Below are 115,343 nucleotides of genomic sequence, written 5' to 3' on the forward strand. Positions count from 1 at the left end.
AGCGTTCCTTGCTAAGTTGGGCTCCGACCTGCGCCGCAGCGCCGGTGGCAAACCGAACGAAACGAGTCCAAACCCGCCAATCGCCGCCTGACCAACAAACTTGCGCTTCTACCAAGCGTCGCAGAGATCCGCTATCTGATCACCCGGCTCCTACTGCGACCGCCGATCAGGACGGCCTTCGTTCTCGCATGGTCACTCTGGCGACGAGAGCATCAAGCCTACGCAATGAGCGCTCACTACAAAACAAGACACAAAACGCAACTGTAGTACTAGACTAGTGTCGCTGGATTTGTCCAATCGATTGGTGCCCGGACTTGCTACTACCAGTCAGATGCATAGCGCAGATCATTTGAACGTGGATCGTACCCGGTGAGACTTGCGGAGCCTTCGAGCACGCGGCTGGAAACGCAAATCCGGACACAAATTGCAACCGGGATCTTATATAAGTCATAAAATGCCCTCACAAGTACTGCCGAATCGCTCAGCAATCGCGCTGTCGCGGTTCGAAAGAAGACAGTCATTCGACGACGTGACTGGAACACGACTTCGCGCTTAACGCCTGATTTGGCGACTTAGCGCGGAATGAAGAGACGCCGCTGTTTGCGGTCGTCATTCGGTCTCTTTTGCCTCAGTCTAGGCAAGCGATCTCGATTTCTCGACCACCGAAGGCCTCGGCTATGGTGTGTCTGCGCTACGACCACAAGGAGTCCATTTGTCTGAAACCGGATCCCTCTCGCAGCCGCGACCCTTCTTTGGGCTCTTCTCGTCGTTGCGTGTTGGCGCTCTGGGGCTTGGTGTAACCAGTTGCCTCGTCAATATCCTGGCGCTCAGTGGCTCGTTCTTCATGCTCCAGGTCTATGACCGCGTCATTCCCAGCCGCAGCCTGCCGACCCTCGTCGGTCTGGTCATCATCGTTGTGTCCCTCTTTGCGTTCCAATGGCTTCTGGATCTCACGCGATCCCTGCTTCTCGGGCAGATCGGACGGGCGGTGGATGAGCGGTTCTCAGGGCCGGCCTTCCTCTCAGTCGCGCTGTCGGCATCGCGCAAGCCGGCGCCGGGAGACGGTCTGCAGACGATCCGCGATATCGATACAGTGCGTGGATTTCTGTCCGGCCCTGGCCCGGGAGCGTTGTTCGACCTGCCCTGGATGCCCTTCTACCTCGCCCTCTGCTTCCTGTTTCATCACTGGATTGGCCTCACGGCCGTGGCTGGCGCGCTTCTCTTGACGGGGCTGGCGCTGCTTGCGGAGCTGAAGTCACGCGGTCCGACGAGGGAGACGGCCACCATCCTTTCTGAGCGAATGGCTTTCGCCGAAACCGCGAGGCGCAATTCAGAAGCGGTCGTCGCAATGGGCTTTGGTGGGACGCTCTCGGCGCGCTGGGCCGAAGTCAACCGGCGCCACCTCGACAGTCACTTGCGCACGGCCACTTTCGTCAACTCGCTTTCAACCCTGTCGCGCTCCGCGCGCATGTTGCTGCAGTCCGCCGTGCTGGCCGTGGGCGCCATACTCGTCATTCGACAGGAAGCAACTGGCGGCATCATGATTGCGAGCTCCATTCTCGTGAGCCGCGCGCTCGCCCCGATCGAGCTTGCCATCGCGCACTGGCGAGGATTTGCGGCTGCCCGCCAGGCGTGGTCGCGCCTCGACCGCGAGGTCGAGCTCTCCGACGGGCGGCAGCGAGACGTCGCGCTACCGGCGGCGCGGCAATCACTGGCCGTGGAGAACCTTCATCTGGGAGCTCCGGGCTCGAAGATGCCGATCATTCGCGGGCTGTCCTTCGAGGTTAGCGCGGGTGAGGCAGTTGGCATCGTCGGTCCGAGCGCCTCGGGCAAGTCTTCGCTGGCGCGGGGCATCGTCGGCCTATGGCCGGCTCTTGCAGGGGATATCAGGCTGGACGGAGCGTCGCTTTCACAATGGACGGCGGAAGCACTCGGCCGCAACATCGGTTACCTGCCGCAGGACGTGTCGCTGTTCGACGGAACCATCGCCGACAACATTGCCCGGTTCGATCCGGAGGCCTCTTCGGAGTTGATCATCGCCGCCGCCAGGGCCGCGGGTGTCTACGATATGATCGTGAGCTTTGCCGATGGCTTCGATACGCGGATCGGCGAGCAGGGCAGAACCCTGTCCGCGGGCCAGCGGCAACGCATCGGGTTGGCAAGGGCCCTCTACGCGGATCCGTTCCTCGTTGTGCTCGACGAGCCGAATTCCAATCTCGATGTTCAGGGCGAGCTGGCACTCTCGCAGGCGATCGAGTCCGTTCGGTCGCGGCAAGGGGTGGTGTTGATCATCGCTCACCGGGCGAGCGCGCTTTCCGCGGTCGACAAGGTGCTTGTTCTCGAGGGCGGTCGGGGCAAAGCGTTCGGCCCTAAGAGCGAAGTTCTCAAGACGGGACCAAAGTCAGTCGCTGCCACCGGTTCCTTCGTCCGACCGCTTCGCGCCGGCGGGGAGTTGTCGTCATGACCGGGGCTGTGACATCGACGGAACGAGCAATCCGCCGACTTACGTTGCTTGCCCTTGCAACAGCTGCCCTGCTCGTCGGGGTTCTTGGCGGGCTTGCCTCGGCGATCCGTATAAACGGCGCGGTGATTGCCCAGGGGACACTGGTCGTCGACAGCTATGTGAAGCCGGTGCAGCACCAGAAGGGCGGCACTGTGGGACAGGTCTTCGTCCGCAACGGCGATCGCGTCGCGGCTGGCCAAATCCTCGTTCATCTCGACGACACCCAGACGAAAGCGAATCTTGCGATCGTATCGCGGCGGCTGCGAGAGCTTGCAGCGCGATCAGCCAGGCTTTCTGCAGAACGCGACGGCGCGAACGCCATTCTTTTTCCAGCGGTCGTCAGAGATGCCGATGCCACTCAGGCTACCGCCCTCATGAGCTCCGAGCTGCGGCTGTTTGATGACCGTCGCGCATCGCTCAGTGGAAGGACAGCGCAACTGCGCGAGCGCGTCCGTCAGCTCGACCAGCAGGCCGAAGGACTGTCGGCCCAGCAGGAGGGCAAGCGTCGCGCCATCGGCATCATTGGCAAGGAGCTTGCAAGCCTGGAGCCGCTGCTTCGGCAGGGAGTTATTCCCGCAACCCGCGTCTACACCCTGCAACGTGATGCGGCCGATTTGACGGGAGAACTTGGCAGCCTCGTTGCCTCGACCGCGGAAATCAAAGGAAAAATCGCCGAAACGGAGTTGCAGATTATCCAGGTGGGTGACGATCACAGAAGCGAGGTGTCCGAACAGCTGAGGCAGGCGGAGGGCGACAGTGGCGAATACGCCGAGCGGCGCGTTGCGATAGAGGACGAGCTACGACACGTCGACATAAGGGCGCCGCAAGACGGCATCGTCCATCAACTTGCTGTCCATGCGCGCGGTGCCGTGATCACGCCAGGCGAGGCCGTCATGCAGATCGTGCCCGATCACGACATGCTCACGCCCGAGCTGAAATTGTCGCCACAGGACGTCGACCAGGTCGCAGTCGGCAAGGAGGTCAGCCTGCGGTTCTCGGCGTTCAGCTACAGGACAACACCGGAATTGAAGGGACGCGTTGCATCTGTCTCCGCTGACCTGACAACGGATACGCATTCCGGCCAATCCTACTACACGCTGCGGGTCGCGGTGCCCGAGAGCGAATGGCAAAGGCTTGGCAAGCTGGCACCGGTTGCCGGGATGCCCGTCGAAGCCTTCATCGAGACGGGCGAGCGCACGGCGCTCGGTTATCTCGCAAAGCCGTTTACGGACCAGCTGGTCCGTGCATTTCGGGAGGAATGACGACAGCCGTCGGAGGAGGAGACCATGAGAAGCACGAAAACCCGAAGGAGTTGATAATGGCAAAATCAATACAAAATGCTGTCGGCCAACCGCTGTTCTACAGTGGCGCCTCGACCGCATGGTTCTCCGCAACCGGTTCCGGCCCTGTGCTGAATGGCACGTCCGGCAACGACTCCATATGGGGCGACAGTTCCGTCAACGTGACCATGCACGGCGGAACCGGCGATGACATCTACTATCTCTATTCCGCCATCAACCGTGCTGCGGAAGAGCCCGGCGGTGGAACCGACACCATCAACACCTGGATGAGCTATACGCTTCCCGAGAATTTCGAGAACCTGACTGTGACGGGCGCCGGGCGCTATGCTTTCGGCAACGCCCAGGACAACATCATCTCCGGAGCCTCGGGAAGCCAGACGATCGACGGCGGTGCCGGCAACGACGTGTTGATCGGCGGAGGCGGAGCCGACACATTCCTGGTCACCAAGGGCCACGGGAGTGATCTGATTGTCGATTTCAGTAGCGACGATACGGTGCGCCTGAACAGCTACGGGCTTTCGTCCTTCGAGCAGGTGCTGGCTCATACGACTCAGGAGGGCGCCAATCTGCGGCTGGATCTCGGTGGCGGTGAGAGCCTCGTCTTTGCCAATACCGAGGTGTCGGATCTGCAGGCGAGCCAGTTTCAACTGACGCTCGACCGCTCGAAGCTGGCGCTGAGCTTCGATGACGAATTCAACAGCCTGTCCTTGCGCAGTGGCGACCAGGGCACGTGGGATGCCAAGTTCTGGTGGGCGCCGGACCGCGGCAGCCCGTTGACCGGGAACGGTGAGCTGCAGTGGTACATCAACCCGTCCTACGCACCGACTGCAGCGGCAAATCCATTCTCTGTGAGCAACGGCGTATTGACGATTTCTGCAGAACCCGCCTCGCAGGCGATCCAGGCGCAGATCAACGGCTACGACTACACATCTGGTCTCCTGAACACCCATTCGTCCTTCGCCCAGACCTATGGCTATTTCGAAATTCGTGCCGATATGCCGACGGAACAGGGCGTCTGGCCGGCCTTCTGGCTCCTCCCGGAGGACGGCTCCTGGCCACCAGAACTCGACGTCGTCGAGATGCGCGGTCAGGAGCCGAACGTTGTCAATGCCACAGTCCACAGCGACCATGGCGGCGCACATACGATGACGTCCTTTCCGGTCAAGGTGGCAAGTACCCAAGGCTTCCACAACTACGGCGTCCTCTGGGACGAGGATCACATCACCTGGTACTTCGATGACGTCGCAGTCGCGCAGACGGATACACCCGAGGACATGCACAATCCCATGTACATGCTGGTCAACCTCGCTGTCGGCGGTACGGCTGGAGCGCCGTCCAACGGTCTTACGAACGGATCGGAAATGCACATCGACTATATCAGGGCCTACACCCTGGCGGACAGCCCATTGCACGCTGCCACCGAAGCCACTGCGAGCAACGATTGGCACATCTGACGAGGTGAAAGCCAAGCGGGGATGAGGTCGGAGGGTCATGATGGCGCCAGTCACCCCAGGCCCTTTGAGCATCGTTATCCGTTAGCTTGCTTCGACGATGCTTTGATATCGCGTGCGCCGATCCCTCAGGCGTTCGCGATATCGCTCCTGGCTTGCAGACAGATGAGCGCGCATGGCGTCGCGCGCACCGGTAGCGTCGCCTGCAGAAATTGCATTGAGGATGGCAAGATGTTCCCGCTGCAATCCGGCTTGGTAGCTGACCGAGAGAACCTCTTCGGTGGCGTAAGGAGAGGTGACGTCACAAGGGATGGTTCGCGCCCCTAGCGCGTCGAGGACTTCAACATAGAAAGGGTTGTTGGTTGCCTCGGCGATGGATCGGTGGAACGCAAAGTCGGCCTGGCCGGTGGGCTTGCCAAGCTGCAGGAGCCGATCGAACTCGAAAAAGCTCTCCTGAATCTGCGCCTCCTGCGAGGCGTTTCTGCGGGTGGCGGCCAGCGCTGCACCTTCAGCCTCAAGCGCGATGCGAACTTCAAGCACGTTCAGGGCGTGCGATATGTTGCTTGATCGGTCCTGTCTTATGATCGGAGCGGACGACTGGTGACCAATCACGAAGATGCCTGCCCCTTGTCGCGTTTCCAGCAACCCATCGGCCGAGAGAGCCGCGATCGCCTCGCGAATGACGGTCCTGCTGACGTCGAAGGATTCTGCGAGTTGGGCCTCCGTCGGCAACTTCTGTCCGACGGAGATCTGGCCTGAAAGGAAGTCCTGGCGGAGGGAGTCGGCGATCCGTTCAGAGAGCTTCTGTCGTCGTGGTGGACCACCATCGACCGGAGGAGGAATTGCGTTCAAGGGTGTTGTCGCCTCTGCAAATGATGTCCGAGCATACCGCCAGTGCTCCATTAAGACAACAATTGTGGATGTTATCATACAAAATTGCGGAGTCCGAGCCGATCGACGGCAATTCCTTATAATTCAGACCTTTTGACATCCCTCAGGCTGTCGACAGTTGATCGGAATGAAGCGATTGCGGTTGCTCAAGTATGATCAATATGTATGATGACTTTGAAAAGACATTGGGAGGCAACGTGACTCACACTGACTACACCAATCGCTTCGCGATTGATCCGCGGGCCGCAGCGGGATTTGGGACCGCCGAGCTTCGCGAAAACTTCTTGCTGCCGCCGCTCTTCGTGGCTGGCCGCATCCAGCTTCACTACACCAATTACGACCGGATGATCGTCGGTGGTGCCATGCCGACTTCCGCGCCGCTTTCACTGGAAACGATCAAGCCTGCCGGGACCGATACGCTTCTGGCCCGGCGCGAGCTGATCGCTGTCAATATTGGTGGTGCCGGCATCGTCGTCGTCGATGGCGAAGAGTTTCAGGCCGGTACCCGCGACATGGTCTATGCCGGCATGGGGGCTTCGGTGACATTCCGGTCCGTATCGGCCGAACAACCGGCAAAATTCTACCTGCTCAGCGCCCCCGCGCATGTCCGTCACCCTGCAAAGCATATCGGCATTTCAGATGCCAAGCGCGTCGATCTCGGGGCACAGGCAACGAGCAACGAGCGCTCGATCTTCCAGTTCATTCACTCGGACGGCGCCAGGACCTGCCAACTCGTTGTGGGCATGACGACGCTTGCTGAAGGCTCGGTGTGGAACACCATGCCCTGCCACGTGCATGACCGGCGGATGGAGGCCTATCTCTATTTCGATCTGCCGGAAAAGGCCCGCGTCGTGCATCTGATGGGCGAGCCGAACGAAACGCGCCACCTCATCGTCAAGAACGAGGAGGCGATCCTGTCGCCGGGTTGGTCGATCCATTCCGGTGTCGGCACATCAAGCTACACATTCATCTGGGCCATGGCCGGTGACAATGTCGACTATACCGACGTCGACCTTGTCGCCATCGAAGATCTTAGGTGAGGAGGGGGAATATGGCAGCGAGTGATCTTTTCGTGCCGGCCAAGGATGCCGAGTGGACCAGTCCGGAACCGGGCGTGAGGCGTCGCATCATGGCCTACCTGCCTGAGATGATGATGGTCGAGGTGGTTTTTGAGAAGGACGCCGTCGGTGCGCTTCATTCCCATCCCCACATCCAGGCAAGCTATGTAGCTGAGGGCAGTTTCGAGGTGACGATCGACGGCAGGACGGAAACCCTGCACCAGGGAGGCAGCTTCATCGTTCCCCCCGATCTGGTGCATGGGGTCAAGGCTCTCGAGAAGGGCCGCCTGATCGATACGTTTACGCCACATCGCGCCGAGTTTCTGAAGTGAGCGTGAGATGACCATGTTCGATCTTTCCGGGCAGGTGGCGGTCGTCACCGGTGCCAATACCGGCCTTGGTCAGGCAATTGCCGTGGCGCTGGCGGCGGCCGGCGCCTCGATCGTTGCCGTTGGCCGCTCATCGATGGACGAAACCGAGGCTGCGGTTCGCGAGATCGGTGCCGGTTTTCACGCCATCAAGGCCGATCTCGGGTCGATCGAGCCGGTCAAAGCGATCGTCGATGAAACGGTAGCGACCTTTGGCAAGCTCGATGTCCTGGTCAACAATGCCGGCATCATCCGCCGCGCCGACGCCATCGACTTCACGGAGGCCGATTGGGATGCGGTCATGGACATCAACCTGAAGAGCGTCTTCTTTCTGTCGCAGGCTGCCGCCCGGCATATGCTCGCGAGTGGCAGGGGCAAGATCATCAATATCGCCTCGCTATTGTCCTTCCAGGGCGGCATCCGCATTCCCTCCTACACGGCCTCGAAGAGCGGGCTTGCCGGACTGACGCGCCTCTTGGCCTGCGAATGGGCGGGCAAGGGCATCAACGTCAATGCCATTGCTCCGGGCTATTTCGTGACCAACAACACGACCGCGCTTCGCGAGGACCGTGAGCGCAGCGCCGGTATCCTTTCGCGTATCCCCGCCGGACGGTGGGGAGATCCGGCAGATCTTGGGGGAGCGGCCGTATTTCTGGCATCGAAGGCCTCGGACTATGTCCATGGAACAGTTCTGTCTGTCGATGGCGGATGGCTTGCGCGCTGAACCAGCCAAGCGGTACGCACCTTGGCCCGATGAGATTGCAGATGAGCGGCGCAAAAGCCCAGCGCCTGGCCAGGACTGATGTCCGGGTCAGAAATGAAGAACCCTTCCTCACCCCAATTACGGGGAGTTGATCGATGGCAGGAAGAATTCGACTTCCCTTCGGCGACGCATTTCCAAAGCTTCGACACGATCATGCCAAAACTGCTCAGCGGCGGGCGGGTCTGCCTCCCATGCGCGCACAGTTTGCTGATTGTCGTCGATCTTGACGCGCCTCTTTCCGCCTAGCCGGAGATATTCCTCCGCAAGCTGACGGCCCTCCGTCATTTCCATCTTGAATCACGTCCTTTCGATGAGCCTCGCGACGCACCCGTCGCTTGTTCGAAGAACGTTTGTCGCGAGCCATTGTTCCGCAGTCTCGGCATCGATTGCGACGGTGCAATGTCACCAATGCGTGGCCTTCCCGCCGTCAACCGCGTCGATGACGGCACCCCACAAGGCATCGACTTCTGCCTTCGCGTCAATCGATGCCAGATGGCTTTGGCTTGCTTCCAGCACCGCGTCGGCCATGGTGTTTACGTCGGCCTGTGTGTCGACCATGCGGATCGCACCGCCCTCTATCAGCTTGCAGAACAGGCCATGGTGGGCGAGGGCATCTCGCTGTCGCGGCGCGTTGACGACGACGGGCTTTCCCGAAAAGCTTGCCGCAAGCACGCTTGCCCGGCGCGCCGTCAGCCCTTCAGCGAAAAGATAGCAGAACACGTCGACATGTCTGAAGATCCCGAAGAGCTCCTCGGCGTCGGCAACATAACCTGTTACGACGACCCGGTCTGAAATGCCGAGCTTGTCTGCGAGCGCATAAAATTCCTGCTCCACATTGTCGCTGCCGCGGATGAACGATCCGGCGAAGACCACGCCGACGTCGTGGCCAAGCGCCACGAGCCGGGCAGCAGTCTCCAGAACTGCCGTTGACTGCTTCTTGGGATAGATCGAACCGAATTGCCCAAGGATCAGCCGCCGGGCCTTGCGCTGTGCGTCAAGTCTCCGGGCGATCGGGCCGTCGTGGAGTGTGGTAGGCAAGGCAAGATTTGGCGGGATCGGGATGACTGCTCGCCGACTGGTCGACAGGGCGGACAGAGGGCTCTTGGCAAATTCGGCGGCGACTTCCGGCGCTGAAAACAAGATCCGAGTTGCGACCACCACCACCGGAACCAGCACCAGGCGACGCTTCCAGTCGAGAGCGTGCCATTCGTGCAATACCACGACAAGGTGTTTGCGCTGCAGCCGGGAAACGAATGCCGCGACGACCGGCTCTGCTAGCTTTTTCTTCCAGGCCACCACAGGAAAATTGAGGATGGCGGCGTCCGCATCGTCGAGCGCGGATTTAAGCCTCCCGATATTGCCGTCAAGCACGTGCCGAGTGGCGCGCCCGTCGAGTCGCAAAGCCGCCTGTCGGGCAAACTCTTCGACACCACAGGTTTGGGCGGCGTCGGAGACGAGTGCGAGGTAGCGACGTTTCGGCATATCAGACCTTTTGAACAGGCGGACGGCGGGTGACCGCGCTGCGTTGATACCGTCTTTTGGTAAAAGCCGGCTTACAATTTCAGGTTCAATGTTTGACATGCCGTCGGCAAAAAAAAGGCCTGCCACCATCACGTGTATAGCGAGGGTTAACTATAGCTCGAGGTTTTACAGCGATGGGTCTTCGAAACAGCTAATTGTCGGATCCGTTCTTGACCGATGCTCGTTTCGAAGGTGCGTGAATGACTAGGCATAGCAGTGCACCAGCGCGTCTGAGTTATTCGATGAACGAATGGCCGACGAACCGGCTCGGAAGCCTGCCGATCGTGCGGGCCGGCATGGAAGAATCCGCAGACGCCTTCATTCAGTTGGCGCTCGAGCGCAGGGGGGCCGGCGGGCGTCCCTTCTACTCCACCTCCGCAAACGGTCAGGTCATTGCGCTTTGCGAGCATGATGCCAATTTCCGCTCGTTGACGCGTCAGGCCGACCAGATCCATGCCGATGGAATGTCGGTCGTGCTCTTTTCCAAGCTATCCTCGGCCGAGCCTTTGCCAGAGCGAGTCGCCACGACCGATCTCGTTCATGCCGTGGCGGAACGCGCGGCGGAAGTCGGGGTCAGTTTTTACTTTCTTGGTGCCAGCGAAGTGGTGAATGCCCGGGCGGTCGAGAACATGTCGAAGGCCTATCCGGGACTTCGCTTTGCCGGCCGACGCAACGGTTATTTTGATCGCGCCGAGGAAGAAGCGGTTGTCGAGGCGATCAATGCGGCGGCTCCGGATATCCTCTGGATCGGCTTCGGCGTGCCGCTGGAGCAGCAGTTCGTCGTTCGCAACATCAACAGATTGCACAATGTCGGCTTGATCAAAACTTCCGGCGGCCTGTTTGATTTCCTCGCCGGAAGCAAGAGCCGCGCCCCCCGCTGGATGCAGAAGGTTGGCCTTGAGTGGTTATACCGCATGCTCCTCGAGCCGCGCCGGCTGGCAACACGCTATTTGACCACCAATCCGGTTGCCATCTACGCGATGCTCCGGCATTCGCTGCGAGCTCTTTCTGCAGGCCGGTGATCGGACCAACGATCTTGAGTTCCTCGATTTCGCTCATCACACCGAGTTATCGTGGCGACCTCGACAGTTGCCGCCTTCTCTGTGACTCGATCGACCGGTATGTAACGGGCTACGACGTGCATTACATCGTGATCGGGGACGAGGATGCGGACGCCTTCGTGGGCTTCGAAGGGGACAAACGCCGCGTGATCGTCTCGTCCAGCCTGCTTCCGTCCCTTTGGGCCCTGCCGAAATGGCGGGGGCGACGCTACTGGTGGGCACCCCATTTGCGCCTGCCGATCTACGGCTGGCACCTGCAGCAGATGCGCAAGATCGCAATGACGCTGGCGCAACCGAGCGAGCGGGTCATGTGCATCGACTCCGACAATTGCTTCTGCCGCCCACTGGATCTGAGCGCAATGGCATCGACGCCGAAGCTCGCTCACCACGTCGCGGCCGGAGATATCAATCCCACGCGACCTAGCCACGTCCGCTGGTGGCAAAATGCGCATCGGCTGCTTGGCCTGAGCGTACCGCCGCTGCCAGGCGACGATTCCATCAGCCAGATGGTTCTGTGGGAGCGGCGAACGGTGGCGACCATGGTGAAGCGTATCGAGGGCGCTAGTCGTTTTCCGTGGTGGCAGGCGCTGGCCCGCATCCGGCATTTTTCCGAGTATCTCATTTACGGTGTCGCGGTCGCCAATGATCCCGAGCTCGCGCAACGACATGAACGCGTTTCGCAAAGCCCGTGCCTGACCTATTGGGAGGGGCCGGCTCTCGACAGGGAGGGATTGGCGGCATTCATCGAGGGCTTGAAACCGGGTCAGACGACGATCGCGATCCAGTCGCATACGCACACACCGATCGAAGTGATCCGCGAGGCGGCTCTTGGCTGAGAGAGCCTAGTTGCTGGCCCGATATGGGGTTGGCAGGAAGCCGAGGCTTGCCAATGTACGACCGAGTGACACGAGCAGCGGATGGCTTGCCGGCAGCAGCCGCCGGGTCCTGAGGAACAGTGCCATCGATCGAAGGCAGCCGGCGCCGAGACTGAGAGCGTTTTTTGCAATCACCCTGATGGCCGACGTGCTGTGGATCCGATCGATAACATAATTGATGCTTCCGGTGCGCAGCGAGCGCGTCATCAGGAAACGGGCCGAGACGCGTTCCTCGGGTACGAATTCGCGGATAACCGCCTCGGCGCACCACCAGGTCTTGAAGCCGGCCTTGCGGCATCTCGTAAAAAACTCCATGTCGCCACCGCCCAGGAAGTTGAAGCGGACATCGAAAAGCGGCGAAGCAAGACCTGCAAATACGCGGCGGTGGATCAGGCAGTTGCCGGAACCGTGGATCTGATCAATTGCCCGGGTCGAGCCTTCTATCGAGCCGAAGAGCAGATGCTGGGTGACTGCGTCGGACACTGGTACTTCGAACTGCCGGACAACAGGCCCGCCGACGATGTCGGCACCCTCCCGCCGAGCCGTGTCAACGATCGCGGCAAGCCAACCGGGCATGGCCATTTCATCGTCATCGATCATCAGCAGAAACTCGGCCTCCGGAAAGCCAGCCATTGCCTCGCCGAACGCACGGTTGATGGCATGGCAATTGCCCTGCCGCTCTTCCGTGGTGACCAGGAAGGGCAGGCCGACCGTGGTGAGAAACTTGTGGGCAAAGTGGGCGCCGGCCGGGTTGGCTGCGTCGTTGTCGACAACGACGACGGCGAAGGCGAAATCGGTCACTTGCTCGGCGAGCGATGTCAGGGTGCGCGCCAGCCATTCCGGTCGACGAAACGTCGGGATGCAAACGACTGCCTCAACGGACCCCTTGCTTTCCTGCATCATCCAAACCTCGATCGCGCAGAGATTGTTCGCCTTGCGGCGTTAGCCGACTTGGCCTGGCCATTGGCGCTGAAGCTGTAATTGGCTGGCGCCCACTCTACAATCGACGGCTGAGTATGAGGTTAACGGGCCTTCTAAGAACCGTTGCGTCGATCCGAGGCGCGGGGACGGGAGTAACGCGCGATCCAAATTCGTCAGCCTCCTTGACGACAAGCCCGGCATTGGCCTGCAATCTCAAACCGAAGACCGCAATCAGCATCGTGAACCAGATCGGTCCGCTATTGCCGAAGAACGGGCTTTCGAGGCAGGCGAGAAACAGGGAAAAGAGCCAGATCCGCAAGAACAGGCGCGTCAATGCCATGTCGTTGCTGCCGGCAAGCGCGCGGCGGGCATAGCCGACAGGAAGGACCACCAGCCAGATGAACGTCATCACGAGCGCCGGGATGCCGCCATTGATCAACTGTTCCACGTAGCCGTTGTGTGAATTGGCGGCAGTGACGGCCCAGGTGGTCATGGCTTGGCCGCTGTTGAACAAGGCGTCGGTCTGCCAGAAGGACTGAAAGCCGTAGCCAATGATGGGCCGCTCGGCGATCGCGGAGAGTGCAAGCCGCCAGATCGAGCCACGATCGGTAAAGGTCGGATCGATGCCAGCGGAAGCAAGCAGGCTGCTGAAGGAAGGCGAGACCGCCGCGGTCAGCAAGATCAGGTTCAATCCGACAAGGCTGCCAAGAAGCAGCACCACGCCCAGTTTCGTCCAGCGTTCAAAAATCCAGGCAAGCAACAGGATTGCCGGAAGCATCGCGGCGGAGGTTTTCCCTCCCGCGTGAAGCACGAAGAACCCTGCTGACAATGCAATCAAGAGGCCAAGCCGGGCGTGTCCTGACCGTCTTGCATAGAGGCCGAAGAATACGGCATAGACCATCGCGGCTGCAGCAACGTTCTTATGGCCAAAATGACCGCGCCAGTCGCCGGCAAGCGACTGCTCTAGCGCGTCTGTCGCTTGATGGATGGCGAGGTGCGGCAGGAGAAGTACGCCAAAATAGGAAAGGCCGATCGTAAAGGTCAGGCCAAGGCACATGAGCCTTGCAAATTGCTCGCCGTTTCTTGGAATGAAGAGCATTGCGTTCGCGCAAAGGCAAACAAGGATTGCGAAAACGAGGCGCCTGAAGGCTGCGCTGGGGTCGCCTGCAAAAAGACCAGTGAAGAGCAGCCAGACGAGCAGGCCCATCAGCAGGCCATATGGGCGCAGCAGCAAGTGGCGCGCGGGATTCTGCAGGACCGTGCCAAAAACCACGGCCGACATGGCGATGACGATCAACTGATTGAAAACGTTGGACGTGCTGCCATAAGGTGTGGAGAGGCTCGTGGCGTTTGGATCGGGAAACGGGCTCAATCCGATCCAGAAGTAGCCGAAGACAGCCAGGAACAGAAAGCCTGCAAAGGTACTGCCTTTGCCCGCAGCAACACTCTTGCCGCTGTCAGCCATAGGCCTTGGCCTGGATCGCGCTCAAGCGGCGATAGTCTCGCCAAAGCCCCGACAAGACCGCGATGGCAAGGCCAAGTCCGAGGCCGACAACGCCGCCGGCGCCAGCCAGCACATAGCCCCGCGGCGGAAAGCTCCGCGCTGTCGGTACGATCGCCGGTGACACGATCCGCACGTTGGTCGTGTCGATCTGCTGGCGTTCGGCGGCTTCTCCTGCTCGTGCCATGAAGGCTTCGTAGACAGTCGCCTTGGCGCGCGCCTCACGCTCCAGTTCGCGCAGGTGAATCTGCGCGGCGGTGTCCTGGAAGACCGAGGATTTCATCTGGTTTGCCTCGGAATTCAGCGCGTCGAGTGCCGATCTTGCCTGGTCGAGTTCGGCTTTCGCGGCTTGCACGATGCGTGCCGTCTCCGCGTCGATCTGGCCCTCCAGCGCCCTGAGCTGTGGTTCGAGCGCCAGGATCATGGGATGACGCGGCCCGAGGACGGCCGATTGAGAGGTCACGCGTTGTCGCAGCGTCGAATATTGCGTGCGCAGCATTGTCATCGTTTCCGATTGCAGCGCAGACGCGTTCAGGCGGTTCTTCGGGTTGGTGGACACGAGTTCGTTGTAACGCGACTGCGCCTGAATGACGCGCGCCTTGGCGTCGATCAGCTGCGTGTTCGTCTGATTTGACATGAGGGTGCTGACGAGTTCTCCCGAACTCGATTGCAATCCCTGTTCGCGCTTGAACGTCTCAACCGCAGCTTCTGCCTTGGCAACCTCCACCTTCAGGTCACCGAGGCGAGCAAACAGCGAGCTCGCAGCCCGGCCGGCCCCTTCCGATTCCGCCTTGGCCAGTTCTTCCTGGAAGGCGGTCGCGATGGCATTGGTGATGGTGACTGACTTGGCCGCGTCCTGCGTCCACACCGCGATATTGACGATGAAAGAGCGTTCGTCACGACGGGCCGTAACCCGCTTTGCCAGCGTGCGCAGCGCGTCACCGGCCGGGTCCTTGGCTTCAGGCGCAACAAACTCCGGGTCATCGGTGAGCTTCAGCTCGCCAATCACGCGGCTCAGCACGTTACCCGATGTCAGGACCCGCAGCTTGCTTTCGACATCAAGCAGCTGCGTATCCCGCTGCATGCTCTCGGAGAAGATGTCGTCAGCAACAACCCGGAGATTCGACGGGTCGACGAGAAGGTCGATTCCGGCCGTAAAGCGCGGCTTCACCATAAGAACGACCGCATAGCCGGCGACCGCGCCGAGGATGGCAAAGGCAAAGATCCAGACGAGACCCACGCGCAGCCAGTTGAGGATACGGGTCAGGTCGAACTGAAAGAGTTCTTGAAAGACCGAAGGCCAGTTTTCTGAGGAAGGGGTGGAAGCAGGGGGAGGCGCAACTTTCAGCACCGGCCGCGGCGATGCGGCACCGTCATCCTTTTCCCGGCTCGTCGTCCAGCCACGCGTACTGATGACCGGAGTCTGATGTCGGGATGCGGCTTCATACATGGCAGCGGGTTCTGATTTACATGGGCGCGGGAGCGCAAACCTATGGTTAAGAGACCTGATTTTCCTTAAGCATCCATTAATGGCGATTTCAATTTTCGCGTGCGCGTGAAGCAGCTCTCCAATAAAAAAGCAGAAGTTCAAGGCCTTGCCGCTTGCGCGGTCGAATTCTGGTTCATTTATACGCAATCCAAGGATATCCATTTATGCGCAGGCGGGACTTCGTTCTCGGCGCAATGGGTGCCGGACTGGCATCCACAGGCGCGCTCGACCCTTTTGTCCGGGGTGATCTGACTGCCAGGGCGGTGCCTGCCAGAGGCCCCATTCCCTACGGTGCGGCCGTGCGCACCGATCTTCTCGACACCGAATTCGACTACAAGCGGGCCATCGTCGATCACTGCCAGCTTGTCGTCGGAGAGGGCGGCTTGAAGTGGTTCGACCTGCGTCCGAGCCAGGATCAGTTCGTCTTCGACCAGCCTGACCGCCTGATCGATTTTGCCGATCAAAACGGCATGCAGATGCGCGGCCACACACTTGCCTGGTATGGCGCGATGCCCGATTGGACGAACAGCATCGGGAGCGTGTCGGAAGCCGAACGCGAACTCGTCCATCACATCACCACCGTCGTCGGACGCTATCGGGGGCGGATTCCGAGCTGGGATGTCGTCAACGAGGCAATCGCCGAACAGCCGGAGAGTGGTGCGACGATCCGCGGCTCGATATGGCAGGAGCGGCTCGGCAAGCGCTACATCGAGCTTGCGCTGCGCACGGCCGCCGCCGCCGATCCTTCGGCTCAGCTCGTCATCAACGATTACAACATTGAAAATCCGACACAGCAGTGCCGCGACCGGCGCCAGGCCTTGCTCGACCTGCTACGTGATCTGAAGGACCGCGATGTGCCGCTCCACGCCGTCGGTATCCAGGGACACCTCCCTGGCGACATGGACATCGACAAGGAGGGCCTATCGAGATTTGTCGAAACGGTGAAGGGAATGCAGCTTGACGTTCTCGTGACCGAACTCGATGTGATCGACAACAAGCTGCCCGCCCTTGAATATGACCGGGACCAGGTCGTCGCAGCACGCGCACGCGACTTCCTCGGTGCGATTTCCGAGGCGGCGCGCCCAAGCGCCATTCTGACCTGGGGCATCACTGATCGCTATACATGGGTGCCGATGTGGTTCAAGCGCGACGACGGCAAGCCCAACCGTCCGTTGCCCCTCGATGCCGGGTGCCGGCCGAAGGCGCTGATGAAGGTCATCGACGAATTCACGCGTGCAGCCGAATGATGTTTCGTCAGATCTCGGCATACATGATTGCGAACGCCGTTTCGGCCCTTTTCGGGTTCGTTTCGGTCGTGCTTTTCACGCGCATGCTTAGCCCGCACGAATACGGCATCTATGTCGTGGGTACGGGTGTTGCTGGTGTCATATCGACCCTGCTTTTCGGCTGGATCAAATTCTCCGTGCTGCGCTTCGATTCCGAAGGTGGATCGAAGGATGTACGCACCACTGCCCTTTTCGCTTATGCGGGACTGATGCTTCTCAGTCCTCTTGTCATCCTCGCGACGTGGCTCTTTGCGGAGGATTCGTCGACCTATGTCGTGCCGGCCGTGTTCGTCGCCTTCATGGTCGGGTTGTTCGAGTTCGTGCAGGAAGTGTTCCGGTCTCGCCAGCAGACGGGGGCCTACATGTGGTCGGTCATCCTGCGGGCGGTGCTGACGGTCGTCTTCTCTGCCGTCCTCGTAATGGTATTCGGCATGGGCGGGCAGGGTCTCCTTGTGAGCGTCGCCTGCTCCTATCTCGTGACTTTGTTGGTCTACGCGCCGAGCATCTGGCGCCGACCGTGCCACCCGTTCGATACCGGGCTGATGAAGGCAATGATGCGCTTCGGCCTGCCGATGACCGCCTCGTCCTTCATCTTCGTGTTGCACACGGTTCTCGATCGAATGATCATCATAACCTATATCGGCGAGACGGCCGCGGGCGTCTATGGTGCCGCTGCCGATCTCGTCCGACAGATCATCCTGTTTCCGGGCGTTGCAATCGGATCAGCAACAATTCCGGTGGCGATCCGTTTGCTGGCGCAGGACGGCCATACGGCTGCCAACCGGCATCTGATGGAAACCGCCGAGGTGCTCCTCACAGTGCTGATGCCGATGGTCGTCGGACTGGCGCTGGTGGCGCCCGGTTTTGCAAGCCTGATCCTCGGCCCCGAGTTTCGCGACGCGGCTGCCAACCTCATCCCGATCCTCGTCTTTGCCTGGCTGTTTCGCTCCATCTCCTATCAGTTCGTGCATGTCAGTTTCCAGCTGGCGAAGAAGCCGAGCCTGATGGGCGCGCAGGGCATGATCATTCTGGCGATCAACATCATTGGCATGGTTGTCCTCGTACCGCGCTTCCAGCTTGTCGGTGCGGCTTGGGCGCTGCTGATCTCCGAGATCGGTGGTGTGATTGCCGGTTACTTCCTGTCCTATCGCGCCCATCGCTTACCGCTCGAACTCCGTCCGATCGTCAAGGTCAGTCTCGCAACCGCAACGATGGCAGTGCCGACCTTCATCGTGGGCAGGCTTCAGACCGGCAACGCTGTCTTCGACCTGACTGTGCCGATCGTCACCGGTGTCGTCGTCTATGCGGCAGCTGCATTTGCGCTCAACCTGGCCGGCGTCCGAATGGCATTGACGAGGCGACCGCGGCCAGCCTGATCGGGATCACTTTCTTTTGATCTGGCGCCGAATAGAAGGCAAGGCAATGCCATTCCGACTTCCGCTAATTCTTAACGTGTCAAGTATATCGGTGAGGAATACGCACGGCGGTCTCTCGATTGGAACGCCTTGCGCGGGAGGGCAATAGTGACGCAGACGGATGTGAACTCGCAAGAAGAGAAGGGGCGTTCCGCCTCTCAGCCGACGGTCTTCGGGTCGCATACCGGATTGTTCACGGCAGCTGATGACGATGCGCCAAAGAGCGATCTCGCAGTGCTTTTCCTCAGCCCTTGGGGGCTCGAGGAGATGTGCACACGCAGGTTCTATCGCATCCTGGCGGAGCGCTTCGCAGAGATTGGTGTCGCGAGCCTCCGCTTCGACTATCCCGGAACGGTGAATTCGCTGGACGACACGTCAGCCGAACGCGGCCTGTCGGGGTGGGCCGAGGTGATCGGCAAGGCGGCTGAAGAACTCAAGATGCTGTCCGGCACCCGCAAGCTGGTCTTCATTGGTCAAGGTATCGGCGCGAGTCTCGCGCTCATGCAGGCGCGTTCCGCGTCATCACTTGCAGCGATTGCCCTTCTGGCGCCGGTACTGAAAGGAAGGGCCCATCTACGCGAGCTCTCGTTGTTTTCGCGGCTCATCGATGACGGTCTTGGCATAAAGCCTGAACTGCGTGACAGCGCGCCTGGATCGATCGCCGGATTGCGCATGCCCCGTGCTGTCGCAGATGACATCAAGGCAGTCGACCTCAACAGCATCGAAATCACGGCCGTACCACATGTCTTCCTCGCCGAGCGCCCGGGCTTTGAAGCCGATACGACGTTTCGTGATCGGCTGGCGTCGGCTGGCTGCCAGCTGCGGGCGATACCATTTTCCGGATATGATACGCTTGTTTCCAATCCGCTCGACCAGGAACTCCCCGAAGCGCTTGTCGATGAGTTGATCGACTGGCTGAAATCGCTGCCGCAATATCAGGATCACCGCCCGCTTCCGGCGAAAAAGCCTTCGCCGACCGCATCGGTCCGTTCGGAGAATATTCGCGAAACGTCCGTCCGCTTCGGTCAGGATGAACGGCTCTACGGGGTTTTGTGCGAACCCGCTGAAGGTTCGATTGGCGTGACCGCCGTTATTCTGACGACCGCCTACGATCATGCGGCCGGGTGGGCGCGCTCCTCGGTCGCGCTTGCGCGTGAGCTGGCAAAAGTCGGCGTGTCGTCCTTGCGCTTTGACAGCGCCGGTGTCGGGGACAGCCCGCCGGTCGCAGCCCGTCGCAAGCAGGTCCTCTATGACGAGGCCCAGATTGCCGATGTCGGAATGGCCCGGGATTATCTCGACAGTCTTGGTCTGGGCGACCGGACCTTACTGATTGGACGCTGCAGTGGCGCCTACGTCGCCTTTCGAAGTTTGCTGGCCGATCGACGCTGGAACTCCTGCGTGATTGTCAATCCGGTTGCTTTCCGCTGGCGCTTCAAGGGCCTGCCAAAGACATTGAAGGCCTATGTGAGGAATGCCCTCGATCTCGAAACGGTTCGCCGCCTCTGGAGCGGCGATGTGGACCTCGGCGCGGTGACAAAGAATGTCTCCATGCGTCTGGTGGACCGGATGGCGAACAGGCTGTCTTTCGTCTTCGCGCCCGCCAAGCCGATCACGCAGCTTACAAAGCAGGTGCATAGCGATTTTCAGGCCCTGGCCAGCCGCGGCACCCCGCTTTCGATCATCTATACGGAAGGTGACGAGGGGCAGGAGATGTTTCGGATCAATTTTGGCGATGCGGGCGAAAAGCTCTCTGCCTATCCGAACGTTCAACTGCATCTGTTCCCCGACGCCGACCACAATCTGACGCCGCTGCCGGCACGTGAGAAGATGATTGCGCTGGCAAAGCAACAAGCTCTTTCACTTGGCAACCGCAGCGAACGGCACATTGCAAGCGCGGTTGCGTAGTGCAGTCATTCGCCTCCCTCGTCCGGCACCGGATTGGCGGAGTTGGTGCCGTCTGACCGACTGGTTTAGGCTCGTGGATGACACGCTGAATAGTGCCAGAACGCCGTGCATTATGATTTTAAGCACGGGGCTTCAACTATTGTTTGGCTGTATCTTGATTTGGGTCCTGCTGCTCATAAATTCATATACTTAAGCGTGAAGTTCACGCGACACCTGATAAGCGTCATATTGGGAGGTCATCATGGCAATCTCACTGATGGATGGAAGGAAAAGGCAGGATTGGGCTAACCTGGTTCTGGCGGTTTGCTTGTTTGTTTCGCCGTGGGTCATGGGATTCGCAGCGGACGCAATGCCGAGCTGGAATGCCTGGATCGTTGCCGTCATGCTCGCCGCTATGGCAACGGCAGCGCTGTCGGTATTTTCCGAATGGGAGGAATGGGCAAATCTCGTATTCGGCCTCTGGCTGATTGCGTCGCCCTGGCTGCTCGGTTTCACGGCCAATGCGAACGCGATGTGGACGGTTGTCGTGCTTGGCTTGCTCGTTGCGGCCGTATCGCTGTGGGCCGTCTGGGATGTTCATCATCCGCACGCCCACGCATAGACCGCGGCCCGGTCCGGTCGCTGCGGTGGGCTAGGTGAGCCGTGTCCACCGCTCAAATGATGGTGTGGTCTTAATTCGCGACCAGCATTGATCGCGAACATATGGCGATGGCGATCGTGTCGCCGGGAGCCCTCAAACTTCGAATATCAGCAGGAAATAGGCAACGAAGAGAACGAGGTGCACGGCGCCCTGCATGAGGTGCGTGTAGCCGCTCGCAAACGTAATGGTGCTGAGAGCCAGAGTGAGAACGAGCATCACGGTCTCGGTGCGCTCCAGACCAAGCACGACAGGATGGCCAATGAGGTGGCTGACGATCAGCATCGCAGGGACGGTCAAGCCGATTGTGGACAGAACGGATCCCAGGAAAATGTTGACCGACCGTTGCAGATGATTGGCGACGGAGGCCCGCACGGCGCCAATGGCCTCAGGTGTCGCAACGAGGACGGCCATGACGACGCCGCCGAGTGCCGCCGGAGCACGAATTGTCTCGATAACGAAATCGATTGGCGCTGCCAATTGTTCGACGAGAAAAACAACGAGGGCCATGTAGGCAACCAGCAGGATGACGGGAAGCCATAAAGGTCCTTCCCTGGTCCTGACATGCTCGACTGAAGCCTCACCGGTGTCTTCGATGAAGAAGCCTCGGTGCCGTCCGGTTTGCAGGATCAAAAATACGCTGTAGAGCCCGACGGAGATGAAGACGAGAACCGCTTGTTGCACAGTCGAATACGGCAGACCGTTTGTCGGGTGCGTGAAGTTCGGCATGATCATGCTAAGCGTTGCCAGGGGCACGATAACGCCGAGATAGGCATTGGCTCCCTGGAGGTTGTGGTGCTGTTCATGCCGCCGCCAGCCTCCGATCAGAAGGCACAGTCCGACCATTCCGTTGAGGATGATCATCACCACGGCAAAGAGTGTGTCGCGCACCAGCGTCGGATTGTTTTCGCCGTGACGCATGACAGCAGTAATGGCCATTACCTCGATCGACGTGATGGCTAGCGTCAGAATAAGCGTCCCATACGGCTCGCCCAGTCGCTCCGCGAGATGATCGGCATGACGCACGACCGCAAGTGCAGAACCGAGCACGACTGAAAACAACCACACAAAGATGACTGCCAGCCATATCGGATTGACGAGCAACCCGAAGAGAGACTCACCAAAGAACAGGAATATGACGCTCGTCGCAATGCTGACGGCGAGAATCCACTCCCGGCGCATCGGCGCCGACCAGTGACGTTGCTGCACGGCCACTTCCGGGTTCATTCCTGCAGGCCCCTCGAAGTCGTTTCGATGAATACGCCACAACCCGGCCCGTCCGTCCACTCTCATCGCACAAGTGGCGCCTGGCTGATCGTGCGGCCACTGTGCCGCCAGAATAAGTCCTTGCCGACACCGCTGGCCAATCTCAGCCCAGAATGTCGTGTCTCCAACGTTCCTCGGTTCTGGCAGGCCATGCCATTGGCATGCAGATAACGCTATGCAACTCCAGACTTAGTTTGATGCCGCGCGGCCCGACATGGCGCGCTGGTCTACTTGCTGGGGAAACGCTCCTGCCTATTTCCCCCACGAGGGATCATGAGAGGCGCCTTGTAGACGGTCGGCGGCCTGGATTGTGCCAATCAAAGGAGGAGTTGATGCCGGAGCCCTTTGTCGTTCATCGCGAGACCCACGTCGCGGCGCCACCTTCGGCGGTTTTTGCCTTGCTCACCGATCCCGAAAAGATCCTTCGCTGGATGGGGACTGAAGCACAGGTCGAACCTCAGCCCGGCGGGCTCTATCTGGTCAACGTTACCGGCGCTCGCTTCGCGCGTGGCTCGTTCCGAGAGGTCGTGCCCGTCCATCGGCTCGCCTACAGCTTTGGCTGGGATGGCAGCGAGATAGTCCCGCCAGGGTCGAGCCTGGTGGAGATAGACCTGATCGAGAAGCCCGACGGAACCCTGTTGAAGCTGACACATACCGGATTGCCGAATGCCGAGCAGTGTGCCGGGCATGCCGAGGGCTGGGAGCATTATCTCGGCCGAATGGCGCAGTGCGCGGCCGGACGCGATCCGGGTCCGGATCCGTGGGCCGGTCGGGCTGGATGATGGTCCGCCGCCTCGGTTGGAACTGCCTGAGTGGCTTGGACCGCGGGTGACAGCTCTCAACCGACATGGCATGATTTAAGCATGGATCTGCCCAACTCGCTTGCATGGTTGATCGATGAAGGCGGCACATCGCCGGATCCCGACTGGTTCCTGGCCGAATTGGGCCGGCGGCTGCTGACAGATGGTCTGCCGCTGGCAGGCGGTGCCCTGACGCTTGCGGCACCGCACCCAATCATCGCCCGCCGCACCTGGTTATGGCGAGCCGAGACCGGAGCCGTAATCGAGGCTTTGAGCTTCACTGATATTTCACGCAATCAAGCTGGGCGTGAATGGTTGTCTGGACTTGGGCCGGTGGCGGAGGACGTCGTAGGCCTTGCGCCCGACAGCCCGGTTCTGGGATGGGCCGGGACGCGTCCGTTCACGCCTTCGGAGGCCGGCGACCTGCATGAGGTGGCACGTTTTGCAGCACCATCCTTGGCCGCGTTAGCTGCAAGGGTTGGATTGACCGCGCTTCTCGAAGCCTATCTTGGCAAACGAAGTGCTGCCCGCGTGCTGGCCGGCGCTTTGTCTCGCGGCACCGGTGAGACGATACCGGCCGCTCTGCTCTGCGCGGATCTGCGAGATTTCACTGCGCTCTCGGAAGCAACCGAGCCAGCGGTGATGATCGCCACGCTCGATGCCTGGTTTGATCGTATTGCCGGCGCGGTTCATGCCTTCGGGGGCGAGGTGCTGAAGTTCATGGGGGATGGGGTATTGGCAATCTTCCCCGTCACCACTACGCCTGCCAATGCCTGCGAGGCGGCACTTCGCGCCGTTGCTTCGGCCCGCGCTGGCATGGCCCATCTCGATACCGTGCGCCAGGACCAGGGTTTGCCGACACTTCCCTTCGGTGTGGCACTGCATTTCGGGGAAATCCTCTGGGGTAATATAGGTGCTGCCGACCGGCTGGATTTCACCGCGATCGGCCCCGCAGTGAATTTGGTCAGCCGGCTTGAAGGCCTATGCAAGCCGTTGGGGCGTACCGTCCTGCTTTCCGGCGAGGTCGCGGCAGAGACGACCACCACCCTGGTTTCCATGGGTTACCATTCGCTGCGTGGCATTGCCGAGCCCTGTGCCGTCTTCACGCTTCCCGGCGACTGAGGTCACGGAGAGCGATCACTAAATTAGAACCAGACATCGGCGACTGTGCGCCCGTCCGACGGTAGATCCTCGAAACTGTAGAGGCCATCAAACCGTAGCAGGGGTATGTCGGCGACGTCAGCGGGCTCGGCGAGACGAAGGTTGACGGCGATTCTTGTCTGCCCGTTGTCGCCTGGCCTCAATCCACGCCAACTGACGAGATTGCCGCAGCGGCGGCAGAAGTTGAAGGAAAGGCTTTGTGAGCCGCGGATATATGCGGTGAGTGCGTCGGTCGTGTCTTCGACACGAATTCCTTGGCCATCATATTCATAGGCCCAGAGGACGCCGTAGCGCCGGCAAACCGTGCAGTTGCAGATCGTCGCATCGGGAATCGTGCCGCGAAACTCCCAGTGAACCGCTCCGCAATGACAGGAGCCGCGGGTTATTTTGACGGCGGTCTGCTGCGCTTCCCCCGTGATCATGAAAACTCTCCCCCGACGATTGCCTCATATCTTCTAACGCAGATGGGGCGGGTACGACAGGTGCGACGTCGCCAGTTGGGCGGCAGCGATCGTTGCCGGGCGCGTCGAGGTTGTCAAATGGAGCCGTGGATTCAGGATCGTCCCGGCCTATTTTGCGGCCGCGTCCCCCGACCCTCGTCCTGCCAGCGTACTGAGCACGAGCACGATGTCCTGCCAGAAACCAGCCTTTTGAATGTAGCGGGCATCGGCTTGCGCGAGAGCCTCAGGCGTCGACATGTCAATTCCCTGAAGCTGGGCCAGTCCGGTTATGCCGGGCCTCACGGAAAACACGTTGAGTTTACGTCGTGCGGCGATGACGTCATGCTGCGATGGGAGGCATGGGCGAGGACCGACGAAGCTCATTTCACCGCGCAGGACGTTGATCAATTGAGGCAGTTCGTCGAGCTTGTAAGCGCGCAGCTTTCTGCCGAGCGGTGTGATCCAGGAGGAAGCCGCATCATGAGAGCCGACGTTCGGAGAGCCCGCTGCCATCGTCCGGAACTTGATGCACACAAACGGTACCTCACTTCGGCCAACGCGCTCCTGAAGAAACAACGCGCCGCCAGGCGACGATCTGCGCACGAGGACCACAAGGAGGAGCAGAACCGGAGAGAGAACAATAAGTCCGAGGCACGCAGCGCAGATATCAAACAGTCGCTTCAAAGACCTGTTAAAGCTGTTGACCATCGGGATATTCGTGTTCCTGTCTCAAAAATTCACACCAAACGTTTCAGCACGAGCGCTTCAGTGCGGTTCGCATATCAAAAGGCGGCGTCCAGTCCAATAGCGCGCGCGTATGCGAAATGTCCACTTCCAACCAGTCGGTGAGACGGTTCACCAGCTCTGCCTTGCCGGTTGCCCGGCCGAGGAAGTTGAGAACGCCGGGAGGGCACGGAAGCAATCGCGCCGAACACCCCATCGCGGTCGCCAGCTGCCTCATCAATTCTGGCGTCGAGACTGCTTCGCCGTCGCCCGCCAGGAATATTTGGCCAGCGGCAGCGGGATGAGATGCGGCGGTCACGATCAGATCGGTGAGATTTTCGACGTATATCATGGATCTTCGATTGTCGATCGAAGCCAGGGGCAAAGGAATGCCGCTCCGAACGAGCCGTTTGAGCGCTCGGAAGCTTCCTTCAGCGCCACGTCCATAGACCAGCGGCGGGCGGATAATGACGATCTCCATCCCGGTTGTCTTCGAAAGCGCCATCAGGGCTCGTTCCGCTTCGAGCTTTGAGACGGCATATTCTGTCGTCGGAGCAGCTGGATCATTCGACGTGAATGCACGCCCGGCGGCCGATCGTTCCCCGTTCACCTTGATCGTGCTGATGAACACGAACCGTTTGACCCCTGCGGCGACAGCCTGTTCAGCAAGGTTGATGGTTCCTTCGGCGTTCACTCTACGGAAGGCACCTGGCCCCGCCTCCGACCCATCGATGACATTCTGGTTTGCCGCCGCCAGATGGATGACGACATCGACGCCGCTCAGGGCGCCTTTCCAGTCCGTCTCAGCATCGATCTTCCCAACGGCAACAGACCCTGCTCGGGGGGTGCGGCTGGCCGTCCTGTAGGCGAGGTTGCGGACACGGAGTGCCTGCTGAAGATTCTGACCGACAAAACCTGTCGCGCCGGTAACGAGTAGCATTCTCAGCTCCGAACCGATTGCAGAATGGCAAGCGATATCCCGATCAACTGGAGGCACCCTGCCGAACAGACACCAGATCGACCACTCCGTCGAACGGGTGATAGTCCTGCACAAGCTCGCTCAGAGTGCGCCGCAGTGCCTCGACATCTCCGTCGTCTGCGGCGGAACTCAATTGCTGGAGTTTAGGCATCAGCATCTCCAATGCCATGAACCGCTCCCGTGCGCGCATGATCTTGGCATGTTCCGTCGGCTCGGGATTGTCACCAATCAACAGCTCTTCGTAAAGCTTCTCTCCCGGCCGCAGGCCGGTCGTAACGATGCTGATGTCGCCGGACGGATTTCGTTCGTCTTTGACGACCAGGCCGGAAAGTTCGACCATGCGCCGAGCGAGATCGATGATCTTGACCGGCTCGCCCATGTCGAGGACGAAGACATCGCCTCCCTTGGCCATGGAGCCGGCCTGGATCACGAGTTCGGTCGCCTCAGGCACCGTCATGAAGAAGCGCGTGATCTCGGGATGCGTCAAGGTGATAGGGCCGCCCTGGCGAATTTGCTGGCGAAACAGCGGAACGACCGAACCGGAGGATCCAAGGACATTGCCGAACCGCACCATGGTGAGAACCGTCGAGGCGCCTTCGGCCGCCAACCCCTGAAGCGCCATTTCCGCGAGCCGCTTGGTGGCGCCCATGATATTGGTCGGCCTGACAGCCTTGTCCGTGCTGATCAGTATGAACCTTTCGGCGCCGGCATCGATGGCTGCTCGTGCAACCGTCACCGTACCAAAAACATTCGTCTTGACGCCTTCGACCGGATTTTTCTCGACCAGCGGCACATGCTTGTAGGCGGCAGCGTGATAGACCATGTTCGGCCGCCAGGTCTCCATGATCTTCTGGATGCGATGTTCGTCGCAAACGCTGGCAAGCAGGGGAACGATCTGAAGCCCGCTATCCGGGTTGTTGGCGAGAAGTTCGTTCTCCAGGGCGTAGAGCCCGTATTCATTCTGGTCGAGAATCAATAAGAGAGCGGGCTTCAATCGAGCCAGTCCGCGACAAAGCTCGCTGCCGATCGAGCCGGCCGCGCCAGTGACGAGCACCACTCGCCCTCTTATGTTCCGCTCCAGCAGTGTCTGGTCGGGCGCTACCGGGGTGCGGCCCAAAAGGTCCTCGATATCCAGTTCCTGCAGATCGGTGAATTCTGCCTGACCGCCGGCCAGGGCGTTCAGATCGGGGATCGTGCGAACCGCAACGCGCGCGCCCCTGAGCTTCTCCAGAATTTCGTTGCGACGCGACCGGTCGATCTTGGGAAGTGCCAGAAGGATCGTGCGCACGTTCAGCCGTGTGCTCAATTCAACGATCTTTTCAGGATCGTAGACCGCCACGCCGCCAATGAGACTGCCATGGAGGTTCCTGTCGTCGTCGAGATAGCCGACAACCTTCAAGTCGGCACTGCTGCTCAAGGCGCCCGCAACCTGCCGGCCACGGAAGCCGGCACCGTAGACGAGCATGTTTGTCTGCGTGCTCTGACGGAGGATCCGCTTGTAGGCTTCATGCAGGAAGTACCGCGCCGTAAAGCGAGAAAGGCCGATCGCGAGCAGCAGCAGCAAGGGTTGCATGATCCCCACCGTGCGAGGCACTCCTGGGAAGCTGATCGCCGTAAACACGGCCATGAAGGCAAGGCCATAAATGGTCACCGCCTTCAGAACGGTAACGAAGGCCGACCAGCCAAGGAAGCGGAAGATAGCCCGATATAGGCCCATCGTGATGAAGATCGGCAGTGCAATTATCAGCGAAACGGGAATGGTCAGGAGCTGAATTCCGGTCAGCGCCACCCATTCGTTCAATCGAAAGCAGAAGGCGAGCCAGATGGTCAGGATGCAGAGGCATGAATCGACCAGCAGCGCCAATACCCGCTTGGCGGGCCTCGGCAGATCGAGAATGTTTTGAACGTACCTGTCGGAAAGCGCCCGCATCTTATCCTATCCCTGCAGGCGCGCGGGGATTGCGTCGGACGGGCCGGTGATATCGGAAGCAACGCCACTTCGCTGACCCAAGCGCGAACGCAGCCTCATCGAACAGGCAAAACATGTGGCAGCAAACAGCAAGGAGTAGGACTCGCCGATCGCAAGCCGGTTGTTCGAATTGCTCAGGATCGTGAAGCCAAAGTAAACCGCGAACGTCAGGTAGCAGGCAAAGGCACTCCTGCTGATCACGCCTGCCGATGAAGCACGATAGACACGATAGATGCCTGAGACAACGATCAGCGCCAATATTGCGAGGCCAACGATCCCATATCGAACCAGAATCTCCAGATAGCCATCATGCAACAACGTGTATGGAACGCTGGCATAGGGTGTCGTCCGCCAGATCGTAAGCCAGCCGTTTCCGCTGCCGAAAATCGGCGAAACGGATATGACATGCAGCGCGTTGGTCCAAAGCTGCAACCGCTCATCCATCGACATCGGGGTCTGCGGTGATTCGATTGCCTCCTTCATCACGCGCTCAAGCGGCGCGCCGCCATCCAATCGCTCCGCGATCATCACAGTGGCATTGAGCGTCGCGGCCCCGTAATGCGCGACGTTGTCACGAACCTCGTAGATGCCCCACGACAGAAGCAGGAGCCCACCGATCGCGGCGACCAGCACGGTCTTTTTCCTGAGGTAAAGGAGTGTGGTGACAGCCATCAGACCAACGGCAGGCAGCAGCGCCAGCCAGACACCCTTGGACTTGGCGCCATAAATATTGAAAATCGCCAAGCCGATAACAGCCACGGCGATCGCCAGCACAATTGCCTTTGCCCGTGCGGAACTGCCAATCTCCCACTGATGCACCGCCCAGTAGAAGGCTCCGATGAAGATGAAGCCGCACCCGACGGCGCCGTGAATGGAATTATGATGGAAAGCGGGAGATATGTACTCGCCCGCCATGATCGCTGAAAACGGCGTCGAGACAGCAAGAAGGACAAGCGCACCGCAGAAGAAGGCCAGCAAGATTGGCTTTATGAGATGCCAGCTCGTCTGCAGTGCCACGCCCATCGCGGGAAAGAAGATCGCGAAAGCGTAGAGCCATTCCGACGCGCCTTTCTCACCGGCTGAAATCAGGCCGAAGAGGAATCTCGACAAGGCGAAGACGCCCCAGGCAATGCAGACGATCGCAAGCCAGTCACTCAATACCGGGCGGAAAGGGGCCCTGCGAAGCGTGAAGGTCAAACCCATGATGAGGATGGCAGCATATCGATAGGCATCGCTTTCTATCAACGTCACGGACATCATGGCCAGCCATAAGATGCCGGTGGTGACATCGAGGGCTGACGACTTCACCAATTTGCGAAATATGGGTGCCGTCATGATAGTGCGTACCGGATTCGGCGTGCATACTCGATCACGCGAAGAAAATGCGTCGCGAGCTTGCGGGCGCCTCGCAGTTTTACGGCGCGGTATTGAGCCCGATCGGCAATCTGGCTCATAGCCGAGCGCTCGGACAACTCGACGATATTTTGTCGAACCGTGTAAATGCTGACGCCGGTCTTCCACCCCCGCTCGAGTGTCATATCATAGGGGAATTCGATATTATCGGCGCTTTTAAGCAGCTTGCGGGCCCCTTCACGCGTGACCAGGTAGCAAGCCGCAGACCCCTGCGGACCGTGCAGACAGCGCCCGACCGCGTCTCCATACTCAGAAACAGCCACTGTTCGGCACCACCTTGATCTGTGATTAAGCAACTTTACTACCTCGGCGGAAGGCACTGCTCGCAAGATTGCCTCTGCTCTATTGGTAAAATCATGACGTAATTCGACGTCATCTTCCATGATGATGGCGTTTTCGTAGTCGCTGGAAAGAAAGGCTTCCAGGGCTCTGATATGAGCGCGATAGCAGCCATATTCGCCAGGCAGCATCGCTCGGCCATTCCGGCGCAGGAACGCCTTCTCATTGAACCCGGATCTTTGCGTCGACGGGATCACCCTTCCATCGACGCCGGGGACTCTGTTGATCTCCATGCCAGCAAGAGTTGCTTGCGACGAAACGTCCGCCCATCGCCTTGACGAACTGTCCAGATTGATCACATACGCGCCGGTCAAACCTTGCAAACGCCCCATTCCCGTCAATGTGTTCAGTTTCAGCATCTGATCCGCGTCATTTGTGGCACTTCCCTGGCTCTGCGTCGCTCCCGCCTCGAAGAGGCTGCGGATGCCACAAGCAATCGGCCGCCTTGGCCGGCTTTAATGGATAGTATTTCCGTCGATCCTTATCTACAACACCTTCTACGTGTGCATCCACAATTGCGACGGTGATCATGCTGCGTGACCGAGGCCAACGCGACAAATCACGTCCTGCTGTGGTGAACCACACAAAATCCAGCGCTGGGGCCTCCTATCTTCAACATGGCCGGTCTTTGCAAGCCAAATGTTCGACCAGTGCATCAGTTTTCGACGATAGCTGTCCCGTTCCCGAGCTTTGCCTTAACCCCAATGCGTTGGTTGGCTGGCTGTCGAAAGAGGCGGCAGATGCGAAAAGTCCCGATCGAAATCGAAACTCCCTGCATAGACTTCCTGTTGCTGCCGGATCGCCCCTTGCGTGCGCTTGTGCCTCTGCTAAGCCTTCTCAGGCTGCAAAACGAAACGCAAGTGAAAGAGACAGGGCTCATGTTCCTGAGCGATCGCCAAACGGAAATAGTCGGAATGGCCAAATCGAACGGCCGCGTTTTCGTCGAGGATCTGGCTGCCCATTTCTCCGTCACGCCGCAGACGATCCGCAAGGATCTGAACGACCTCTGCGATGCACAGATCTTGACGCGTGTTCATGGTGGAGCGACCTTCCCGAGTGGTACCGAGAACGTGAAATACGAGGCGAGGCGCCAGATTGCGGCCACGGAGAAACAGGCGATCGGCGTTGCAGCAGCCGGTCTCATTCCCAACAACGCCTCGCTTTTCATCAATATCGGCACGACAACCGAGGCGGTCGGGGATGCGTTGACGAACCATCACGAACTGATGGTCATCACCAACAACATCAATGTTGCCAACAGACTGCGACTGTTCCCGACGATCGAGGTCGTCATCGCTGGCGGCGTGGTGCGTGGCTCCGATGGCGGTATTGTGGGGGAGGCAGCCGTCGATTTCATCAGGCAGTTCAAGGTAGACTATGCGGTTATCGGCGCGTCTGCGATCGACGAGGATGGCGCACTGCTTGACTATGACTTTCGCGAAGTGAAAGTCGCGCAGGCAATCATTGCAAATGCGCGGCATGTCATCCTCGTGGCCGATTCAACAAAATTCGAGCGGACTGCGCCCGTCCGCATTGCGCAACTTCCCCAGGTGCATACGTTCATCACCGATCGGTGCATTGCGCCGTCGATCCGCCGCCTCTGTCAGGAAAACAGCGTGAAGTTGATCGAGACCGGATCAGCGGATGCATAGTCACTGACAATTTGGGGTTCATTTGATCCAGGTCCTACGTTAGCTTTTGCCCATGAGTCTAGAAACCGTTCGCGCATTCTTCCGCGCCTATGCTCCCGACATCGAGATCATCGAAACCGCCGAAAGTTCCTCGACGGTGGCGCTGGCTGCGGAGGCGCATGGGGTCGATCCAGCCCAGATAGCCAAGACGATCTGCCTGCGTGTCGGTGAGGAAACGATGCTTGTCGTTGCCGGCGGGCTTGCGCGGCTCGACAACAGGAAGTTCAAGGATACCTTCGGGGGCAAGGGCCGGATGCTTGGGCCAGACGAGGTCGTGGAGGTTACCGGCCATCCCGTGGGGGGTGTCTGCCCCTTCGGTTTACAAACGACTATGCCGATTTATTGCGACGTCTCGCTGAGGCAATTTGACGAGGTGGTACCGGCAGCCGGCTCCACCAATTCAGCTGTACGCATATCGACCGAACGCTTGGCGGAACTCACCAAGGCAACCTGGGTCGATGTCTGCCAATGAAGATCGCCCCCTAAGGCTTCAAACCCGCGAGGCAATCCCTATATAAGCTCCCGACATGCATCATTTGTCATGACAGGAGAGATTGGATGCCGAGTGCCGTTTCGCGTTTTGCCAAGATTGCGGCGATTGCCGCTCTGACAGGCGCTACCGTGTTTGCCTCGATCGGCGAGGCTGATGCGCGCCGGGCTGGCGGCTTCGGATTCGGCAGCCGTGGTACACGGACCTTCCAGGCGCCGCCCGTTACCCGCACCGCCCCGTCGCCTGCCGCACCGATTGAGCGGTCGATGACGCCTCGCCCGCAGACCAACGCGCCGTATGCCGGCCAGCAACCGCTCGGCGCGCAGAGGCCCGGCTTCTTCAACGGCTTCGGACGGTCGATGATCGGCGGCCTCATCGCTGGCGGTCTTCTTGGCATGTTGCTCGGCCACGGTTTTGGTGGCGGCTTCGGCTTCCTCGGCATGTTGCTGCAAATCGCTCTGATTGCGATTGCGATTTCCTTTGCCATGCGCTTCTTCGCCAATCGCCGCCAACCGGCCTACGGGGGTTCTGGTCGCGCAACGGCTAGCAATATGACTCCAGCCGGCAACGGGTCGTTTCAGATCCCGTCGATTGGATCGGGGCTGGGCTATCAACAGCCACAGGCAAGCGCGAAACCAAATGACGAGCTCGGTTTGAGTCCACGCGATCTTGACCGCTTCGAGCAACTGCTGACGGAGGTGCAGACCGCTTATGGTGCCGAAGACTACGGCACATTGCGTCGTCTGACGACACCGGAGGCCATGTCCTACCTGGCCGAGGAACTGGGGGAGAATGCGACGAACGGCGTGCGCAACGAAGTCTCCAACGTCAAGCTGCTGCAGGGCGATATTGCGGAAGCCTGGCGGGAGGATGGCGCGGACTACGCGACGCTCGCGATGCGCTATTCGTCTGTCGATGCGCTTGTTGAGCGGGCAAATGGCAAGCTCGTCAGCGGGGACAACAGTCGACCTACGGAAACAACGGAAGTCTGGACCTTCGTCCGCAAGGGGGCGGACGAGTGGAAGCTTGCCGCGATCCAAGGCACGGAGCAGCGCGCCGCGTAACCTCGCGTCGCATCAACCTTCCTGGGCAGTCGGCACGACCCAAAGCGGGCGATCGTCACGTTTGCCTCGCAGGGCCGGCGCCGACTGGTCCTCCACGGCAAGGCCCTCTTCGCCTTCCTGAACGTCTACTTCATAGGTATAGTCGTAAAGCATTTCACAGGCGCGATCATTGGCCTTGATCTTCGCCTCGGTTTCGCCGATTGCAGTCGAAATCGCCTTGATCCGTGCGCGCAACATGGAACCGAGGATGTCGGTGGCCGGTCGCTTCTCCAGCCGCTCCAGGTGATGTTCGATCCGTGAGGCGTGGCGCTCAAGTTCTCTTTTGCTGAAACGCGCCTTTCGCATTTCCTCGGAAAGGTCGGACCGCATGCGGGCGAGGGGATCGAACGTGCCTGGCTCGCGTTCGTCCAGGGTCAGTTGATTGACGAGCTTTTCGATGACGATAAGTGCCTGCAGATCGACGGGATCGGCCAGTTCGACATCGTAGCCGGTGTCATCGAAGACCTTTCTGCGAACTGGATCCAACAGAAGCTCGTAGGCCTTCTGGACGCGGCTGAACGCCTCCGGGTCGCCACCAGAGTCCGGATGCGTCGCCTTTGCGCGACGCCGATAAGCAGCCTTCACCTGTTCGTCGGTCGCGTCTCGCCGGACCCCAAGAATCTCATAAGGATTGGTCACCATCCCTCCGTCGCTGTTCGGACATTGCCGTGACACCCATGAAGGGCATTCGTCCATCGAGGCCTTCTTCTACCATCACTGGGGCGGAGTTTGGACAAAAAGAATAAACAAAATCCCCTGATTCAATGCAGGCATGACACGGTTATCGGACGCGCGATTGCGGTCGATGGAGATCCACCGCCCCATTCACCCGTTCAACACCCTCGCCCTTTGAGCATGCCAGGCGCGTCATCGCGCTCGCGCTGAAAATAACCCATGCCCAGTCTGCTGCTTAATCGATATAATCCCGCGGCCCGCGTTGACGCATTTCGTCAAATCGAGTTCTATCCGCCACCATTTGTCCGGCCCCTCCTGGAGGTCCCGGAGAATTCGGAGGAGGTTTCATGCGCACTATCCGCAAGATCGCAGAATTGCGCGATCAGCTTGGTGCCTATCGGCGCGACGGCAAGACGATCGGCTTTGTGCCGACGATGGGTTTCCTGCACGTCGGACACATGGAGTTGGTCAGGCGCGCGCGCGCCGAAAACGAGGCGAGCGTTGTATCCATCTTCGTCAATCCGCTGCAGTTCGGGGCCAATGAGGATCTCGCCAAATATCCGCGTGACCTGACGCGCGACAGCGCGATGCTTGAGGCCGCCGGCGTCGATATCCTGTTTGCACCCGATGTCAGCGAAATGTATCCGGAGCCGATGCTGACGGTCGTCGATGTGCCGGCACTCGGAAACCAACTGGAAGGGGAGGTCCGCCCCGGACATTTCGCGGGTGTCGCGACCGTTGTGACGAAGCTCTTCAACCTCGTGCAGCCGGATCGTGCCTATTTCGGCGAGAAGGATTACCAGCAGGTGGCGCTCATCAAGCGGATGGTCAGGGATCTCGCCCAGCCGGTTCGTGTCGTTGCCGTGCCGACCGTACGGGAGACCGATGGCCTGGCTTGCTCGTCGCGCAACGTCTATCTCAGCGAGCGTGAGCGGGCGGCGGCCATTGTCGTGCCGAATGCGCTGGCGCAAGCCGAGCAGCTCTATGCGAAGGGCTGCGATAGTCCCGAGGAGCTGGAGGCTGCGTTGAGGCAATTCATCGCGACGGAGCCGCTCGCCACGCCTGAAGTGGTCGCGGTGCGGCACCCGGAAACCCTGGAACGATTATCCTCGCTGCAATCGGCGCCTGCCCTTGTCGCGCTTTTCGTGCGTGTCGGCACGACGCGGCTTCTCGACAACAAGATCATCGGGCTCAAATCGGTCAAGAATTCGAGGGCAGCGTAGTGAGCACCCACAGCAAGCAGAAGCGGCTGACGACAGCCTCGATTCGGGCGATGAAGGGCAAGGACCGTGTCGTCTGCCTGACGGCCTATACGACGCCGATCGCCCGCCTGCTCGATCCACACTGCGACCTTCTCCTGGTTGGCGATTCGCTGGGGATGGTCCTTTACGGCATGGAAACAACAGTTGGCGTGACGCTCGACATGATGGCTGCCCATGGCCGCGCCGTTATGCGCGGCGTATCGCGTGCCTGCGTCATCGTCGATCTGCCCTTCGGTAGTTACCAGGAGTCAAAGGAACAGGCCTTTCGAAGCGCCGTCCGGCTGATGCAGGAGACCGGATGCGACGGCATCAAGCTGGAAGGCGGAGAGGAAATGGCGCAGACGATTGCGTTCCTGACAGCAAGAGGCGTTCCGGTCTTCGGTCACGTGGGGCTGATGCCCCAGCTCGTCAACACCGCCGGTGGCTTCCGGTCGCTCGGCCATTCCGATGAGGAGGCGGCAAAGATCAGGCGCGATGCACTGGCAGTCGCAGAAGCCGGTGCCTTTGCGGTCGTGGTCGAGGGAACCGTCGAGCCCGTTGCTCGTGACATCACGGCTTCCATTCCCGTGCCGACGATCGGCATCGGCGCATCCCCTGCCTGTGACGGGCAGGTACTCGTGTCGGACGATATGTTGGGGCTTTTCAACGACTTCAAACCGCGCTTCGTGAAACGCTATGCTGATTTGAGCCCTCTGGTGTCTCAAGCCGTCGAAGCTTACGCCGAGGAGGTCCGCACCGGGCAGTTCCCCACCAAGGAACATACGTTCCAACGCAAGTCATAGTGTCCAGTCGCCACCTGTGATCCCGTACGTCATGGGGCGGCGAGGGCTACCGCCATAGGCGCTGGAACACGGATTGGGGCGTTTAGCGTTCGCGGAGCCAGGCGTCGATCCCTCGCGCGGCGGCCCGGCCGGTGGCGAAGCATGCTGTTAGAAGATAGCCGCCTGTAGGGGCTTCCCAATCGATCATCTCACCTGCGACGAAAAGGCCGGGGAGTGCCTTCAGCATATAGTTCCGGTCAATCTCCCCCCACTCGACGCCACCTGCCGAGGAAATCGCCTCGGCGATCGGGCGCGTTCTTTGAACGGGGATCGACAGGGCCTTGATCAGACGCGCCAGTCGATCGGGATCATTGAGGTCCGTGGCACTTGCGAGCTCTCGCAGAAGCGCCACCTTCACGCCATCGAGGCCAACTGCCTTGCGGAGCCGGTTTGACAGGCTTGCTTTTGGATCTTGCTTTCCAAGCGCGTTGGCGATGCGCTCCTGTGTGCGTGCCGGCACCAAATCGACGTCAAGCGTTGTGGTTTCGCCAGCCGCCAAGCTCTCTCTCAGCGCGGCCGCGTGGGCGTAGACGAGGCTGCCCTCGATGCCATGCCGGGTTATCACGAATTCTCCCGGAATGGTGCCGACCCTTGAGGTTGCCGTGACCGATTTGACCGGCTCACCGGAAAAACGCTCCCTCAGGTGCTCGCTCCAATCGACATCGAAGCCGCAGTTGGCAGGCTGAAACTCATCGATGGCGATGGTCTTCTCTCTCAGCCATGGCAGCCAGCTTCCATCGGAACCAAGCCGTGGCCAGCTCTTCCCGCCAAGTGCGAGCAGGGCTGCATCTGGTTTGACCACATGTGCAGCCCCGCTTGCCTCGATCGCATAGCCTCCATCCGAAAAACCGGTCCAGCGGTGCCGGGTGAGGATCTGAACACCTTGCGCCTCAAGCCTTCGCAGCCAGGCGCGCAGGAGCGGCGAGGCTTTCATGGCCGTTGGAAACACCCGACCCGAAGATCCGACGAATGTTTCGGTGCCAAGCCCTGCGGCCCAGGCTCTCACTTCCGACGGCTTGAAGCCGTCCAGCGCTTGGCGCAGGCGGGCATTCGACGTGCCGAAGCGTGACGCAAAGCGATCGTAGTCCTCGGAGTGGGTGATGTTTAGCCCGGACTTGCCGGCAAGGAGAAACTTCCGCGCAACGGTCGGCATCGCTTCATAGACTGTGACGGTGTGCCCGGCCGACGACAGGCTTTCAGCGGCCATCAGGCCTGCCGGCCCGCCGCCGAGGATCGCGATTTGCTTCTTGACCATGAAGTGTTGCCCAGGCTCGATCTGCAAACTCTCTCATGGCCCGCGCGAGCGTCATGTGCAAGAGCGCTGCGATGGGAATGGATGCTCCAGTACATCCTGTGCATTTAAATGGGGCTTTGTTCTGCAGAACGCGCGCCTGCGGACAGTTGGGCACGCCGCCTTAAGCGCCGCTGTAACATGGCTGGCATCGTTTGGGCGAAGATCAATCCACGATGCGGGGCGTGAATTTCGGCTTTGCAGGTGTCTCGGCTTTTTTCATTGCCTCTTCGTGATACCAGCAACTTTCGTAAACGGATGGAGTCATCCCCTGTTCAATATCAGTTTGACGTGTTTCGCCTGCGCCAAAGCGCTTCTGTGGAAATGCGTGGATCGTTGCAGTCTCGTGATGCACACCAACGGCCATTTTGTGCCTCCTTGTTCACCTGCCTCCGAAGACGTCGACGCGACGATAGCACATGTGCACATGATTTGCGCGATATGATTGAAAAAGGTGCAATATTTGTCAGAATAATGAGCATTCAAATTTGCTGCGATTTATATCAGAATCCTTGAAGGTTCAAAATATAGGCAAATGCATAAGTAGTAATCATTGTAAGGTGGGTGCGAAAAAAATGTTGCACTTGAAGGCGCCCCGCCATCGGAGCTTCTCGACCGATGCGCCAACCATTTCCCTGGCGACTAAATGATTGAGTCCGCTATCAGTTCCACGCCCACGATCACGGCCAACTAGCCTGCAGCCCGCCGATCGACCGGCGAGCTTTGAACAGTTCGCGATGCCGTTCAAACCAAACTGGCACGCGACGTGCATATCGTTTGGCAGCCCTTCGCGGCCTGGTCGCTTCAACGGTCGGTTCGCGTGAGGTTTTGCTCACGATTTATGTTTGAGAGACTCGCAAATGACCAAGTATAAGCTCGAGTACATCTGGCTCGATGGGTACACCCCGGTACCAAATCTCCGCGGCAAGACGCAGATCAAGGAATTCGACGCTTTCCCGACGCTCGAGCAACTCCCGCTCTGGGGCTTCGATGGTTCGTCCACGATGCAGGCCGAAGGCCGCAGCTCTGACTGCGTGCTGAAGCCGGTCGCGATCTATCCGGACCCGGCGCGCACCAACGGCGTTCTCGTCATGTGCGAAGTCATGATGCCCGATGGCGTCACCCCGCATCCGTCCAACAGCCGCGCCACCATCCTCGACGACGAAGACGCATGGTTCGGTTTCGAACAGGAATATTTCTTCTACGAGAACGGTCGTCCGCTCGGTTTCCCGGAAACCGGCTATCCGGCTCCGCAGGGTCCGTACTACACCGGCGTTGGCTACTCGAACGTGGGTTCGATCGCTCGCGAAATCGTCGAGGAGCACCTTGATCTGTGCCTCGCAGCTGGCATCAACCACGAAGGCATCAACGCCGAAGTGGCGAAGGGTCAGTGGGAGTTCCAGGTCTTCGGCAAGGGCTCAAAGAAGGCTGCCGACCAGATCTGGATGGCACGCTATCTGCTGCAGCGCCTGACGGAAAAGTACGGCATCGACATCGAGTATCACTGCAAGCCGCTCGGCGACACAGACTGGAACGGCTCGGGCATGCACTGCAACTTCTCGACCAAGTTCATGCGCGAAGTCGGCGGCAAGGCTTATTTCGAAGCGCTGATGGCGCAATTCGAAGCGAACCTGATGGACCACATCAACGTCTATGGCCCTGATAACGACAAGCGCCTGACCGGCAAGCATGAGACGGCTCCGTGGAACAAGTTCTCCTATGGTGTTGCTGACCGTGGTGCCTCGATCCGCGTTCCGCATTCCTTCGTCAAGAATGGCTATCGCGGTTATCTGGAAGATCGTCGTCCGAACTCCCAGGGTTGCCCTTACCAGATCGCTTCGCAGGTTCTGAAGACGATCTCGGAAGTTCCGACTGCCGGTTTTGCTTCGGCCGCGGCCTAAGCCAGCAATCTTGCGTTAGATTTGGTGGCGCCGGTCGGCTGATCGGCGCCATTTCCTTGACTGGCGGCCCGCTGACACCGAATTTGCAGCGGAAACGCCCTCGCACGCGCCGCTGCGATCCATCCACCAAAATCACCCGGTGGTTGAAAAGTCCAGCCGGACAAGCATAATCCTTTTGCGTTGTCGGTGTTTGGTCCTATACTCCTGGCGGATCCTCCAATCGCGAGTTGCCGTGACAGGGAAACACAGCCACTTCCTCCGCTTGCTCGGAACGCCTGCACTTTTTGCAGAGGGGCACGAGATTGCGTTGCCGGAGAAGGCCTATGCGTTGCTCGCCCTTCTGGTGTGCGCGCCGCAATATTCCATGGACCGCGAGATCCTGCGCGGCATACTCTGGCAATCGGATCAATCCAAACAGCGTGCCGGCAGCTTGCGCCAGCTACTTGCGCGTATCGATCGCAGCATTCCCGATGATATGCCCCGCCTTGTCAAGGCGACCAACAGCCATGTCTCGTTCAACGACGAGGGATGGAATGCCGACGTTCTGGTCTTGACCAATACGGCCGCGCCGTTGCCACGTCCTGCGTGGGATTTGCTTGGCGGCGAACTCCTCGAGGGGTTCAAGGCGCCGACGATTGAAGCGGAAGAGCGCATCGGTGTGGAGCGACAGCGCATCGCCGACCGTCGCGAAGCCCATATCATTTCACTGCTTGAAACGCCGGAAAAGCGAACCTCCGACGATGTCCTCTTCCTCGCGGGTCTGCTCGTCGAGGCCGACCCTGCCAACGAGGTCGCTTGCCGGGCGCTGATGAAAAGGCACGTTGACGCGGAAGATCTTGCAGCCGCGCGCCAGGCATATTTTCGCTGCCGCGGTGAGCTGAAAACCGAATATGGTGCGGAACCGGATGGCGTGACGCAGGCCCTCGCGCAGGAACTCGGCATCATCGCTCCAGCAATGCTGGCCAGTTCGCCCATGACTGTGCCAACGATCGCGCCCACCGACCCGGTCGGGCAGCCCCGTGTCCTCATTTTGCCGCCGGATTCGATTTTGTCTGACCCGATGCTGCAGCGTGTGGGGCGAGCCTTGCTGGAAGAGGTAACGATCGGCCTGAGCCAGCAACGTGGGTTCAAGGTTATTGCCGCTCATACCAGTCTGGAAATCGTCAATCGCAATCTTGCGGGCATTGCTGCTCCAACGCCGCCCGAACTGCGCTTTGACTATACGGTCTATGTCACCATCCATGGCCGTGATGACGACATTTATGCGACCTGCCGATTGACGAAGACCTCAACGGCCGAGGTGCTGTGGGCAATCGACCTGCCGCTCGCCATGCAGAAGGTCAATCACTCCTTCGGGCAGCTTGCGCGGCGTATCGTGATGACGCTTGCCGACACGATCGAGCGCCGCGAGCTTCTGGACATGACGCACGACGTCAACCCGTCGGCATACCGGTTATACCTTGAAGGAAAGCGTCTCGTTTCGAAGACGGATCTGCAGCATCTGCGGCAGGCGCGCAAATGGTTCAAATCGGCGCTGGCCCGTCACGACAGATTCTCATCCGCGCACGCCGGAATGGCCCGCGTGCTCGGCATGGAGTGGCTGGTGCGCGGGATGAAGGACACGCAATTACTGGAGGATGCCGACCGGTCCGCCTGGCTTGCGCGCGACACCGACCCCAATAGCGGGCGGGCGATGCGTGAGTTGGGCTTTGTCGCTCTTTACCGTCGCCGCTTCAGCGACAGCCTCGATTTCTTCGCGGAAGCGCAGATGCTCAACCCGAATGACGCCGATATCCTCGCCGACCATGCGGATGCGCTTTTGCATGACGGACAGAGTGACAGGGCACTGGAGTTGAGCCTGGCGGCGATCAAGCTCAATCCGCTGCCTCCGGATTACTACTACTGGAACCTCGGTGGCATTCACTTCGTCCAGGAAAATTACGCAAAGGCGATCGAGGTACTCGATCGCGTCAAGGATCGTCCGGCGACCTCGCGCCTCTTGGCCGCAGCTCATGCGAAGAACGGCGACCTCCGGACCGCGTCGCGTTATGCCGCCATTGTCCTCGAAAATTTCCCGGATTTCCGTACCGATGACGTCTGGCAATTCGTGCCGGATCGCAATCCGGAGGACACGCGTCAGCTGATCGACGGTCTTCGCATCGCCGGACTGTCCTGAAGCGCTACAACTTCGGCGTTTTCCCTCTTTTCTGATGAGAATCTCGGTCACGCCGAAATAACGCCCGTTGGTGCATCTTCTCTGTGTCCGCAGCGCAATGCTGTTTTCAAACAGGAGATGAAACAATGACGACGACACAGATCAAGCCCGTTGCAGTCCGTCTTTCGGCAGCCGCTCAGGCCGTCCTGAAGCAGGAAGCAGTGCAGCTCGACACGAACGCGACGGCGAATATCGTTCACGCCCTGAAGTTCCGTTGAGGATTGATGCGAATGTCTGTTCAGACCTCACTCGAGCGCCTGGCGCAAGATCTCAGCCTCTCATCGGCCGGCATCAACAGCTATCACGACCGCTCGTTGACACCTGGGCAGACATTCGCGGCGATCAAGCCGCATTTCAAGGAACTCGGCATTACAAGGGTGGGTCTGCTCACCGCGCTGGATCTCCTTGAGATCCCCGTTGCCTTTGCCACGCGACCGAACAGCTATACGCTCTCCGTCTTCCAGGGAAAGGGCATCGACGAGGAGGCGGCAATGACCTCGGCTGCGATGGAGGCGGTGGAGACGCGTGTTGCCGAGAGCCAGCCAAGCGACCTTGTCATTGCGACCGTCGCCGGCATGAGGGCTGAGCATGCGCCGATGATCGACCTTGATTCGGTGGCCCGTTGTGTCCCTTCGGAGATTGGTTCCGAGCCGATCGCCTGGGGCGAGGGCCTCGATATCATGTCCAACCGTCCGGTCTTCGTTCCCTGGCCGCTCGTCGGCCTCGACCATCGGGGCACCCGGCCGTCGGGTTTCGAGCAGTCGAGCGACGGTCTCGCTTCCGGAAACCGGCCGGCGGAAGCCGTGCTTCACGGTCTTTGTGAACTGGTTGAACGCGACGCTTGGGCGCTGACGCAGTTGCGTCCCTATGAACAGCTGCGCGGCGCGCGGATTGATCCGATCGCGTTCGGCGACCCTGTGCTCGATATCATTGTCGATCGCATCCGTCGCGCTGGAATGCGTCTGTTGCTGCTCGACATGACGACCGATATTGGCGTTCCGAGCTTTCTGGCAGTTATCATTCCCGGCAATCTCGGCGAGCGCGTGGATGCCCGCTGGACCCATGTTTGCGGGGGATGCGGATGCCATCCTGATCCTGTTCGCGCAGCACTGCGAGCAATCACCGAGGCCGCACAGAGCCGACTGACGGCGATTGCCGGCAGTCGTGACGACTTTTCCCCGCGTCTCTATCAGAGGCTCGATGATGGTGGCCCGATGCAAGAGCTCATCAATCTCTGCGACGAAGCCCCGGTTACTCCCAAATTCTCTCTCGAAGCCCCGCAGCGCACCATGCAGGAAAACATCGGCCGCATTCTCGATCGCCTCAGGTCGAGGGGCATCGATCAGGTGGTGGCCGTGCCGCTTTCCCATCCGGGTCTGCCGGTCTCGGTCGTTCGTATGATCGTTCCTGGCCTCGAGGTGGATGTCAGCGGCGAATTCATTCAACTCGGATTGCGGGCCGTGAGCGCCATGCAGGGAGCGATACAATGAAGGTCATTTTTGGCGGTCCGAGTTTTGGCGCCGACATCGATAGGCTTCGGGTCGAGAATCCGTCGATCCTCTTTCGTGGGCCGGCTGCACGCGGCGACATATTCCAGGCGGTGCGAGATGGAGCGCATGCGATCGGGATTGTTGACGGCTACTTCGGGGAAGTGCCTTCTGTGTGGCACAAGGAAATCCTTTATGGGCTGCAGCACAATGTCATCATTGTCGGAGGTGCCAGCATGGGCGCGCTTCGCGCAGCCGAATGCGACGCGTTCGGGATGGTTGGGGTCGGCACGATCTACGAGGACTATGCCGAGGGTCGCCTGATCGATGACGAGGCCGTCGCGCTCGTGCATGCGCCGGAAGAGCTCGGCTGGTTGCCGCTTTCGGTTCCGTGGGTGGATTTTCAGCCGACGATCGACGGTCTCTATCGGCAGGGCGCACTTTCGCCTGCCGAGCACAAGATGCTGTTGCTCGCGGGCCGTTCGATCCATTTCTCAGAGCGTACCTATCCCAAGGTCGTCGAAGGCTGCACCCTTTCCGGTGACGGCCGTGCCAAGGAGATCCTGCGGCTGATTCGCGCCGGAAAGGTAGAGCGCAAGCGTCAGGACGCCGAACTCGTCCTGCAATATCTGCTGGAGGTGAGGTTTGCTCCCCAGCCGCGTGACTGGGGCTTCGCCGCCACCTCGCATTGGGAGCTTTTGCGGGCGGAAGTCACAGGTGCTGTCACGCCTGTAACGCCCAAGTAACGCCGGACCTGAATGATGGATATCGCTGAAGCCCGGAAGGCTCATCATTGGAGAAGGCAGTGACAATGAACATTCTGACGCGGGACGAGGGTACGGGTAGCGAGTACGCGAGAATCTTCCGGTTGCTCTCGGCGGCAAAGGATGAGGCCCAGAAGCTCAAGCTGAACAATCTGATGCACTTGACCAACATGGCTCTTCTTCAGGTGGTCATCGACTGGGACGGGATTGACCCCGAACGGGAGCTCGACGTCAACCTCGAAAAGCTGATCGGCACCAAGACGCAGGTCGCAATGAAGGATGCCAGCGAGAATCTAGTGCTTCTCGACTGCCACTGACGGACCGGGGTGACGTTGGGACTGCGCCTTTACTCGCCGTCGTCCAGCTGTTCCATGCCGGCAATTGCCTGTACGAGCTTTACGATCTTCTTGCGAACTTGCTCGTTCTTGATCGACAGGAAAGCGGCATTGAGCAGCACGCCGTCGCGGGAAACAACGAATTCCTCGCTGGGCGTTGGATTATCGTTGGCCGAGTTTGGGTTGACGTCCTCGAAGAAAGATCGGACGTCGACATCGAGGGCACCGGCAATTTCGACCAGCATGCTCGCTGAAACGCGGTTTGATCCCTTTTCATATTTTTGGATCTGCTGGAAGGTGACGCCAACCCGATCACCAAGTTCGGTCTGCGATACTTTACGCATCAGACGCTTTATGCGGATTGTCTTCCCGACGTGAACATCAACTGCATGGGGACCTTCCTTCATCGCTCTCTCCTTCCAACGCCGGTTGTTACGCGACTATTATGCCAGCAATCAACCTAACGGAGATAATTGAACGGATCAATTGCGTTGATGTGTTTTTTATCCCGCATAGAGAGCCTATGGGCAACATATTGGATATTCGGCTTTCGGCCCGATTTGCGAGGGGTTTAAATCGCAAATTTCTGTCACGGGGAGCAGCAACCACAGGTCGTGCGCAGCCGGCCGTTTTAAGTTGACGGATTCCCCCGCGTCGGGGTAGCGGCAATCCTGTGTGCTGGCGAGCCTTTCCGCCTCCAAACTCCGGAGCGCTTTCGCGGCGCGATGTGGTATGCCACTGATAGATCAGTCGATACAGATGGATTCGTAGCTGCCGTGACGATCGGGTTTGCCCATGCCGAATTGATAGCCGTACTGGTTGCGGTAACGGGTGGCGAACCGCGTGTCATGACGATCCGATCCGGCGATGCACTGCCGTCCGGTCCGTTCGAAATGGGACATCGCACACTGCAAAGCGGTCTGCGCGAATGGGTTCAGGAGCAGACGGGCCATCCGGTCGGCTACCTGGAGCAGCTCTATACCTTCGCCGACCGCGATCGAAACAACGAGATCATGGGTGGCCGGACGATTTCGATCAGCTACCTCGGCCTTGTGCATGAGCAAGCGACGCCAGGAGGCGGCCGACCCGGCTGGCAGGGCTGGTACGGCTATTTTCCGTGGGAAGACTGGCGTACCGGGCGACCGGTGGTCCTCGACCACCTGGTCGGCTGCCTTATGGCGTGGGCCGAGCGTGATCCGTCCCGTCGTGAGGATCGGATCCGTCGGGCAAATTTCGCCTTTGGGCTCGGCGAGGCCTCATGGAACGAGGATCTTGTATTGCAGCGTTACGAGCTCCTCTATGAAGCTGGCGTTGTGAGCGAGTCGGGCTGCGCAGCCGAAACCAATCCGGGCCGGGCAATGTTCGCGGACCATCGGCGTATCCTTGCGACAGGCATTGCGAGATTGCGTGCGAAGATCAAGTATCGCCCGGTCGTTTTCGAGTTGATGCCGGTGAGCTTCACGCTGCTGCAGTTGCAGCGCAGTGTCGAAGCGCTTGCCGGGCTGACGCTGCACAAGCAGAATTTCCGCCGACTGATCGAGCAGCAGGAACTTGTCGAGGAAACCGGCGAGACGACGAGCGAAACGGGCGGACGCCCCGCAAAGCTTTTCCGTTATCGCCATGCTGTCCTGGAAGAACGCGCGCTCGCCGGATCAAAGCTGCCAATCTCCCGCAATTGACATATGCTCACAACGAGAATATCTATGCGCTCTAGATATGCTCTGATTGAGTATAAATAGGAGCCGGCCATGAACCACAGCGTTTCCGCATCCTCGCTCTACGAGCGCGTTCGTCGTGTTATCCCCAAGGCGGAGTGGATGTCGTTCCAAGACGATGTCGAGGCGATCCTTGAGCTGAAGCGGCGGCGAAACGCCGTCATTCTTGCGCATAACTATCAAACGCCGGAAATCTTCCACGGGGTCGCCGATATCGTCGGCGACAGCTTGGCGCTGGCGCGCAAGGCAATTGACGTCGAGGCGGATATCATCGTGCTTGCCGGTGTGCATTTCATGGCCGAAACGGCCAAGCTCCTCAATCCCGACAAGACGGTGCTCATCCCGGATATGGGGGCCGGTTGCTCGCTGGCGGATTCAATCACGCCCGAGGATGTGGCGCTTCTACGCCAAGCTCACCCCGGCGTGCCTATTATTACCTATGTGAACACCTCGGCGGCCGTGAAGGCGGCATCGGACATTTGCTGCACATCGGGAAATGCCAGGCAGGTTGTCGAGTCGCTCGGCGTGCCGCGCGTGCTGATGATTCCAGACGAGTATCTCGCCCGAAACGTCGCCCGCGAAACGTCGGTCGAGGTGCTTGCCTGGCATGGTCATTGTGAGGTCCATGAACTGTTCACGGCGGATGATGTCAGACAGCTTCGTGAGAACTATCCCGGGTTGACGGTGCTGGCGCATCCCGAATGTCCTCCGGATGTCGTGGCCGAGGCGGATTTTGCCGGGTCGACGGCGGTGATGTCGGATTTTGTCGGCCAGCAGCGTCCGGCCCGTGTCGTGCTCCTCACCGAATGCTCGATGAGCGACAACGTCGCTGTGCACCATCCCGATGTTGAGTTCATCCGCCCCTGCAACCTTTGCCCGCACATGAAACGGATCACGCTCGCCAATATCCGCGCTGCACTCGAGGAAAACCGCCACGAGGTCACCGTCGACCCTGAAGTTGCCGTTTCTGCAAGGCGTGCGGTCGAGCGGATGCTTGCGATATGACCGCGCTTCTCGGGTCATTGAGCGGGCAGGTCGTCGTCGTGGGAAGCGGGCTCGCCGGTATGATGACGGCGCTGACGCTGGCGCCGCAGCCGGTTGTGCTCATTACCCGCGGCGCCATTGGTGCGCAGACCTCGAGCGCCTGGGCGCAAGGGGGGATTGCCGCAAGCCTTGGCGAGAATGACAGCATCCAGTTGCATCTGTCCGATACACTTGCTGCCGGCGACGGCCTGTGCGATCCGCAAGCCGCGTCCGAGATCATCGAAGAGGGGTCGGCCGTCATCGCCGCCCTGGAGCGCGCCGGCGTTGCTTTTGATCAGGACAGTCAGGGTCGTCTGGTCCTTGGCCTTGAGGCGGCACATTCGCGTCGACGCATCGTGCATGTATCCGGGGATGGGTCGGGTGCTGCGATTATCGCCGCTCTGGTGGAGGCAATCGCCAACACGCCCTCGATTACCACGCTCGATGCAACCGAGGTGCGCTCGCTTCTGACCCATGATGGATCTGTCAACGGGGTGGTCGTCAACCGGGGAGGGCAAACCGCTGCCATCATGACCAACAGAGTGGTGTTGGCCACAGGTGGGATCGGCGGACTCTACGATGCCACGACCAATCCGATGTGCAATTTCGGCCAGGGGATCGCGCTGGCGGCAAGGGCAGGGGCAAGGCTTGCCGATATGGAATTCGTGCAGTTTCACCCGACCGGCCTTGACTCTGCGCGACGGCCCCTGGCGCTTGTCAGCGAGGCCGTGCGCGGCGAAGGAGCTGTTCTCGTCAACGACAGGGGTGAGCGCTTCATGACCGGTTTCGACGGCGCCGAGCTTGCTCCGCGCGACGTCGTTGCGCGCGCCATCAGCGCCGAGCTCTCGCTGGGGCGGCGTGTCTTTCTCGACGCCCGTGCTGCGCTCGGCAATCGCTTTGCCTCCCGCTTTCCAACGATCCATGCACTCTGTCAGGACGCCGGAATCGACCCGGCAATCGATCTCATTCCAGTGCGCCCCGCCGTCCACTACCACATGGGCGGTGTTGCGACCGATTTGACGGGGCGCAGTTCGCTCCCCGGTCTTTGGGTCATCGGCGAGGCCGCCTCGACCGGGCTGCACGGCGCCAATCGTCTGGCCAGCAATTCGCTGCTCGAGGCGGCAGCCCTTGGTATTCGGGCCGCCCGTGATATTGGAGCGACATTGCCCGGCACCGTTCGGGCGGCCCCGACAGTCTCAGCCGGGCCGGCACCGGATGCGTCGGCGGTGCGCGCGATCGTGTCGCGTCACCTCGGCGTGCTGCGCAATGCTGGGGCTCTCCAGGGTGCGATCGCCACCCTGCTGCCGCTCGCGGCATCCGACGGACCCGCTGCTGACCCGGCGATCGTCGCATTGACAATTGCCGTCTTCGCAATGCTGCGCAAGGAAAGCCGCGGTGCCCATGCCCGCACCGATTTTCCGCTGAAGCTGCCTGTCGCCGAACGCCGCTTCATGACATTTGCCGATGTGCTCGATGTCGCACACGCCGCCACCCATTCTTTCGCCCGGAGTGCCTGATATGTCCCTTGCCCCTTTGCCGCGCCTCATTATCGAACCGATGGTGCGCACTGCCCTCGTTGAGGATCTCGGCCTTGCCGGCGACATTACCTCGGCGGCGGTCATCCCCGCCGATCATCGCTCGTCTCTGGTTATGGTGGCGCGGCAGCCCGGTGTCGTCGCAGGCCTGGATGCGGCTGAACTCACCTTCCAGCTGGTCGAGCCAACGATCACCATGGCCCGTTACATGGAGGATGGATCCCCGGTCAGGCCCGGTGACATCATCGCGGAGATCACCGGACCGTCGCGTGGGTTGCTGACGGGGGAGCGCACGGCGCTGAACTTTCTTGGACATCTGTCCGGGATTGCGACGGTGACGGAAAGCTTGGTTGAGGCGGTCAGGGGCACGAAGGCGTCGATTGCCTGCACCCGCAAGACGACACCTGGGCTGCGGGGCCTGGAAAAATACGCGGTGCGCGCCGGCGGGGGCATGAACCATCGGTTCGCGCTTAATGATGCCGTCCTGATCAAGGACAATCACGTGGCGATTGCCGGCGGCGTGGCCGAGGCGATCCGTCGTGCCCGGGCGGGCGTTGGGCACATGGTCAAGATCGAGGTCGAAGTGGATACGCTCGAGCAGCTCAGTGAAGCGATGCGAGAGGGTGTTGATGCGGTCTTGCTCGACAACATGACGCCGGCGCAGCTGCGCGAGGCCGTCGCAATCGTCGATGGTCGCGCGATCACCGAAGCGTCGGGAAGAGTAACGCTTTCAACGGTTGCCGCGGTCGCCGCCTCAGGCGTTGACCTCATCTCTGTTGGCTGGTGTACGCACAGCGCGCCGACGCTGGATATCGGGCTCGACGTGCAAGGCTGACCGATATCGTTGGCAAATTCGTCGCGTGTCACGATTTCTGCGGCGCGCCACGAAGACCGGAAGGACCGGCTTGAGACGGCCCGGAGTATCCCGTCATGTGTCCAGGCGCGATATTCGGTTTCAGAGATGAGCGTTGGCTGCGCCGACACGAGGTTCTTTCCTCGACCTGAATAGTCGAAGGATGCGCGCTTCCGTTTCAGGCGATCGAGCATCCTGCGGTGGTGTTCGGCGTTCCTTTCGGCGAGCAGGTAGGCTGGAAGCCCTGATGAGGTCTTCGACCCTTGCCTGTTCATCCATGAGCAGCCGCTACATCGTCATCATTGTCGCAACAATGCCAAGGTCGCGACGAGCTGACCCGCGTAAAGCTGAGCGAGGTTACGGGTCTGCTCATCCCTGGATCGCTCCGCCTCGCCGAGATAAAAATCAAGAAGCAGTTCTGCTAGCGCAGTGGGTGGGATATCTGCCACCCCCACCGAGTTCTCAAACTTCAATATGCGTCCCCCGAAGGCTGCAACGCGCTGCGCCCAGCCGTTCTGTCGCAGTGTCGTTGGCTCTCGCGAGGGCGGATGATCATTTTGAACGAGTGTCCGAAGGTGAGCGTCAAGTCTGGTTTCAACGTCGCGCAGGAGGATCGTTTCAGTCTGCGCGTGCTTCTGAAGATGGAAGGCCAAACGCCGTTCGTGGCGCAGAACAGTGACGTGCCCGAGCTCCTCGCGCGCCATACGTTCCGCCGCCTCGGCAATCTCCTGTGTCGGCGCGTGGGCCGAAACATACGTCCAGAAGAGGAAGGCCCGTTCCTCGTTTCGCACAGCGACCGAAAAGGCCCGATAGGCCGAAAGCAGCGCGGGGTCCGTGAGGTTCATACCTTCATCGTCAAAGACGTCCTCCGGTTCGGCGCCCGCAGCGACGCTGGCCATTCCCATTTGACCTGACCAATCCTCTACGGAAGCAAGATGGCCACGTTCCTCGGCAGCCAGTCGTTCGAACACGGCAACCAGGTCGGGCTTTCGCGATCGACGCATATGGTCCGCCAGCGTCTCATAGCCAGCAATGGCTTCAGTCTCCATAGCCTTCGCCGTTGCCAGCAACTCCGGCATCGAACGGATGGTCATCGGTTCTCTTGGCAATTCTGTCATGGGTCGCTCCTGAGACGCGCCGTCTTGCGGAAACGGTTATCAGATGGAAAGATTTTCCCGTTTGATACATGTCAAAGAGGGGCTGCTGCGTCGCGACTACACCTTTCACCGTAAACCGCCAACGTGGGTGTACGGGGAAGAATGCTTTTGAAATCGAGACCTTGGCTGCAAGCCTGCTTGCAAGCGCTACTCGTGCTTGCTGCAATCTGGTTTTCTGCCGTTGCTTGCAGCGCCGCTGATCAGCTTGCGACGTACATCCAAAAGGTAGAACCCTCGGAACTTTTCCAGGGAGCGGACAGCTTTGGCCCGCCGCAGGGAGAGCCTCCGATCGCCCCGGTGTTCCGCGGGAGCGAGGTTCTCGGTTACGCCTACCTGAACTCGGACTTCACGGCGTCCGCCGGCTATTCCGGAAAACCAATCCACATCGTGGTTGGCATTGCGGCCAATGGCGTCATTCGCGGTATCAAGCTCGTCGATCACAAGGAACCGATCGTCCTCATTGGCATTCCGCAGGCCCGTGTCGTTGCGGCGTTGAATTCGATCATCGGCAAAGATCTCGGACGTGTCGCCGCTGGCCTCGATCGTCCGCCGCAGGTCGACATCGTCAGCGGTGCGACAGTAACCGTCTTGGTCATGGGGGATAGTGTAGTCCGCTCGGCCGTGAAGCTTATTCGTGCCCATCGGCTCGACAGTCAGCAGCAAACCGCCGGAACGTCGGTCGCAACGGAAGTCAAGCGTGTCGACGAGGCAAAGGTAGGCACGCAGGATTGGGAAACGCTCCTTGGAGACGGTTCGATCCGCAGCCTGCGGCTGACAGTGGGTGAGGTCTCGGAGGCTTTCCGCACATCGAATAAGGACGCGGCTGCCGCAAGACCGGAAGCGACGCCTGAAACCGAACGATTCATTGATCTCTACGTTGCTCCGGTCAGCGTTCCAATCATTGGCCGGAGCCTGCTCGGTGACACCCTGTATGAACGGCTTCGCAAGCAACTGCAGCCGGATCAGGCAGCAATCCTCGTTGCCGGCGACGGTGCTTACTCTTTCAAGGGGTCAGGATATGTGCGCGGCGGGATCTTCGATCGGATCGAACTCCTTCAAGACGGGCAAGGTGTCAGATTCCACGACCACGACCATACCCGCATCCCGGCGCTCGCAGCAGCCGGCGCGCCCCGACTGAGGGAAATCGCCCTCTTCGCCGTTCCCAAGGATTTCACCTTCGATGTAACCGAACCCTGGGAGCTGCAGCTCCTGGTACAGCGCGCCGGCGAGGGCACACAGAAGGCCGTGCTACCCTACAACCTCGGCTACTCGCTCCCCACACCCTATGTGAAGGTCGAGAAGGCAAGCCAGACGCCTGCTGCCGCCCCGGTCTCCACAGCGCCGCGCGTGCCGCACCCGGAAGCAACCGTCGACGAGGGCGAAGCTCCGCTCTGGATAGCGATATGGCAGGGAAGCCGCGTCAAGATCGCGATAACGATCGGTGCGCTTTTGACGTTGACGGCAATCTTCTTCTTTCAGGACTGGCTTGTCCGCCGGCCGAAACTGTTCGCCTACGTCCGGAACGGCTATCTGCTATTTACCCTTGTTTGGCTGGGGTGGTTCGCCAACGCGCAGCTTTCGGTCGTCAATGTTTTCACCTTTGCCAATGCTCTCGTGACGGGGTTCAATTGGCAGTTCTTCCTGGCAGCCCCGCTCATTTTCCTGCTCTGGGCAGCGGTCGCGGCGGCGCTCTTGTTCTGGGGCCGCGGACCCTTCTGCGGGTGGCTTTGCCCGTTCGGTGCACTGCAGGAGCTTACCAGTAACGTCGCCAAGAAGCTCAAGGTGCCGCAGGTCAAGCTGCCGTGGGGTCTGCACGAGCGTCTCTGGCCATTGAAGTACATCATTTTCCTCGGTCTCTTCGGCCTTTCCTTCTATTCGATGGCGCTTGCCGAGACGCTCTCCGAGGTAGAGCCGTTCAAGACTGCGATCATCCTGAAGTTTGCACGCCAGTGGCCGTTCGTGCTGTTCGCGGTCACACTTCTGGTCGCCGGACTCTTCATCGAGCGCTTTTACTGCCGTTACCTGTGCCCGCTGGGCGCAGCGCTCGCCATTCCTGGGCGGATCAGGATGTTCGAGTGGCTGAAGCGTTGGCCTGAATGCGGCTCGCCGTGCCAGCGTTGCGCGAAGGAATGCCCGGTTCAGGCCATTCATCCCGAAGGTCAGATCAATGTGAACGAGTGCATCTACTGCATGCACTGCCAGGAGCTGTACCAGGACGACCACCGCTGCCCGCACATGATCCAGGTCCGCCTCAAGCGCGAGAAGTTCATGGCGCTGTCGACACCTGAATCCAGAGGAGAGGTCACCACCAAGAAGAAGGTCGAGGTTACCTACAAGGGTAGTCCAATCAAGAAAGCAGATTCCGCGTCGGATCAGCCGGCGTGAACATACCCACCAAGGAGACGCAAATGACAACTGAAGAAAAGCATCCATTGTTCAACAGACGGCAACTTTTGGGGACGACTGCGTTCGCGGCGGCAGCTGGCGCGGCCGGGGTCGGTGGCGCTCTGACGCTTTCCGGTGCCACGGCTACGGCGGCGCGCGCGGAAGGCTTGAACCATGAGGTCAAGCCTGGCGAACTCGACGAATACTACGTGTTCGTGTCCGGAGGGCAATCGGGCGAAATCAGAGTGGTTGGTCTCCCATCCATGAGAGAACTCATGCGAATCCCGGTTTACAACCGCTGCAGCGCGACCGGCTGGGGTCTTACCAACGAAAGCCGCAAGGTACTCACGGACGGTCTGCTTCCTCAAACGCGCGAATTTTTGTCCACTCGCGGCGGTGTCTACCACAACGGCGATCTGCACCATCCGCATCCCTCCTTCACCGACGGGACCTACGATGGGCGCTACCTGTTTGCCAATGACAAGGCAAACACGCGCGTCTGCAGAATCCGTCTGGACGTCATGAAGTGCGACAAGATCATCGAACTTCCGAACCAGCACACGGTCCACGGACTTCGTGTGCAGAAGTACCCCAAGACCGGATATGTGTTCTGCAACGGCGAAGATCGCGTTCCGATCCCGAACGACGGCAAGATTCTCGACGATACCAAGCAGTACCACGCTGTCTTCACGGCCGTCGACGGCGAAACGATGAAGGTTGCCTGGCAGCTGATCGTCGATGGCAATCTCGACAATGTCGATGCCGACTATCAGGGGAAGTACTGCTTTGCGACCTGCTACAACTCCGAAGAAGGCGTCAATCTTCCGGAGATGATGGCGAAGGACCAGGACTGGGTCGTTGTCTTCAATCTCAAGAGGATCGAAGATGCCGTCGCGCGGGGCGACTTCAAGGAAATCGGCGGCGTTCCCGTTCTCGACGGCCGCCACGGCTCCGCCTACACGCGTTACATCCCGGTTTCGAACAGCCCGCATGGCATGAACACGGCTCCGGACGGAATACATGTCGTCGCCAACGGAAAGCTGTCTCCTACCGTCACAGTGTTCGACGTCCGCAAGTTCGATGACCTGTTCGAGGACAAGATTCAACCGCGCGACACGGTGGTCGCCGAGCCTCAGCTTGGCCTCGGGCCGCTCCATACGGCCTATGACGGGCGCGGCAATGCCTACACCACCCTGTTCATCGACAGCCAGATCTGCAAGTGGAACATTGAAGACGCTATCCGCGCCTTCAAGGGCGAGAAGGTCGACCCGATTCGTCAGAAGCTCGATGTTCAATATCAGCCGGGTCACAACCACACATCGATGGGCCAGACCAAAGACGCGGACGGAAAGTGGCTCATTTCGCTGAACAAGTTCTCGAAGGATCGCTATCTTAACGTCGGCCCCCTGAAGCCGGAGAATGATCAGTTGATCGACATTTCCGGCGACAAGATGGTTCTCGTTCACGACAATCCCACCTTCGCCGAACCACACGACGCGACGATCGTTCATTCGTCGAAGATCAATCCCGTAAGTGTCTGGAAAAGGGACGATGTCTTCTTCGCCGATGCAGTCGCTCAGGCCAAGGAGGACAACATCGACCTCCTATCGGACTCCCAAGTTATCCGGGATGGAAACAAGGTGCGGGTCTATATGACGTCGGCGGCCCCGGCGTTTGGCCTTGAATCATTCAATGTCAGGCAGGGCGACGAGGTGACCGTCTACGTTACCAATATCGATGACGTGGAGGATCTTACTCACGGCTTCTCGATCGTAAACTACGGTATCCAGATGGAGGTCGCGCCGCAGGCGACCGCGTCGGTGACCTTCACCGCCGATAAGCCAGGCGTCTATTGGTACTATTGCTCGTGGTTCTGCCATGCGATGCATATGGAGATGCAGGGTCGCATGCTCGTTGAACCAAAGGCAGCATGATGCCGCCGCTTGGCAAAATAGCACTCCTCGGAATGGCGGTCGCAACGACCGCCATTCCGGCCCATGTTCGCGCCGCAGAATTCCAGCTTGCGGCAGCGGATGCCGCAACCGTTCAACGTGTCCTTGATGCCGCCACAGATGGAGACATCGTACGGCTGTCGCCTGGCCGGTATGCCGGACCGTTGACTGTCAGCAGGCAGATCGTGCTGGAAGGTCAGTCTGGCGCGGCCGTCGTGGGCAATGGCAAGGGAAGCGTGATCACGATCACGGCGCCAGGAGCTGTTGTGCGAGGTCTTGAGATTGAAGGATCCGGTTCTGATCTGTCTGCGCTCGATTCCGGGGTGTTTGTAAGCCAGAGCGCTGACCATGCGGTGGTCGAAGACAACACGATCAAGGGAAACCTGAACGGTGTCTATTTGCACGGTGCCGCCGGTTCCGTCGCCCAACGCAACCGGATCATCGGAATGGCGTCGGGTCGAATGAGCGAGGCCGGCAACGGCGTCTCACTGTGGAACGCCCCGGGCGCAATGATCGTGGACAATGACATTAGCCTCGGCAAGGACGGCATCTCGACGAACGCGAGCAAACGCAACGTCTTCAAGGGAAACCGTTTGCGCGACCTGCGGTTCGCCATCCACTACATGTACACCAACGACAGCGAAATCAGCGACAACGTCTCAGTGGGCAACCTGGTGGGCTATGCCATCATGTTTTCGAACCATCTGAAGATCACCGGAAATGTCTCCGATGGCGACCGGGATCACGGCTTGCTCCTCAACTTTGCCAACGGCTCGATCATAAGGCAAAACAGGGTCACCGGTCGCCTCCAGCCGTCCGATCGATGGCTGTTGGGTGGAACAAGGGCTGACGCCAGCGACATGCCTGACATCGAGACGCGACTTGCCGAAGGGCAGGGGACGCAGCTCGGACCGGAGAAGTGCGTGTTCATTTACAACGCAAACCGGAATGTCCTTGAAGACAACGTGTTTGAGAACTGTGCGATCGGCATACATTTTACAGCCGGTTCCGAAGGAAACGCCATAGCCGGCAACGCGTTCGTAGGCAATCGGAACCAGGTAAAGTACGTCGGGTCGCGTTACCTCGATTGGTCGAAGAATGGTCGAGGTAACTACTGGAGTGACAATCCCGCGTTCGATCTCAATGGCGACGGGATAGCAGACAGTCCCTATCGCCCCAATGACATCATTGACACTGTTCTTTGGACAGCCCCGCAAGCCAAGGTTTTGACCACAAGTCCCGCGGTTCAGATCATCCGATGGGCGCAGTCCCAATTCCCTTCGCTCCTGCCGGGCGGCGTGATTGACAGCAAGCCCCTGATGGGGCCGCCCGTACCCTTGGAGAATGCTCGATGACGGCGACAATTTCTCTCGAACACGTTTCGAAATTTTATGGCGATACCGCCGCGATCAACGATGTTTCGTTTTCCCTTGGCGAGGGAGAACTGGTTGCACTTGTCGGTCACAATGGAGCCGGCAAGACGACGTTGATCAAAGCGATCCTGGGGCTTCTTCGACCGACCGACGGAAAGGTGCGCGTCCTTGGGGAGGACCCGGTTTCCGGGAACCTGATCGTGCGCAGGGAGGTCGGATATCTCCCCGAGAGTGTCACTTTCCATCTGGCGCTCACTGGACGTGAGGTTCTGTCATTCTATGCGAAGCTGAAGCGCGTGCCGGCGGATCGATGGCGAAATCTCTTCGATCAGGTCGGCCTGGCGCAGAACGCTGCCGACAGGACGGTTAGGACCTATTCGAAGGGAATGCGCCAGCGATTGGGCCTGGCACAGGCACTTCTCGGAGAGCCACGCCTGCTCCTCCTGGACGAACCCACCAGTGGATTGGATCCAGCACTACGACGCAGTTTCTACGATCTCATCCTCGACTTCCAGAAGAAGGGAACGACCGTACTTCTCTCCTCCCACGCGCTGAGCGAGCTTGAGGAACGGGCCGAACGCGTCGTTATCATCAACGGCGGTAACAAGATCGCCGACGGAACGCTTGACGAACTGCGCCGGATTGCCTGCCTGCCGACCCAGATCAGGTTCAAGCCGAGCAGCGAGTCCGCTGCTCACTCGTGGTTTGACGGGCCGGTGCGATGGACCGAGCGCAAGGATAAATTTCTGGAAGCCAGTGTCGACCATAGCGAGAAGATCGCGGTTCTGTCGGCTGTAACATCCGATCCGGCTGCACTGACCAGCATGACTGTCATCGAGCCGACACTCGATGACGTCTATGCGCATTTCCTCCAACGACAGGGAAGAAAGCCGTGAACAATATCGTGATCATTGCCCGAAAGGAGATCCAGGAGGGGTTGAGAAACCGCTGGGTCATCGCGGTGACCTTGCTACTTGCGTCGCTGGCGCTGACGCTTTCGTTTCTGGGCAGTGCGCCGACCGGCAACGTCGGCGCGGGCCGTTTGGATATCGTCATCGTCAGTCTTGCCAGTCTCACGATCTTTCTTGTTCCCCTCATTGCCTTGCTGCTTTCGCATGATGCGATCGTTGGAGAACTCGAGCGTGGAACACTTCTTTTGCTTCTGAGCTATCCGGTAGCGCGTAGCCAGATTGTGTTCGGAAAATTCCTGGCACACATACTCATACTCTCGTTCGCCACTCTGTTGGGCTACGGCGCGGCGGGTCTGGCGCTCGTTGTCGCCGGGACGCCGACCACTGCGGACAGTTGGACGGCGTTCGGCGCCATGATTGGATCCTCGATCCTGCTTGGATCGGTCTTCACGGCTATCGGATATCTCGTCAGCGCGACTGTCAGCCAGAGGAGCACGGCCGGGGGCATCGCCTTGGGAGTATGGCTGTTTTTCGTCATCATCTACGACATGGGTTTGCTGGGCGCGATCGTGTCGACGAAGGGCGTTGGATTTTCGCCGGGGCTGCTAAGCATACTTCTGATGGCCAATCCGACCGATGCCTACCGTCTTCTCAACCTGGGATCTGAAACGGCCGGCTCCGTCTCGGCACTGTCCGGTATCGCAGCGAGTTCGAAGCTGTCTCCGACCGTCCTGATGGCATCCTTGGCCTTATGGGTTGCCGTCCCTCTATCGTTGGCCATGCTTCGTTTTTCCAGGAGAGAACTTTGAACCGCTCGTTCGCAATATCAGTCGTCCTTATGGCATCTCTGTTAAGCGCTTGCGAGAAGGCCGAGACCGTCGTGCCTCCTCCGTTGGAGCTTACCTCCGATGCCGTCGATCATTTCTGCGGCATGAACGTGCTGGAGCATGCGGGGCCGAAAGGACAGGTTATCCTAAAGAATGGCGGAAAGCCGGTCTGGTTCAGTTCGTCGCGTGATGCAGTGGCATTTACCCGGCTTCCGGAAGAACCAAAGGACATTGCTGCAATCTACGTATCGGACATGAGCCACGCTACCAGTTGGCAAGCGCCGGGAAGTCAAAACTGGGTTGAAGCCGATCGCGCATTCTTCGTTGTGGGGAGCAAGGTTCACGGCGGGATGGGCGCACCGGAAACCGTTCCTTTCTCCGTTCGGGCAGACGCCGAAGAGTTTGCGAAAAAGAACGGCGGCAGAGTTTCGATCCTCGGGGAGATCAAGGATCAGGATGTTCTCGGAACGTCTACCAGCGCACCCGCGAGCACGGAGATTGAATCCAATGGTTAGGGCCGTCACCAGGCGACGTGCCATAGGAATTATCGCAGCAGCAGCCGGACTTCCGCTGCTTTACTCCAGCTTTCCCGCGAAAGCCAATGCGCCGGTCGTCGTCTGGACCGGTCAAGCACTCGGAGCGCCGGCCAAGCTGGTCCTGCATCACGGCAATATGGCCAGGGCTCGGCGGTTAATAGATGAGATCGTTCTTGAAGTTGCTCGGCTAGAAGGAATTTTCAGTCTCTATCGGGACGATTCGATCCTCGCGGAACTCAATCGGGTAGGTGGGGTTGCCGTGTCTTCGCCAGAGATGGTGTCCTTGCTCGACCAGTGTCTGCGGGTCTGGGAAAGGACTGGCGGGTTGTTCGATCCGACCGTGCAGCCGCTATGGGAGGTGTATCGCGATCACTTTGCATCGGGGCATGGAGGTGAATTCGGGCCCAGCCAGACCAAGCTGAACAGGGCTCTCGGCAAGGTCGGCTTCGAAGCCGTAAGCTATGGCTCGGACCGCATCGCCTTCGCCGAGCGGGGAATGGCGATGACCCTGAATGGCGTTGCCCAGGGGTTCATTACCGATCGAGTAGCCTATATGTTGCGGAACGAAGGCTTCGACAGTTGCCTTGTGAACATGGGTGAGGAACGGGCGGTCGGCGCACAATCGGATGGAACGCCATGGCATGTCGGGTTGGCCACAACCGAAGATAGCCTGGATCCCGATGCGGTGCTGTCCATCGTAAATCGGGCGGTCGCCACGTCCAGCCCGACTGGCTTCGTCTTCGACGAAGACGGCAAGTTCGGGCACATCCTCCACCCAAAAACGGGCAGCGCGCGGATGGCCTATCGGAGAGTAACCGTTATAGCTGATGACGCGACCACGGCAGATGCGTTGTCGACAGCATTTAACCTCATGGACGTGAATTCAATAAGATCCGTATTGAAGGACTGGCCCGGAGCCTCTGCCGACCTGGTCGAACCAACTGGCGCCAGACACCGGATCTAGGCGCCAGATTCATGGCGTGTCGCCGCTCTGCCAGTCCTGGCATTGGTCAAACCTGGTCGAGTAGGGTGAGAACGTCGCCGAACGTCATGTGGGCCAACCGTTTGCTGCAGGAGAACGTCCTTCAAGGCGCAGCGAGATCTAGGTCACGATCCGCGACAGCTAGGACTTGGCGGAAAGCGCGCTCAATTCTTCGAGATCGAGGTCTCGTTCGAGTTCGTGCAGCGTTTCGTCGTCGATATCACCGGCGCGGTGAAGACGGATCAGTTCACGGCGTCCGGTGGCGATCGCCGCCAGAACGACATCGAAATGGGCATGGAGCAGAACGTCGTGGTGTTCCGTTTTCTGGATATAGTCGACGATCATCTTGGCCCTGAGTTGATAGCGCTCCAGCAGACGAGGATGGATGAGATTGCCTTCGGTGTCATAGGCCCTGTCCTTTACGGTTGCCAATTGCGCCTGAGCCATGGCGGCTTCGATTGCCCGTGGACAGCCGGTTTATCGGGCCTATGGCGACATCTATGGCGCTGGCAAGCGGGGGTCACGCAGGCAAGCGCTGCCACGCGACCATGACCAAGCATGACGCTACACCCTCCCATCGCTTCGAGCTAACGCCTCGTCGCCGGTCATCTGTTACCCTTCTTGGCCCTTGGCTTCACCGGTACAGGCAATGGTTTGGCCCTTGCGACCACGTTTGAATACTTCCAACCCTGCAGCACCATACAGTTGGATTTCAGCCGAGCGCGGCGGATGAGCCCACCGATAGCCCCACCAATCATGGCACCGGCCACGAAATTGGGGTTACCAAAAGCGACCATGCCCCGGCCACCGTTCATGGCGTAGAGTTCGCAATAGGCATCGGCCTGTTCATAACCGAGCCCTGGTCCGATGCGTTGCCACTCCCCAGCCGACGCGTTCGACGCGACAAGAGCGATTACGATTGCAGTTGCAGTAATGCGTTTCAATTGGCGGTTTCCTGTTGTTCGAGCAGCCATCTTCGGATGCGCCATGCTCAGGCGCATGACCGGTGAACCCGGTTTCGGCTTGGGTTTCCCTCGACCTAGGAGAGGCTGATGAGGGCGGCGGCGCCGCTCCAAGTTGAAGGTGCCGCCGCCATTCGGTCTGCGTTCCTCCCAAAACGCATCGCCGAGGACGCGGCGATCACGACGCGAGCGGCGGCGGCATTCCCGACGACGACCATCCCCCCGTCCGGGCCCGTCGGGAAAAGTTACCGGTTTCTAAGATGCTCGTATCAATCCAACCGCGACACGAGCACGAGACGGATGCCGCCCGGGCCGTGGGGCGATCGCACAATTATCCAATCGGCGCCAGACGCCAAACCTTTTGGAACGGGAGGGGCGGAACCCCCTCCCTATCATAGGCATTGTTGGCTTCTGCTATCGCCAGAGTTGCCCAACGCGGCGTGCGCCCAGACCGTTCGTCAGTCTCGGTCGCTCCTCATGGGGCGGCTATCCACCTAGGCTGTTTGGCATCACTTGCCCTTGTTGCCGGTGCCATGGTTGCCGCCGCCCTTGCCGGGGTTGGACGGATCGGTATGGTTGGGATCGTTGCCATGACCGTTGTCACTATGTGTGGAATTGTCCTTCCCGTTCCCGTCGATCGCATTTCCGCTACCCTGACTCGGTTTGGAGGGCGTGACGCCATTGTCACCGGGTGCGGGATCGCTTCTTTCGCCCCCACCGCTTCCGGTTCCATTCTGTTGGCCCTTCCCACCAAGGTTCCCCCCGGCGTTCGCATTACCGAGCTCACCGCCACCTTGGCCTCCGCCCTGATTGCTGGCGCCGCTACCCTGCTGGCTATTGTTCCCTGAGAGAGAGCCACCCGTCGAGCCGCCTAAGGCGCTGCCATGCGAGGATCCGGAGGTTCTGCCACCGGAGAACCCGACGTCGGTGGAGGTGTTACCCCAGAGAGCAGAGGAGCTTATGCTGGCGGGTCGTCCGGTGCGAGCGAAAATGCTACCCGTATAGAAGCCCACGTCAATCTCCGAATTTGGAAGTTTCGCGCGGGTTTTAGTGACCTGATTGGCGCCAACATAGCTGTAGGTGCAGCTTCTCCAGAATAGGAAAACCCATCGGCAATCCTTCTTCAGCGCGGTGGCGGTGTATTCATGGTGGCGCGTTGTCTGGCCTGCATAGGAGGCAGAGGAAAGCAACGCGACAGCTGCCAGAACAGAAGCAACAGTTTTGGCAGTAGTTTTGAGCAGGCGTTTCATATTCTGGTAGTCCTTGGGTTTGTCTTCGATGAGAGACAAATAGCTACCCAATGGACGCGCCGTTTGTTTCTGGCTGCCAATCATTTGCTGGCGACTGCCACGGCGCTGATCGCGGCTTCTGCACGAGGCCACCGCAAGACGAAAAGCGGATCAGAACGTCGTACCATTGGACAAGCACCCAAAGGCTGTTGCTCTCCAACAGTGCGTAGCCGAAGCGTCAAAGGCTGACGCGTCTTATCAGTCGAGCGCGCGGGCGCGTGCTGGGTTATTCGCCGCCCGACGCAGCGTGCAGACAAAATGCCTCTCAGCGCTTTGTGCTCTGCACAAAGGCTCGTCCACTCGCGGTGGATTGCAGGATATTAACATAACGATTTCAATCTGGTGCGAGCGAAGGGGATCGAACCCGTATACCTTGCGGTGAGGGATTGTAAGACCTTTGCCCTGGCACTGCGTTTCGAGGCGGCAGCGGGAGACGTCACGGTCGTAGGGTGGACGGCACGTCGCAAAGGCTTGCCGTACATCACCTCGAGACATACGCCAATCGAAGTCGTCACCCTGCTGCAGGAGGCGCTCATCGGGCTCGGGTGGTGTCTTTCCTAGCCGCCAGGCGCTGACCAGGATCGCGGCGCTTCCAAGCCAGCTTCTCGGCTTCCGCTCCGTCAAATTGACACAGCACGGGATAAAAGGGACCCTAGTGCAAGCGATTCGGTTCGCTGCCAACTTGTATGCGGCGATCAGCGTTGCCCCAGCCCTTGTTTCTCGTTTGGTGTTTCAAGACTCTCAAAGGAGAAGTGCCGTGATCCCATCCGGTCTCTTTTACGACCTCGTTGATTCCCAAATTGCGTTCAAGATCGTGCAGAGGAATTTCAACAGTCCCAACTTCATCTTCAGCATACCTCGCGTAAAGGACGGGCAGCTCCGCCTGACGATGCTCGGAAGTCAGCCCCTTGTCGGGTCCGCAGATGCCATACTGGCCCGCCTTAACGCCCTTCTCTGCGAACACCCTGTCCGCCAGCCGAATGCCCATGCCTTCAGGCCGGCCACCAGCAATGCCAAGATCGTTGGCTATTCGATCTTTCCCGAGGCCGAGAAAGGCAAGCAGCACGGGTTACCGGAAGAGATGTCCGTGGAATGCCGCATCATGCCGGCCGACCGTTCAAGTCCCGGGCGGGAAATCTCGATGGTGAGCGTGATTGTCGATGGAAAACATAGCCTTCATCTGATGGAGACGGTCGGCAAGGATAATCTTCAGGAGATCAGTCGGCTTTCCCCGCATGCGCTGCCCATGGAAATCCATGGGGGACTGGCGGCGAATGGCTACTATCAGGAGAGCTTCGTGACCTTATATGGTGAGGAGGCCCTCGAAGAGGCGAAAACGAAGTTGAGAGAGGCCTGCAACCGAGCGGGTTCCGCCGGTGCCGACGCCCGACACGCACATCACTGATATCGCTCTCTCCGTTGTGAGATTTCAGTCGGCCTGATCGTCAAATGTGCGGGTCCGTGTTCGCCTGATGACGTTGACTTGTTAGCGCCAACGGATGTGTGCGCGATTTTGGGGGGTTGGGTAGCAAATTCCACAAGGTTGGTGTCCGAAGGGAAAAGCAGCCCACGCCTACCAGACCGAGGACGGTACCGACACCAACAGGATCGAGAGTTTCTTCGCCCGCGCCGAGCGCTCGTACGACGGCATCCACCACCGCTTCTCGGTGAAGTACCTGGATTGGTACATGGCGATTGTCGCCTGGAAGGAAGACACCCGCCATATGGGTCTGCGCTGGCAGCTCGCCGACGTGCTGCGTACGGTCACCCACCGCACGCCGTCTGATCACCTCTGCGGGATACTGGCAAGGTGCGTCAGAGCGTATCGAAGATCAGGTGTGGACTGAGGACACGACGGTCGAGAAGCAGCACTGCCTGCGGTGATCGATCTGGGCTTCGTCATTTCTCCGACGTGTACTGTCAGGTTCACCGGGACGCTATTAACGGTTTCACCGGATTCCTATTGAAGGTTTCCCCCTCATCCTATTGACACTTTCCCCCAACGTCTATTGACACTTTCACCGCAACTCTATTACAACTTTCCCCACATCGAATTGCGTCCACTGTGAGGTGACCACCATCATGGACGAGAGTCTCCTCCCGCGTCATCTGCAGTCCCAACTAAAGGCTGCACTTGCATCAGCGCGAGTGGTTAACATTATTGGACCGCGCCAGGTCGGGAAGACGACACTGGTACGCGATCTATTGAGCGCTGGAAAATTCATCACCTTGGATGACGAGGGTGTGCTTGCAGCTATTGAGGCCGATCCGAAAGGACAGCTGGATTCCCTGTTGGCTGAGACGAAAGCGGGTCCCCTCATTATCGACGAAGCCCAACGATCAACGAAATTAGCTTTGGCGTTGAAGAGAATCGTGGACGAGAACCGAGCAATGGGTCAGTTCGTCCTGACAGGCTCATCCAACGTTTTCATTTCCGCGCACGTGGCGGACTCGTTGGCAGGTCGGGTCCATACGATGACGATGCTTCCGATGAGTGTCGCCGAAACAAAACGCATGGGGCCTGCGAAAATTCTCGACTGGGCATCGGCGAATGACCGTCCCGATCCGCTAGACCTGCCTAAAGCAGAAACGTTGTCCCGGGCACAATACATCGACTTGATAGTCGCAGGCGGTTTCCCCGAGATACGAACTCTGGAAGAGCACTGGAGGCAAAATCGATACAGAGACTACGTTGACAGTGTCGTGGAACGCGACGTCGCGTACATCTTAAAAATAAGAAAATCAGACGCCATGAGGCGAATGATCGATCAGCTAGCTACGCGTGTCGGAAACGAGCTGAATATAGACGAACTGTGTTCAAAGATCAGTTTACAACGGAATACGACCGATGCCTACCTCGATATTCTGACCAAGCTCTCCCTATTGCGACGATTGCCTGCGTGGACCTCTGGAGAGACCGGGCGCGACATACGCCAGCCAAAAATCCAGCTTGTGGATACTGGGATCGTCGCAGCTTTGAGGAGCATGAACACCCAGAGCTTCAATATTGGCGCGAATCCCACAGCGCTTGGCGGCCTGTTCGAAAATTTCGTTTTCAATGAAATATGGAAATCCGTCCCCCATCAAATGCGTCAGTGGCGACTTTATCATTGGAGGCATCAACGAGGACGCGAGATAGATATCCTTGCTGAGTCAGACAGAACGATAATCGGCTTCGAGATGAAGACATCGACTACGGTTGAAGCAAAGGACTTCCAACATCTGCGATGGTTTCGAGATGAAGGCCCAGGGGTGAACCGTCCCTTCGTCGGCATCGTCGTCTACATGGGAGAGCGCATACTCAGTTTCGGCGAAAACATATTCGCGCTCCCTCTTTCGATATTTTGGTCATTCGAAGACAGCTAGCCTGAGTGGGCAGCCCAGATTAATCCTCAAATGCTTTCCTGGCGATCTACCACAATCTACGACGACCATCGGGAGCACCTGACAAGCGAACCAGGCCCGTCTGCTCCATGCGTACGAGCAGGCCAGAAAACCTTCCAGCCAGATTAGAACCGATCCCGTCAATCTGGCCCCAAAGTCTTCGCGTTCGGCAGCCTGTTTCGACAGATCACCCGCAAGGACCGGTTCTTCGGCATCTCGGAGTAGCTCGAGGATGCCGCGGCGGACATCACGGCCTTCGAGGAGGTCGGTGAAGCGGCGGCTAGGGCTCGGACGCTACTCTTGGATCGAAGACCTTGATCACGGTCACGAAAGCGACCTTGTGCGACGCCTCCAAGGCGAGCGCTTGCGCCTTGATCTCCTCAAGTCTGGCTTCCAGTTCAGCCAGCTTGGCCTCAGTTCCTCGACGACCAACAACTTGTGCTTGCGGCATTTGCTACCTCAGTCCGCGATTTTGGTCGATCGCCCCGCTGTCTTCCCTGCGGATGTGAAATATATTTCATTGTGTGAATTATATTGACACGCATTTGATCTTCGCCTTTATTGCTCTCATCGGACTTCGAGGAGGAAGTTCGATTTCAACGCGATCAGCGGCGTCAACGTGACGCCCTCAGGCTTTTGGGAGGGGCTTCGGCCTCGAGGAGGAATCTTGCGCAAATTTATCAGCTCGACCGCCATGGCGGTCCTTGCAGCAACGCTTTTTGCGGGCACGGCATCCGCGGAAACGGACAGTCCGTTCCGCTGCAAGCCGGGTGAAAAATACGTCATGAACGTCATGGTCTCGGGCGTAGAATACTGGTTCCCGGTCTACGAGATGTTCAAGCAGGCCGGTCAGCAGCTCGGCTGCGAAACCGCATATACCGGTACACCGGAATATGACGTCAACAAGCAGATCGCCACCTTCGATCAGGCGCTGGCCCAGAACCCTGCCGGCATCCTTGTCCATCCGATGAATTCCGATCCGTTCATCGAGCCGATCAACCGCGCCACCGAGCAGGGTACCGCCGTCGTCACCTTTGCCGCCGACTCGCCGCTTTCCAAGCGCGTCTCGTTCATCACTTCGGACAACACCCGCGAAGGCATCTATGCTGCCGACGCAATCGCCGAGAAGCTGGGTGGCAAGGGCGAATATGCGGTTCTGGAAAATCCGGGCCAGGACAATCATGACAAGCGCATCGCCGCCTTCATCGGCCGTATGGAGGAAAAGTGGCCCGACATGAAGCTGGTCGGTCGCGCCGCTTCTAACCAGGACCCGACCAAGGCATATCAGGGGCTTTCGAGCATCATCCAGGCCAATCCGAATCTCGGCGCGGTCTTCATGCCGGAAGCGAACTCCGCTATCGGCGCCTCACAGGCGTCCAAGGAAAATGGCGGCAAGGTTCTTGTCATGTGCGCCGACGTCAACGCCAACATTCTCGACATGATCAAGGCCGGTGAAGTCTTCGGCTCGATCAACCCGAACCAGGGCATGCAGGGCTACATGGGCTTCATGCTGTTGTGGCTTGCCAAGCATCCGGAGCTGATCGACCCGATGAACGACGCCAAGCGATCGGGCTTCAACCCGATGAGCATCCCAGTGGTCGACAATGGTCTTTCGATCGTCACTGCCGAGAATGCCGACGACTTTTATTGGGACAAGTACCTGAAGCGCCGCGGCACGAAGGGTATCGAGGAGTAAGTGCATCGGCCCTTGTCACCTTCGGAAGGAAGGTGCGCGTGGAGGGCCAAATGAGGGGGATGGTTGGGCCAGAACTTGCCGCACTATCCCCTCAACGCCTTGTAAGCTCGGCTTTTTCCGTGCTGGACAGAAGACAGATTATCGCAGCCGTCTCGATCGGGGACCGGTCATGAATAAGGAAATGACGATGGCGGAGCCGGTGCTCACCATTCATGGCATAAGCAAGCATTTCGGGGCGATCCGGGCGCTGACGGATGTCAACTTCACGCTCGAGCGCGGCGAAGTCCATGCGCTCTGCGGCGAAAACGGCGCCGGCAAATCAACGCTGATGAACATCATCGCTGGCGTGCTGCAGCCGACCGAAGGCGAAATCCGCGTCGATGGAAAGCCCGTCCGCATCGCTTCACCGGCTGCCGCGCAGGCGCTCGGAATTGGTCTGGTGCATCAGGAAATCGCCCTCTGCCCTGATGCCACGGTGGCCGAGAACATGTTCATGGCCGCGACCAACCGCCGGCGTGCCCCTTTCATGAATTACCGCACTTTGGAGCGCGATGCCCAAAAGGTGATGAACCGGCTCGCCGCCATCGACGTCCGCCAGAAGGTCGCGGATCTGCCGATTTCCAGTCAGCAGCTTGTCGAGATCGCCAAGGCCCTGACGCTCGACTGCCGTGTGCTCATTCTGGACGAGCCGACCGCAGCGCTGACCGAAACCGAGACGCAGCAGCTCTTCGCCATCATCCGCGACCTCAAGGCGAACGGCATCTCGATCATCTATATCAGCCACCGCATGGCCGAGATCTTCAGCCTCTGCGACCGCGTGACCGTTTTTCGTGACGGTCGGTATGTCTGCACCGACAAGATCGACGATGTCACGGCCGATGATGTGGTGCGCCGCATGGTTGGCCGCGAGATCACCCAGCTCTATCCGGAAAAGCTCGGGGCCGAAGTCGCCTCTCGCGAAACCATCCTAGAAGTGGATGGCCTCGGTGATGGTGCTCGATTCCATGATATCAGCTTCGATCTGCGCCGGGGTGAAATCCTCGGCATCGGTGGCCTGATCGGCTCCGGCCGCACGGAGATCGCCGAAGGGATTTGCGGGCTACGCCATGCCGACGGCGAAGTCCGCCTGCATCGCAGGCCGCAGGCAATCCGCGCCTATGCGGATGCGGTCAAGGCGGGCATCGTCTATCTGTCGGAAGACCGCAAGGGCTCCGGGGTGTTCCTGGAGATGTCGATCGCCCAGAATATCTCGGTGCTGAACTTGAAGGCACTCACCAACCATGCCGGCCTGCTCAACGGTCGCGCCGAGGCGGCGCTGGCGGAGGATTTGGCGCGGCGGCTTGCGGTGCGCATGGGCGGCGTCGAGGCGCCGGTCAAATCGCTGTCCGGCGGCAACCAGCAGAAAGTGGCGATTGCCAAGCAGCTTGCCGTTAAACCCAAGGTGATCCTGATGGACGAGCCGACACGCGGCATCGATGTCGGCGCGAAGACCGAAATCCATCGGCTGCTGCGCGATCTCGCGGGCTCGGGCATCGGCATCGTCGTCATTTCATCGGAAATGCCGGAACTGCTCGGGCTCTGCGACCGCGTTCTGGTCGTGCGCGAAGGGCGCATTGCCGGCGAAGTGGGCGGGGACGATATGACGGAAGAAACGGTGATCCGCCTCGCATCGGGGGTCAGTGCGGCAAGGACGGCTGATCATGCCGCGTAAGGAGAAAGAGACGGGAATGGCAATCGACACGATAACGGCGGATATCCCGAAAACGGGGCACTTCAAACGCATCGGCAGCATGCGCGAAGCGGGACTGATCGCGATCATCCTGGCGCTTTGCCTCGCCATGAGCTTCGCCTCGCCACACTTCCTAACGCTCGGCAATTTCCGCGCCATGCTGATGAGCTTTTCGGTGGAAGGCATCGTTGTCGTCGGCATGACAATCCTGCTCATCGTCGGTGGCATCGATCTCGCCGTCGGCTCGGTCGTCTGCTTCGCCATGGTGCTCTCCGGCTCGCTGTTTCTTGCCGGGCTCGATCCATGGACGGCCTCACTGATCGGCATTCTTGCCAGCGGCGTCATCGGCGCGATCATGGGTTTCTTCGTGACCGTAGTGGGGCTCAACCACTTCATCACCTCGCTTGCCGGCATGGTGATCGTGCGCGGGCTGTGCCTCATCATCACCAAGGGCACGCCGCTCTCGCTCTTTACCCTGCCGGCAGGCTTCAAGGCGGTTGGACAGGGCACCTTCCACGGCATTCCCTACGTCATCCTGATCTTCGTTGCCGTCGTCGTCCTGTTCGATTTCCTGCTGCGCCGGGCCACCGCCTTCCGCAAGGTGTTCTATACCGGCAGCAACGAGAAGGCGGCGCTCTATTCCGGCATCAGGACCAACCAGGTGAAGTTCTGGGTGACGGTTCTCTGCTCGACCCTCGCGGGTGTCGCAGGGGTGATCTACATGTCCCGCTTCGGGGCGGCGACCCCGACATTCGGCGTGGGCATGGAACTCAACATCATCGCGGCGGCGGTCATCGGCGGTGCCTCGCTCAACGGCGGCTCCGGCACGATCTTCGGCGCCATCCTCGGCATCGCTCTGCTCTCGGTCGTCACGTCATCGTTGATCCTGCTCGACGTCTCCGTCTATTGGCAAGACATGATCAAAGGCTGCATTCTGCTCGCCGCCGTTTCCATCGACCATTTCCTGCACAAGCGGAAGGCCGCCTGATATGCCAATCGCCAAACTGAAACAAAAGACGACAGCGCCGCGCGAGGAAATCGTCATCGCGCGCCAGATGCACCAGGCGCTCGTGCTGCATTTTCTCGAAGGCCTGACGCAGGCACAGATCGCCGACCAGCTCGGCATCTCGCATGCCACCGTCAACCGGCTGATCAAGCGCGGCCGCCAGCTCGGCCTCGTCGAGATCAAGATCAAATCGCCGGTCGAGCCGCTGGTGGATATGGAAGAGCGGTTACTGGCGCTCGGCGGCATCAGCCGCGCCGTGGTGGTGCCGACCGTATCCGACAATCCGCAGACGGCGCTGCAGGCTGTGGGCGAGGCGGCGGCCCGCCTGCTGATCGAGGAGATCGCCGATGGCGACACCATCTGCATCACCGGGGGCAAGGGTGTCGGCGCCGTCGTCGCCGGCCTGCAGCCCGCTCGTCGCTTCGATGTCGAGGTGATCCCCGCGACCGGCTGCGTGCAGGGCAAGCACTATACCGACGTCAACCACGTCGCTACCCTGATGGCGGATCGGCTCGGCGGACGTTCCTACCAGATCCACGCGCCGCTCTTTGCCGATGATGCCGAGCAGCGGGGCATGCTGATCAACATGCGCGCCGTCGCCGATGTCTTCCAGCGGGCGCGGGAAGCCAAGGTCGCCGTCGTCGGCATCGGCTCGATCCTGAGCTCGGATTCGACCTATTACGACCTGCACCCCTCTTCCAGCGAGGACCGCAAGGCCATCGAACATTCCGGCGCAAGGGCGGAACTGCTCGCCCATCTACTCGATGGCGAAGGCCGGGTCTGCGACTACAGTCTCAACCGCGCACTGGTTTCGCTGACGCTTGAGGAATTCGCGGCGATCCCGACCAAGATCGGCGTGGCAAGCGGCCTCAACAAGGCCAGCTCCATCCTGAGCGTGCTACGCGGCCACCATCTCGATACGCTCGTCACCGACGAGGCGACCGGGGCGCGTATCCTTGAAATAGCATCCGGGGAAGGGTTTTCGGCATGAGCGGCGAGCAGTTGATCCGCGAGATCGGGCGCTCCGGCGTCGCGGCCTCGGCCGTAGGGTTGGGCACCTGGGCGATCGGCGGCTGGATGTGGGGCGGCACCGACGAGGCGCAATCCATCGCCGCCATCCAGGCCTCGCTTGATGCCGGCGTGACCCTCATCGACACGGCGCCGGCTTACGGCCTCGGCCGCTCGGAGGAGATCGTCGGCAAGGCCATCGCCGGCCGCCGCGACAAGGCCGTCATCGCCACCAAATGCGGCCTTGTCTGGCATACGCAGAACGGCAAGCATTTCTTCGATCAGGATGGCAAGCCGGTTCACCGCTATCTCGGGCGCGACTCGATCATCCATGAGGTCGAGCAAAGCCTGCGCCGGCTCGGCACGGATTATATCGACCTCTACATCACTCACTGGCAGGACGTAACGACACCGATCGAGGAGACGGTGCGGGCGCTTGAAGAGTTGAAGGCGGCCGGCAAGATCCGTGCCATCGGCGCCAGCAATGTCGATCGGCCTGAGCTTCGGCAATACATTCAAACCGGATCACTCGATGCGATCCAGGAGCGATTCAGCATGATCGATCGCGGGATCGAGGCGGACCTGCTGCCGCTCACTGTTCAAAACGGCGTGTCGACGCTCAGCTATTCCTCGCTGGCACTCGGCCTGCTCTCCGGTACCATCGGACCGGATCGCATTTTCTCGGGTGACGACCAACGCAAGGACAATCCGCGCTTCTCCGTCGCCAACCGGCAGAAGGCGAAGGATTTCTCGGAGGTGATCCGACCCGTCGCCGAGCTGCATGGCGCGAGCGTCGCCCAGGTGGTGATTGCCTGGACGCTGGCGCAGCCGGGCGTGACCTTTGCCCTCTGTGGTGCGCGCAACCCGGCACAGGCATTCGACAATGCAAGGGCCGGCACGCTCCGGCTTTCGGCTGACGATCTCAAGGCCATCGACGCGGCGCTGGTGGCGAAACTGGCCCACATGGACGGATAACAGGCTGTCATCATGAACCGTGAAGAGACATGGAACGGGTTTCGCAATAGCCCGAAGGTGGATGTCTGCGTCCTCGGCGGCGGCATCAATGGGCTCAGCGTCTTCCGCGAGCTGGCGCTGCAGGGCGTGAACGTGCTGCTGGTCGAGAAGGGCGACTATTGCTCCGGCGCGAGTGCCGCGCTGTCGCGCATGGTGCATGGCGGCCTGCGTTATCTCGAAAACGGCGAGTTCGACCTCGTGCGGGAATCGCTGGTCGAGCGCGACCGGCTGCTGCGCAACGCGCCGCATTACGTCGCACCGCTGCCGACCACGGTGCCAATCTTCGACATTTTCTCCGGCCTCGGCAACGGCATCGTGCGGTTTCTCGGCCTCACCCGCCGCCCGAGCCGCCGCGGTGCCATCGCCATCAAGACCGGTCTTGCCATCTATGATTTCCTGACCCGCAAACGGGCGCTGATGCCAAAACACCAGTTTCGCGGCCGCCGCGACACGCTTGCCAAATGGCCGGCGCTCAACCCGGCAATCCGCAGCGCCGCGACCTATTACGATGCCTGGGTAAGCCACCCGGAACGCATCGGCATCGAGCTTCTGCGCGACGGACTTTCGGCTGGTCCGAACGCGCAGGCCCTCAACTATGCGACGCTCGAACAGGCCCCCGCCGGCCACTTTCTGCTGCACGATGCCGTCTCCGGACAATCGCTGCCGATCAGGCCCGCGCTGATCGTCAACGCCACCGGCGGCTGGATCGACATCGCCAATGGCTCGCTCTTCCCCGAGGATGCCCGTCCCGCCCCGTTGATGGGCGGCACCAAGGGCTCTCACCTGATCATCGATCATCCGGGCCTGCGCGACCTGCTCGATGGCCACATGATCTATTACGAGAACGAGGACGGTCGCATCTGCATCCTCTTTCCCTATCTCGGCAAGGTGCTGGTCGGCTCCACCGATATCCGCGTCGATGATCCCGGCACGGTGCGCTGCGAGGATGACGAGCGCGATTACATCCTGCAATCGCTGGCCTTCGTGCTGCCGGGCATCGTCATCCGCCCGGAAGAGATCGTCTTCCAGTTCGCGGGCGTTCGGCCGCTGCCGGCCAGCAACGACAGCTTCACCGGCCGCATTCCGCGCGATCATTTCTGCACGGTCGTCGAGGGCCGCGATCTTGGCCCGCCGGTGCTCTGCATGATCGGCGGCAAGTGGACCACCTTCCGGTCCTTCGGCGAACTCGCCGCCGACATGGCGCTCGACCGGCTCGGCCGCAAGCGCCGCATCGATACCGCCGATCGCACCTTCGGCGGCGGGCGCAGCTTTCCCAAGGATCGCAGCGACTGGCTTCGGCAGCTTTCCCGCGCGACCGGCCTTAAGGAGGATCGGATCGCCACCCTCTTCACGCACTATGGTACCGACGCTGCCGAAATCGCCCGCTTCCTCGTCGCAGCGGACCAGGCCCTGCCTCCCGATCACGCCCTGCCGCATGCCGGCTACAGCGCCCGCGAGCTCATCCATCTCATCCGCTCGGAAGCGGTGGAGCATCTGGACGATCTTCTTTTGCGCCGCACGACGCTCGCCATCACCGGCGAACTTTCGCTCGACATGACCGATGCCGCCCTCGGCATTCTCGCCGCCGAAAAAGGCTGGCCGCCGCAGCGCGCTGCCGAGGAGCGAACCCGTTTTCTGACCCTCCTGAACGACCGTCACGGTGTTTCGGAGCAAACCCTTTCCGCAAGGAACGAACAAAGGAGTGAACAATGCGAGACGTCAGCAAGGTCCGGATGAACCGGCTGTTCGGCAACGGCCGTTGCCTCGATGTGGCGATCGATCATGGCGTCTGTAACGAGCCGTCCTTCCTTGACGGCCTGGCGAACATGCCGGCCGTCGTGAAGGCGCTGGTGGAAGCCAGGCCCGACGCGATCCAGATGAATTACGGCCAGGCCGACCTGCTGCAGGACCTGCCCGGCAAGGGCAAACCGGCGCTCGTCATGCGTCTCGACATGGGCAATCCCTACAACCGCATCCGCCATCGCGATATGTGGGCCGTGTTGCAAAACGAGGCCGAGCCGCTGATCGGCGCGCTGCAGATGGATGCGGCCTGCGTCGTCGTCAATCTGTTCATGCTGCCGGACGAGCCCGATCTCTTCCGCCAGTGCGTCCAGAATATTTCGCGCGTGCGTGCCGATTGCGAGAAATACGGCATGCCGCTGATGATCGAGCCGTTGGTGATGCAGCCTGTGACGGAGCGCGGTGGTTACATGGTCGATGGCGATGCCGACAAGATCGTGACGCTGACGCGGCTTGCCCGCGAAATGGGCGCCGATATCGTCAAGGCCGATCCCACGACCAACCCGGAGGATTTTCATCGCGTCATCGAGGCGGCGCGTTGCCCGGTTCTTGTCCGCGGCGGCGGCAAGGAGGATCTGTCCGCGGTCTTCGCGAAGTCCGCGGCCTTGATGCGGCAGGGCGCGATGGGCATGGTCTACGGGCGCAACATCTATCAGCACGCCAATCCGAGCGCTGTCGTGCGCGGCCTGATGGCGATCATCCACGAGAATGCAGGCGGCGAAGAGGCGTTTGCAGTTTATCAGCGGGGGTGAGGTTTCGTGGTCCCTTGATCCCAGCGACGAGAAGTGCCGAGCGTATGCGAGGCGATGAGGGCGTGCTGCGGCAATCCTGAGCATGCAGCGTGCCCCCATCCGGCCCTTCGGGCCGCCTTCTCCCAGATGGGGAGAATTGGGGATCGGCGCTAGGCTTTCGGCTAAAACCACGCAAGACTGACAGAACCTTGGGAGGGGTTCGCAATGGCAAAATATCTGTTGGGGCTCGATGCCGGAAACACCGTCATCAAGGCGGTGATCTTCGATCTCGAAGGCCGGGAGCTGGCGCATGCCGGGGAGGAGGGCCATAGCCGCATGCCGTGCCCCGGCCACGTCGAGCGCGATCTCGCCGAACTCTGGGCCAATGCCAAACGGGTGATCCGCACGTGCCTCGACAAGGCAGACATTGCTGCCTCCGATATTGCCGCCATCGGCTGCGCCGGCCATGGCAACGGCCTCTATGCCCTTGATCGCGATGGCCAGCCGCTGATCGCAATCCAGTCCCTCGATACGCGTGCAACGGGACTTGTCGAGGAATGGGCGGCTGAAGGAGTCGGCGACCGCACCGCACCGATCGCCCGCCAGCGCCCCTGGCCATCCCAGACGCCGACGCTGCTTGCCTGGCTGAAACGGCATCGTCCCGACCTCTTCCAGCGCATTGGTACGGTTTTCTTCTCCAAGGATTTCGTCGTCAACCGGCTGACCGGCAGCCGCGTCAGCGAGGTTTCCGACATGTCCGGCGCCGGCCTGCTCGATCTCGCCGCCCGTCGCTACGACAAGGCGCTGATGGCCGCTTACGGCCTTGCCGAGAGCATGCACATGCTGCCGCCACTGATCGAAAGCGCCGATATCGCCGGTCATGTGACGCAGGAGGTCGCGACTGAGACCGGGCTTGCGGCCGGCACACCGGTCGTCGGCGGGCTGTTCGATGTCGTCGCCTCGGCGCTCGGCTCGGGCGTGTCGCGCACCGGCAGCGCCTCGATCATCGCCGGCACCTGGAGCATCAATCAGGTGATCATCGATGGTCCCGACCTTGATGGCCCGGTTTTCATGTCCTCCACCTTCGACCGCAGCCGCTACATGGCGATGGAAAACAGCGCCACGTCGGCCGCCAATCTTGAATGGCTGGTTCGGGAATTCTTCAAGGACGAGCATCCAGAAGGCGTCTCGCCCTTCGATGCGGCTTGCGCGCTCGCGGCTGCGGTCGCGCCGGCTGCGGATGATCCGCTCTATCACCCCTTTCTCTATGGCGCCCAGCAGAACGGCCATGCGCGGGCCGGTTTCTATGGCATGGCTGGCTGGCACACCAAGGGACATCTGATACGGGCACTTCTGGAAGGTGTCGCCTTCGGTCATCGCCAACATATCGAGACCATCCGCAAGGCGGGTGCGAACTTCGAGGAGGCGGTGCTCTCTGGCGGTGGCTCGCGCAGCAGGCTCTGGCCGCAGATATTTGCGGATGTATTGGGTGTTCCCGTCACTGTTGCCGTGTCGCGGGAGACAGGGGCGCTCGGGGCTGCAATTGCGGCCGGCACAGGTGTCGGGCTGTTTGCCGATTTCACCGAAGGCGCCACCGCCATGGTGCGGACCGATCGGCACTATCAGCCCAATGCTGTGCTGTCGGCCCACTACGCCACCCGTTACAGGCTTTACACGGATATTAACGAGGCGATGACGCCGCTGTGGCGGCGGCTTTCGGAGGCCCAAAGCCTCGCAACAGGAGTTGCAGCGTGACCATGCCCATGAATGAAGCGCCCGTGAAACAAGCGCCCATGAATGAAGCGCTCCTGAATGAAGCGCCCCTGAAGGACGCGCCGATGGATGAAGGCGTTTACGATTTCATCGTCGTCGGTGCGGGATCTGCCGGCTGCGTGCTGGCAAACCGGCTCTCGGCTGATCCGAGAAACCGGGTACTGCTGATCGAGGCCGGCGGCTCGGATCGGTATCACTGGGTGCATGTGCCAATCGGTTACCTCTATTGCATGGGCAATCCGCGCACCGACTGGATGATGAAGACGGCAGCCGAGGCCGGCCTCAACGGCCGGGCGCTCAACTATCCGCGCGGAAAGGTGCTCGGCGGCTGCTCCTCGATCAACGGCATGATCTACATGCGCGGGCAGGCGGCGGATTATGACGGCTGGCGGCAGGCAGGCAATGCCGGTTGGGGTTGGGATGACGTGCTGCCCTGGTTCCTGAAATCGGAGGACAATTATCGCGGCAAATCGGCCTTGCACGGAGCGGGGGGCGAATGGCGCGTCGAACGCCAGCGGCTGTCCTGGCCAATCCTCGATGCCTTTCGCGATGCAGCCGAGGAACTCGGTATTCGCAAGACCGGAGATTTCAACGGCGGGGACAATGAAGGGTCCGGCTATTTCGAGGTCAATCAGAAGGGCGGCCTGCGCTGGAACACGACCAAAGCCTTCCTGCGCCCGGCGTTGAAGCGGGTAAACTTGCGCGTGCTGACAGGCGCGGAAACCGAGCGGCTGGAATTTGACGGCAAAGCTGTATCCGGCGTGCGCTTTCGCCTCAATGGCCGCTCCTGTATCGCCCGCGCGTCGCGCGAGGTCATTCTCTCTGCGGGTTCGATCAACTCTCCAAAAATTCTGGAGCTTTCGGGCGTCGGGCGGCCGGATGTGTTGTCGAGCCTCGGCATTCCCGTGTATCATGAGCTCCAGGGTGTCGGCGAAAACCTCCAGGACCATCTGCAGATCCGAACCGCCTTCAGGATCGAGGGCGCGCGCACGCTGAACCAACTTTACCACAACCTGTTCACCCGAGCCGGCATGGCCTTGCAATATGCGATCAGCCGTTCCGGTCCGCTCTCGATGGCGCCAAGCCAGCTCGGGATCTTCGCCAAGAGCGATCCGTCCGTCGCTACCGCCGATCTCGAATATCACGTTCAGCCTCTCAGCACCGACCGGCTCGGCGAGCCGCTGCATCGTTATCCTGCCGTGACTGTCTCCGTCTGCAACCTCCGGCCGGAAAGTCGCGGCACCGTGCATATTACGACACGTGATGCGTCGGTTGCCCCTGAAATTCGTCCCAATTATCTTTCGACCACGGGCGACAGGCTGCTCGCGGCAAATTCAATTCGCCATGCGCGCAGCCTGATGGAAACGAAGGCTATCTCCCGTTTTCAACCGCAGGAGATGCTGCCGGGCCGGGAATATCAGAGCGATGACGAGTTGATCCGGCGTGCAGGTGATATCGCCACCACGATCTTTCATCCTGTCGGCACCTGCAGGATGGGAAGCGATCCAATGGCGGTGGTGGATGCCAAGTTGCGCGTGCATGGGCTTGAGAAGCTGCGCGTTGTTGATGCCTCGATAATGCCGACGATCGTGTCCGGCAATACGAACTCCCCGGTGATCATGATCGCAGAAAAAGCAGCGGAGATGGCGCTGAGGATGCAATAGCTGGATGATGTTTTCTTTGATCCGACTATCTCGCCGCCTTACGATCACGCCTCGCCTCGGCATGCATCAATAACAGCTCTCGAGAGTGCCTTGCCCGTACACCTTCGGGTACCAGAAATCTTCGAAAACGACACAGTTCACGGTGATTTGGAGCATTGTGTCGGCCGTCTGTGCACGGCAGAATTCGTCAAGCACCTGACGTCATTCGCGGCGGCTGTCAGCGGCCGCCTGGCTGATGGCACCTTCCCGCCGGGGCAAAGTCGTGCATGAGATAGGTTGGAACCGCCTCGCAGCTTTTCATGAGCGCGAATAATTCCTTGTCGGACTTGCTCGCCAGTATCCCGGTGCGCACAAGTACCGATGCGAGGCCGACATTGGCTGCGCCTTTGATATCGTGCTCGATACTGTCGCCGATGCAGACGACCTTTGCTCGATCGAGACTCCCCCATACTGACATGGCGTGGCTGTAAATTTGATGATACGGCTTGCCGATCCACTGGACCTTGCCGCCGAGTTCCTCATAGATCCTCGCGATTGCTCCCGCGCCGGGTGCGTTCTTGCCGCCTGCCAGCTTGTGAATGTCAGGATTTGTGCAGATGCAAGGTGTGTGATTGGCCGCTGCGGGTTCCAGCATGCGCCGGTATACATCGAGCGCTATGCGTTCCGCCTCGCTGCCCGAGATGATAACGAGATCGGCATCATTCGATCGAGGCACAGTCGTCAGATGAAGACGGTCCGCGAGGTTTTGGTCATCACCGCTGGAAATTGTGAAAGCGCGCATCCCGCGCCGAATGTCCTCAGAACGGGACAGAATATCAAAGGCGACGTCGCCCGACGTCACGAACCGCTCAAACAGGCCACGCTCGAAGCCGAGGCGAACGAAGCGTTCGGCATTATAGTCGCCACTTCGCCCGGAGTTGGAAAGGACGATCACCCGTTTGCCATTCTCTTTCAGCCTCTGCAACGCTGCAGCGGCGCCTTCATAGGCGCCCTCGTCATCACGCAACACGCCAAACTGATCGATCAGAAAGTAGTCGTATTGATTGATCAGGTTTGCGAGCGATGTCTCTGGAACAGAGCTCATTGGTTCTTCCTTTGCCATTGAAGAATGAGCGCTGCGGTGCCGATTGCAGCCTCCGTCGACTTCGAAGGCTCAAAAGCGATATCAAGTGCGGCTTGCCGCATGCGTGTCCATGTCGGATTCTTCGAGCCGCCGCCAACGGTTCGGACCGATTTCAGCTGCGCGGCACCAAGCTCAACCAGCCTGTCATATCCCAGCCGTTCAATTTCCGAGATTCCTTCAAGCACGGCCTGGAAGAAAATTGCGTCATCCTCCGGGCGAGGCTCCAGGCGAGGGGCATGATCCGGATCGCTGAAGGGGAAGCGTTCACCGCGTTTAAGTAACGGATAGAAGTGCAAACCCGTGGGTCGCGAGAGATCAAGGCGAGCCGTCAACTCGGCGAGGCGGTCATCTCCGAACAGTGATTTGATGACGGCACCACCCGTGTTGGAGGCGCCGCCGGGGAGCCAGAAATCGAGTACCCTGTGCGAGTAGATACCATATTGAGGTGCGTTGATCGGCCGTTCGGAAGCGAGCTTGAGGACGAGCGTGGAGCCGAGCGCGGTAACGCCATCGCCGATCTGCGAGGCGCCGGTTGCCAGAAACGAGGCGCAGCCGTCGGTCGTGCCGGCGTGAAAGCGGCAAGTCTTTGCAAAGCCAAGCTTGGCAGTGAAACCTTTGACGCGCGAGAGCGCAGCACCGGCACGGTAGACCTTGGGAAGAAGGTCGCGATTAAGGCCGGCCATCTCAATCCAGTCCGGCCATTTTTCCCGTTGCAGGTCGTAACCGGTCTTCAAGGCATTGTTTTCGTCTGTTGCTGCTTCGCGCAGACCGAGCTTCAGCAACAGCCAGTCGGCCTGATGAACGACCTTGGATACACCTGGCTGACGGGTAAGAAAGATTGCTCGCGCAAGAGCCGAGCTCGCGCCTTTCGCTGGGCTGTCGGCCGGCGCATGCCGGGATATCTGTTCGACAATATCGCCATCGGGGCAGTTATCATTGTACATCAATGGCGCGCCAACCGGTTCGCCCACGCGATCGAGCGCAAGAACGGTTCCGGATGTTCCGTCGATACCGATTGCTCCGACGGATGCAAGGCTTGTTTTTGCCGCAAGTTGCGTGAGCGCGGTTGACGTTCTTTCCCACCATATGGAAGGGGCGCGGCCTTCCTCAGCGGTGAAAAACGGAGTGCTGGCGAGAGCAACAACCTCACCGTTGTCGGAAATTGCGGCCGCGCGTACGCCGGACGTGCCGATGTCGATTCCTATCACAGTTGCGGGCAATGGATTGGGCGAGCTTGTCACGAGGTCACGGCTCCGCGGTCAAGCGCTTGCCTGTACTGCTCAGCCTCCCAGTTTGTCAGCTCGTACTCGTCCGCTTCGGAAAGATAGTTGACATCGGAATCGTCGGGGATGCGTGCTACGACTTCTGCAAGACATCGAGCCATCGCCTGGCCGCCAGCCGTCAACTCGTTCGACAAGAGTACGCCAGAGCCAGGCACGATGATCATTTTCGGCGGGCTTTCTCCTGTCAGTGCCAAGCTTTCGAGGTAAGCGCTCAAGGATTGGTCGGCGTCCAGGAGGCCGATCTTCACGCCGAGGAAAATCACGTGATCCGGATACATCGAACCGGCTGTCGCCAGCCGGACGCTTTCCTGTGAGAGTGCTAGCTGATGGCTCTCGATGTCGTTTGCTGGAGAGTAACTGCTATCCCGGCTTAGCCGCTCGAGTGTCTCGATGGACGGGGAGGGAACTTGCCGTTCAGGCATTTCCAGTGCAGCGGAGACCTGCTCGATGCGGCGCGCAACCTCGTCAATGGTGGCCCCGGTAATGATGATGCCGTGATTGTACAGGACTAAAACGTCGGGACGCGTTGCGGCCGCCAAATCGACCTCGCGGGCAAGCGGCGTGCCGGGGCGCCTGTAGGGAACCGTCACCCATTTCAACCCGGTCACGTCCAGCCTTGCTTTCAGCAGCCGATCGCGATCTTTCAGAACCGAGAGCGCGATCGAGTTGACGCAGTGGTAATGCGCGACGACTGCCTGGGGCAAGGCCGCGTGAAAGCTCGTCTCGATGGATGGTCGCAGGCCGCTGGTATTCAGTGGCGCAATAACGAAATCGGTGGCCTTTTCGGCGCGTTGGTCGCCTTTGCGAAGGGCTTGGACGAGCGGCGCGACACGGACCGGCACCATGATATCGCGATCCCCGGCCTGAGCGAGCCAGGTGCCGGATGCTTTGACCCACATGGTATCGCCATCCTTAAGCGAGGTATTCCCGCCTGCTCCCTGAGTTTTGAGGATGTCGGTTCCGATCTGCTTCGACAGCGCCAGAAACCGGTTGAACTCGCCCTCCGAGCTACCCACCGCCATCAAGACCTCCGCGTTTGAGATGTTCACTCACAATAATGAGCGAATTTTTCATCGATCGTATGTAAGCGATTGAATATCGTCAATGATGAAGTTTTTGCGTCACATTGGCTTGCGGATGAGGTTTTGTTGTGATTATCTTTAATCATCGGCAGGGAGCGGCCGGGAGGAAACACAGTGAACGATGCCAGCCGGCATAAACTCATCACCGACCTTCTTCGCGAAACACCGTTCGCTTCGGTTCGCGACCTGCAAGTCCGCCTCGGCGTTTCCCCGGCGACCATCAGACGCGATATCGACAAGTTGCACGAAACAGGGCGAGCCAAGAAGGTCTACGGAGGGATCTCGGCTTTCGAAGTCGGCGGCCGGCTTGCGGCCCGACCATACGACGAGAATCGCGATATTGCGGTCGAGGCCAAGCGCGCGATAGCGCAAAAGGCCGCCTCGCTGGTGCGGGACGGTGACTCCATTATCGTTCATGCCGGTTCTACCTGCTTTCAGCTTGGCGTGCTTCTGGCTCGCCGCAACTTGCGCATCTATACCAATTCGATGCCGCTTGCTGCCTATCTCGGCGAACACGGCAGCTGCCATCTCAGCCTTTCAGGCGGCGAACTCTATCGCGAGCCGGGGATCATTCATGATCCGGCCTCGGGTGCGCCCGATTACTTCGCTTCGCGGTTCTTCGTTGGCACGCAAGGCATCGATTCACAGGGGCTTTTGGAGTCACACCCGCTGCTCGTCAAGGCGATCGGCGAGCTCAGCACCTGCGCTGATGAAGTGGTGCTGTTGGCAGACAGCCGAAAGTTTTCCATTCAGCCACGTAACCTGGCTTTGACGCTGTCGCGCGTCGGAACGATCGTGACGGACGACGGTTTGTCCGATGCAAACGCCAAGATGCTTGAGAATGCCGGTGTGACGATCCTCATCGCAGATGTCGGAGGCGTCGTTTGACAGAGCATTGTCCAGTTGCGGTCTTTGACCTCGGAAAGACCAATTCGAAGCTGTTCGTCATCGACGGCAAGGGCGATGTCGTAGCGGAGCGACGCGCCAAGCCGGTGTGGCGCGAGCACGGCGACATTCATGTCCTCGATGACGAAGCTCTTTTTTCCTGGATGCAGGACGAGCTCGGCCAGGCCGTCGAAGCGCATGGCGTTCGCCATGTGACGTTTTCCGCGCATGGCTGCACGTTCGCGCTGATCGGAAAAGGCGAACTTTGCCATCCGATACTTGATTACGAACAGGAGCCTCCGGCATCGGTCGCAGCCAGGATTGATCCGCTCATTCCACCGTTTTCTGAAACCTACTCACCCCGTCTGCCGCTCGGGTTGAACTACGGCCGCCACATTCTGTGGCTTCAGGACAGGGATCCGAGCACGCTCGACGCTACCGATGCGATCCTTGCCTACCCTCAATTCTGGTCATGGAAATTCTCCGGCCGCGCCGCCTCCGAAGTGTCCTATCTCGCTTGCCATTCCCATCTCTGGGCACCGTTGGCCGATGACTTCAGCAGCCTCGTCGACCAAGAGGGTTGGCGCGCGAAAATGCCTGATCTTGTGTCGGCAGGTTCGTCACTTGGGACATACCCCGTCACGGCAACAGGCGAAACTGTGGACGTTATGGTCCACAATGGTGTCCATGATAGCAATTCCGCACTGTTCTACTACAGGTCCGTCGGCTTTGACGATTTCACGCTGATCTCGACTGGCACCTGGGTGATTATCTTCAATCAGGCGTGCCCTTTGAATGCCCTCGATCGTGAGCGCGACATGCTCGCCAATGTCACGGTAGACCATGCACCTGCCGCAACGATCCGGTTCATGGGTGGTCGCGAATACGACGTGGCAAGCCAAGGCTGGACAAAGCCGATCAGTATCGAAGCGGTAGAAGCGGTCATCGCCAAGGGCAGCTTCGCCCTGCCGTCTTTCGCCGCCGGTGGGCCGTTTCCGGGTTCAGAAGGTCATTTCCTCGGACCAGCCGTTGACGGCGAGGAGCGGGCGGCCGTGGCGTTGCTCTACGTGATCCTGATGACGGATCTGTCACTCGATCTTATCCATTCGCAAAACGACATTGTGATCGATGGCGGCTTGGTCAAGGCCGACCTCTATGCACCATTGCTTGCGGCCTTGCGGGATCAGACCGTCTTTACCAGTGCAAATCCCGAAGGCAGCGCCTTCGGGGCGGCTGCGCTCGTATTTCGCCAGTCCAATGTCCGGCCCTTCAAAAATGAGTGTGAGCGTATCCGTGCCGTCGAGATCGCCGGCCTTGGCGACTACAGGCGGGAATGGAGGCGACGTGCGATAGAGCTGAGGCGTGACGTGTCGCAGCCGGCCATGCTGAGCGAGGGGATCCGATGAACCCAGTTGTAGCATCGTCCCCGGCCATTGCTCCCGTTCTCGAAATGCAGAACATCAGCAAGACCTTCGGCAATACGCGCGCACTGACGAAAGTCTCCTTGACCGTGTATCCCGGTGAAATTCATGCGTTGATGGGTGAGAACGGCGCCGGCAAGTCGACGCTGATGAAGGTTCTCTCCGGTGCTTACCTCGCGGATCCCGGCGGTACGATTCTGGTCAGCGGGCGGCCGGCGGTCACCGGCGACCCGATCAAGGCAAGAGCCAACGGCATTGCGGTGATCTATCAAGAACTGTCGCTCGCTCCCAATCTGACTGTCGCCCAGAACATGTTTCTCGGGGAAGAGCCGTCACGTCTGGGGTTCGTCGACCGCGCGGATATCAGGAAGCGCGCCGAGCCCATTCTGAAGCGCCTCGGCATCGGCTTTTCTCCCAATCAGCTTGTGTCGTCCCTTTCCTTGGGCGAGCGTCAAATGGTCGAAATTGCCCGCGCTCTTACCACGGACGCGCGCATCATCGTCATGGACGAACCGACGACATCGCTGACGAGCCGGGAAACCGAAAAGCTTTTCGAGGTGATCGCCAGCCTCAAGGCACATGGAATTGCGATCATCTACATCAGCCATCGCATGGAAGAAATCTACGCGCTTGCAGACCGCGTCAGCGTGCTTCGCGACAGTGCCTATGTTGGAACGCTGAAGCGCAGCGAACTGTCGGCCGAGCGGCTCGTCTCCATGATGGTCGGCCGCGACCTGTCGTCGTTCTATAAAAAGGAGCACCGCGCTGCCGCGCACGATCGCCAGGTCGTGCTTGCCGTCAAGAATGTGGGAGACGGGCGGCGCGTGCACGATTGCTCTTTCGATGCCTGTTCCGGAGAGGTGCTGGCCATCGCAGGCCTTGTCGGTTCAGGCCGCACGGAGCTTGCGCGACTGATCTTCGGTGCGGACCACAAGGCCAACGGCGTCGTAACCTTGAACGGTCAGGAGCTTTCGCTGCGCGGCCCCCACGATGCGCTTAATGCCGGGATTGCCTACCTCACCGAGGATCGCAAGGCACTTGGCCTGTTCCTCGACATGACGATCAACGAGAACATCAATGTCGGTGTGATCGCCAGGGATGCGCGACCAGGCGGGTTCCTCGATTTCGGCAAGGCGAAGAAGCGTGCCGATGACGCCGTTTCGTCCCTGTCGATCCGAACGAAGAGCACGTCCATCAATGCCGGGGCCCTGTCGGGCGGCAACCAGCAGAAGGTGTTGCTGGCGCGCCTTCTGGAGACCAAGCCGCGGGTCGTCATCCTTGATGAGCCGACGCGCGGCGTCGACGTCGGTGCGAAGTCGGAAATCTATCGGATCATCGACGAGCTTGCCGAAAGCGGCATCGCCATCATCGTGATCTCAAGCGATCTGCCCGAGGTGATTGGTATCGCCGACCGCGTGTTGGTGATGCGCGAGGGACACATCGCCGGCGAGGTCGTCGCATCGCCGGACCGACCGATCGAGCAGGAGACCATCATGGCCCTTTCGACCGGTCCGGTCGGTCGAGACACAATGAGCGCGACATAAGAGAGAACCTGAAATGAGCGCAATGCAGAGCGGACAGACAGCAACAGACAGGATGAGGCTGAGGTCGACCTTGACGGCCCTCGGTATGCTACCCGTCCTCATTCTTTTGGCCGTCGGCTTTCATCTTCTCAGCGGTCGCTTCCTCAGCGTCAACAATCTGTCGATCGTCATGCAGCAGGCGTCGATCAACACCGTGCTTGCGGCCGGCATGACATTCGTGATCCTGACGGGCGGCATCGATCTTTCCGTCGGATCGATCCTTGCCGCCTCAGCCATGGTCGGTGTCATCGTTTCGCTGTGGCCGGATGTCGGCATGCTTGGGATTCCCGCAGCAATCGCTGTCGGACTGGCATGCGGCCTCATCAATGGAGTTATCATCGCGTTCTTGAAACTCCCGCCCTTCATCGTCACGCTGGGTTCGCTAACGGCAATGCGCGGTATTGCCCGTCTTCTCGGCAACGACACGACCGTCTTCAATCCCGATCTGCCCTTCGACTTCATCGGCAACGGCAATCTGTTCGGCGTGCCATGGCTGGCGATCATCGCATTGGTGACGATCCTGGTATCCTGGGTGATCCTCAAGCGGACGGTCCTCGGAACCTGGATCTACGCTGTTGGCGGCAATGTCGAGGCTGCACGCCTCACGGGCATCAAAGTGCCGCTGGTGCTTTTGTTCGTCTATTCGATGTCGGGCCTGCTATCGGGCCTGGGTGGTGTCATGTCGGCGGCCCGCCTGTACGCGGCAAACGGATTGCAGCTTGGCCAGGCTTATGAGCTCGACGCGATTGCAGCCGTCATTCTCGGCGGTACCAGTTTCGTCGGCGGCGTCGGGTCGATCTGGGGCACGCTGATAGGGGCTTTGATCATCGCTGTCCTGTCGAACGGTCTCATCCTCGTCGGGGTTTCCGACATCTGGCAGTACATCATCAAGGGACTTGTCATCATCGTTGCCGTCGGGCTCGACCGCTACAGGCTGAGAGGGCTTAGCCGCACCTGAGCTGCGGCTGAAGGAACCGGGTTACCGGATAACAAAGGCGCAGGAGGCGCCATAAGGAGGAAAGCATGCGCATGATCTCTAAACTGCTCACCGCCACCGCGCTCGCCGCGGCAATTGCAATGCCGGCCGCGGCAAAGGATCTTCAAAAGATCGGCATTTCGGTCGGCCTTCTGGGCAATCCATTCTTTGTCGCGACCATCAAGGGCATTGAAGACCGAGCCAAGGAAATCAATCCGAATGTTCAGGTGACCTCCGTTTCTGCCGATTACGACCTCAACAAGCAGGTTTCGCAGATCGACAGCTTCATTGCCGCAGGCGTTGACATCATCATGCTCAACGCGGTCGACGCCAAGGCAATTGCACCGGCCGTCAAGAAGGCTCAGGCCGCCGGCGTTATCGTCGCCGCCTTTGACGTGTCCGCACCCGGTGCAGACGTCACTGTCATGACGAACAACGTCAAGGCAGGCGAAGAAGCCTGCCAGTACATCGTCGACAAGCTCAGCGGCAAGGGCAATGTTGTCATCATTAACGGCCCGGCCTCGTCCTCGATCCTCGATCGCGTCCAGGGTTGCAAGAACGTCCTGTCGAAGAGCCCTGACATCAAGATCCTCTCTGACGACCAGAACGGCCAGGGATCGCGCGATGGTGGTCTTGCGATCATGCAGGGATTGCTGACGCGCTTCGACAAGATAGACGCCGTTTTTGCAATCAACGATCCGACCGGCATTGGCGCAGAGCTTGCCGCAAAGCAGTTGAACCGGAACGAGTTTTTCATCACCGCAGTCGATGGCGCTCCTGATATCGAAAAGTCGCTCGCCAGCGGCAACTCGATGATCAAGGCCTCCGCTTCGCAGGATCCCTACGTCATGGCCGGCGACTCGCTGAAGATGGCCGTCGACGTCCTGAATGGCAAGAAGCCGGCCGAAACGACGGTGCTTCTCGACCCGAAGTTGATCACGGCTGAAAACCTCAAGGACTACAAGGGCTGGACGGCAGCCCGCTAAGGTCTCCTCCCGAGTGGCCCGCCGTTGCCGCGTGCACGGCGGGTCGCCTTCCCTCAATGAAAATCTCAGGAAGCGGTTTGCCCATGTCCAAGATCGGTGTCCACTCATTTGTCTGGAGTGCCGGCTCGTCGAAGGATGAGCTCGATAAAGCTCTATCGAGGTCCCACGAACTTCAGTTCAAGCTTATCGAGTTTTCGTACCTCGATCCGAAACAGGTGGACGTGAAGTGGCTGGCGTCTCGCATCGAGGAACTTGGCCTTGATGTCGCAATCAGCATGGGGCTGCCCTCAGAGGGTGACATCTCCAGTCATGATCCGGCAGTTGTTGCCAAGGGCGAGGATATTCTCGACCGCGCTGTGGCACTCGTGCGCGATCTGGGCGGTACCAAGCTTGCCGGCATACTGAGCTCGGCCCACGGCAAGCAGGAACATGCGCTGACAAAGAAGGGATGGGATACGAGCGTCGCCACCCTGTCGAGAGTGGCAGATCGAGCCAAGGCTGCCGGCGTTACGCTAAACCTCGAAATCGTCAATCGCTTCGAGAGCAATATGCTCAATACGGCGGCGCAGGGGATGGCCTATATTTCAGATACAGGCGCTGCGAACGTCTTTCTGCATCTCGATACCTTCCACATGAACATCGAAGAGGCCGACGTCGGCCTTGCAATCCGTCACGCCGCGGACAAGATCGGCTATGTCCATATCGGGGAAAGCCACCGCGGTTACCTCGGTACCGGAAATATCGATTTCGCCACCATCTTCGACGCTCTCGTGGCGATCGGGTGGGATGACTATGTAACCTTTGAATCCTTCTCCACTACGATCGTCGACAAGGACCTTTCATTGAAGACTGCCATCTGGCGCAATCTCTGGGACGACAATGTTGCGCTTGCCAGGCATGCCCGTCAATTTGTCGAACTTGGGCTGGAAACCGCCAAGCGCAGGGCCGAACTGGTCAAGCAGACGCACTTGACGTGGTCATAGGAAGGGGCCGCTTAACCGCATACCCGTAGGCGCATGGAGTGACGGCTTTTCAATCGCACGGACCGTCCCCGGAACGGCTGGCTTCGCGCATAGCCGTTCGTCAGGAGGTGCGGCGCCAGACAGACCGGTTGTCCTTTCGCCGTCTGGGCGGCTCGGTCAGGCGAGATTTGGTTCCATGCTTTTTGTGTAGACGCCGGCGATATCCGGACAAAGTTCGCCGCCCGCCTTGGGTAATCCATTGGCTAGGTCGTTCCCAAGCGATTTGTTTTGCGCCACTCTTCGTACTCTCCGCGGGCATCGTCATGCAGCGGATAGTAGCGCTGCAACGACCCGCCCTCCATGAGTTTCATTCGCGAAAACTCCTCCCAATCGTGATGCTTTTGCGATTCTTCGATGACGCTCGCAGCCATTGCGACTGGAAGCACGACCACCCCGTCATCGTCGGCGACGATGATGTCTCCGGGGATTACCGTGACACCGCCGCAGGCAATCGGAACGTTGACGGCGTTGGGATAGATGCCGGTCTGCACATGATAGTTGGGCGTCCAGCCGCGCAGCCATAGAGGCAGATCCAGCTTCTCGACATTGGGCCGGTCGCGCATGCACCCATCGATCACGATGCCAGCGCCGCCTCTCCCTTTGAAATAGGTCGACATCATATCGCCGAAGACCCCCGAGCTCATGTCGCCGCGCGCATCGACGACGACCACATCGCCCTCCTGCACGTGATAAAGCACATGGCGGTGCAACTGCGTCTCCGGATCTGCATATTCTCCCTCGGTGAAGAGGTCGGGCCGCTGCGGCATGAATTGAAGCGTCAGGGCCGGCCCGACGATCGACTTGCCGTGATTTTGCGGCACGGGACCGACCATGTGCGGATTGCGGAAGCCCATGTGGCCTAGCGTGCCGGAGATCGTCGCGGCACCGATTTCCTTCAATGCGTCGATCATCTCTCTGGGCGGTCGCGTAATCTCGGGCATATGTGTCATTCCAGGCTCCCGTTGGATGAAACTACCAGTTTGTGACAGAACCGTCGCGGCGCTTCAGGTGAGGCGCTTCCCAGAAACGAAAGCTCTCTGCCTTGACTGCCTCTTCGTTGACCTCGACGCCGAGCCCTGGCAGATCGCTGACCGGATAGTCGGAGCCGTCGAGCCTTGGTTGCACGGGGAAGAAGTCGGAATTGTCGAAGCCCAGCTTTGCTTCGGGCGCCCTGGTCTCGAGCCAGGCGAAATTCGGTACCGCGGCGGCGAGATGGATGGTCGCGGCGGTGCAGACTGGGCCGAGGGGATTGTGCGGCATCAGGTCCACATAGTGCGCCTCGCTCCAGCCGGCGACCTTCATCGCCTCGGTGAGCCCGCCAACATTGCAAACATCGAGTCGGTTGAACTGATGGATGCCACGCTCGATGTAGGGCAGGAATTGCCACTTGCTGGCAAATTCCTCGCCGATGGCGAACGGGATGTCGGTCATCCTGCGCAGGGACTCGTAGGCTTCCGGTGTCTCGTCGCGTATCGGCTCCTCGAGGAAATCAAGCACGCCACGGCCGAGCTTGTTACAGAAGCTCGCAGCCTCTGCCACCGACAGCCGATGATGATAATCGATACCGAGGACGACCTCGTCGCCCAGCGCCGCGCGCGCCTTGTTCAGCATAGTTGCGGTCGCGGCGATCGACTCCCGCGGGTCAAAGATGTCCTTGCTGTTTTGCCCGACGGGGAAGAAGCGGATCGCCTGCCACCCTTGTGCGCGCAGTTCGCGGGCCCGTTCGATGGCAACATCGCCCTCGGCCTCGTCGCCGGTCGAGGCGAAGGTGGGAATCCGGTCGCGCTGCTTGCCGCCCAGCAGTTCGTATGCCGGCACCCCCAGCGCCTTGCCCTTGATGTCGTGAAGGGCAATGTCGATGGCGGAAATCGCCGCCTGCAGAACGCGCCCGCCTTCGAAGTATTGGCTGCGATAGACTTCTTGCCATATCCGACCGATCTGCATCGGGTCGCGGCCGATGAGAAACTCGCGATAGTGCTCGATCGCGCCGGCCACGGCCTTCTCGCGACCGCTCAAGCCGCTCTCGCCCCAGCCGAAGATGCCGTTGTCGGTCTCGACCTTGACCAGCATCTGGTTGCGCGTTCCGACCCATACCGGATAGGGCTTGATCGCCGCAATTTTAAGCTTCGTGGTCATCCACGCCCTCGGTTCACACGCATCCGCTTGGTCTCAGTCGGCCTTGAGGGCCATTTCCGTTTCGCCGTCGAACAGATGCATCCGCTCCTGATCGAACTCGAGCCAGATCTGTTCGTCGGGCGCCACGGCAATGGTCGGCGGCACGCTGACATTGACGATGGCTCCAGACAGAAACGCCTGTACGAAGGTGACGTCCCCGGTCGGCTCCACCGTGTAGGCCTTGGCAGGGACGCTGCCAGGCATCGCATTCTTGTGCAGCCTGATCGTCGAGTGACGTGCGCCGAGCACGACTTTCCTGGTTGTTGCCCTTGCGACCTTCTGGGCGTTGATTGGCGAGAGCTCGAGGCACCAGCCCTCCGGGCTGGTCAGCACAGTGTTGCCGCTTGCCGTTGATGCCTCCAGCGGAACAAGGCTCATTGCCGGGCTGCCGACGAAGCTCGCGACAAACATGTTCACCGGATGGGCAAAGACCTCTGCCGGTGAATCGTATTGCTGCAGGTAGCCGCCATTCATCACCGCCATCCTGTCGGCCATCGTTACCGCTTCGAGTTGGTCGTGCGTCACGTAGATGACCGTCGCCTTGAGGTCCTGGTGGAAGCGCTTGATCTCCGAGCGCATCTGCACGCGCAGCTTTGCGTCGAGGTTGGAGAGTGGCTCATCCATCAGGAATACCGCCGGATCGCGAACGAGGGCGCGGCCCAGCGCCACGCGCTGCTGTTGCCCGCCCGAAAGTTCGCGTGGCTTGCGCTCGAGCAACTGCGTCATGTCGAGCACTCGCGCTGCTTCCCTGACCTTCTTGTCGATTTCGTTCCTTGGCAATTTGCGCATCTGCAGCGGGAACGCCAGATTTTTATAGACCGATTTCTGCGGATAGAGTGCGTAGTTCTGGAACACCATTGCGATGTCCCGGTCCTTGGGGTCGAGATCGTTGACCACCCGGTCGCCGATGACGATGTCGCCGGAGGTGATGGGGATGAGCCCCGCCACGAGATTGAGTGTGGTTGTCTTGCCGCAGCCTGAAGGGCCGACAAGCGCAACGAATTCGCCGTCGTTGACCGTCAGCGAAACATTGTTGACAGCTTTGAAGCTGCCATAGGTCTTGACCAGATTCTTGAGGACCACGTGGGCCACCGGCAACTCCCCTAGTGCTTGACTGCGCCTTCCGTGAGTGCGCGTACGAAGTATCGTTGCAGGACGAGGAACAGGACCACGACGGGCACGCTCATCATGAAGCTGGCCGCCATCAGGCCCGGAAAGTCCGTTGTATTTTCCGAAAAGAAGCGCTGGATGCCGACGGGCAGTGTCAACTGCTCGTTCTTGGATAGGAAGGTGTAGGCGTAGATGTACTCGTTCCACGCGCCAATGAAGGAGTAGATCGCCGTGGCGATGATGCCTGGCGTCGAGAGCGGCATCACGATGAGGATAAATGCCTGGAACCGCGTGGCCCCGTCGATGCGCGCCGCCTGCTCGAGTTGCACCGGGATGTTGTCGTAGAAGCCCTTGAGGAGCCAGATTGCCAGCGGCAGGCCGAATGTGAGGTAGGTGAGGATGAGCGACCCATGCGTGTTCACGAGTCCGATCGCGCGCATCAGGATGAAGAGCGGTACGAGAAAGATCACTGCCGGAAACATGTTCCGAAGCAAGACGGTGAAGAACAGAAAGTTCCGGCCCGGGAAGGTGAAGCGTGAAAAGGCGTAGGCCGCAGGAACTGCCACGATCACAGAAAGGATGGTTGTGGCGGTGGCGACGAAAAGGCTGTTCCAGAAGAAGCGCAGGAAGTCCTGGCCGACGCTGTTTTGCGGGTCGAGCAGCTTCTGGTAGCTGGCGAGCGTGGGTTGGTCCGGCCACCATTGCGGCGGGAATTGCATGGCCGCGAAACCTGACTTGATCGAGGTGATCAGCATCCAGATCATCGGTAATGCGGTGTAAAGCAGCATGAACACAAGGAAGATGCGTCCGCCCCAGCGCCATCCATCAATGCGCCTACGGCGGCGCGCCTGGCTTCGATGAGCAGTTTCGGCAATCGTGCTCATTCATTTCCATCCTTCTGCTCGTTGCCGCTCAGTGCGCGGACGTAGAAGTAGCCGAGCGACATCAGGATCAGGAACAGCAGCACAGAATAGGCCGATGCCACCCCCCAACGCTGGCGGCCGAAGGCGAGTTCATAGATGTGGGTGATCCAGATATGCGATGCATTCGACGGCCCGCCGCCGGTCATGATCCAGGGGATGATGAAGGAATTGAAGTTGGCCACCGCCAGCAGAAGGATCGTCACCGTCGAAACGTTTCTCAGGTGCGGAAAGGTGACGTGCCAGAACCGCTGCCATGCATTGGCCCCGTCGACTTTTGCGGCGCGCAGCAACTGGTCGGGAACCGTCTGCAGGCCGGCCATCATCATGATCATCGCAAATGGAAACTCTCGCCAGATATTGACGACGATCAGTGAGGGCAGCACCGTGCTGACGCTGTCGATGAAATTCGGCGGCCGGTCGGCCAGTCCGAGGCCGACAAGCACCGCGCCAATGATCCCGAAGTCCGAATGGTAGATCCACTTCCAGATATAGGACGCGGCAACGGCGCTGATGACCCAGGGAATGATCAGGATGGCACGCAGGATGCCCCGGCCGACAAAGTCGCGATGGAGCGCCAGGGCACAGGCAAATCCAAGGACAAATGAGATGAAGGTCGATCCCAGTGTCCAGATGAGAGTGTTCGAGGTGACCTTCCAGAATACCGGACTTGTGAGGATGGCGATGTAGTTGTCGAGGCCGACGAAGATCTTGTCCCGAAGCTGCAGGCCAGGCGGTGTATTGAAGAACGACAGCTCGATCGTGTAGTAGATCGGGTAGGCTATGACGACAAGCATCACGGCAATCGCGGGAAGCACGTAGGCGTAGTCAGCGCGATGCTCCCACATCTTTCGCAGCACGCCGGACCTGTCGGGGTGCAGTCTTCGGCTAACCTCGGCCTTGCCAGTCAAGATCGTCACTGTGCCGCACCCTTGTTCTTTTGAGCAAACCGGCTGCGATCAGCGCAGCCGGTCAGATCGTCAGGCCCGGACTAGAGTCCGCCATCCGTCAGGTCTTTTACCTTCTTGGCTGCGTCGTCCGCTGCTTGGTCGACGGTCATGGCTCCGGTCAGGGCATTCTGCAGCATGTCCGGGACGATGATGTTCATGATCTCGGGGGACTGCGGCAGCGCCGGGAACGGGATGCCGTATGGCAGCATCGAGGTCGTGACATCGAGGAACTTGATGCTGTCCAGACGTTCCTTCATCCATTTGGTCTTGAAGCCGTTAAGATTTCCCGGGTTCGAGCCGGCATAGGCCATCTTCAGCGACCATTCGGGGCTCGTCCACATGCAGATGATAGCCTTTGCAGCCGGCTCGTCTACCTTGCCGCCCTCCACATATTCGGGCTTCAGGATATGAATGTTGGAGCCGCCAAACACGACGGCACGCTTGCCGTCCGGGCCGGTGGGAATGAGGCCATAGCGCATGTTGTCGATTACCGTCTGCGCCTTGACCTTGTCGGTATCCGTCGCCTTTTTCTGCAGGTCGAGCATGACGTTGTAGTCGGACGGGTGCGAGATCATCATGCCGAGCTGGCCGGCGAGGAAGAGGGGCTGGTTGTCGGCCTGCTGGTTGGTAAGTGCCGAAACCGGAACCGACTTGTCGCGCACGTACATATCGTAGGAAGCTTGCAGGGCCGCCTTGCTCTGCGGTGAGTTCAGCTCGACCACCTTATACGTCGGGTTGGCCGTCGCTTCGTCGAAGACGCCGCCGCCATAGGCCCACAGCTGAGGCATGAAGCGGTACGGTGTATTTCCGGCATTCTTGCGCGCCACGAGGCCATAACCGGCAATGCCGAGCTTGTCGTGGATCTGCTTGGAATACTTGACGACGTCGTCCCAGGTTGCTGGAGCCTTGTCCGGATCAAGGCCTGCACGCTTGAAGATATCGGCGTTCCAGATGAACGCCATCGTTTCGTTGTTGGTGGGAATGCCGTAGGTCACCCCATCCCAGGTTACAGCCTTCATTGCGCCCGGCCAGAAATCCTCGGTCGAATACCCTACATCCTCGGGTTTGAGCGGCTGCAAATATCCCTTTGCGGCGAACTCCGTGCCGCCGAGGATCTGCAGGCGGACCGCCATCGGTGCTGCATTGCCAAGGAGTGCGGTCCGGAACTTGTCCAGCAGGTCGTTATAGGTGAGAGCCTGTTCCTCAAGCTGGATGTTTGGATAGGTTTTGCGGAAGGTCTGGAAGAAGTCCTTGTAATATTCGCGCAGGAGGTCGGGGTCGCCCTCGAACACGCCCTGATACCAGAAAGTCAGTCGCCCCTTGTAGTCGAGCGGGGTGACCTTGGCGCAATCGCCCGCCGTGTCAAAATCCTGAGTGCCGGCAATGGAGCGCACATATTGCGGCGACCACTTGCTCAAATCGATCGACGCACCGAGCGCCGACGCAGACATCAACGATATCATCAAGGCGGTTGAGACAGTGCCGCGCAGGACGGCACCTCCGAGTGAAATCCTCGTCATAGGTATCCTCCGGGTTCGCTCCCATGCCGCCCTGCCTCAAGGCGAGCGGTCTTTTGCTCCTCGGCCCCAGGACGTTTGTATCCAGTGTATGCCTTAAAGCTAATCATACGTTTTCAGATCGTCGATTGCCTGTCAACCGGCGAAATCGTACATTGTTTGGAGGAGCTTCGCGTGATACTTAAGAAATGCGTGTATTAATTGGGGACAGTCTTGGCCGATACGAGCGCTTTCAAAGCACAGCCACCCGAAGGGATCGACGCGATCGGGGCCTCCAGCGAGGGTGCCTCGCTCTATCAGCTGATCAGGGAAGACATCATCGAAGGGCGGCTCGCCGCCAACGAACGGCTCGTGGTCACCGATCTCGCCCGACGTCACGGCACCTCGACCAACCCCGTGCGCGAGGCTCTGCAACTGCTGCGCGGGGAGGGCTTTGTGACCCTTGTTCCCAATCGCGGAGCGCGCGTCCGGCCGATTGATCAGGATTTTGTTCGGGACATCTACGAGATCGGAGTCTTGATCGAGCCGGCACTGACACGATGGTTCGTCAGCATGGCGACTGTCGAAGACATTGCTGAACTCGAACGCATCCAGGCGCTGATTGAAGAGAACGACTTCGCCGATACGCTCAGGCACAGTGAGCTCGACACCGCCTTTCACACCGTAATGTACCAGAGGCACTATAACCGCCATGCCGCCGAGCTTTGGTGGAAGCATCGCGAAGTGCTCCGGGCCGTGAGCCGGCGTTTCAACTTCACACTCGCCCGGCGCGCGGCGATCCTTAGCGAGCATCGAGAGCTCATCGAGCACGTAAAGGCGGGCAACGCGAACGAGGCAGCCGAGCTTATTGCGCGCCATGTGGAGGGCTCCGGCCGACACATCCTCGAACACATGCGTGCACGCAACGCCGCTCGGGCAGGATAGAAAAGATCGCCTGGAATATCGTTATCCCGACCACTTCGGATAAAGGCAGTTGAGATGAAAATCACCAGCGTGCGGCCGTGGCTGATCAAGTCCGAGGCTTCTTATTGGGGAGAGTTTCTGTTCGTCGAGGTGACGACAGATGAGGGGGTGAGCGGCTGGGGAGAGATCACCACCACGACAAGGCTTGCCAATCGCGCCCTCTGCACGATCCTGCGGCAGATCGGTGCCGCAGTGACGGGCGAGGACCCGGCGCGTATCGAGTATCTCTGGCACAAGATATTCCGCAGCTTCACCTATATGGGCAGTCGCGGGGCCGCGGTCGAATGCGTGAGCGCCATTGACATTGCTCTCTGGGACATACGAGGCAAGGTACTCGGCAAGCCGATTTACGAGCTGTTGGGCGGATCGGTACGCGATGAAATCGCGCTCTACACCCACCCCAACCAGGCCAAATTTACCAGCAAGGAGGCTGTCGTCCGCGAAATTCGCGACATCGTCGAATCCGGCCACACTGCGCTCAAGTTCGATCCTTTCCCCTACCAAGGCCGCAATTCCGAGGGGCAGCCTCGCGAACAGCGGGACGGATACCTCGATGGCAGCATGTCCCGCAAGGACGAGCGCGAAGCCGCCGAACTCACGGCTCTGATCCGGGAAACGGCAGGCTCTGATGTCGACATTCTCATCGATGCGCATGGCCGGTTCGACGTTCCGACCGCCATTCGCCTTTGTCGAAGCCTCGAGGAAGCTGGTCAGATCGACTGGTTCGAGGAGCCCTGTCCGCCGGAGAGCCTCAACGCTCTCCGACAGGTCCGTGAGAAGGTCAGCGCCGCCATCTCCTGGGGCGAGCGCGGCCACACCAAGTGGGATTTCGTGCCGGTGCTCGAAAACAGGCTCGCTGACTACATCATGCCTGATGTCACCTGGACCGGCGGCATTACTGAACTCAAGAAGATTTCTGCCCTGTGCGAAGCCTACTACATCCCGGTCTCGCCGCATGACGCCGCAGGGCCGATCAACGTGGTTGCGGGAGCGCAGGTGATGATGACCGTTCCCAATTTCTACAAGCTCGAAACGTCGGAGTGGAACCTCGGCAAATACGATCACCTCATCGACAGACCGCTCGATGTTTCGAACGGTAGCCTCAAGCTTTCGCCGAGGCCCGGTCTCGGCGTTGAAATGAACCGCGACTATCTTCAAGACCACGAGATAGAGTTGGCCTAGCAACGCTCTACGCCGCCCCCGCAAGCGCGGCGACGAGCCCCACCCACCAGAACGAGGACAAGTCATGCCAGAGGCAGATGGAGCCGACGAGGCGCTCAATCGGGTGAACATGCATTCCAAGCCGTCCGACCTTCGCATCACCGACATGCGGGTAGCCGAAATTGTCGGCGCGCCGTTCACCTCGGTGCTGCTCAAGATTTACACCAACCAGGGCATCGTCGGGCTTGGCGAGGTGCGTGACGGTGCCAGCGCCACCTATGCCCTGATGCTGAAGAGCCGGTTGCTTGGCGAGAACCCTTGCAACATCGATCGACTGTTTCGCCGGATCAAGCAGTTCGGCGGGCACGGCCGGCAGGGCGGTGGCGTATCGGCGGTTGAAATCGCGTTGTGGGATCTGGCCGGCAAGGCCTATGGCGTCCCCATCTACCAGATGCTCGGCGGCCGGTTTCGGGAAAAAGTGCGCGTCTACTGCGATACCGACGCCACCGTGCCGAGCGGCACCGAGACAGGAAAGCGCCTCAAGCAGCGCATGGAGCTCGGCTTCACCTTCCTCAAGATGGATCTTGGGCTGATGCAGATCGCGGATGTGCCCGGTGCGGTCGTGTTTCCGGCCGGCTCACTGGAAGGCTACCGCCACAGTCCCACTCGCGGGCCGCTGAAGACCAATGACGAGCGGCGCATCCGCAACGCTGCGTACGATTTGCATAACGTCCAGCACCCGTTTACCGGCCTTCACTTTTCCGACAAGGGCCTCGACCTGCTTGAGCAATACATCGCCGAGGTTCGGGAGGTCATCGGCATGGACGTGCCGCTCGCGATCGACCATATCGGCCATATCTCGTTGCAGAACGGCATTCGCCTCGCCAGGCGAATTGAAAAATACGTGCCAGCCTGGCTCGAGGATGTGATCCCTTGGCAATACACCGAGCAGTACCAGCGACTGCAGGACGCCACCACGGTGCCGATCTGCACCGGCGAGGATATCTATCTCAAGGAGGGCTTCGAGCCTCTGCTCAAGAGCGGCGGCGTCTCCGTTATCCACCCGGACCTGCTCACCAGCGGGGGCATCCTCGAGACCAAGAAGATTGGCGATATGGCGCAGGACGATGGTGTCGCCATGGCCATCCATATGGCAGAAAGTCCAATCGCCGCAATGGCTGCGGCACATGTCGCGACCGCGACCGAAAATTTCATGGCGCTCGAATACCACTCCGCCGATGTCGACTGGTGGGACGATATCGTCACGGGCCTTCCCAAACCGCTGGTGAAGAACGGCTTCATTACTGTTCCGGACAAGCCGGGGCTGGGGATTGACGACGTCGTCGACGAGGTGATCTCGCGGCATCTGCAGCCGGGTGTCACCGGCATTTGGCAGCCTACGGATCACTGGGACAATGAGTATTCCTGGGATCGCACCTGGAGCTGAGGAAAAAGGAACGAAGATGAAGATCACCGATCTGCGCTGCGCCGTTATCGGCAAGCACCCGATCGTCCGCATCGTTACGGACGAGGGCCTCTATGGCCTGGGCGAAGTCGAATTCACCAAGTCCTACCTCAAGCCCTTTGTGCTGCATTTCCGTGAGGCGCTGGTCGGCGAGGACCCGACCGACGTCGAGAGAATAATGCTGAAGATCCGCCAACGCGGCTCTTTCAAGCCGTACGGCGCCGCGGTGAGCGCTATTGAACATGCGTTGTGGGATATTGCTGGCAAGGCCGCGGGCGTGCCCGCCTATAAGCTGCTCGGCGGCAAGGTGCGGGACAAGGTGCGCGTCTACAACGGCTCGGTTCGCCAAAAACGCACGGGCGACCGGCCGGAGGATTACGCCGCTGACGTCAAGTGGATGATGGAGCAGCCGCAGAACTTCTTCATGATCAAGCAAGGGATCTCGTTCCACTCCAACATGAAGGACACGATCGAGGGCTTCCACTACGGCGTGACGCAGAAGAAGGCCGGCTATCACGGCGCCATGGATCAGGGTATGATCAGCGAGCGCGGTTTCAATCACATGATCGACTGCGTGATCGCAATGAAGGAAGTGCTGGGCGACAAGGTCAGCCTGGCGCTCGACTGCGGCCCCGGCTGGATGCTGCCCGATGCGATCAAGTTCGCCCGCGCGGTCGAAAAGTACAATTTGATGTGGCTCGAGGACATGCTGACTGGCGACTACGTGCCATGGGTCAATCCGCAGGCCTATCGGGAGCTGACAACCTCCACCTCGACGCCAATCCACACTGGTGAGCAGATCTACCTGCGACACAATTTCAAGGAGCTGATCGAAACGCAGGCGGTACGCGTCATCGGCCCCGATCCAGCCGATGTCGGAGGCATTGCCGAGCTCAAATGGGTCGCCGAGCACGCCTACATGCACTCGATCCTGATGGCGCCGCACGGCACTGCCAACGGTCTGCTCGGCCTCGGCGCGTTGATCAATGTCTGCGCCACCTTGCCGGCAAATTACATCGCTTTCGAATATCCCACCGCCTCCGATCCCTGGTGGGAGGATCTGGTAATCGGCTTGCCGCCCCAGATCGTGAAGGACAGCATGGTGGACCTGCTGGAAGCGCCGGGGCTCGGCCTCGATATCGACGCTGAAGCGGCCAGGAGATATCTGAGGGAAGAGGATGCGGGCTTTTTCGACTGAAGCGTTGTCCACTTGCCCGCAGCAGCGATAGGAGCGGCGAAACCAGTCCGCGTCTTCTATATTCCCGCGTCCTCAGGGGCGGCTTCTCAAATCGTGTTCCATATACAACTGACCACTATTCCTCGAATACCTTGCCGGTGCGAGCCTCGAGCCGGTAGCGGTTGCCGGGATAGATGAGCCGGGCGGTGGAGACGACGTGCCGCCCGGACCAGGTGCGGCGGCGGATGGCCAGGCAAGGCTCGCTCTTCAGGATCGTCAGGAGCTTGCACTCCCAGGACTGCGGCATGGCCGCCTCGACGATGTGCTCGGATCCGCTCAGCGGGGCGGCAGCCGTCAGATAGGCGTTTGGGGTCAGGGAGGCAAAGTCCTGCGCCAGATAGTCGGGGGCTGCTGCCGGATTGACGAACCGGTCTTCGATCTGCACCGGCACGCCGTTTTCGCTGTGCACGATCAGGGAGTGAAAGACGGGTGCGCCGATGTCGAGCTCCAGTGCGTCGGCCGTCTCGGGAGATGCTGTCTCTTGCGCCAGAACCACCACCGAGGCCTCATGCGCGTTGCCGCGCTCAGCAATCTCTTCGGCAATATTGCGCACCTCGAACAGGGCCGAATACCCCTTGCGCTCCGCGACAAAGGAGCCGACGCCCTGGATGCGAACCAGCTCGCCTTCGTTTGCGAGCTCACGCAATGCCCTGTTGGCGGTCATCTTGCTGACGCCGAGTTCGTTCACCAGTTCGTTTTCGGAAGGCACGCGATGTTTCGGAGGCCACTCGCCGCTATGGATGCGGTCGAGTATCATCTGCTTGACGCCGGCGTAGAGCGGTGCGGTATCGTTATCCCTCATCATCTCGCTTGGACGCTTCATTGCCTATTCCCTTTGCAATCGCGGAATCCGCTCGATAAGTCGACTTTCCTCTTGCATAACACAAAATATCTCATATGGTACCATATACAACCTCTCGAAAGATCGATCAACAAGATCGGCGTCGAGCAAGCCGGCGAAGACCGGTGTCGGACCGCAAGGTCAATCGTCACTTCAGAGGAGATAGAACCAATGAAATTCAGCGCGCTTCTTCTTTCCAGCGCCTTTGCGCTCTCGGCCTTCGTCGCGCCCGTCGCCGCCAAGGACTGGAAGACGGCCACCATTACGCTTGAGGGGGCCTATGCGCCCTGGAACATGACCAATGCCGACGGCACGCTCGGTGGCTTCGAGCCCGAACTTGCCAAGGTTTTGTGCGAACGTGCCAAGATCGACTGCAAGCTCGTCGCATCCGACTGGGATGGCATGATCCCGGCACTCAATGCCGGCAAATTCGACGTCATCATGGATGCGCTGTCGATCACCGATGACCGCAAGAAGGTCATCGGCTTCACCATCCCTTATGCTGCGACGCCGGCCGCTTTCGCGACCGCCAAGGACAGCCCGCTTGCCAATGCAGCCGGTACCGGTGCGACGATCAAGATGACGCCCGGCCAGACCGGCGTTAAGGAAGTCGATGCGCTGAAGGAGGCCTTCAAGGGCAAAACGATCGGAATTCAGGCCGCGACCGTTTACGCGAAGTTCGTTTACGACAATTTCGGCGATATCGCCGAGATCCGCGAGTACAAGACCGGCGCCGACCGCGATCTCGATCTGCAGAACGGCCGTATTGATCTTGGCTTCGACGATGCCGTGTATTTCGCCAATGCCTTCCAGTCCGCAAACGACACGCTGGCCTTTACCGGCCCCGAGATCGTTGGCCCGATCTGGGGCGAGGGCGAGGGTCTCGGCATCCGCCAGGCCGATACCGACCTTCGTGACAAGTTCAACGAAGCGATCAAGTCCGCACTCGCCGACGGTACCGTGAAGAACCTCTCGATGAAGTGGTTCAAGGTCGACGTCAGCCCGCAGAACTGATTTCCGGCTAAGGCCGGAGGTCCCGGTCTCCGGCTTCAAGGCCGGGGACCGCATGCTATTCTGACACCGCCGGGACAGCGGCGGGCGCGGGGAACATGATATGGCTACACTGGAACTGATTGGGTTCGGCTCGACCGGATGGGGGGCGCTGCTTCTGCTCGCCGCGTTGATGACGCTTGCCGTGACCGCAAGCGCGCTTGCGATCGGCGCGGTGCTCGGCGCGATAATCTCTGCTGCCAAGCTCTCCGGCAAGGCTTGGCTTGTTGCGCTCGGCAACGTCTACACGACGGTCTTTCGCGGTGTGCCGGAATTGCTGATCATCTACCTGATCTATTTCGGAGGGTCCTCCGCAGTCACCTCGATCGGCAAGGCGATGGGCTATGAGGGCTTCCTCGGGCTGCCGTCGTTTCTGGCCGGTGCTTTGGCTGTGGGGATCATCTCCGGTGCCTATCAGGCGGAAGTATTCCGCGGGGCGTACCTTGCCATTTCCAAGGGTGAATTGGAGGCGGCATCAGCGATCGGCATGCATCGCGGTCTGCGCTTTCGCCGGATCATCATTCCGCAGGTGCTGCGCTTCGCAATCCCCGGTCTCGGCAACGTCTGGCAGCTCAGCCTCAAGGATTCCGCACTGATCTCGGTGACCGGTTTGGCGGAACTTATGCGCACCAGCCAGGTCGCCGCCGGTTCGACACGACAGTATTTCCTGTTCTTCATCGTCGGCGGCATCCTCTACCTGATCCTGACAAGCCTCTCCGACCGGGTTTTCAATGGCGCAGAGCGGCGCGCCAATCGCAGCATGCCGACAGCGGCCATGGGAAAGGCGTGAGGTAACACGATGGATTTCGCTTTTCTCGCCCAAACGATGACGACCCTGCTCAAAGCCGTCCCGATGACCTTGGCTCTGTTCTCCCTCTCGGTCTTCTTCGGTGGTCTTCTGGCCCTGCTGATCGTCTGGATGCGTGTCGCCGGCAATCCGGTGCTGTCGTCGATTGCCAAGGGATATATCTTCATCTTTCGCGGCTCGCCGCTGCTGATCCAGATGTTCCTCGTCTTTTATGGCCTCGGCCAGTTCGGCTTCATCCGCTATTCCTTCCTTTGGCCGTTCCTGCGTGAACCGTTCGTTTGTGCGGTACTGTCACTGGCACTCTGCACCGCCGGCTATTCTGCCGAGATCTTCCGTGGTGGCATTCGCGCCGTCTCGCCGCGCGAGATCGAGGCCGCTCGCTCGATCGGCATGTCCGGTGCTCTTCTCGTGCGCCGCATCCTGGCGCCGATCGCATTCCGGCACGCGCTTCCGGCCTACTCCACCGAGATCGTCCTGATGATGAAATCGACGGCACTCGCAAGCCTGGTCACCGTATGGGAAGTGACCGGCGTGGCACAGCGGCTGATCTCGCAAACATACCGCACGATGGAAGTGTTCCTCTGTGCGGCGATCATCTATCTCGTTCTCAACTTCATCATCCTGCAGGCGATGTCCCTGCTTGAATATTCGCTCTCGCGACACCGCCGTGCGATCCCGCCGGCGCTGAAAGCCTGAGAGCCCTCCGGACACGATTGGAGCTTCCATGCCAGGCGTTACCCGACTTTCCGTCCGCAACATCCGCAAAAGCTTCGGCACGCACGAGGTCTTGCGTGGCATCTCGCTCGATGCCGAGGATGGCGACGTCATTTCCCTGCTCGGTGCCTCGGGTTCCGGCAAGTCCACCTTCCTGCGCTGCATCAACCTGTTGGAAACGGCAACCGACGGCGAGATCTGGGTGGATGGCGAGCAGATCCGCATGATCCACAAGGGCGGCACGAGCCGGCCGGCGAGCCAGAAGCAGGTCGACCATATCCGCTCGGAACTGGGCATGGTCTTCCAGTCCTTCAATCTGTGGTCACACATGACGATCCTGCAGAATGTAATCGAGGGACCGGTCCACGTGCTCAAGCGTCCGCGTTCCGAATGCGTCGCCGAGGCAGAGGCGCTTCTCGAAAAGGTCGGCATTGCCGACAAGCGCCACGCCTATCCAGCGCACCTGTCGGGCGGCCAGCAGCAGCGCGCAGCGATCGCCCGGGCACTCGCGATGAAACCGAAAGTCATGCTCTTCGACGAGCCGACGTCGGCGCTTGACCCGGAGCTCGTCGGCGAGGTGTTGCGTGTCATGCGCGCGCTTGCCGAGGAGGGGATGACGATGCTGGTCGTCACGCACGAGATGAGCTTTGCGCGCAATGTTTCCAATCGCGTTGTCTTCATGAAGGAAGGCCTGGTCGAGAGCAGCGGCGCACCGGACGATATGTTCGGGGGAGGCGCGTCACCGGCCTTCCGGCAGTTCATCGGTCATTTCGGAAGCGGGCAATGACGGTCACCATCGACACGCTGATCGGCTGGCGTGACATCGCACGTGTTGCGGCCGGCGAGACACTTGCGCTATCACCCGCAGCCTGGGGTCGCGTCGACAATGCCAGCCGGATCATTGAACGCATTGTCGAGACAGGGATACGTGCCTACGGCATCAATACGGGCGTCGGCGCGCTTTCAGATACGGTCGTCGATCGCAACTCCCAAAGCCGGCTGTCGCGCAACATCGTCCTCAGTCACGCCTGTGGCGTCGGCGAACTCCTGGCGGGCCGCGAGGTCCGGGCAATCATCGCGGCGCAAGTCGCCAATTTCGCGCATGGCCATTCCGGCGTACGGGCGGATATCATCCGCCACCTCACGGCATTTTTGGAGCACGATTGCGTGCCTGATGTCCCGTCGAGGGGCTCAGCCGGTTACCTCACGCACAATGCCCATACTGCGCTCGTCCTCATCGGGGAAGGAAGCGCATCGGTGGCGGGCAAGCGCATGAACGGCCGGGGGGCTCTCGATGCCATTGGTCTTGCTCCACTCGTGCTCGGTGCAAAAGAGGGGTTAAGCCTCGTCAACGGAACGGCCTGTGCAACGGGTTTAGCCAGCGTCGCGCTAGCACGCGCGAACCATCTGCTCGACTGGGCCGATGCTGTGGCGGCCCTGACGCTGGAAGCTTGCGGGTGTCAGATGGCGGCCTTCGACGAGACGGTGCTAGCGCTTCGTCCGTCGCGCGGCATCGCGCATGTCGGCGCTTCCTTGAGGCGGCGCCTGGAGGGCAGCGGGCTGATCGCAGCCGCGCTCGCAAAACGCACGCAGGATGCGCTCAGCCTACGCTCGGTCCCGCACGCCCATGGAGCAGCTCGCGACGTCTTTGACAATGCATCCGACGTTGTCGATCGCGAACTTGCCTCAGTCACCGACAATCCGGCGGTCTCGGGAACACCTGAAAATCCTGTCGTGTCGTCGGAGGCTCATGCCGTGGCGCCAGCCCTCGCGCAGGCGTCCGACGGCCTGGCGATCGCCCTTGCGCAGATATCGGCCATGAGCGAGCGCCGTATGGATCGGCTCGTCAATCCGCTGATCAGCAACCTCCCGCCTTTTCTGGCGAGCGATGCCGGCAGTAATTCCGGCTTCATGATCGCCCAATATACCGCTGCCGCGCTCAGCAACGAGAACCGCAGGCTGGCCGCACCCGCTTCCACCGATGGCGGCGTTACCTCCGGCCTGCAGGAGGATTTTCTCGCGCATCCAACGGCTGCGGCAAATAAGCTCCTTTCGGTCATCGACAACGCCGAATACATTGTCGCCATCGAGTTGATGGCGGCAGCCCAGGCGCATGACTTCCTGGCGTCGACAGCAAAGCGCGCCGACGCCACGGACGCAATCCACCGTGCGGTACGTCAGGTCGTCCCGCATTACGCCGACGATCGCCCGTTGGCTGCCGACATCGAAGCGCTTCGTAGCTTTATCCGGCAAGAAGCACCGCCCGAATTGATCTGAGGAGCAGAAATGACAGCTGATTTCGACGTTGCCGTGATCGGCCTCGGCGCCATGGGAAGCGCTGCCATCTCCTTCCTTGCGGCGCGCGGCGCCAGGACGATTGGCATCGACGCCTATTTTCCTGCCCATGCGCTCAGCTCTTCGCATGGAGATAGCCGCCTGATCCGGATGGGCTACTTCGAAGATCCGTCCTATGTGCCGCTGCTGCAGCGCGCCTATAGCAACTGGCGCGCTTTGGAGGCGCGGCTTCGCACGGAAATTCTGACGATCACCGGTGTTCTCCAGATCGGGGCTGAAGACAGCAAGATCGTTACGGGCACACGCGCGTCCTGCAAGATGCACGGCCTGCCGCATGAGGTCCTCGACAAGATGGACGTGGCGCGTCGGTTTCCCGCCTTCCAACTGGATGACGAGGACGTTGCTGTCCTCGATCCAAAGGGGGGCTATCTCAGGCCCGAGGCGGCTGTCATGGGTTATCTCAAACTTGCAGCGCAGGATGGTGCGGTTCTTCACTTCGGCGAACGGGTAACTGCGATCGAGCCGGGCGACGGCGGGGTGACGATCCGATCGGCTGAGGGCCACTATCGTGCCAAAAAGGTGGTGGTTGCCACCGGCTCGTGGATCGCTGAACTCATTCCCGATTTGAAGGAACATGCGGTGCCGATCCGACAGGTCGTCGCCTGGTATCAGCCGCAGGACGGATTTGCGACGCAACCGCAGCGCATGCCGTGCTTCCTTCGGGACGAGGGGGCAGACGGCTCTTACTTCGGTTTTCCGGCGATCGGCATGGACAGCGTCAAAGTCGGGAGGCACGCGCATTTCCGCGAGCCGATCGATCCCAACCAGCCCAATCCGCCCGTCAACGACAGAGATACGGCACTCCTCGATAGCTTTATCGCCAGGCGGGTGCCGGCCGCTGCCGGACCCCGGGTCAGCGCCGTGACATGCCGCTACACGATGCTGCCGAGTGAGGATTTTCTGCTCGACGTTGCCCCTGGCAACCCGAACGTCGTCGTCGCGTCGCCCTGCTCCGGCCATGGCTTCAAGTTCACGAGCGTCGTCGGCGAGATTCTCGCCGACCTGGCACTTCAAGGTGGAACCAGCTTGCCGGTTGCAGCCTTCTCGTTCGATGCAATGAACCGCTTCGTCTCGGCCCGCAAATCGGCGTAACGCTCCAGGCTAACTGCAGCGCAATCCGGTTTCCGCATTGAATAGGTGGATTGCTTGCGGATCGAAGGTAAGCGTCAGCATCTGACCATTCTCCAAAGTCGTGCGCGGCGGCAGGCAGGCCATGATCCGTTGCGTGCCCGCAAAAGCGGTGACGACAAGCTCCGGTCCGGTCAGTTCGGCAACCTCGCATTTCGCCGGTAGCGTGAGGCCGGACGATCCAAGTCGAAGTGCTTCCGGCCGTATTCCGACAATCAGCTTCTGGCCATCTCTGGGCTCGGCTTGAAGTCCGCCCGGAAGAGGTAGCACGATGTCGCTGCCCTCGATCTGAACTTCGCTGCCGCGAACCGTAGCGTTCAAGAGGTTCATTGGCGGCGCCCCGACAAACGTGGCGACATAAAGAGTTGCCGGCCGATCGTAAATCTCCGACGGGCTGCCGAGCTGCTCGATCCGCCCGTCGCGCATAACCGCAATGCGGGTGGCGAGCGTCATGGCCTCGATCTGGTCGTGCGTCACGTAGACGACCGTGGTCTTGAGCATCTGATGCAGGCGCTTGAGTTCGGTGCGCATCTCCATGCGCAGTTTTGCGTCCAGGTTGGATAGCGGCTCGTCGAACAGGAAGACTTCCGGCTTGCGAACAAGGGCGCGGCCGATCGCGACGCGCTGGCGCTGGCCACCCGACAGTTGACTTGGCCTGCGGTCGAGCAGGCTTTCGATCTGCAGCAATTTCGCCGCATCGCGTACCGCCGTGTCGCGCTCGGCGCTCGGAACTTTGCGCATTTCCAAGCCGAAGCCGATATTGCGGTGGACAGTCAGGTTTGGATAGAGCGCGTAGGACTGGAAGACCATGGCGATGTCACGATCCTTCGGATGCACGCCGAGGACCGAGCGTCCGCCGATACGCACGTCGCCGCTTGTTGCTTCCGCCAGCCCCGCGATGATGTTGAGCAGGGTCGATTTTCCGCAGCCGGAAGAGCCGAGCAGAACGAGAAACTCGCCGCTCTCGAGCGCGATGTCGATGCCCTTCAGGGTTTCGACATCGCCGTATGTCTTGCGGATGTTGGCAATTTCAAGAGCACTCATCGAGCGGGCTCCTCAGATGTGGATGGTCCGCCGTAGTTGCGGGGAAGGGTCGAAATTGCCCGTGATGCGACCGCGGTTCCGGCCTGCAGGCAGTCAGCGAGAGGTTTTTCTTGCGCCAGCGCTGCCAGAAAACCGGCGTTGAAGACATCGCCGGCGCCGATCGTATCGACAACCGTGACGGAGGGAGCCGCAGCGGCGATGCACTGCCCGTCCGCACCAATTGCGAGCGCTCCGTCCGGTCCGCGCTTGACGACGACGATGGCACCCTCCGGCATGTGGGATCGGATTTCGGTCCCCGCTTCGACAGGGTCGTCGAGGCCGGTGAGGGTGGTGGACTCCACTTCGTTGAGCAGCGCAATCGCGCAGCGGGAAAGCCAGTTTCGCGTGGCCTCGCAATTCTCGTTCGTCCAGCCGTCGAGCGGCCAGCCAGTGTCAAGCGCAATCGCAATCTGGTGCTTGTCGGCCCAGTCGAAGAAAGCATCGTACTCGCGGGTCAGATCTTCCGTCAGGAATGAGCCGCAGAGCAACACGAAGCCCCCCGACAGCGTCGTGCCATCCAGGACGGCAAAGACATCGGAAAGGCTGAGGCGGGGCAGGTGACCGCGGGTGGTGAAGAACGTGCGCTCTCCATCGGGATGGGTGATGCCAACCGACAGTGTCGTCTGCTCAGGGCGCACCGGCCACTTCGCGGACCGCTTGCCGAAAGCCTCGGTCAACCAGCGACCGAACTGGTCGTTGCCAACATTGGCAGCGATCTCGAATTCGACGCCAAGACCTTCCCAGGCGAGGGCGCTGTTGCCCGCTGCCCCGCCGACGCGCAGTTCGTCGTGGTCGACGATGATCTCGGTGCCAGCCTTCGGCCAGGGAGCAGCAGGGCCGAGGATGAGGTCGATATTCACGTTTCCGACGACGGCAAGCGGGCGCATCATTCGCTCCGGGTGATCTTTGTCGAGCGCACAGGCGTGCCGGCGTTCTCGACACGCGCATCGGCGAAGGCGACCATGAAGCGCTGTGCCACGGGCAGCATTGCGAAGACTGCAGCCAGGCCCGAAGCTGGCTTGAAGCCGATCGTCACCGCGCCCGCAACCGGGGCTTCACCCGATGCATCGAAGATGATGACCGGAGCGCCGGTTTCGACGGCTGATACGGCCATGGCCGTGACCAGACCGGCGGTGCTGTCCTGTCCCCGGAAAAGAACGACACCGACGGCCGGGCCGAGCATCTCCATCGGTCCGTGCCGCAACTGCCCGCCTTCGAGCGAAAAGCAGGGAAGGCGGGAGAGTTCCGTCAGGCCAAGGGCCAGCGCTTCGGCAAGACCCTGCAGGCGCCTGCCCGAGGTAACGACCGTCGCCACGTTATCGAGAGCTGCAAGAGCGATGTCGATGCCTGGTGTTTCCGGGGCGGTGAGTGCGGCAAGGGCTGCCGCGGGATCCTCGCCAAGGGCTGCCAGCACCGCAAGATGCAGGGCAAAGGAGACGGTCAGGCTGCGCGTTGCAGCAAACGCCAATTCCGTGCCGCCCGCTCCGATGAGGGAAGGCGCCGTACGCGCCAGGAATGATCCTTGCTCCAGCGTCAGCCCGAATGTGTCAGCACTGGCTCCTGTTTCAAAGAACCAGCGCACCACCTCGGCACTTTCGCCAGATTGCGAGGTGATGATAACTGTTCGGCCGTCGAGCGCGAGCGGTTGTCCGAGTTGCTCGGACAGGGGTAGAGCGATCGCGTCGATGCCGCAGGCACGGTAGAGCGGCTCGACGGCCCGACCGACGGCATGAGATCCGCCCATGCCGAGAAGAAGAAGCCTGGCGTTTTTCTTCAGCGATTCCGCAATGGCCTGAGCGGCTTGCTTTGCGTTGTCATAGGATGTGAGCGCATCCGCATGCTGACGCGCCATTTCGCGATCAATTGCAATCAGGCCGGCTGGTCGTGTGTTTTCCATGGTCATTGTCATCCCTTGACGCCGCCGCTTGTCAGCCCTGATATCAGGGCGCGTTGCATGACGAGACCAACCAGCACCGGTGGCAGAGCGGCGAGAACACCGGCAGTCGCGATCAGTCCGTAATCGGAGACACGGCCACCGGCCAGATCGGCGATGGCAACCGTGAGTGTCTTGGCGCGCTGATCGGAGGTGAAGAGCAGCGCATAGAAGAACTCGTCCCAGCCGAGCAGGAAAGCAAACAGCGCCGAGGTGGCGACAACAGGCATGGCCAGCGGCAGGGTAATGATCTTCCAGGTCTGGAACAGGCCGGCACCGTCAATCATTGCCGCGGCTTCGATCTCCTTCGGAATGGAATCGAAGCCGGATTTCATGAGCCATGTCGTGAAGGGGGCGAGGATCGTCAGATAGACGAGGGCGAGGCCGAAGACGTTGTTCAGCATGCCGAGATAGGCCAGGCCCATGTAGAGCGGCACGGCAAGCGCAACCGGTGGCAGCATGTAGGTGGCGATGACCATTGAAAGCGACCAACCGACGGAAGGTGTTCGCGACACGGCCCAACCGGCCGGAATCGCCAGCGCGATAGCGGCGATCGTCGCCATGCCGGCAACCTCGATGCTGTTTCTGAGCGACGAGGTGAAGGCGGCGCCAGCGCTGTTCTCGATCGTCGACAGCAAGGCGGTGTACCGGGAGAAGTCTGCCGTTTGCGGCCACCAGCGGAGCGGCTTGGCGGCCAGATCGGCGGCCGGCGAGATGCTCATGATGAACAGCCAGAGAACCGGTGCCAGGATGACGGCCGCAAGCAGCAAGGCGCAGACGTAGATGAAGGCTGTAAAGAATGGGCTCTTGCGTTCCATCAGGCGGCACTCCCTGCGGTCTTGCGCACCAGCGTGGCATAGGCGAGAGCCAGCACCGTTACCAGCAATGTGACGATCAAGGCCAATGAGGCGCCGGAGCCGGCCCGCTGGAAGGAAAACGCTTCCTGATAGACGAGGATCGACAGCGTCCTCGTACTGTTGGCCGGGCCGCCGCGGGTCATGACCCAGATGATGTCGAACACCTTGAAGGCCTCGATGGTGCGCAGCACAAGGGCCACCATCAGCGGACCCGCGAGATAGGGCAGGATCACGAAGCGGAAGCGGGCGAAGGGACCGGCGCCGTCGACCAGTGAGGCGGCAGTGACGTCACGCGGCACCGCTTGTAGGGCAGCAAGCGCAATGAGCGCGACCAGCGGGAAGTTCTTCCAGCAATCGGCGACGATCAGGGCGGCAAGTGCTGTGCCCGGTTCGCCAAGCCAGGAGCGATAGGCGTCGATCAGCCCGACCTGCTTCAGCGCGGCGTTGAGCGCGCCGTATTCCGGATTGTAGATCAATCGCCAGAGCGTGGCGTTGACGACGGTTGGCAGTGCCCAGGGAAGGATCATCAGGGCGCGCAGCACCGCGCGGCCGCGGAAATCCTGGTTGAGGAGAAGTGCTGCAAGCACGCCGATCACCATCTCGGCAGCAACCGAGATGACCGCGAACCAGGTGGTCGTGATCAGGGTCCGCTGAAAATTCGAACCGGAGATCATCTTCACGTAGTTGTCGATGCCGACGAAATTGCCTGATGTGCCGACAAGCTTGGCGTCTGTGAAAGACAGGCCGACGGTGTCGACCAATGGCCATCCGATGACGGCGATCATCACGACAAGCAGCGGCAACATCAAAAGCCACGCGCGGGTTGTCATCCAGGTGCCGGACATGAGGCGCCCTCTCAATTCATCGGATTGGTAGAGTGGAAACCAGGCGGCACGGGGCCGCCTGGACGGTTACATCGCTTAGAGACCGCTGTTGTCGGCAGCCGACTTCAGGGCGTCCTCCGGCGAAGACTGGCCGAGCAGGGATTCCTGGATGGCCTGCTGCAGAGCCGTGGAAAGCTCCTGATACTTCGGCGTGGTCGGGCGCGGATACATCGCGGCAAGACCGACCTTGGCCGCAGCGATCAGTTCTTCCTGGCCCTTCGTCACGGCCGGATCCTGATAAGACGATGCCCAGATCGGAAGGCTGAGCTTGGCATACTGGTTCTGCGTCGGCTGCGAGGTCATGAAGGTGACGTACTTCCAGGCCTCATCAGGATGCTTGCTGGCCGTGGTGACACCGAGGCCCATCGAGCCGTTGACGGCCGACGCTTCGCTCTTGCCCGCGACACCCGGAGCCGGGACAACGCCGACCTTGCCCGCGACCTTGCTGTCCTTCGGGTCGTTCGCCATGTTGTACATGTAGGTCCAGTTCAGCGCAAAAGCAGCATCGCCGTTCTGGAAGACCTTTCGCACATCCTCTTCCAGGAATTCCTTGGAGTTCGGATTGGTCAGGCCGGATTTGTAGCTGGAAACCATATAATTAAGCGCGTCGAGACCGCCGCCACTCTGGAAGGCCGGCTTGCCGTCCTTCAGGAAATCGCCCTTGTAGGCGCTGACGAGCGTCGTGTAATCGCAGATCGCGGCTTCGGCCTGCGACCAGCTCCAGGCGATCGGCGTTGCGAGAAGGCCCTTGTCCTTGATCGTCTTTGCCTGCTCGGCCAGTTCGTCCCAGGTCTTCGGCGGTGCCTTTATGCCGGCCTTCTCGAGGATTTCCTTGTTGTAGAACAAATACTTGGTGTCTAGGATCCACGGCATCCCGTAGTACTTGCCGTCATACTGAACGGTCGTCCATGCACCAGGAAGGACACCCTTCTTCATATCGTCTGTGATGCGCGCGGTGACGTCGACGAGGACATTGTTGGTCGCGTATTCTGCCGGCCAGATCACGTCGAAGAGGACGACGTCGTAACCGCCAGACCCCTGGGCGAGCACCGTCTTGTCGTGCAGGCCTTCGTAAGGCACGAATTCGAGATTGACCTTGACGTCGGGGTTTGCCTTGGAAAATGCATCCGTCATGGCACGGACGTCAGCCTCGCTATAGGCCGCTTGTGCCATAAACAGCGCATTGATCGTCGTTTCGGCAAAGGCGTGCGGCGCGAAAGATGCGCCGATCAGTGCTGCGCCAAGCAGCGTCTTGTTCAGGGATTTCAACATTCCAGCCTCCAGTTTTTTTGACATTCACCCGTTTGTCCGAGGGCGGCTGTCGTCGCCATCGGTTGTTGAAAAGGCGCCGGTTAGCCGGCTGCCGGATTCGGAGCGTCGTCAGAGCCGCTTTCGGACCCTTTTGCGTTCCCTGGAACTCTTTTGGTTCCTCATTAAGTCAATTGTCTTGACTTATTTCTTCTTCAATATTCTACTGCTGTCAAGAGGGAATTCGGAATGAACGAAGCGCGCCCGATACGGGCAAAAGCAGGCACCAATCATGAAGGCACAAGCGCCCATAACCGGCGGGTGATGATGGATGCCCTGAGAGTGAATGGAGCACTCTCGAGAGCAGACCTGGCGCGCGCCACCAAGCTCACCAAACAGACCGTGTCGAACATCATCGACGAACTCGAACAGGAAGGGCTGGTCACCGCGCAGGAAGCTGTTCGCAAGGGCAGGGGACAACCGTCGACACCCTATCGCCTGGTGCCGGAAGGGGCTTTTGCGATCGGGCTGCAGATCGATCGTCACATAACCAGGGCCATAGCTGTCGACCTTGTCGGCAACATACGCACGCGGGCCGAGGCGAACCTGCCTCCCGACGGGCCGTCGCGCGGTGCCACCGTAATTCTCGAACTTGTCGAGAAGGTTCGTCGTGACCTTGCCGGCCTCGTTGCTCAATCGGAGCGGCGGCTCGTTGGCCTGGGCGCGGCGATGCCTGGCCCGTTCGGGATCGAGGCGACGGGTGACGATCCCTGGATGATGGCCGCCTGGCAAAAGTTTCCGCTGTTGGAAACGCTGGCGGCAGGCACGGGTCTTGGCGTTCGTCTACAAAACGATGCGGCCGCTTGCGCGACGGCAGAGCGGATGGTTGGCGCCGCCCATGGGCTCGACCATGCCGTTTGCCTCTATCTCGGCTACGGTATCGGTGCTGGTCTGATCCTCGGCGGGGAACTTTACAGCGGTGCAAACGGCAATGCGGGCGAAATCGGCATGGCGCTGCTTTCGGCAAGCGGCAGCCCGACGCCACTCGAGCATCGTGCCTCGCTCGCCTCGCTCTACCAGCACCTGGCGATCGACCCGGCGGATCCCGGCGTCTATGCGATGGTGAACGAACTGGCGCTGAAGAATGATGCGAGAATACAGAGCTGGATCGAAGAAGCCGTGATGGATCTTCGCTGGAGCGTACATCTGATCGAATCGATCTTCGATCCGCAAACCGTGATTCTCTGCGGCGGTGCGCCTGAGGCCCTGGCGCGACGTCTGGTCGAGGCGATGTACCCTCTGCCGCCATCGATCGCCGATCGCCGTGGCCGGGTCATTCCTCGCTTCCAGCTTGGAATGACCGATCCCTGGGCCGTCGCACTTGGCGCTGCCGCCGACCCGATCAGCCGCGCTTTCGACCCGAGCTTTGCGGCTATTCTCAAGGGTTCGCTGTAAAAACGCTCATGCGCGATGGATCGGGTCGATCCATAAAACATCTTCCGGCTGTTCGACCGGTTCGATATCGAGATTGACGACGACCGGTTCCTGGCCGGAGCGCACAAGAACACATTCGAGCGTCTCGTCGCGGCTGGCGTTGATCTCTTGATGGGGAACGTAAGGCGGCACGTAGATGAAATCACCGGGACAGGCCTCTGCCGTGAATTCGAGGTGGTCGCCCCAGCGCATGCGTGCCTTCCCTTTCACCACATAGATGATGCTTTCGAGATCCCCGTGGTGATGGGCGCCGGTCTTTGCATTCGCATGGATGGTAACGGTGCCGGCCCATATTTTCTCCGCCCCGGCGCGCGCATGGTCGATCGCCGTCGCCCGGTTCATCCCTGGGGTCTGGGCGGTATTGGGATCGAGTGAATTGCCCGGAATGACCTTCACGCCATGTTCGCGCCAGTCGATCGGATGGTGGTCGTGATCATGCGGAACCTCGGTCATTGCATCTCCTTCCTTCAATCAGGTCGTTGTTCCCTGGCCATGTCCTAAAGGCGGTGGATGCCGGAGAGCTCATCGAGCTTGCCGCGCAGTCTGCGCTTTACCTCCTCGTCCTGCCCTTCCATGGCGGCGAGCATTTCGCGAAGCGTTCCGCGCAGTCCATGGATCTGATCGATGAGATCCATGATCAGATCGACGCCGGCATCGTTGACACCCATGTCACGCGTCAGGTCGAGGATGAGCTGCGCCCGCGCGACATCGGTGTCGCGAAAATCGCGAGCGCCGTCACGTGTCTGAGGCAGCAGCCATCCCTGCTCGACCCACACCTCTAACACCCTCACGTCGATTTTAAGAAAACGGCGGAATTCAAGATCATCCATGGCTATTCTCCCATGCCCTTTCTCGGATCCTGCTCGTCGCCAGCTGTCCAGCCGGTCATGAAATCGGTCAGCTGCTGATCCGGTCCGTTCGGCAGCACGATTTTCAGAGAGATGTAGATGTCTCCAGCACTGCCGTCTTTCTTCGGAACGCCCTTGCCCTTCAGGCGCAAGACCTTCCCGGTGTTGGAGTGCGGCGGCAATGTGAGGTTGACCGGACCTGACGGCGTCGGCGCGCGCACCTTGCCGCCGAGCACGGCCTCGCGCAGCGTAATCGGCAGGTCGAAGCGAATGTCGTCGCCGTCACGAACATAGAAGCGATGCGGACGCACGCGAATTTCGACAAGCGCATCTCCCGGCCGGCCGCCGCCAATGCCGGCCTCGCCTTTGCCGCGCAGTCTGAGCGTCTGGCCGTCGCGCGTGCCAGGCGGTATCTGCAGGTCGAGCGCCGGCCCGTCCGGCAAACGGATCTGGGTCTTCGTGCCGTTGACGGCATCGAGGAAATCGACCTCCATCGAATACTGCCGGTTCTGGCCCTGTGCATGGAAATCGCCTCCGCGTGTTCGTCGCGAAAAGAAGCTCGAGAAAATATCGTCGCTGTCGCCGAAGTCGGCATAGCCCGCGCTGTTGTGATAAGGGTTGCCGGCGTTTCCTGCAGAGGCATAGTCGCGATAGTAGTGGCGCGGCGCCTGCTCGGCACCGGTCATGTCGATCTCGCCGCGGTCAAAGCGCCCGCGCTTTTCTTCATCGCTCAGCAGCTCGTAAGCAGCGGAAATTTCCTTGAAGCGGTCCTCTGCCTTCTTGTCGCCGGGATTGAGATCGGGGTGAAGTTTCTTGGCAAGTTTTCGAAATGCGCTTTGAATGTCTTTCTGCGTGGCGTCCTTCT

The 115,343-nt window shown here is 60.1% G+C and carries 104 protein-coding genes and 1 pseudogene (1 of these 105 running past the window's edge); 64 read left to right on the forward strand and 41 right to left on the reverse strand.

The annotated features are described in order from the left end of the window. Positions 1–712: 712 nt before the first annotated feature. From RHIBUN_RS0117790 to RHIBUN_RS0117800, 3 genes are read left to right on the forward strand one after another with little or no spacing between them, the layout of a single operon-like run. On the forward strand, positions 713–2,464 hold the full coding sequence (locus RHIBUN_RS0117790; protein ID WP_025660570.1) for a type I secretion system permease/ATPase: 1,752 nt from the start codon (positions 713–715) through the stop codon (positions 2,462–2,464). Continuing rightward, a complete protein-coding gene (locus RHIBUN_RS0117795; RefSeq protein ID WP_025660571.1) occupies positions 2,461–3,765 on the forward strand; it encodes an HlyD family type I secretion periplasmic adaptor subunit in 1,305 nt (434 codons plus the stop codon). Before RHIBUN_RS0117790 ends, RHIBUN_RS0117795 begins: the two co-directional genes overlap by 4 nt. Positions 3,766–3,821: 56 nt before the next feature. Then, a complete protein-coding gene (locus RHIBUN_RS0117800) occupies positions 3,822–5,258 on the forward strand; it encodes a family 16 glycosylhydrolase (protein ID WP_025660572.1) in 1,437 nt (478 codons plus the stop codon). Between the two features lie 81 nt (positions 5,259–5,339). Here RHIBUN_RS0117800 and RHIBUN_RS0117805 read toward each other — a convergent pair whose 3' ends face one another. Continuing rightward, positions 5,340–6,107, reverse strand: coding sequence for a FadR/GntR family transcriptional regulator (locus tag RHIBUN_RS0117805; protein WP_025660573.1), 768 nt, complete (start codon positions 6,105–6,107; stop codon positions 5,340–5,342). 236 nt (positions 6,108–6,343) lie between these two features. On the opposite strand from RHIBUN_RS0117805, the gene kduI reads away from it, so the two are divergent. From kduI to kduD, 3 genes are read left to right on the forward strand one after another with little or no spacing between them, the layout of a single operon-like run. Beyond that, positions 6,344–7,186 (forward strand): 5-dehydro-4-deoxy-D-glucuronate isomerase, encoded by an 843-nt coding sequence (gene kduI, locus RHIBUN_RS0117810; protein WP_025660574.1) that lies wholly within the window; start codon positions 6,344–6,346, stop codon positions 7,184–7,186. Positions 7,187–7,197: 11 nt separating this feature from the next. Next, positions 7,198–7,536, forward strand: a complete 339-nt coding sequence (locus RHIBUN_RS0117815) for a cupin domain-containing protein (protein ID WP_025660575.1) — start codon at positions 7,198–7,200, stop codon at positions 7,534–7,536. 7 nt (positions 7,537–7,543) lie between these two features. Next, complete coding sequence (gene kduD, locus RHIBUN_RS0117820; protein ID WP_025660576.1) at positions 7,544–8,296, forward strand: 2-dehydro-3-deoxy-D-gluconate 5-dehydrogenase KduD; 753 nt, start codon at positions 7,544–7,546, stop codon at positions 8,294–8,296. A 117-nt stretch (positions 8,297–8,413) separates the two neighbouring features. Here the strand turns inward: kduD and RHIBUN_RS37370 are convergent, their stop codons facing one another. Further along, entirely contained in the window at positions 8,414–8,626 is a 213-nt protein-coding gene (locus tag RHIBUN_RS37370; RefSeq protein ID WP_018858147.1) for a hypothetical protein, read from the reverse strand. Positions 8,627–8,737: 111 nt separating this feature from the next. Beyond that, positions 8,738–9,817, reverse strand: coding sequence for a glycosyltransferase (locus RHIBUN_RS0117830; protein ID WP_025660577.1), 1,080 nt, complete (start codon positions 9,815–9,817; stop codon positions 8,738–8,740). Positions 9,818–10,098: 281 nt separating this feature from the next. Between RHIBUN_RS0117830 and RHIBUN_RS0117835 the strand changes: the two genes are divergently transcribed. Then, positions 10,099–10,878 carry a WecB/TagA/CpsF family glycosyltransferase gene (locus RHIBUN_RS0117835; protein WP_025660578.1) on the forward strand — a complete coding sequence of 260 codons (780 nt, stop codon included), beginning with the start codon at positions 10,099–10,101 and terminating at the stop codon, positions 10,876–10,878. Positions 10,879–10,892: 14 nt separating this feature from the next. Beyond that, complete coding sequence (locus tag RHIBUN_RS0117840) at positions 10,893–11,753, forward strand: DUF6492 family protein (RefSeq protein ID WP_025660579.1); 861 nt, start codon at positions 10,893–10,895, stop codon at positions 11,751–11,753. 6 nt (positions 11,754–11,759) lie between these two features. Here RHIBUN_RS0117840 and RHIBUN_RS0117845 read toward each other — a convergent pair whose 3' ends face one another. The 3 genes from RHIBUN_RS0117845 to RHIBUN_RS0117855 form a co-directional block, all read right to left on the reverse strand. Continuing rightward, complete coding sequence (locus RHIBUN_RS0117845) at positions 11,760–12,692, reverse strand: glycosyltransferase (protein WP_025660580.1); 933 nt, start codon at positions 12,690–12,692, stop codon at positions 11,760–11,762. A 97-nt stretch (positions 12,693–12,789) separates the two neighbouring features. After that, a complete protein-coding gene (locus RHIBUN_RS0117850; protein ID WP_025660581.1) occupies positions 12,790–14,178 on the reverse strand; it encodes an O-antigen ligase in 1,389 nt (462 codons plus the stop codon). Next, positions 14,171–15,664 (reverse strand): GumC family protein, encoded by a 1,494-nt coding sequence (locus RHIBUN_RS0117855; RefSeq protein ID WP_025660582.1) that lies wholly within the window; start codon positions 15,662–15,664, stop codon positions 14,171–14,173. The genes RHIBUN_RS0117850 and RHIBUN_RS0117855 overlap by 8 nt, the downstream gene beginning before the upstream one ends. 203 nt (positions 15,665–15,867) lie before the next feature. Between RHIBUN_RS0117855 and RHIBUN_RS0117860 the strand changes: the two genes are divergently transcribed. From RHIBUN_RS0117860 to RHIBUN_RS0117875, 4 genes are all read left to right on the forward strand, one after another. After that, positions 15,868–16,950, forward strand: a complete 1,083-nt coding sequence (locus RHIBUN_RS0117860; RefSeq protein ID WP_025660583.1) for an endo-1,4-beta-xylanase — start codon at positions 15,868–15,870, stop codon at positions 16,948–16,950. Next, a complete protein-coding gene (locus tag RHIBUN_RS0117865) occupies positions 16,950–18,365 on the forward strand; it encodes an oligosaccharide flippase family protein (RefSeq protein ID WP_245271685.1) in 1,416 nt (471 codons plus the stop codon). Before RHIBUN_RS0117860 ends, RHIBUN_RS0117865 begins: the two co-directional genes overlap by 1 nt. Before the next feature lie 147 nt (positions 18,366–18,512). Next, positions 18,513–20,309, forward strand: coding sequence for an alpha/beta fold hydrolase (locus tag RHIBUN_RS0117870; RefSeq protein ID WP_025660585.1), 1,797 nt, complete (start codon positions 18,513–18,515; stop codon positions 20,307–20,309). A 241-nt stretch (positions 20,310–20,550) separates the two neighbouring features. After that, positions 20,551–20,910, forward strand: coding sequence for an SPW repeat protein (locus RHIBUN_RS0117875; protein ID WP_025660586.1), 360 nt, complete (start codon positions 20,551–20,553; stop codon positions 20,908–20,910). Positions 20,911–21,042: 132 nt separating this feature from the next. On the opposite strand, the gene RHIBUN_RS0117880 is transcribed toward RHIBUN_RS0117875, so the two are convergent. Continuing rightward, positions 21,043–22,173 carry a calcium:proton antiporter gene (locus RHIBUN_RS0117880; RefSeq protein WP_025660587.1) on the reverse strand — a complete coding sequence of 377 codons (1,131 nt, stop codon included), beginning with the start codon at positions 22,171–22,173 and terminating at the stop codon, positions 21,043–21,045. 371 nt (positions 22,174–22,544) lie between these two features. Here RHIBUN_RS0117880 and RHIBUN_RS0117885 point away from each other — a divergent pair, with 371 nt between their 5' ends. Together RHIBUN_RS0117885 and RHIBUN_RS0117890 are read left to right on the forward strand one after the other, a co-directional pair. After that, positions 22,545–22,994, forward strand: a complete 450-nt coding sequence (locus tag RHIBUN_RS0117885) for an SRPBCC family protein (protein WP_018858135.1) — start codon at positions 22,545–22,547, stop codon at positions 22,992–22,994. Positions 22,995–23,075: 81 nt separating this feature from the next. Then, a complete protein-coding gene (locus RHIBUN_RS0117890; protein ID WP_025660588.1) occupies positions 23,076–24,134 on the forward strand; it encodes an adenylate/guanylate cyclase domain-containing protein in 1,059 nt (352 codons plus the stop codon). A 23-nt stretch (positions 24,135–24,157) separates the two neighbouring features. On the opposite strand, the gene RHIBUN_RS0117895 is transcribed toward RHIBUN_RS0117890, so the two are convergent. The 6 genes from RHIBUN_RS0117895 to RHIBUN_RS0117920 form a co-directional block, all read right to left on the reverse strand. Further along, entirely contained in the window at positions 24,158–24,595 is a 438-nt protein-coding gene (locus RHIBUN_RS0117895; RefSeq protein WP_025660589.1) for an aldehyde-activating protein, read from the reverse strand. A 147-nt stretch (positions 24,596–24,742) separates the two neighbouring features. After that, positions 24,743–25,321, reverse strand: a complete 579-nt coding sequence (locus RHIBUN_RS0117900) for a sugar transferase (protein ID WP_025660590.1) — start codon at positions 25,319–25,321, stop codon at positions 24,743–24,745. A gap of 43 nt (positions 25,322–25,364) precedes the next feature. Next, positions 25,365–26,276, reverse strand: coding sequence for an NAD-dependent epimerase/dehydratase family protein (locus tag RHIBUN_RS0117905; RefSeq protein WP_025660591.1), 912 nt, complete (start codon positions 26,274–26,276; stop codon positions 25,365–25,367). A 43-nt stretch (positions 26,277–26,319) separates the two neighbouring features. Beyond that, a complete protein-coding gene (locus RHIBUN_RS0117910; protein WP_025660592.1) occupies positions 26,320–28,245 on the reverse strand; it encodes a nucleoside-diphosphate sugar epimerase/dehydratase in 1,926 nt (641 codons plus the stop codon). 6 nt (positions 28,246–28,251) lie between these two features. Further along, positions 28,252–29,619, reverse strand: a complete 1,368-nt coding sequence (locus tag RHIBUN_RS0117915) for an O-antigen ligase family protein (RefSeq protein WP_025660593.1) — start codon at positions 29,617–29,619, stop codon at positions 28,252–28,254. Next, positions 29,616–30,395 (reverse strand): glycosyltransferase family 25 protein, encoded by a 780-nt coding sequence (locus RHIBUN_RS0117920; protein ID WP_051420069.1) that lies wholly within the window; start codon positions 30,393–30,395, stop codon positions 29,616–29,618. Before RHIBUN_RS0117920 ends, RHIBUN_RS0117915 begins: the two co-directional genes overlap by 4 nt. 519 nt (positions 30,396–30,914) lie before the next feature. On the opposite strand from RHIBUN_RS0117920, the gene RHIBUN_RS0117925 reads away from it, so the two are divergent. From RHIBUN_RS0117925 to RHIBUN_RS0117935, 3 genes are all read left to right on the forward strand, one after another. Then, on the forward strand, positions 30,915–31,688 hold the full coding sequence (locus RHIBUN_RS0117925) for a DeoR/GlpR family DNA-binding transcription regulator (protein ID WP_025660595.1): 774 nt from the start codon (positions 30,915–30,917) through the stop codon (positions 31,686–31,688). Between the two features lie 52 nt (positions 31,689–31,740). Then, on the forward strand, positions 31,741–32,199 hold the full coding sequence (locus RHIBUN_RS0117930) for a YbaK/EbsC family protein (protein ID WP_025660596.1): 459 nt from the start codon (positions 31,741–31,743) through the stop codon (positions 32,197–32,199). 86 nt (positions 32,200–32,285) lie between these two features. Further along, positions 32,286–33,281 carry a Tim44 domain-containing protein gene (locus RHIBUN_RS0117935; protein ID WP_025660597.1) on the forward strand — a complete coding sequence of 332 codons (996 nt, stop codon included), beginning with the start codon at positions 32,286–32,288 and terminating at the stop codon, positions 33,279–33,281. 12 nt (positions 33,282–33,293) lie between these two features. Here RHIBUN_RS0117935 and RHIBUN_RS0117940 read toward each other — a convergent pair whose 3' ends face one another. Continuing rightward, positions 33,294–33,959, reverse strand: a complete 666-nt coding sequence (locus RHIBUN_RS0117940) for a J domain-containing protein (protein ID WP_025660598.1) — start codon at positions 33,957–33,959, stop codon at positions 33,294–33,296. 383 nt (positions 33,960–34,342) lie between these two features. Between RHIBUN_RS0117940 and panC the strand changes: the two genes are divergently transcribed. After that, complete coding sequence (gene panC / locus RHIBUN_RS0117945; protein WP_025660599.1) at positions 34,343–35,218, forward strand: pantoate--beta-alanine ligase; 876 nt, start codon at positions 34,343–34,345, stop codon at positions 35,216–35,218. Continuing rightward, positions 35,218–36,039, forward strand: a complete 822-nt coding sequence (gene panB / locus RHIBUN_RS0117950; RefSeq protein ID WP_025660600.1) for a 3-methyl-2-oxobutanoate hydroxymethyltransferase — start codon at positions 35,218–35,220, stop codon at positions 36,037–36,039. Before panC ends, panB begins: the two co-directional genes overlap by 1 nt. A gap of 82 nt (positions 36,040–36,121) precedes the next feature. Here panB and RHIBUN_RS0117955 read toward each other — a convergent pair whose 3' ends face one another. Together RHIBUN_RS0117955 and RHIBUN_RS0117960 are read right to left on the reverse strand one after the other, a co-directional pair. Beyond that, a complete protein-coding gene (locus RHIBUN_RS0117955) occupies positions 36,122–37,333 on the reverse strand; it encodes a TIGR03862 family flavoprotein (RefSeq protein ID WP_025660601.1) in 1,212 nt (403 codons plus the stop codon). 202 nt (positions 37,334–37,535) lie between these two features. Then, positions 37,536–37,736: a DUF2735 domain-containing protein gene (locus tag RHIBUN_RS0117960; protein ID WP_025660602.1), complete on the reverse strand. Its 201-nt coding sequence runs from the start codon at positions 37,734–37,736 to the stop codon at positions 37,536–37,538. 493 nt (positions 37,737–38,229) lie between these two features. Here RHIBUN_RS0117960 and RHIBUN_RS0117965 point away from each other — a divergent pair, with 493 nt between their 5' ends. From RHIBUN_RS0117965 to RHIBUN_RS0117990, 6 genes are all read left to right on the forward strand, one after another. Further along, positions 38,230–39,270 (forward strand): glutamine synthetase beta-grasp domain-containing protein, encoded by a 1,041-nt coding sequence (locus tag RHIBUN_RS0117965; protein ID WP_018858119.1) that lies wholly within the window; start codon positions 38,230–38,232, stop codon positions 39,268–39,270. 232 nt (positions 39,271–39,502) lie between these two features. Further along, positions 39,503–41,446, forward strand: a complete 1,944-nt coding sequence (locus RHIBUN_RS0117970) for a BTAD domain-containing putative transcriptional regulator (RefSeq protein ID WP_037217099.1) — start codon at positions 39,503–39,505, stop codon at positions 41,444–41,446. 125 nt (positions 41,447–41,571) lie between these two features. Further along, a complete protein-coding gene (locus RHIBUN_RS37920; protein WP_007795609.1) occupies positions 41,572–41,703 on the forward strand; it encodes a hypothetical protein in 132 nt (43 codons plus the stop codon). Between the two features lie 12 nt (positions 41,704–41,715). Continuing rightward, positions 41,716–42,975 carry a YcaO-like family protein gene (locus RHIBUN_RS0117980; protein WP_025660604.1) on the forward strand — a complete coding sequence of 420 codons (1,260 nt, stop codon included), beginning with the start codon at positions 41,716–41,718 and terminating at the stop codon, positions 42,973–42,975. Continuing rightward, positions 42,972–43,718: a TfuA-like protein gene (locus RHIBUN_RS0117985; protein WP_025660605.1), complete on the forward strand. Its 747-nt coding sequence runs from the start codon at positions 42,972–42,974 to the stop codon at positions 43,716–43,718. The genes RHIBUN_RS0117980 and RHIBUN_RS0117985 overlap by 4 nt, the downstream gene beginning before the upstream one ends. A gap of 65 nt (positions 43,719–43,783) precedes the next feature. Further along, positions 43,784–44,053: a hypothetical protein gene (locus RHIBUN_RS0117990; protein WP_018858115.1), complete on the forward strand. Its 270-nt coding sequence runs from the start codon at positions 43,784–43,786 to the stop codon at positions 44,051–44,053. A gap of 29 nt (positions 44,054–44,082) precedes the next feature. On the opposite strand, the gene RHIBUN_RS0117995 is transcribed toward RHIBUN_RS0117990, so the two are convergent. Further along, positions 44,083–44,478 (reverse strand): helix-turn-helix transcriptional regulator, encoded by a 396-nt coding sequence (locus tag RHIBUN_RS0117995; protein WP_025660606.1) that lies wholly within the window; start codon positions 44,476–44,478, stop codon positions 44,083–44,085. Between the two features lie 369 nt (positions 44,479–44,847). Here RHIBUN_RS0117995 and RHIBUN_RS0118000 point away from each other — a divergent pair, with 369 nt between their 5' ends. The 4 genes from RHIBUN_RS0118000 to nadC all read left to right on the forward strand — a co-directional run bounded on the left by RHIBUN_RS0118000 (position 44,848) and on the right by nadC (position 49,179). Beyond that, positions 44,848–45,750, forward strand: a complete 903-nt coding sequence (locus RHIBUN_RS0118000; RefSeq protein WP_025660607.1) for a membrane protein — start codon at positions 44,848–44,850, stop codon at positions 45,748–45,750. A 69-nt stretch (positions 45,751–45,819) separates the two neighbouring features. Further along, positions 45,820–46,791 carry a quinolinate synthase NadA gene (nadA, locus tag RHIBUN_RS0118005; RefSeq protein WP_025660608.1) on the forward strand — a complete coding sequence of 324 codons (972 nt, stop codon included), beginning with the start codon at positions 45,820–45,822 and terminating at the stop codon, positions 46,789–46,791. Beyond that, complete coding sequence (locus RHIBUN_RS0118010; RefSeq protein ID WP_025660609.1) at positions 46,788–48,326, forward strand: L-aspartate oxidase; 1,539 nt, start codon at positions 46,788–46,790, stop codon at positions 48,324–48,326. The genes nadA and RHIBUN_RS0118010 overlap by 4 nt, the downstream gene beginning before the upstream one ends. A 1-nt stretch (position 48,327) precedes the next feature. Further along, positions 48,328–49,179: a carboxylating nicotinate-nucleotide diphosphorylase gene (gene nadC, locus RHIBUN_RS0118015; RefSeq protein ID WP_025660610.1), complete on the forward strand. Its 852-nt coding sequence runs from the start codon at positions 48,328–48,330 to the stop codon at positions 49,177–49,179. A gap of 317 nt (positions 49,180–49,496) precedes the next feature. Here nadC and RHIBUN_RS0118020 read toward each other — a convergent pair whose 3' ends face one another. Continuing rightward, positions 49,497–50,315 carry a ferritin family protein gene (locus RHIBUN_RS0118020; protein WP_025660611.1) on the reverse strand — a complete coding sequence of 273 codons (819 nt, stop codon included), beginning with the start codon at positions 50,313–50,315 and terminating at the stop codon, positions 49,497–49,499. Positions 50,316–50,456: 141 nt separating this feature from the next. On the opposite strand from RHIBUN_RS0118020, the gene RHIBUN_RS0118025 reads away from it, so the two are divergent. From RHIBUN_RS0118025 to RHIBUN_RS0118055, 7 genes are read left to right on the forward strand one after another with little or no spacing between them, the layout of a single operon-like run. Continuing rightward, positions 50,457–52,739 carry a NosR/NirI family protein gene (locus tag RHIBUN_RS0118025; protein WP_025660612.1) on the forward strand — a complete coding sequence of 761 codons (2,283 nt, stop codon included), beginning with the start codon at positions 50,457–50,459 and terminating at the stop codon, positions 52,737–52,739. Between the two features lie 23 nt (positions 52,740–52,762). After that, positions 52,763–54,673, forward strand: a complete 1,911-nt coding sequence (nosZ, locus tag RHIBUN_RS0118030; RefSeq protein WP_025660613.1) for a TAT-dependent nitrous-oxide reductase — start codon at positions 52,763–52,765, stop codon at positions 54,671–54,673. A 32-nt stretch (positions 54,674–54,705) separates the two neighbouring features. Next, a complete protein-coding gene (locus tag RHIBUN_RS0118035) occupies positions 54,706–56,046 on the forward strand; it encodes a nitrous oxide reductase family maturation protein NosD (RefSeq protein WP_245271686.1) in 1,341 nt (446 codons plus the stop codon). Beyond that, positions 56,043–56,960 (forward strand): ABC transporter ATP-binding protein, encoded by a 918-nt coding sequence (locus tag RHIBUN_RS0118040; protein ID WP_025660615.1) that lies wholly within the window; start codon positions 56,043–56,045, stop codon positions 56,958–56,960. The genes RHIBUN_RS0118035 and RHIBUN_RS0118040 overlap by 4 nt, the downstream gene beginning before the upstream one ends. Continuing rightward, entirely contained in the window at positions 56,957–57,784 is an 828-nt protein-coding gene (locus RHIBUN_RS0118045; RefSeq protein WP_025660616.1) for an ABC transporter permease subunit, read from the forward strand. Before RHIBUN_RS0118040 ends, RHIBUN_RS0118045 begins: the two co-directional genes overlap by 4 nt. Beyond that, positions 57,781–58,317 (forward strand): nitrous oxide reductase accessory protein NosL, encoded by a 537-nt coding sequence (locus RHIBUN_RS0118050; RefSeq protein ID WP_025660617.1) that lies wholly within the window; start codon positions 57,781–57,783, stop codon positions 58,315–58,317. Before RHIBUN_RS0118045 ends, RHIBUN_RS0118050 begins: the two co-directional genes overlap by 4 nt. Next, positions 58,310–59,302: an FAD:protein FMN transferase gene (locus tag RHIBUN_RS0118055; protein WP_025660618.1), complete on the forward strand. Its 993-nt coding sequence runs from the start codon at positions 58,310–58,312 to the stop codon at positions 59,300–59,302. The genes RHIBUN_RS0118050 and RHIBUN_RS0118055 overlap by 8 nt, the downstream gene beginning before the upstream one ends. Positions 59,303–59,461: 159 nt before the next feature. Here the strand turns inward: RHIBUN_RS0118055 and RHIBUN_RS0118060 are convergent. From RHIBUN_RS0118060 to RHIBUN_RS0118075, 3 genes and pseudogenes are all read right to left on the reverse strand, one after another. Beyond that, positions 59,462–59,776: pseudogene (locus RHIBUN_RS0118060) on the reverse strand (Na+/H+ antiporter); the annotation flags it as partial. 149 nt (positions 59,777–59,925) lie between these two features. After that, complete coding sequence (locus RHIBUN_RS0118065; protein WP_156932718.1) at positions 59,926–60,264, reverse strand: hypothetical protein; 339 nt, start codon at positions 60,262–60,264, stop codon at positions 59,926–59,928. Between the two features lie 527 nt (positions 60,265–60,791). Next, complete coding sequence (locus tag RHIBUN_RS0118075) at positions 60,792–61,616, reverse strand: hypothetical protein (RefSeq protein ID WP_025660621.1); 825 nt, start codon at positions 61,614–61,616, stop codon at positions 60,792–60,794. A 712-nt stretch (positions 61,617–62,328) separates the two neighbouring features. On the opposite strand from RHIBUN_RS0118075, the gene RHIBUN_RS0118085 reads away from it, so the two are divergent. Next, entirely contained in the window at positions 62,329–62,976 is a 648-nt protein-coding gene (locus RHIBUN_RS0118085; RefSeq protein WP_025660623.1) for a hypothetical protein, read from the forward strand. Positions 62,977–63,653: 677 nt separating this feature from the next. Then, the gene (locus RHIBUN_RS0118090; protein WP_025660624.1) at positions 63,654–64,937 is read left to right on the forward strand and encodes an ATP-binding protein; all 1,284 of its coding nucleotides are present in this window, start codon (positions 63,654–63,656) and stop codon (positions 64,935–64,937) included. A 298-nt stretch (positions 64,938–65,235) separates the two neighbouring features. Here RHIBUN_RS0118090 and RHIBUN_RS36875 read toward each other — a convergent pair whose 3' ends face one another. Further along, complete coding sequence (locus tag RHIBUN_RS36875; RefSeq protein WP_198021160.1) at positions 65,236–65,406, reverse strand: hypothetical protein; 171 nt, start codon at positions 65,404–65,406, stop codon at positions 65,236–65,238. A gap of 216 nt (positions 65,407–65,622) precedes the next feature. Here RHIBUN_RS36875 and RHIBUN_RS0118100 point away from each other — a divergent pair, with 216 nt between their 5' ends. The 9 genes from RHIBUN_RS0118100 (at position 65,623) to RHIBUN_RS0118140 (ending at position 77,376) form a co-directional block, all read left to right on the forward strand. Then, positions 65,623–66,651: a substrate-binding domain-containing protein gene (locus RHIBUN_RS0118100; RefSeq protein WP_025660625.1), complete on the forward strand. Its 1,029-nt coding sequence runs from the start codon at positions 65,623–65,625 to the stop codon at positions 66,649–66,651. A 187-nt stretch (positions 66,652–66,838) separates the two neighbouring features. Next, positions 66,839–68,362, forward strand: coding sequence for a sugar ABC transporter ATP-binding protein (locus RHIBUN_RS0118105; protein WP_037217102.1), 1,524 nt, complete (start codon positions 66,839–66,841; stop codon positions 68,360–68,362). Between the two features lie 16 nt (positions 68,363–68,378). Further along, a complete protein-coding gene (locus tag RHIBUN_RS0118110) occupies positions 68,379–69,368 on the forward strand; it encodes an ABC transporter permease (protein WP_025660627.1) in 990 nt (329 codons plus the stop codon). Position 69,369: 1 nt separating this feature from the next. Then, positions 69,370–70,377, forward strand: coding sequence for a sugar-binding transcriptional regulator (locus RHIBUN_RS0118115; protein ID WP_025660628.1), 1,008 nt, complete (start codon positions 69,370–69,372; stop codon positions 70,375–70,377). Continuing rightward, positions 70,374–71,369: an aldo/keto reductase gene (locus tag RHIBUN_RS0118120; RefSeq protein ID WP_025660629.1), complete on the forward strand. Its 996-nt coding sequence runs from the start codon at positions 70,374–70,376 to the stop codon at positions 71,367–71,369. Before RHIBUN_RS0118115 ends, RHIBUN_RS0118120 begins: the two co-directional genes overlap by 4 nt. Before the next feature lie 12 nt (positions 71,370–71,381). Then, the gene (locus RHIBUN_RS0118125) at positions 71,382–73,145 is read left to right on the forward strand and encodes a glycerol-3-phosphate dehydrogenase/oxidase (protein ID WP_025660630.1); all 1,764 of its coding nucleotides are present in this window, start codon (positions 71,382–71,384) and stop codon (positions 73,143–73,145) included. Next, the gene (locus RHIBUN_RS0118130) at positions 73,118–73,960 is read left to right on the forward strand and encodes a class I fructose-bisphosphate aldolase (RefSeq protein ID WP_025660631.1); all 843 of its coding nucleotides are present in this window, start codon (positions 73,118–73,120) and stop codon (positions 73,958–73,960) included. Before RHIBUN_RS0118125 ends, RHIBUN_RS0118130 begins: the two co-directional genes overlap by 28 nt. Positions 73,961–74,164: 204 nt before the next feature. Further along, positions 74,165–75,694: an FGGY-family carbohydrate kinase gene (locus RHIBUN_RS0118135; protein WP_025660632.1), complete on the forward strand. Its 1,530-nt coding sequence runs from the start codon at positions 74,165–74,167 to the stop codon at positions 75,692–75,694. A gap of 38 nt (positions 75,695–75,732) precedes the next feature. Next, on the forward strand, positions 75,733–77,376 hold the full coding sequence (locus RHIBUN_RS0118140; protein ID WP_025660633.1) for a GMC family oxidoreductase: 1,644 nt from the start codon (positions 75,733–75,735) through the stop codon (positions 77,374–77,376). 217 nt (positions 77,377–77,593) lie between these two features. On the opposite strand, the gene RHIBUN_RS0118145 is transcribed toward RHIBUN_RS0118140, so the two are convergent. Genes RHIBUN_RS0118145 through RHIBUN_RS0118155 form a run of 3 tightly spaced genes read right to left on the reverse strand, consistent with a single transcriptional unit; the run spans position 77,594 to position 80,804 of the window. Continuing rightward, positions 77,594–78,460, reverse strand: coding sequence for a TIGR01459 family HAD-type hydrolase (locus RHIBUN_RS0118145; protein ID WP_025660634.1), 867 nt, complete (start codon positions 78,458–78,460; stop codon positions 77,594–77,596). Continuing rightward, entirely contained in the window at positions 78,457–79,740 is a 1,284-nt protein-coding gene (locus RHIBUN_RS0118150) for an FGGY-family carbohydrate kinase (RefSeq protein ID WP_025660635.1), read from the reverse strand. Before RHIBUN_RS0118150 ends, RHIBUN_RS0118145 begins: the two co-directional genes overlap by 4 nt. Next, the gene (locus RHIBUN_RS0118155) at positions 79,737–80,804 is read right to left on the reverse strand and encodes a class II aldolase/adducin family protein (RefSeq protein ID WP_025660636.1); all 1,068 of its coding nucleotides are present in this window, start codon (positions 80,802–80,804) and stop codon (positions 79,737–79,739) included. Before RHIBUN_RS0118155 ends, RHIBUN_RS0118150 begins: the two co-directional genes overlap by 4 nt. A gap of 174 nt (positions 80,805–80,978) precedes the next feature. Here RHIBUN_RS0118155 and RHIBUN_RS0118160 point away from each other — a divergent pair, with 174 nt between their 5' ends. The 6 genes from RHIBUN_RS0118160 to RHIBUN_RS0118185 all read left to right on the forward strand — a co-directional run bounded on the left by RHIBUN_RS0118160 (position 80,979) and on the right by RHIBUN_RS0118185 (position 87,698). After that, positions 80,979–81,752 (forward strand): DeoR/GlpR family DNA-binding transcription regulator, encoded by a 774-nt coding sequence (locus tag RHIBUN_RS0118160; RefSeq protein ID WP_025660637.1) that lies wholly within the window; start codon positions 80,979–80,981, stop codon positions 81,750–81,752. Further along, a complete protein-coding gene (locus RHIBUN_RS0118165) occupies positions 81,749–83,155 on the forward strand; it encodes a carbohydrate kinase (RefSeq protein WP_025660638.1) in 1,407 nt (468 codons plus the stop codon). The genes RHIBUN_RS0118160 and RHIBUN_RS0118165 overlap by 4 nt, the downstream gene beginning before the upstream one ends. After that, entirely contained in the window at positions 83,152–84,714 is a 1,563-nt protein-coding gene (locus RHIBUN_RS0118170) for a sugar ABC transporter ATP-binding protein (RefSeq protein WP_025660639.1), read from the forward strand. The genes RHIBUN_RS0118165 and RHIBUN_RS0118170 overlap by 4 nt, the downstream gene beginning before the upstream one ends. 22 nt (positions 84,715–84,736) lie before the next feature. Next, positions 84,737–85,711, forward strand: coding sequence for a ribose ABC transporter permease (locus RHIBUN_RS0118175; RefSeq protein WP_037217105.1), 975 nt, complete (start codon positions 84,737–84,739; stop codon positions 85,709–85,711). Between the two features lie 65 nt (positions 85,712–85,776). Continuing rightward, on the forward strand, positions 85,777–86,715 hold the full coding sequence (locus RHIBUN_RS0118180) for an ABC transporter substrate-binding protein (RefSeq protein ID WP_018856007.1): 939 nt from the start codon (positions 85,777–85,779) through the stop codon (positions 86,713–86,715). Between the two features lie 83 nt (positions 86,716–86,798). Then, positions 86,799–87,698, forward strand: coding sequence for a sugar phosphate isomerase/epimerase (locus tag RHIBUN_RS0118185; protein ID WP_025660641.1), 900 nt, complete (start codon positions 86,799–86,801; stop codon positions 87,696–87,698). Positions 87,699–87,940: 242 nt separating this feature from the next. Here RHIBUN_RS0118185 and RHIBUN_RS0118190 read toward each other — a convergent pair whose 3' ends face one another. From RHIBUN_RS0118190 to RHIBUN_RS0118215, 6 genes are all read right to left on the reverse strand, one after another. Further along, positions 87,941–88,687: a ribonuclease activity regulator RraA gene (locus tag RHIBUN_RS0118190; RefSeq protein WP_025660642.1), complete on the reverse strand. Its 747-nt coding sequence runs from the start codon at positions 88,685–88,687 to the stop codon at positions 87,941–87,943. 22 nt (positions 88,688–88,709) lie between these two features. Beyond that, entirely contained in the window at positions 88,710–89,873 is a 1,164-nt protein-coding gene (locus RHIBUN_RS0118195; RefSeq protein ID WP_025660643.1) for a mandelate racemase/muconate lactonizing enzyme family protein, read from the reverse strand. 33 nt (positions 89,874–89,906) lie between these two features. Continuing rightward, positions 89,907–91,004: an ABC transporter ATP-binding protein gene (locus tag RHIBUN_RS0118200; protein ID WP_025660644.1), complete on the reverse strand. Its 1,098-nt coding sequence runs from the start codon at positions 91,002–91,004 to the stop codon at positions 89,907–89,909. Between the two features lie 11 nt (positions 91,005–91,015). Further along, on the reverse strand, positions 91,016–91,906 hold the full coding sequence (locus tag RHIBUN_RS0118205) for a carbohydrate ABC transporter permease (protein ID WP_025660645.1): 891 nt from the start codon (positions 91,904–91,906) through the stop codon (positions 91,016–91,018). Beyond that, the gene (locus tag RHIBUN_RS0118210) at positions 91,903–92,862 is read right to left on the reverse strand and encodes a sugar ABC transporter permease (protein WP_084659732.1); all 960 of its coding nucleotides are present in this window, start codon (positions 92,860–92,862) and stop codon (positions 91,903–91,905) included. The genes RHIBUN_RS0118205 and RHIBUN_RS0118210 overlap by 4 nt, the downstream gene beginning before the upstream one ends. A gap of 71 nt (positions 92,863–92,933) precedes the next feature. Next, entirely contained in the window at positions 92,934–94,412 is a 1,479-nt protein-coding gene (locus RHIBUN_RS0118215; RefSeq protein WP_025660647.1) for a sugar ABC transporter substrate-binding protein, read from the reverse strand. Positions 94,413–94,622: 210 nt separating this feature from the next. Between RHIBUN_RS0118215 and RHIBUN_RS0118220 the strand changes: the two genes are divergently transcribed. The 4 genes from RHIBUN_RS0118220 (at position 94,623) to RHIBUN_RS0118235 (ending at position 99,196) form a co-directional block, all read left to right on the forward strand. Then, complete coding sequence (locus tag RHIBUN_RS0118220) at positions 94,623–95,333, forward strand: GntR family transcriptional regulator (RefSeq protein WP_025660648.1); 711 nt, start codon at positions 94,623–94,625, stop codon at positions 95,331–95,333. Positions 95,334–95,387: 54 nt separating this feature from the next. Beyond that, positions 95,388–96,554, forward strand: coding sequence for a mandelate racemase/muconate lactonizing enzyme family protein (locus tag RHIBUN_RS0118225; RefSeq protein ID WP_025660649.1), 1,167 nt, complete (start codon positions 95,388–95,390; stop codon positions 96,552–96,554). 64 nt (positions 96,555–96,618) lie between these two features. Further along, positions 96,619–97,980 (forward strand): mandelate racemase/muconate lactonizing enzyme family protein, encoded by a 1,362-nt coding sequence (locus RHIBUN_RS0118230; protein WP_025660650.1) that lies wholly within the window; start codon positions 96,619–96,621, stop codon positions 97,978–97,980. Between the two features lie 16 nt (positions 97,981–97,996). Beyond that, a complete protein-coding gene (locus tag RHIBUN_RS0118235) occupies positions 97,997–99,196 on the forward strand; it encodes a mandelate racemase/muconate lactonizing enzyme family protein (RefSeq protein ID WP_025660651.1) in 1,200 nt (399 codons plus the stop codon). A gap of 115 nt (positions 99,197–99,311) precedes the next feature. On the opposite strand, the gene hutC is transcribed toward RHIBUN_RS0118235, so the two are convergent. Further along, the gene (gene hutC / locus RHIBUN_RS0118240) at positions 99,312–100,058 is read right to left on the reverse strand and encodes a histidine utilization repressor (protein WP_025660652.1); all 747 of its coding nucleotides are present in this window, start codon (positions 100,056–100,058) and stop codon (positions 99,312–99,314) included. A gap of 189 nt (positions 100,059–100,247) precedes the next feature. On the opposite strand from hutC, the gene RHIBUN_RS0118245 reads away from it, so the two are divergent. From RHIBUN_RS0118245 to solA, 6 genes are all read left to right on the forward strand, one after another. After that, on the forward strand, positions 100,248–101,090 hold the full coding sequence (locus RHIBUN_RS0118245; RefSeq protein ID WP_018856020.1) for a transporter substrate-binding domain-containing protein: 843 nt from the start codon (positions 100,248–100,250) through the stop codon (positions 101,088–101,090). A gap of 100 nt (positions 101,091–101,190) precedes the next feature. Further along, the gene (locus RHIBUN_RS0118250; RefSeq protein ID WP_018856021.1) at positions 101,191–101,916 is read left to right on the forward strand and encodes an ABC transporter permease subunit; all 726 of its coding nucleotides are present in this window, start codon (positions 101,191–101,193) and stop codon (positions 101,914–101,916) included. Positions 101,917–101,925: 9 nt separating this feature from the next. Beyond that, complete coding sequence (locus RHIBUN_RS0118255) at positions 101,926–102,630, forward strand: ABC transporter permease subunit (RefSeq protein WP_025660653.1); 705 nt, start codon at positions 101,926–101,928, stop codon at positions 102,628–102,630. Between the two features lie 28 nt (positions 102,631–102,658). Continuing rightward, positions 102,659–103,435 carry an ATP-binding cassette domain-containing protein gene (locus RHIBUN_RS0118260; RefSeq protein ID WP_025660654.1) on the forward strand — a complete coding sequence of 259 codons (777 nt, stop codon included), beginning with the start codon at positions 102,659–102,661 and terminating at the stop codon, positions 103,433–103,435. After that, positions 103,432–104,925 carry a histidine ammonia-lyase gene (hutH, locus tag RHIBUN_RS0118265; RefSeq protein ID WP_025660655.1) on the forward strand — a complete coding sequence of 498 codons (1,494 nt, stop codon included), beginning with the start codon at positions 103,432–103,434 and terminating at the stop codon, positions 104,923–104,925. The genes RHIBUN_RS0118260 and hutH overlap by 4 nt, the downstream gene beginning before the upstream one ends. Before the next feature lie 9 nt (positions 104,926–104,934). Continuing rightward, a complete protein-coding gene (solA, locus tag RHIBUN_RS0118270) occupies positions 104,935–106,095 on the forward strand; it encodes an N-methyl-L-tryptophan oxidase (RefSeq protein WP_025660656.1) in 1,161 nt (386 codons plus the stop codon). 9 nt (positions 106,096–106,104) lie between these two features. On the opposite strand, the gene ugpC is transcribed toward solA, so the two are convergent. From ugpC to RHIBUN_RS0118300, 6 genes are all read right to left on the reverse strand, one after another. Continuing rightward, the gene (gene ugpC / locus RHIBUN_RS0118275) at positions 106,105–107,175 is read right to left on the reverse strand and encodes a sn-glycerol-3-phosphate ABC transporter ATP-binding protein UgpC (RefSeq protein ID WP_025660657.1); all 1,071 of its coding nucleotides are present in this window, start codon (positions 107,173–107,175) and stop codon (positions 106,105–106,107) included. Continuing rightward, the gene (locus RHIBUN_RS0118280) at positions 107,172–108,101 is read right to left on the reverse strand and encodes a carbohydrate kinase family protein (protein ID WP_025660658.1); all 930 of its coding nucleotides are present in this window, start codon (positions 108,099–108,101) and stop codon (positions 107,172–107,174) included. The genes ugpC and RHIBUN_RS0118280 overlap by 4 nt, the downstream gene beginning before the upstream one ends. Beyond that, positions 108,101–109,123, reverse strand: coding sequence for an SIS domain-containing protein (locus RHIBUN_RS0118285; protein WP_025660659.1), 1,023 nt, complete (start codon positions 109,121–109,123; stop codon positions 108,101–108,103). The genes RHIBUN_RS0118280 and RHIBUN_RS0118285 overlap by 1 nt, the downstream gene beginning before the upstream one ends. Beyond that, positions 109,120–109,965, reverse strand: coding sequence for a carbohydrate ABC transporter permease (locus RHIBUN_RS0118290; RefSeq protein ID WP_025660660.1), 846 nt, complete (start codon positions 109,963–109,965; stop codon positions 109,120–109,122). The genes RHIBUN_RS0118285 and RHIBUN_RS0118290 overlap by 4 nt, the downstream gene beginning before the upstream one ends. Beyond that, positions 109,965–110,849 (reverse strand): sugar ABC transporter permease, encoded by an 885-nt coding sequence (locus tag RHIBUN_RS0118295; RefSeq protein WP_025660661.1) that lies wholly within the window; start codon positions 110,847–110,849, stop codon positions 109,965–109,967. The genes RHIBUN_RS0118290 and RHIBUN_RS0118295 overlap by 1 nt, the downstream gene beginning before the upstream one ends. 75 nt (positions 110,850–110,924) lie before the next feature. Beyond that, positions 110,925–112,160 carry an extracellular solute-binding protein gene (locus RHIBUN_RS0118300; protein ID WP_025660662.1) on the reverse strand — a complete coding sequence of 412 codons (1,236 nt, stop codon included), beginning with the start codon at positions 112,158–112,160 and terminating at the stop codon, positions 110,925–110,927. 225 nt (positions 112,161–112,385) lie between these two features. Here RHIBUN_RS0118300 and RHIBUN_RS0118305 point away from each other — a divergent pair, with 225 nt between their 5' ends. After that, positions 112,386–113,591: an ROK family transcriptional regulator gene (locus tag RHIBUN_RS0118305; protein WP_025660663.1), complete on the forward strand. Its 1,206-nt coding sequence runs from the start codon at positions 112,386–112,388 to the stop codon at positions 113,589–113,591. Between the two features lie 6 nt (positions 113,592–113,597). Here RHIBUN_RS0118305 and RHIBUN_RS0118310 read toward each other — a convergent pair whose 3' ends face one another. The 3 genes in view from RHIBUN_RS0118310 to RHIBUN_RS0118320 are tightly spaced (at most 44 nt apart) and all read right to left on the reverse strand, a layout consistent with a single transcriptional unit that may run on beyond the window. After that, entirely contained in the window at positions 113,598–114,083 is a 486-nt protein-coding gene (locus RHIBUN_RS0118310) for a cupin domain-containing protein (protein WP_025660664.1), read from the reverse strand. Between the two features lie 44 nt (positions 114,084–114,127). Then, positions 114,128–114,460 carry a chaperone modulator CbpM gene (locus tag RHIBUN_RS0118315; RefSeq protein ID WP_025660665.1) on the reverse strand — a complete coding sequence of 111 codons (333 nt, stop codon included), beginning with the start codon at positions 114,458–114,460 and terminating at the stop codon, positions 114,128–114,130. 2 nt (positions 114,461–114,462) lie between these two features. Further along, positions 114,463–115,343, reverse strand: the 3' portion of a protein-coding gene (locus tag RHIBUN_RS0118320) for a J domain-containing protein (protein WP_025660666.1). The gene runs 34 nt beyond the window's last position; the window shows 881 of its 915 coding nt (coding positions 35–915); the start codon falls outside the window, past its right edge — the gene reads right to left on this strand; the stop codon is at positions 114,463–114,465.

Origin of the sequence: Rhizobium sp. IBUN, assembly GCF_000510625.1 — a bacterium.
Classification (GTDB): domain Bacteria; phylum Pseudomonadota; class Alphaproteobacteria; order Rhizobiales; family Rhizobiaceae; genus Rhizobium; species Rhizobium altiplani.

Bases quoted from the DNA above. Each gene is read 5' to 3' on its own strand.
- nadA (WP_025660608.1), top strand. From the start codon at position 45,820: ATGAACCACAGCGTTTCCGCATCCTCGCTCTACGAGCGCGTTCGTCGT.
- RHIBUN_RS0118300 (WP_025660662.1), bottom strand. From the start codon at position 112,160: ATGTTGAAATCCCTGAACAAGACGCTGCTTGGCGCAGCACTGATCGGC.
- nadC (WP_025660610.1), top strand. From the start codon at position 48,328: ATGTCCCTTGCCCCTTTGCCGCGCCTCATTATCGAACCGATGGTGCGC.
- RHIBUN_RS0118170 (WP_025660639.1), top strand. From the start codon at position 83,152: ATGAACCCAGTTGTAGCATCGTCCCCGGCCATTGCTCCCGTTCTCGAA.
- ugpC (WP_025660657.1), bottom strand. From the start codon at position 107,175: ATGAGTGCTCTTGAAATTGCCAACATCCGCAAGACATACGGCGATGTC.
- RHIBUN_RS0118120 (WP_025660629.1), top strand. From the start codon at position 70,374: ATGAGCGGCGAGCAGTTGATCCGCGAGATCGGGCGCTCCGGCGTCGCG.
- RHIBUN_RS0118295 (WP_025660661.1), bottom strand. From the start codon at position 110,849: ATGTCCGGCACCTGGATGACAACCCGCGCGTGGCTTTTGATGTTGCCG.
- panC (WP_025660599.1), top strand. From the start codon at position 34,343: ATGCGCACTATCCGCAAGATCGCAGAATTGCGCGATCAGCTTGGTGCC.
- RHIBUN_RS0118190 (WP_025660642.1), bottom strand. From the start codon at position 88,687: ATGACACATATGCCCGAGATTACGCGACCGCCCAGAGAGATGATCGAC.
- RHIBUN_RS0118135 (WP_025660632.1), top strand. From the start codon at position 74,165: ATGGCAAAATATCTGTTGGGGCTCGATGCCGGAAACACCGTCATCAAG.
- RHIBUN_RS0117910 (WP_025660592.1), bottom strand. From the start codon at position 28,245: ATGCGGGCGCTTTCCGACAGGTACGTTCAAAACATTCTCGATCTGCCG.
- RHIBUN_RS0118010 (WP_025660609.1), top strand. From the start codon at position 46,788: ATGACCGCGCTTCTCGGGTCATTGAGCGGGCAGGTCGTCGTCGTGGGA.
- RHIBUN_RS0118055 (WP_025660618.1), top strand. From the start codon at position 58,310: ATGGTTAGGGCCGTCACCAGGCGACGTGCCATAGGAATTATCGCAGCA.
- RHIBUN_RS0117900 (WP_025660590.1), bottom strand. From the start codon at position 25,321: ATGGTCAACAGCTTTAACAGGTCTTTGAAGCGACTGTTTGATATCTGC.
- RHIBUN_RS36875 (WP_198021160.1), bottom strand. From the start codon at position 65,406: ATGCCGCAAGCACAAGTTGTTGGTCGTCGAGGAACTGAGGCCAAGCTG.
- RHIBUN_RS0117980 (WP_025660604.1), top strand. From the start codon at position 41,716: ATGTCTGTTCAGACCTCACTCGAGCGCCTGGCGCAAGATCTCAGCCTC.
- RHIBUN_RS0118285 (WP_025660659.1), bottom strand. From the start codon at position 109,123: ATGACAATGACCATGGAAAACACACGACCAGCCGGCCTGATTGCAATT.
- hutH (WP_025660655.1), top strand. From the start codon at position 103,432: ATGACGGTCACCATCGACACGCTGATCGGCTGGCGTGACATCGCACGT.
- RHIBUN_RS0117830 (WP_025660577.1), bottom strand. From the start codon at position 9,817: ATGCCGAAACGTCGCTACCTCGCACTCGTCTCCGACGCCGCCCAAACC.
- RHIBUN_RS0118225 (WP_025660649.1), top strand. From the start codon at position 95,388: ATGAAAATCACCAGCGTGCGGCCGTGGCTGATCAAGTCCGAGGCTTCT.
- RHIBUN_RS0118035 (WP_245271686.1), top strand. From the start codon at position 54,706: ATGGCGGTCGCAACGACCGCCATTCCGGCCCATGTTCGCGCCGCAGAA.
- RHIBUN_RS0117985 (WP_025660605.1), top strand. From the start codon at position 42,972: ATGAAGGTCATTTTTGGCGGTCCGAGTTTTGGCGCCGACATCGATAGG.
- RHIBUN_RS0117855 (WP_025660582.1), bottom strand. From the start codon at position 15,664: ATGTATGAAGCCGCATCCCGACATCAGACTCCGGTCATCAGTACGCGT.
- RHIBUN_RS0118195 (WP_025660643.1), bottom strand. From the start codon at position 89,873: ATGACCACGAAGCTTAAAATTGCGGCGATCAAGCCCTATCCGGTATGG.
- RHIBUN_RS0117885 (WP_018858135.1), top strand. From the start codon at position 22,545: ATGCCGGAGCCCTTTGTCGTTCATCGCGAGACCCACGTCGCGGCGCCA.
- RHIBUN_RS0117955 (WP_025660601.1), bottom strand. From the start codon at position 37,333: ATGGTCAAGAAGCAAATCGCGATCCTCGGCGGCGGGCCGGCAGGCCTG.
- hutC (WP_025660652.1), bottom strand. From the start codon at position 100,058: ATGAAGCGTCCAAGCGAGATGATGAGGGATAACGATACCGCACCGCTC.
- RHIBUN_RS0117795 (WP_025660571.1), top strand. From the start codon at position 2,461: ATGACCGGGGCTGTGACATCGACGGAACGAGCAATCCGCCGACTTACG.
- RHIBUN_RS0118040 (WP_025660615.1), top strand. From the start codon at position 56,043: ATGACGGCGACAATTTCTCTCGAACACGTTTCGAAATTTTATGGCGAT.
- RHIBUN_RS0117930 (WP_025660596.1), top strand. From the start codon at position 31,741: ATGAGTCTAGAAACCGTTCGCGCATTCTTCCGCGCCTATGCTCCCGAC.
- RHIBUN_RS0118250 (WP_018856021.1), top strand. From the start codon at position 101,191: ATGGCTACACTGGAACTGATTGGGTTCGGCTCGACCGGATGGGGGGCG.
- RHIBUN_RS0118315 (WP_025660665.1), bottom strand. From the start codon at position 114,460: ATGGATGATCTTGAATTCCGCCGTTTTCTTAAAATCGACGTGAGGGTG.
- RHIBUN_RS0118115 (WP_025660628.1), top strand. From the start codon at position 69,370: ATGCCAATCGCCAAACTGAAACAAAAGACGACAGCGCCGCGCGAGGAA.
- RHIBUN_RS0118205 (WP_025660645.1), bottom strand. From the start codon at position 91,906: ATGAGCACGATTGCCGAAACTGCTCATCGAAGCCAGGCGCGCCGCCGT.
- RHIBUN_RS0118245 (WP_018856020.1), top strand. From the start codon at position 100,248: ATGAAATTCAGCGCGCTTCTTCTTTCCAGCGCCTTTGCGCTCTCGGCC.
- RHIBUN_RS0117965 (WP_018858119.1), top strand. From the start codon at position 38,230: ATGACCAAGTATAAGCTCGAGTACATCTGGCTCGATGGGTACACCCCG.
- RHIBUN_RS0118130 (WP_025660631.1), top strand. From the start codon at position 73,118: ATGCGAGACGTCAGCAAGGTCCGGATGAACCGGCTGTTCGGCAACGGC.
- RHIBUN_RS0118280 (WP_025660658.1), bottom strand. From the start codon at position 108,101: ATGCGCCCGCTTGCCGTCGTCGGAAACGTGAATATCGACCTCATCCTC.
- RHIBUN_RS0118140 (WP_025660633.1), top strand. From the start codon at position 75,733: ATGAATGAAGCGCTCCTGAATGAAGCGCCCCTGAAGGACGCGCCGATG.
- RHIBUN_RS0118230 (WP_025660650.1), top strand. From the start codon at position 96,619: ATGCCAGAGGCAGATGGAGCCGACGAGGCGCTCAATCGGGTGAACATG.
- RHIBUN_RS0117935 (WP_025660597.1), top strand. From the start codon at position 32,286: ATGCCGAGTGCCGTTTCGCGTTTTGCCAAGATTGCGGCGATTGCCGCT.
- RHIBUN_RS0117995 (WP_025660606.1), bottom strand. From the start codon at position 44,478: ATGAAGGAAGGTCCCCATGCAGTTGATGTTCACGTCGGGAAGACAATC.
- RHIBUN_RS0118125 (WP_025660630.1), top strand. From the start codon at position 71,382: ATGAACCGTGAAGAGACATGGAACGGGTTTCGCAATAGCCCGAAGGTG.
- RHIBUN_RS0117915 (WP_025660593.1), bottom strand. From the start codon at position 29,619: ATGACGGCACCCATATTTCGCAAATTGGTGAAGTCGTCAGCCCTCGAT.
- RHIBUN_RS0117905 (WP_025660591.1), bottom strand. From the start codon at position 26,276: ATGCTACTCGTTACCGGCGCGACAGGTTTTGTCGGTCAGAATCTTCAG.
- RHIBUN_RS0118020 (WP_025660611.1), bottom strand. From the start codon at position 50,315: ATGACAGAATTGCCAAGAGAACCGATGACCATCCGTTCGATGCCGGAG.
- RHIBUN_RS0118145 (WP_025660634.1), bottom strand. From the start codon at position 78,460: ATGAGCTCTGTTCCAGAGACATCGCTCGCAAACCTGATCAATCAATAC.
- RHIBUN_RS0117835 (WP_025660578.1), top strand. From the start codon at position 10,099: ATGAACGAATGGCCGACGAACCGGCTCGGAAGCCTGCCGATCGTGCGG.
- RHIBUN_RS0118090 (WP_025660624.1), top strand. From the start codon at position 63,654: ATGGACGAGAGTCTCCTCCCGCGTCATCTGCAGTCCCAACTAAAGGCT.
- kduD (WP_025660576.1), top strand. From the start codon at position 7,544: ATGACCATGTTCGATCTTTCCGGGCAGGTGGCGGTCGTCACCGGTGCC.
- RHIBUN_RS0118255 (WP_025660653.1), top strand. From the start codon at position 101,926: ATGGATTTCGCTTTTCTCGCCCAAACGATGACGACCCTGCTCAAAGCC.
- RHIBUN_RS0118025 (WP_025660612.1), top strand. From the start codon at position 50,457: ATGCTTTTGAAATCGAGACCTTGGCTGCAAGCCTGCTTGCAAGCGCTA.
- RHIBUN_RS0117875 (WP_025660586.1), top strand. From the start codon at position 20,551: ATGGCAATCTCACTGATGGATGGAAGGAAAAGGCAGGATTGGGCTAAC.
- RHIBUN_RS0117865 (WP_245271685.1), top strand. From the start codon at position 16,950: ATGTTTCGTCAGATCTCGGCATACATGATTGCGAACGCCGTTTCGGCC.
- solA (WP_025660656.1), top strand. From the start codon at position 104,935: ATGACAGCTGATTTCGACGTTGCCGTGATCGGCCTCGGCGCCATGGGA.
- RHIBUN_RS37920 (WP_007795609.1), top strand. From the start codon at position 41,572: ATGACGACGACACAGATCAAGCCCGTTGCAGTCCGTCTTTCGGCAGCC.
- RHIBUN_RS0118105 (WP_037217102.1), top strand. From the start codon at position 66,839: ATGGCGGAGCCGGTGCTCACCATTCATGGCATAAGCAAGCATTTCGGG.
- RHIBUN_RS0118290 (WP_025660660.1), bottom strand. From the start codon at position 109,965: ATGGAACGCAAGAGCCCATTCTTTACAGCCTTCATCTACGTCTGCGCC.
- RHIBUN_RS0117845 (WP_025660580.1), bottom strand. From the start codon at position 12,692: ATGCAGGAAAGCAAGGGGTCCGTTGAGGCAGTCGTTTGCATCCCGACG.
- RHIBUN_RS0118175 (WP_037217105.1), top strand. From the start codon at position 84,737: ATGCAGAGCGGACAGACAGCAACAGACAGGATGAGGCTGAGGTCGACC.
- RHIBUN_RS0118185 (WP_025660641.1), top strand. From the start codon at position 86,799: ATGTCCAAGATCGGTGTCCACTCATTTGTCTGGAGTGCCGGCTCGTCG.
- RHIBUN_RS0118260 (WP_025660654.1), top strand. From the start codon at position 102,659: ATGCCAGGCGTTACCCGACTTTCCGTCCGCAACATCCGCAAAAGCTTC.
- RHIBUN_RS0117920 (WP_051420069.1), bottom strand. From the start codon at position 30,395: ATGCTGAAACTGAACACATTGACGGGAATGGGGCGTTTGCAAGGTTTG.
- RHIBUN_RS0118305 (WP_025660663.1), top strand. From the start codon at position 112,386: ATGAACGAAGCGCGCCCGATACGGGCAAAAGCAGGCACCAATCATGAA.
- RHIBUN_RS0118310 (WP_025660664.1), bottom strand. From the start codon at position 114,083: ATGACCGAGGTTCCGCATGATCACGACCACCATCCGATCGACTGGCGC.
- RHIBUN_RS0118215 (WP_025660647.1), bottom strand. From the start codon at position 94,412: ATGACGAGGATTTCACTCGGAGGTGCCGTCCTGCGCGGCACTGTCTCA.
- RHIBUN_RS0118110 (WP_025660627.1), top strand. From the start codon at position 68,379: ATGGCAATCGACACGATAACGGCGGATATCCCGAAAACGGGGCACTTC.
- RHIBUN_RS0118075 (WP_025660621.1), bottom strand. From the start codon at position 61,616: ATGATTGGCAGCCAGAAACAAACGGCGCGTCCATTGGGTAGCTATTTG.
- RHIBUN_RS0117880 (WP_025660587.1), bottom strand. From the start codon at position 22,173: ATGAACCCGGAAGTGGCCGTGCAGCAACGTCACTGGTCGGCGCCGATG.
- RHIBUN_RS0117890 (WP_025660588.1), top strand. From the start codon at position 23,076: ATGGATCTGCCCAACTCGCTTGCATGGTTGATCGATGAAGGCGGCACA.
- RHIBUN_RS0117815 (WP_025660575.1), top strand. From the start codon at position 7,198: ATGGCAGCGAGTGATCTTTTCGTGCCGGCCAAGGATGCCGAGTGGACC.
- RHIBUN_RS0118180 (WP_018856007.1), top strand. From the start codon at position 85,777: ATGCGCATGATCTCTAAACTGCTCACCGCCACCGCGCTCGCCGCGGCA.
- RHIBUN_RS0117960 (WP_025660602.1), bottom strand. From the start codon at position 37,736: ATGGCCGTTGGTGTGCATCACGAGACTGCAACGATCCACGCATTTCCA.
- RHIBUN_RS37370 (WP_018858147.1), bottom strand. From the start codon at position 8,626: ATGGAAATGACGGAGGGCCGTCAGCTTGCGGAGGAATATCTCCGGCTA.
- RHIBUN_RS0117990 (WP_018858115.1), top strand. From the start codon at position 43,784: ATGAACATTCTGACGCGGGACGAGGGTACGGGTAGCGAGTACGCGAGA.
- RHIBUN_RS0117850 (WP_025660581.1), bottom strand. From the start codon at position 14,178: ATGGCTGACAGCGGCAAGAGTGTTGCTGCGGGCAAAGGCAGTACCTTT.
- RHIBUN_RS0117800 (WP_025660572.1), top strand. From the start codon at position 3,822: ATGGCAAAATCAATACAAAATGCTGTCGGCCAACCGCTGTTCTACAGT.
- RHIBUN_RS0117895 (WP_025660589.1), bottom strand. From the start codon at position 24,595: ATGATCACGGGGGAAGCGCAGCAGACCGCCGTCAAAATAACCCGCGGC.
- RHIBUN_RS0117860 (WP_025660583.1), top strand. From the start codon at position 15,868: ATGCGCAGGCGGGACTTCGTTCTCGGCGCAATGGGTGCCGGACTGGCA.
- nosZ (WP_025660613.1), top strand. From the start codon at position 52,763: ATGACAACTGAAGAAAAGCATCCATTGTTCAACAGACGGCAACTTTTG.
- RHIBUN_RS0117925 (WP_025660595.1), top strand. From the start codon at position 30,915: ATGTTCCTGAGCGATCGCCAAACGGAAATAGTCGGAATGGCCAAATCG.
- RHIBUN_RS0118235 (WP_025660651.1), top strand. From the start codon at position 97,997: ATGAAGATCACCGATCTGCGCTGCGCCGTTATCGGCAAGCACCCGATC.
- RHIBUN_RS0118155 (WP_025660636.1), bottom strand. From the start codon at position 80,804: ATGGCGGTGGGTAGCTCGGAGGGCGAGTTCAACCGGTTTCTGGCGCTG.